This window comes from Luteolibacter sp. SL250, from assembly GCF_026625605.1.
GTDB lineage: Bacteria > Verrucomicrobiota > Verrucomicrobiia > Verrucomicrobiales > Akkermansiaceae > Luteolibacter.
In genome coordinates this window covers 1311932-1426418 of the sequence record NZ_CP113054.1, presented here as the reverse complement: position 1 = coordinate 1426418, position 114487 = coordinate 1311932, and the positions used below count along the sequence as shown (strand labels likewise).

Below are 114487 nucleotides of genomic sequence, written 5' to 3'. Positions count from 1 at the left end.
GGAGTGGACCAACCACATCGGCTGGCTGGTGAAGGGTGGCTTCATCGTGCTGGTGCCCTCCGACCTGGACGACTCCATCCAACAATACGCGATCACCGAGCGTGGCCGCGTGCTTCTCGCAACCCTCTGAACCGATTTCCGTGAATGGCCAACGAACGAACAGGCAAGCCGGGCTGGGACTCCGCTCCCAAGGTCCGCAGCGATGCCAAGCTGAAGGGACTCCCGGAGGTGGACCAGGAAACGCTGTGGCTGCTGATGCACCCCACGGATGGCACGGACGGTCGCAACGTGGAGGAAATGCTGGTCCACATCCAGGAGGAGCATGGTTTCACCGTCTCGGTGTCCACGTTCTACGAGTGGCTTTCCTACTATCGGCAGCAGCAGCGCATGGTGAAGGCTGCGGAGCGTGCGCTCCAGGCGAAGCTCCAGCTTGCTGCGGATCCGTCCATCACACCGGAGGATCTGGAACGGGTGGCGCAGACCATCTTCACGGCGGAGATGCTGGAGGCCGGGGACGTGAAGGGCTACGTGGCCCTGGCGAAGGTCGGGCTGGCGCGGAAGTCGCTGGAACACGACGCGCGGAGGATCGCGCTGCTGGAGTCCAAGGCGAAGCGCCTGGACGAACTGGAGGCGAAGGCCCGGGAGATCAAGTCCGGTGGCGGGCTGTCGCCGGAGACACTGGAGGTCATCGAGAAGCAACTGAAGCTGCTGTGAGCAAGACCCGTCCATCACACGCGAAGGATTTCAAGGGCCGGGCGAAGAACATCCCGGAGCGGGACGTCTTCATGCTGGAATACCAGGAGAAGTGGATCCGCGACACCTCCATCATGAAGCTGATGGAGAAGGGCCGCCGGATCGGCATTTCCTACGGCAGCTCCTACGAGGATGTGCGCCGCCATTCCCTGGCGACGAACCGCCTCCAGACCTGGGTGAGCAGCCGGGATGAGCTGACGGCCCGGCAGTATGTCCGCGATTGCATGGGCTTTGCCCGCATCCTGCATGTGGCGGCCACGGACTGCGGCGAGAAGGTGCTCACGGATGACAAGGGCAACAGCCACTCCGTGCATGTCATCGACTTTGCCAGTGCGCCACTGCACTCCCTGTCCAGCAACCCGGATGCCTTCGCGGGCCGGGGCGGCTACGTGAAGCTGGATGAGTTCGCCCTGCGGAAAGATCCCGGCAGCGTGTATGCCATCGCCGGTCCGACGATCGACTGGGGCGGTGCCCTGGCCATCATCTCCACCCACCGGGGCAGCGGAAACTACTTCAACACCCTGATCCGGGAGATCAAGGAGAAGGGCAATCCGAAGGCTTTCAGTTACCACCGGGTGACGCTCCAGGATGCGCTGGACCAAGGATTCCTGTGGAAGCTCCAGACGAAGCTGGTGGAGGGAGATCCGCGGCTTGAGATGGATGAGGCGGACTACTTCACCTATCAGCGCAAGCGGGCGCGGGATGAGGAAACCTTCCAGCAGGAGTATATGTGCGTGCCTGCCGACGATGCGGCCGCCTTCCTGGAATACGCCCTGATCGACGCCTGCTGCTACAAGGAAGGCGAGGCGTGGGAATACACGCTGGAGGATGCCCGGCGCTGCACGAACCCGCTCTATGCCGGTCTGGACATTGGCCGGACCCATGACCTGACATCCCTGATCATCCTGGAGAAGGTGGGCGGCGTGTATTTCGTCCGGAAGCGGATCGACCTGCACAAGATGATGTTCTCCACCCAGGAGAGCGTGATCTACCCATGGCTGGAGGTCTGCCGCAGGACCTGCATCGACAGGACCGGCCTGGGCATGCAGTTCGCGGAGCGGGCTGCGGAGCGGTTCGGCAGCTACAAGATCGAGGGGGTCAATTTCTCCGGTCCGGTGAAGGAAGACCTTGCCTATCCGGTCCGCAGCGCGTTCGAGGATCTCGGCATCCGGATCCCGTTCGGGGATGACCCTTTCATCTCCGATCTGCGGAAGATCCGCAAGGAGACGACCAAGTCCGGCAACATCCGGTTCGTGGCCGATAGCGATGAGGACGGACACGCCGACCGCTTCTGGGCGCTGGCTCTCGGCATCCATGCGGGGAAGGACAATTCAGGCCCGTTCGCGTTCCAGAGCATCGAGTCGATGAGGCCGCAAAATCGTAGGATGGGAGGTGGTCTGTGAAGATCGCCCGATTTCTAACACGGACCCCCGTTTCGCTGTCATGGGAGCCAAAAGGGCTTGCGGCGCGTTTTAGACCCTTGCAGGGCCTTGCAAGAGGCCATTCCGGGGTCGATGTGGAAGGAGGTTCCCGATGATGGGCACTCCGCGCATTGTCGGCCCGAATGGGCAGCCGGTTTCCACGGAGCGGATCCGCCTGGAAAAGCAGCAGCGATTCAACCCGCTGCGGAACCTGACACCGGACCGGGTGGTGAGCTACCTGGAGGCATTCTCCCGGGGCGAGATCGCACGGGCGGCGTGGCTGATGGAGTGGCTGGAGCTGCACGATGACACGATTTCCACCGTGGCCCCGAAGGCGAAGGCCGCCGTGTCCCGCTACGGCTACGACGTCGAGATCAAGCCGGAGGTCCGGGCCAACCAGAAGAAGCTGGCGGAAGACCAGAAGGGCCGCTGCGAGGAGTTCTTCCAGAACCTGGTGGCGGAGGATGCCATGGAGCCGGAGGAAACCGGCGGCATGCGCCTCTTCGTCCAGCAGGTGATGGATGCCTACGGGAAACGCTACGGTGCCCACCACATCGTGTGGAAGCCGTCCCGGAACGGACTGTCCGCCCGGCTGATCAAGATCCCGACATGGATGTTCGAGACGACCACGGGCAAGATGCGCTTCCTGGAGTCCGCTTATTCTCTGACCGGCGTGGATCTGGAGACGATGGGTGGACGCAGCGCCTGGTTCACGGCGAAGGGGCGCGGCGTGATGCTGGCGTCCGTCATCGCCAGGATGTTCAAGCAGATTCCCCTCCAGGACTGGCTGACCTATTGCGACCGCCACGGCATGCCCGCGTTCCTGGGCGAGACGTCCGCGAAGAAGGGTGACGCCGGATGGATGGAGATGGCGCAGGCCATCGCCAGCATCGGCAGCGAATACGGCGCGGTGGTCAACAGCGGCGACAAGATCCATGTGCTGGACCTGAAGGGCGGCGGCGACATGCCGTATGAAAAGCTGATCGACCGGATGGACCGGGCCATCGTCATGTTGTGGCGCGGTGGTGACCTCTCCACCATTTCCCGGTCGAACGCGGTGGGATCCAACCCACAGCAGGAGGACGCCGACGAACTGGACGCGGACAACGCGGCATGGGTGGGCGAAACCATCGACCGCCAGCTCACGAAGCGGGTGGTGGAATACTACTACGGTCTGGATGCGCCGTGCCTGGTCACCATCAAACTGCGGACGAAGACCCGCCAGAACGTCAGCGAGGATATCGCCCGGGCGAAGGCCGCGAAGGATCTGGGCATCCGCCTGTCGAAGCCTTGGTTGATCTCCACCCTGGGCGTCCAGGAAGCGGACGCTGATGAGCTGGCCGTGGGTGAAACCTCCCTGCCGGTTGCGCCTGGCACACCGCCCGCGCCTGCCACCACCACGGCACTCAACACAGCGACGGACACCCGGACGCTGCTGGAGTCTTCCCTCGCCGCCGCGCTGGGGGTGAGACCGAACGTGCTGGCCCCGATCCGCCCGCTTCTCACGGACCTTGCAAGCCGCGTGCAGGACACCGGCATCAGCGATGCCGACTTCCTGCAGCTGGTGGAGGACGCCGCCGAATCCTTTCCCGAACTCATCGACTCCGCCGCCGTGGGCGACCTCGCCGAGCAGCTCCGCGCCGGGATGGGCACCGCCGCCGTCCAGGGCGCGAGGGATGCCATCCGTGACGCCAAAGCCAAACCGAACTGATCTCCATGAAACGCCTCCGATTCACTCATTTCCTCACCGCAATCAACTCCGTCGCCGTGGATGCCCTCAATTCCGTGTCGGGCGTGTGGCAGGAACTCACCCTCGCGGATGGCGAGAAGGAGATCCGCTATCGTCTGGCACCCTATGGTGAACATCCGGTCCGTATGGATGGCAGGAAGGTCATGCAGGTGGTGGACCGTGAGGCGGCCCAACTGATGGCCTCCAATTTCAAAAGCCTCACCGGCAAGCTGGCCAACTTCTTCCAGGGCATCCCGGTCTATGAAGGCCATGCCGACGATGCCGATTGGCTGCGGGAGAACCCTGGGCACCGCGCCGTGGCTGTGGGACGCATCAAGGAGATCGAAGCCGGTGAGGACGGCATCTATGTGCGCACCGTCTTTAATTCGGACGGCGTGAAGCTCCTCAGTGGATCCGCCCCATCCTACTCCGGCCACTCGCCCCGCTGGCGGATGGTCCCGATCCCGGGCCGCGACCTGCACTTCCGCCCGATCCTGCTGTGGAGCGACGCGCTCACCAACAGCCCGAACATGGCGGACAACACCATCGCCATGAATTCTCTCCAGACCGGCGAAGTGCCGCCGGTCGATTCCTCTCCCGTGCCCGATGAGGGCGATCCCGAGAAACCAACCGACACCATGAAACTGACACCAGAAGCCATGCAGGCTCTCGGGTTTTCACCCGACGCCACACCCACCGACGCTGAGATCAGCGCCGCCATCGTGAAACTCCTCAGCGCGAAGAACACCGCCGAGGCAGACAAGGCCACCTCCGACAATGCGGTGACCGCCGCCAACAGCCGGACCACCCACCTGGAAACCGAGATCGCCTCTATCCGTGGGGCCGCCGTGAACACGGTCATCACTGCCGCGATCCAGGACGGACGCATCACCGAAGCGGACAAACCGCGCTGGGTGGATGCCCTGAATACGTCCTTCGCCACGGAGTCCGAGAAGCTGGGCAAACTGATGCCGACCATCAGCACGCGCAGCCACCTCCCCGCCCTCGACCGTACCGTTCCGGAACTGGCCGGAAGTGTGGACGCGATCAACAGCGCCGTCGCCGCCACCGCGAAGGCCCACGGCCTGAACCTCCAGGACCGCGCCGACTACGACAAAGCCCACCAGCTCTGCCGCACCGAAAAGCCGGAGCTGTTCCAACGCGGCTGATCCGGACCCGTCACCCAACCGAGCAACCACACATCCAACCAACGATGAAATCACACATCCTCGCCGCACTCGCGGCCCTGATCCTCGCGCCACTCGCGGCGCTTTCCCGCAGCCTGGCTCCAGCCGGTGCTGACGCCATCAACACCGCCGGTGACCATGAGGGCGGCCTGAGCCGCATCGCGGAGGCCGCCGTCAACACGCCCCACCTGATGCTGGCGTTCGGCACCAACCCCGCTACCCAGGTCATCATCTGCACGGCGACCACGGAACCCATCGGCCTCGCCTACGACACCCAGGTCCTCAATGGCCGGGTGGGCATCGAGCGGCTCGGTGATGGCGCGACGAAAGTCGGCATCGCCAGCAAGGCCATCGCCGCCGGTGCGCGTGTCTTCACCACGGCAGCCGGGAAGCTCACGGATACCGCCGTGAACAACTCGTGGCTGGTCGGACGCGCTCTCACCGCCGCCGGTGCGGATACCGACGAGTTCGAGTTCGAGCCGTGCTTCCCGGTGAAGCAAACCGTCTGATCCGCCACCGAACCCGACGAACCAGAACCACCGATCCAATCCAACGACATGAAATTCCTGCCCATCTATCTGACCCTGACCGGGGCCACCTCCGGTGCGCTCACCCCCACCCTGGGAGAGATCACCGTCTCCAACGCCGCCAGCATGAACTATGGCGGATCCCTTGCATCCGACGTCCAGAGCTACCTGGCCGGACTGCCTGCCTCCGATGAGGAGAAGCTGCTCGACCTGCTGGCCCCGCCCATCCAGACGAACGACTTCTTCCAGTTCGCGAAGGCGGACGATGAGTTCTTCCTGACGGAAGCGGATGACAGTGACATCCGGGCCATCGGCGGCAGCTTCAAGAAAGTGCAGTTCCGTGGCACCACGGTGACCGACGCCACCCAACAGAAGGGCCTGACCATGGTGGTCGATCACAAGACCCTCCTGAAGCAGAACGGCAAGATCGTTCCCGGCTGGGAGAACCGCCTGGCTGAGTCCCTGAAGCAGCGCCTGGTGCGGGCGGAGATCATCCGCGTGCTTTCCGTCCTGGATGCCGCCGCCGTTTCCGCCGCCAAGGTGTGGTCCAGCGCGACCAATCCGGACGGTGACATCCGCGCCATGGTCCAGGCCACCCGCACGGCCACCGGCCAGAGCGGTCTGGCCACTGTGGTGATGGGCAACGCCGCCCAGCAGCTCCGGCAGGATGCGTATGAAGCGGCGGCCCGCGCCAACCACGCGATGGCCAACCATGCCACCTACACGATGGAACAACTGGCGTCCCATGTGGGTGCCCGGAAGGTCATCATCGAAGACGGCATCAGGCAGACGAAGAAAGGCGCGGCCAAGGTGGATCGCACCGGGCTGTCCGTCTATTCCTACATCGCGGAGCCTGGCACGCAGCTGATGGACCCTTCCAACATCAAGCGTGCGTGGTGCGAGACGCCGTTCAACGGCAAGTGGGCGGTGATCATCAAGCCTGGAGCGGTTTCGACGGAGATCACGGTCTTCCATGAGTCGAAGATCTTCTCCCCGATCACCTCCGGCATCATCAAGCGCACCGTTTCCGACGCCTGATTTCCTCCGCCGTGAAGGCGGACGAATACCCGGCAGCGGGTGGGTTTAATGGGTTTTCCCCACCCGCTGCCTTTCTTCCAAACCCGCAACTCACCTTTCCATCATGGACCGCAAATTCGTTCTCAAGGCTCTCGCCGATGCCGGGGTTTCTTTCCCGGCCAACATCTCCAATGCCAAGCTGGAAGCCCTCGCTGCGGAGAAGGGCATCCCGCTCACCGATCCCGCTGGTGGCACGGAGTCCACCGTCCTGCCGCCTGGTGCCGTCGCTCCGGAGGCAGATACGCCCGCTGATGCTGACGACATCGCCTGGAGGGTCGCCGCCGGACTGTCCTACGAGCAAGCGGTGGAGTGTTCCACCCGCCAGCAGGAAGCGGACGCCGCCGCCCGCAAGTAATCACCCCGACGCCCCGCACCCATCTCCGCCGCCATGTGGATCCCACTGACTGAAGCCGACCTCCTCAGCTCGCTCACCGAGAGCGAGCGTGACGGATTCGGGCGCACCGATGCCCCGGAAGATCCGGGCGACCGTGTGCCGCAGTTGCTGGGTGACCTGGTGGCGGAGATCCGGGGGCAGATCGCGACCTGCACGCAGAACAGCCTCAGCGCGGACACCACGCTCATCCCGCAGAGCATGCGGGCGAACGCGCTGGCGATCGCACGCTGGCGTCTGCTGATCACGGTGCCGTCCTACCAGCCCGGCGATGCCCGGAAGCTGGAGTACGAAAACGCCGTCAAATACTTCGCCCAGGTCGCCCTCTGCAAGATCCGCCCGGAGCCGCCGGACGATGCGGTGCCGAACCCGGTGCCGGAGGAAACCGCGCAGCATGGCGTGCAGGTGGTTTCCGGACCGGGCCTGCGCACGGGCCGCCAACGCATGAACGGACTCTGACACGATGATCCGCGGACTTTACCACCAGTGCCATCGTCTCCGGCAGCGGCTCAACGAGCTGCTGTCCGTCGAGACGGATGATCCCGCTGAGGAAGCCAGCGCCACGGAGCGCGTTCCCGCCGTGCGCATCGAGCTGGCCGCCGTGGAGGGTGCCGTGCCGCGCCGCCTGGTCTCCATCGCCATGATCGAGGGGCTGGTCTCCGAACTGGATCAGGACCCTTTCAAATCCGCCCACCTCACCCTGGCGATCCGCCACCTGGAGGATGCCTCCATGCGCCTGCGCCGCGAGCTGGGCGACACCGTCTGAAACCATGTCCAAGGAAGTCCATCTGACCGAACACGGCGAGGCACGCGGCAAGGAGCGCGTGGGCCTCAACGCAAAGGCGCTCCGCCGGACGGCGGCGAAGGCCCGGGCGGAGGGACTGCGGCCCACCGACACGAACGGCAGGCTCCGCCGCTACCTGGACAAGATCTCCATCGAGCATCCCGGACGGCATCCCCGGATCCATGGCGAGCACATCTTCATCTTCGCGGCGAGCACCCTGATCACGGTGCTGAACCTGCCGCATGAGTTCCGCAACGCGGCGGCGAAGGCCCGCCGGAAAAAGTTTCCATCCACCGACGAATGATTTCCACCGCTCCATCTCCCAACTGCTCCGCCCTCGGCGATGTCGATCTGGCATTCATGCTGGAATCGCTGGCAGGCATGATGCGCCGCCCCGCGCCGGTGGTCGGCGCACCGCAGCCGGTGGTGGGCTGGCAGGGTGGCAAGCGGTGGCTGGTCAAGGAGCTGGTGCCGCTGATCCCACCGCACAAAACCTACGTCGAGCTGTTCTGTGGTGGCGGTGCGCTTCTGTGTGCGAAGGCACCGTCCAACGCCGAAGTCATCAACGACCGAAACAGTGACCTCGTGAACCTGTTCCGGGTGGTGAAATACCATCTGGATGCGCTGCTCCAGGAACTGGAGTGGAACCTCAACAGCCGGGCGGAGTTCGCGGACCACAAGGCGCAGCGCGGACTGACCGACATCCAACGTGCGGCGCGGTGGTTCCTGCGGATGAAGAACGGCTTCGGCGGCGCAGCGGACCACTTCGGCACGTCGAAGTCCGGAGGTGGCGCGGCGTTCTCCTCCAAGGAGGGGCGGCTCGCCCTGCTGCGTGCGTTCAACCGCCGCCTGGACAGCGTCGCCATCGAGAACCTCGATTGGAAAGAGTGCCTGGAACAGTACGATTCCAAGGTCACTGTTTTCTTCTGCGACCCTCCCTACACCACGGGCGTGGCGCACTACGGTGCCTGGACGATCGATGACCTGGCGCGGTTCCGGGAGGAGGGCCTGGACCAGATGAAGGGCACCTGGATCCTCACCATCGACGACACGCCTGCGAACCGTGGGCTGTTCAAGGACTGCCACATCACGACGGTGGGCCGGAAGAACGGCATCGCCCACAAGGCGGACGGAGGCACCTCCCAGTATCACGAACTGATCATCCGGCCTGACGATGGCCGCCACCAACCCATGGAGCTGAACCTGGAATGATCGACTTCACGACAGAGCGACCGCTGGAAGATGCGGTGGCACGGCTGGGCAAGCGGACGCCGCTGGGCGCGACGCTGTCGTCCGCCGAGTGGTCGCGTGTGCCGTGGGAGATCCGGGAGGTGAGCTTCTTCTCCGCCCATGTGGAGTGCGAGCGGCTGCTGGCCATCATGCAGGGGAAGATTCTGCGTAGGGTGAGACTGGAAAAGGAGAAGCTGGCGAACGGTGAGGAGATCACCATGGACCGTGGCCGTTTCATCGCGGAGATGCAGGACGAACTGCACGCGCTGGGCTACCAACCGAAGCCCGCCGACCAGGGAACAGTCCGCGACCTGTCGAGTGCCGGCAGGCTGGGCCTGATCTGGGACATGCAGCTCGGCTTCGCCCGGGGGTATGCGAACTGGAAGGCATCCTTTGATCCGGATCTGATCGAAGCCGCGCCGTGTTGGGAGCTGATCCGCGAGGCGGACCGCGAGGTTCCCCGTGCGTGGGTGGCGGAGATCTGGCCGGACCATGGCGGGAAATTCTATGGCGGCCGGATGATCGCCCTGAAGAGCGACCCGATCTGGAAATGGATCTCCGACTTCGGCGTGCCGTGGCCGCCGTTCAAATGGGGCAGCGGCATGGGCGTGAAGAACGTCCGCTGGAGGGAGGCCCGTGAGCTGGGCGTGCCGGGGATCGATGATCCCCAGGAGATGCCGGACATGGACCTTGCAAGCGGCGTGCAAGCCTCCCGCAAGAACCTGCCCCAGGTGTCCGAGGACCGGCTGCGCAGCGAGTTCGGCGACACGATCCAATTTGACCAGGACAAGATTTCATTCCATCCTACCCATGACGCCGATGAGCAATCGATCTCACAGCAACTCACGTCCCGGGCGCGGGCCATCGCCGACGCCGGACGAGATCAGATCCTTCGGTCTCGATCCGAAGACGATGCTGCCGCCTGGCCATCCGGTTTCGATTCTGGCGAATACGACGAAGAAATCCTCGCCAGCACCAGTGCCGTCGCGGTTGGCCGAAAAGCACTATACCACGATGAGTGGGGAAGTTTTGCGGCGGCCTTCGCAAACCTGATCCGCGACTGGCTGCCGGACAATGTGATGGTCCGGTATCTGGACGGCCACGTGTATGCGTGGCGGCGGGACCTGCTGAAGCTGCGTCCGGATGAGATCCACGCGCTGAGCGCCGGGCTGGATCCACAGAACGGGGTGCTGCTGGGCTACGGGCAGAACCTGGGCGATGAGCCGTTCTCCACCGTCACGCTGAAGATCGGCGGGCGGGTGGTCGGGGGGTTCAGTGCGCCGCGTGGCACGGCGAAGGTGTATGCCTCCGCCCGGGCGAAGGATTTCTCCGATGCGACCGGCGAGCCGGTGAGCGTCCACATCAACGGAGAGGAGGTGGCGCTGTGATTTCCGTCCAGGTCATCGTCCAGGACAACAGCCGGGTGATCCTGGTGGAGGTGCAGTCGGCGGTGAAGAACCGCACCGGGCTGAACAAGGTGCTGGCCGCCCGCTGGGCGGATGAGCTGAAGGATCACTTCCGCAGCAAGAACGCCACGCCGAACAAGCTGGGCGGGAAGCGGACGAATTTCTGGAACGGCGTGGCCGCGGATACCGGTGTGGCCGAAGTGACGGAGGATGGCGCGGTCCTGACCGTGGCCAACCAGGCGTTCCGCCTGCACCTCCATGGTGGCACGGTGACGCCGAAGAAGGCGAAGGCCCTCACCATCCCGATCGTGCCGGAGGCGCATGGCCTTTTCGCCCGCACCTACGAGACGACCTATGGCCGGAAGCTGTTCACCATTTCCCCGAAGGTGCCGCTGCTGTTCGAGCGGAGCAACCAGGCCACCCAGAGCCTGACCGGGCAGACGGACGGACGGGTGCGGGTGCGTGGCAACCGCCCGGGTGAGATGGTTTCCAAGCCGGTGAGGATCGCGGCACGGACGCCGATCCGTCCGGTGTATTACCTGGCGGACTCCGTGACCATCGAGCGGGATCCGGAGGCCCTACCACCCCGTGAACGGGTGGAGGCGGCGCTCATCGAGGAAGCCACGGATTTCCTGGAACGATCCATGAGGAAAGGAGGGCTGGCATGAGCACCGCACCCCTGATGCTGCTGCGCGAGAAGATCGCCGCCCGGATGGTGGAGGAGGGTGTCTGCACGGCGGACGCCATCATCATCAAGCGGGAGACGGACATCTGGAATGACATCGCCCGGGCGGTGGCATCGCGGAAGGTCCCGGACCGCACGGCGTGGGTGATCGGCATCACGGAGGGAGCCTTCGTGGATGACACGGACATCGTCGTGGACCTCACCATCCCGATCACTTCGTTCTGCCCCATCACCCTGGAGAAGGGCGCGGCCCCGGAGGAGGAGAAGTGGCACACGATGCTGCACGCCCTCCATGGATGGGATGACGGCCAGCACTGCAACTACGAGCTGAAGGTCCGCTCCTTCAACGACGGCCTCGCTCAGTCCGATGGACGCCCCGCGTGGCACGCCCGCGAAACCATTTTCACGATCCGACACCATATCCCGAAACCAACCACACCCTGAATCATGAGCAAGACCGCCAGAATGACTGCTGCCAAAGCAGCACCCGCCGCAGTTGTGGCAACCGACACCACCCCAGCCCCCGCCGAGCCTGCGCCCGCTGTTGAGGTCGCACCTGCCGCCGCGCCGCTCTTCCTGTGGGTGAAGGTGCTGAAAGGCGGCATCAAGATCGCCGGAGGCACCGCCGCGGCGGGCCGCACGCTGAAGGTCAGCCAGGAAGTCGCCACCTACCATGAGGGACAGGGCAACGTGAAGGTCCTGGGCACCGTCTGATTCCACCAACCACACACCGACCACCACCATCATGTCATACCAACTGGAGAAGATCATCATCGGTTGCTTCGCGGCTTTCGTCCCGAAGGGAACCGTCATCGGCGAGAACACCGTGGATTCCGGATTCTATCCGGAAGACGAGGAGGATCTGGAAAACTGGAAGACCCTGGGCTGTGTCCTGGACAGCTCCTTTGAAGCGGTCAACGAACCTGGAGAGCCGGACTACTGCCCGGACCCGGTCAACGGCGGCTACTACAAGGAGGAGGAAAACAACATCGTGAAGGACATCATCAAGATGACCCTGAAGTGTTCCTCCGAGATGTTCTGGCAGCTCGCGTGGGGGATGAAGACCGCGCCGGTCGACGGCACCCCGGTCACCCCGTTCGCCGACAAGCTCCGCGCCGTGGAGGGCTGGCTCAACTTCGAGCAACGGGACCAGAACAACGTCAAGAAGGTGATGGCCGTGGTCTACGGTCGTTTCAGCCTGGACGCCGCGCCGAGCTGGACGAAGGACCGGACGAAGCCTGCCTTCCGCTTTGAGGTGATCCCGTCGTCGATCGCATCCGTTGAGCCGAAGAACATCGCCGGTGCCTGATCCCCACGCAGCCCGCCACACCCAACCACCACCGTCATGCCCACACCGTCGCCCGTTCCAGACACCGATGCGCCCACTCCCGGCACCGTGCCATCCCTGGTGGCGGGCGGCAGTGCGCCATCACCCGCCGCTCCGCCGTCCGTAGGGCCATCTCTGCCTGGCGGAGTGGTGGCTCCGCCGCCGGAGGTGATGCCGGAGGTGCCTGTCCAACCGCCTGCGGGATTCCTGCCGTCCACCAAGGCGGACACGGATGCCGGGAACATCCCCGCCCGCACGTGGCGGGCGGCGCTCAATGGCGGGGGCGATGGGTATTTCGCGGTGCGGCACCCACTGGCGGTGGCCCAGCGTTGCCATGTCATCCTCTATGGCCAGAGCAATGCGTCCGGATCCGATGCGGTGCCGGTGCTCACCACCACGGCGGTCTATGATGCGCTGCGATTCTCCACCGGGGTGCGCGGAGCGGGCGGTGGAGGAGTGACGGCGGTATCCCTGCTGGAATCCACGGATGATACCCAGGGAGAGACGCCATGCTCCGGTGTGGCGCTGCAATGGACGGAGTCCGGCACGACGGATGGCGCGGCGCGGTTGATCCTCAGTGCCGTCGGCTACGGTGGCTACGGGATTAACCAGCTGGTCAAGGGCACCGCCCCCTACACTGACCTCCTGTCCAGGGCGAGCCATGCGCGGACACTGAGTGGAGGTGCGGGTGTGAGCCATGCGGTGGCGGCCGTGGTGTGGGTCCAGGGTGAGAGTGACGGTGCCATGGCGCAGGCCACCTACCTGGAAAAGCTGCTGGATCTCCGCGAGGATCTGCAGGCGGACCTCCGCAGCCAGGTGCTGGGTGGTGGCGAAGATTTCCTCCACCTGCCGATGGTCCAGCCGTCCGCACACATCAACGCGGGTGGTGGCCCGGCGCTGGCCCAACTGGAGGCCGCCGTGCGCAGTCCCTACCACCACCTGGTGGCCCCTGCCTACGCGCTGCCCCATGCCAACAACATCCATTACTCCGCGCTGGGTGCCCAGATGGCGGGGCGGGCCGCCGGGCGTGCCCTCCGTGAGCTAGCGGAACATGGAGATGCGCGGACGCTGATGCCGATGGGTGCCAGCAGCCGTGGCCGTGAAATCATCTGGTTCTGGGATGTGCCGGTGCCGCCGCTCCTCCTGGACAGTTCCGCGCTGCCGCCGACTCCGAGCCATGGGTTCCAGGTGGAGGACGAAGATGGGATGGTGCCGATCTCCTCCATCGAGGTCATGGAGGACCGGGTGAGGATCGTGGTGGCCAGGGACCTGGAAGGTGATACGGAGGTGCGCTATGCGCTGGACAACAACGGCACGGGCATCATCAACGGTGCGTCGGGAAATCTCCGTGATTCCACGGCGGATGCGTTCTGGATCGATGGGGTTTCCCATCTGCTGCCACGGGCGGCCCCACATGCGAAGCGGTCCGTGAAACACCTGCGGCATGATGCTGCGGATGTGATCCTCCCTGGCGAAGTTCCGCTGGAGGAAGACGCGTTCGACCACTGGCAGTTCGGCACCGACAGCAGCTCACTGACCGGACTGGTCAATTCCGAGGTGCTGACGCGGGCGGGTGTCCTCGCCGCGACCTATGAGGAGTCCTCCATCATCCTGCACAAGGATGATCCGGGGTCCCATCTGCAAGGGCTGGTCAGCACGATGCCGGACGGGATCGAGCAGACCATCCTGGTGGTGCTGCGCGTGCCCACGGAAGTGGTCGGCGGCACCTACCAGATCATCGCCGGGACGGCGGATCCGTTCACGGGATCGGGACTGACGATCGATTTCGCAGGCCATATCAAATTTTCGAATACCCTCAACGCCTTCAACCTCCCCTTCACCTCCGCGATGAATGGCGGGGAAACGGGAGCCTGGATCTGCCTGGTATTCCGCGAGGGTGCCGGGAAGTTCGGCCTGCTGCTTTCCGGTGTGGGCAACCGGGAGTTCCACGACTACACCACCGGGACGAAGGATCCGGTAGAGCGGAACGTGGGCATCGGGAACTGCTACGCGAACTACAGCAACTGCAATGACGCGGACCTGGAGTTCGCCGAGCTGGTTCTGTGGAACCGCCGCCTGTCCGTCCGTGAGTGCATCGACGCGCTCACCCGTTCCCGGATGAGGATGGCACAACGAGGCGTGTTTTTCTGATGATCCGCAGCCTGGTCAAGATCGAGTTCGTGCCGGTGACGGGTGATCCCATCACGCTGCTGGACTACGACGACGGCATGCGTGACTACGTGCGGTGGCCGATGCAGCAGGGGGACTTCTCCGCCGGTGCCATCGGCGCGGAGTATGCGGCGGGGATCTCCCTGGGCAACGCGAGCTTTTCCCCGGCGTGGACGCGGCGGGTGCTGCATGACACGCACCATGAGGCGGAGGCGTATTGCCAGGACCACCCGGCGGCGATGCCGCTGGGCGTGCAGGGGAAGTTCCGCTACTCCATCCAGGGCGGCAACGTCTATGAATACCACCACGCCCGGGTGCTGGCGTGTGTGGTGGCCCGGCTGAGAGAGCGGAAGAACGGGAAGGAAGTCACGATCACGGAATACCGTGGTGCGTGCGGCAAGCGGGAGGTGGTCAGCACGGCGACACCGGATCCGGAGGAAGCCACGCCGGGTGATGTGCCAGCTCTGGTGCCTGATGGCGGCGACGCGATGCCCGGGCACCCGCCGTCCGTGGTGGTGGGTGAACCGCCCACCGGACCGGACCCGCTGCCGCTGCTGTGGGGGGTCACGCTTTCCGGTATCACTGATCCATCTGCGGCGAACGGGAACGTGCCGAAGACGGGGCTGTCCTCCGGGTATCTGGTATTCACCGACGCGGATGTGACGGTACAGCGGACCGGCGGGATCTGGAAAATCCAGGGCAGCGCTGGAAAAGGATTCAATGGGGAGGCCGCGGACTATCCGTGGGAAGTGGAAACGTGGACGCCGTATGGCGGAGCCACGGGCACGCCCGCTGTCTCCCCGGTGTGGGCAGGGTAAACGATCACGAGCATGGCCAACGAGAATGACATCAAGTTCCGTCTGAAGACGGAGGGAGACACGTCCGGAGCGGACGCCGTCGAGGAGTCGATGGTCGATGCGAAGGATGCGGCCAAGGATCTGGGCACGGCTTCATCGTCGATGGCAGCGGCGACCGCTGCGGCAGGCAAGCAGGCGGCTGCGGCGGCGAAGGCGGTGGCCCAGAGCCACGCGGAGATCGCGAAGTCGATGTCCACCCAGGAGCTGGAGGACTACGTGGCAACGATGACCCAGCTCACCGAAGCGGAGCGGGAGCAGTGGATGCAGTCCAAGCAGGTGATCGCGGTCCAGAACGAGCTGGAGACACGCCGGTCGGCGGCCCGCCAGCAGCTCGATGAGGAGACGGCGGCGATCGTCAAACAGCAGGATGCCCTGAAGGAAAAGATCCGGCTGGAGGAGCAGCACATCCAACGGCTGGAGGATGTGGAGGAGGCGAAGCGGCGCGTGGCCGCCCGGGACAAGGAAGCGGCTGCTGCCGGGAAAAGCCAGGGCATCGGTCCCGAACTTCTTCCCGCCGGATCCACGGCGAGCGCGACGGCGGCCGCCGCCGGTGTGGCCGCGATCGCTGGAGCCGCGAAGCTGGGGTCCGACGCGGTGATGGAGGTGCTCTACCGCTACCGGGAACTGCGGAAGGAGATGACGCAGTCCGAGGCACAGATGGGTGCGTGGACCGACTCCATGATCGAGGTGATGGAGTGGATCACCAGCCCGCTGGACAAGCTGAAGGGGGCGATGGTTTCCCTGGCCGGTCTGGATGAGCTGGAGAAGTCCCTGGAATGGGGCCGGGAGATGGAGGACCTCTACAAGAAGACGAAGGCCGCCCATGATGCGTATGCCAAATCCGTGGCGGATGATGCGACGAACCGGGCGCTGCGCAACCAGCTCGCCAGCATCAATGAGCAGACGGCGGCCATGGAGCGGCAGATCGGCATCCTCCGTGCGCGGCGGGAACTGCTGGAAGCGAAGGCACAGGTAGCCGACAAAGCAGCACTGGCGAGCGGTGAGGATCCGGCGGTGGTGGCGATCAATGAGATTGTCCGCCAACAGGTGGCACGGGTGGCGGAGGTCAATGAAGCGGTGACCCGTGCGGAAGGCGCTCTAGCTGGAGCGGAAGCCGAATTGAGCGTGGCCATTAAGAGGCTGTTCGATCTCCAGGAGCGAGGTGGAACTCGTGAAGAGATTCAGCAGGCGACCGCTACCATGGAGGATATGGACCGCAAAGTCCAGGAGGCGAGCAGAGGTCTGGCTGATGCGAAGGTGGAGGCGGGGATACAGATTGAAAAATCTCAGGTGGAAGCGTCGGAGGGCATCAGGGAAACGAAGGATAAAGCGTTGGAGGGGCAGAAGGAGGCTGCTGGAAAGCAACGCGAGATCATTGCTGAGCTGACCAAGGACGCTATTGATGACGTAAAGAAGAACTTCGATAAGATCGAGGAGGGGGGCGGCAAGATAAAGGGCGAGTCGAAGCGGCTCTATGAGGCGATCGTCAAAATGCTGAACGACAGTACGCCGGACGATCAGCAGATCGCTCCGATCCGCGCGTCGCTCGAAGCACTCTCCCGATCGATGGACAAGAAGGATGACACGATCATCGAAGGACTGACCAAGGCTGCGGCCGGTTTGACCGCGACGGAACAGAAGATCGTTGAGCTGAACAACAAGTTCGACGGGGTCATGCGCCGGTTGAACTCCATGACCCCGGAATTCCGATGATCGAATACACGCCACCATATTATCTGATCGGCGAGGCGGGGCGGTCGCTGGATGCGACGCCGCGCACGCTGGAGGAGCTGGGGATCACGGACGGGACGCTGTCCCTGACGAGCCTGGACATCGACCGGCTGACGTTTTCCATCCCGGCATTCATGGTCACGCACCTGATCGATGACGGTCAGATGATCACGCTGCGCGACAGCGCGACGCCGACGCCCCGGGTGCTGTTCCACGGGAAGGTGATGCGCGGCTTCCAACTGAAGGCAGGCGTGTATTCCTTCCAGGCGGAAAGCGTGTGGAAGCAGCTGGCCAACGCGCCGCTGGGCGGGGCGACCAATGACCGGCCCTACCGGGTGTATCCTTCGCAGAGCATCGGCACGACGGTGTCCAGCCTGGTGGGCCTGGCACAGGCGGCGGGACTGCCGGTCCAGGCGGGGACGCTGCCGACCTTTTACGCGGCACCGAAGGCGACGCTGAAGAGCCGGTCATTCGCCGAGGCGATCTCCTTCATGCTCCAGATGGTGCCGGACGCGGGGACGCGGATGGACTACAGCACGGCCCCGCTGCCGAAGCTGACCTTCACGCGGCGGACGGCTCCGCATGTGATCGACGTGGACGTGGAGGGCCACGGGCTGGAGGATGCCCGGCTGGTTCCCCAGGAGTGGCGCAGGGCGCTGGGGGTGACGATCCACTACGCGTCCCGGACGAGCTACACGGAGGCGTCCCTGGTGACGCAGACGGGTGGCAACACGGCGGCGGAGGCGAGCCGCCAGATTTCCCTGATGCTGTCCGGCTACGAGCGGACGGATGCCTTCAACCGGGAGTCTCTCCAGGCTGCGATCCAAGCCTACAATGAGGCGGCGAAGGCGTTGAGCGAGGAGGGGGCGGCGATTGACCAGATCGCGGCGACGGCGCTACTGAATGTGTTCCCGCAGTGGGACGCGCTGAAGGAGATCGACCCGGCGATCAAGGCGGCGTTGGCTGCGGGGTCGTTCACCATGGAGCGGGTGGCGAACAGCTCGTTTTCATTTTACACCTACTACTACCGCTACCCGGGTGAGGGTAATCCGCCGCCGCACGACATGACGGTGCCGACGGAGGCGGCGACCATCCGGCTTGCCAATGGCAGCCAGCCAGGGACGCTCGGGCTTCACACCATCAAGCCGAACACCTTCACTGATGCGCAGCTCGCTCTGGCCGGGGCGACGAAGACGCAGGTCTGGCTGCGGGGGGAGTACCGAGGAACGAGCGTGGGGCAGGCTTTCAACGCCGGGCTGTCACACCTGAAGACCAACCAATCGAGCAAGGTGCGGGAATTCGCAGGTTACACGGGCACGAACACAAGCCTCACCCAGGCGGGCGGGCAGAATCCGAGCCAGTTGAGGCGATTCTACTTCTACAAACCGGACATGCCGCTGTGGGCGATCAACAAGACCCCGGCGCAGGTGGCGCAGGCCGTGAAGGGCCAGATCGGCACGGATCTGGAGGAGCTGGGGGAGCAGGCGGCATTCGTGGAGCCGCCGCCGGGGTTCGCGCAGAACTATTTCGAGGCCCAGGACTGGACGCCGATGACGGGGTCGCTGGTGTTCCGGGCGGATGCGCCGTGGAAGCCCGCGCCGGGCGACCGGGTGCAGATCACCGGGGCAAACGTGGATCCACTGTGGGAGACGGCGGAGGCCCCGATCGTGAGCGTGTCGATCGACCTGCGGACGGGGATGCTGACGGCGCAGGCCGGGTTCGCCCCGAGGCAGAACATCAGCAGCCTGCTGGACGCGCTGAGGGTGGCTCCGGAGGACAACCTGGACGTGGAGGCGTGAGCGCCTTGCAAGGGTGCTGCACGGGGCGTGCAGGGAGGGTGCGAGGACCGGCGGGGTTATTTTGCAGTCGGCTCAGGGGGCGGAAACGACCATTTTTCTAATCTGTCCGGGGAAATTTCTAAAGTGTCGCGGCGGCTTACCGCCGATGCTCCGGCCTGGGACCGCGGAATTCATTCCGCCCCGGTGAATCCAGCCAGCGAATCCAAGCGGGATGAATCCCGCGGTCCCGGTCCGGACCAACCGCATCCCCATTTCCCCGCTCGCCTAACAGCAAAAGATCCTCCACTCTTCCACCATGGATTTCCCCTTGAAGCCATTTCTGGCCCTCGCCGTCACCGCCTTCCTCGCCTCCTGCGGCGCGCCTTCCGGCACCGGTTCCTCTTCCTCCGGACGCGACCACTGGGGCCACCGTCCCGGGCCGAAGGGATTCCGCACCGTCATCATCGACGCCGGACACGGCGGGAAAGACCCCGGAGCGGTCAGCCGCCACACCGGCCAGCAGGAAAAGGAACTGGCTCTGGACACCGCCAGGCGCATCAAGGCGGAGCTGGGTGGATTCCACACCATCCTCATGCGGTCCGGGGACGAGTTCATCGACCTGGACGACCGCGTTTCCCGCGCCAACCGCCATGGCGACGCCATTCTCATCAGCGTCCACTACAACAGCGGCCCGTCCGGCATCCGTGGCCCGGAGACCTACTACTGGCGGGTGGACAGCCACGGCCTGGCCGTGCGTCTGCAACGCGCCATGACCAGCGTCAGCCCGTCGGAGGCAGGCAGCCGTGGCCTGGTCCGCCGCCGCCTCCGCCTCACCCGGAATCCGGAGATCCCCTGCGTCCTCATCGAGTGCGGCTACCTCAGCAACCCCGCGGAGGCGCGCCTCGCCCAGTCCCCCGCCTACCGTGACAAGCTCGCCAAGGCCATCGCCGGGGCGATCAAAACCCAGGCCGCCATCGGCGACTCCGGCACCGGCCCGCTGCCGCCGCCCATCAACGCACCCATGAGCCGCCCGACCGACGCCCCGGAGTGAAATCACCCGTTTTCCGTGAAAATCCCGCCCCGCCGGAATATTTCCCGGTTGACACGCCAGAAGCCACTCCCTAGTTTGCCCGCCCCTCCGCCGAACCGCGCGGAGATTTCCTTATTTGACGCACATGAAGACGTTTTCCGCCAAGCCGCACGAAGTCGAGCGCAAGTGGTATGTGATCGACGCCAAGGGCAAGGTCCTCGGCCAGGTCGCCGTGGAGGCAGCCCGCCTGCTTCGCGGCAAGCACAAGCCCACTTTCACCACCCACGTTGACACCGGCGACTTCGTCGTCGTCATCAACGCCGATCAGGTCGTCCTCACCGGCGCCAAGGAAACCGCCAAGATCTACACCCGCTTCTCCGGCTACGTCGGTGGCCAGAAGGTCGAGACCCCTGCCAAGGTCCGCGAGCGCCGCCCGGTCCTCCTCGTCGAGCGCGCCGTCTGGGGCATGATCCCGAAGAACCGCCTCGGCCGCGCCCAATACGGCAAGCTCAAGGTCTATGCAGGTGAGTCCCACCCGCACGAAGCCCAGGCTCCGGTCGCCTACGCCGTCAAATAATTCCAAATAACGACCTCTCATGTCCGCCACCGCAACTCATAACGCCACCGGCCGCCGCAAGACCGCCGTGGCCCACGTCTGGCTTTCCGAAGGCACCGGCCAGATCATCATCAACGACCGCTCGTTCGAAGAATACCTTCCGACCGTCGAGCTCCAGAACGCCATCCTCGGACCGTTCCAGCACGTCGCCGCGGTGAACAAGTTCGACCTCAAGGTCGTCGTCAAAGGCGGCGGCATCCACGGCCAGGCCATCGCCATCCGCCATGCGATCGCCCGCGCCCTCACCAAGGTCGATCCGGAAAACCGCAAGCTCGTCAAGCCCCTCGGCTACCTCACCCGTGACCCTCGTATGAAGGAACGGAAAAAGGCAGGTCAACCGGGCGCCCGCGCGCGCTTCCAGTTCTCCAAGCGCTGATCCGCCGGACAGAACTTCCAAAAAGCCGCATCCCTCACCGGATGCGGCTTTTTTTGTGAGCAGATGTAGCGAATCCCGTGAGAGATTCGGCGGGGCGTCGATCCACTCCCTGGAGCATGGCCGCCGCCTGAAAGTTTCACCCGTGGATGGCAGGGACGCCATTGCGGCATAGCCGCTGTGTCCGCTCCGCTCCCATTCCATGGCGTCCGGCTGGGGCAGTGTCTGATGCCGCGGGGTCGGTTTCCGGGCATTGCTCTCTCTGATGATATCGGTCAGACCATCAGGGAATCGGGATCATGGGATGACGGGACGTTCACCCAGCCGAATCTCTCACGAGATTCGCTACCCCTCACAGCCTCACCGACAGCCGCGTATCCTTGCCCAGCGGGAAGGCGCCCGGCGGAGCTTGGTTCGACACCCGGTGGATGCCCACCAGCAGCCCCACGGCCGCCAGGCTGAACACCAGGCTCGTTCCGCCGTAGCTGACGAAGGGCAGCGGCAGGCCGTCGTTCGGCAGCACCGCCGTGGTCACGCCGATGTTCACCATCGCCGGAACCACGATCACCGCCGTCAGGCCGATGGCCAGGCAGCGGTTGAAAACATTCGTCGCCTGCACGGCGATGGCCGTGCCAGCCACCGCGATGAGCACGTAACAGATGATCACCCCGAGCGTGAAGGGCAGTCCCAGCTCCTCACCGATGACCGGGAAAATGAAGTCGATGTGGGCGAAGGTCAGCGTGCCGAACTTCTCCACCCCGTTTCCGAGGCCCACGCCCCACGGACCGCCGTTGCCCAGCGCCAGCAGCGCGCGCCATTGTTGCATCCCCTTGTCCAACTGGTGGACGGGATTCTCAAGGTCCAGCCACGCCTGGATCCGCGACCAGCGGTTTTCGTTGTGATAGACATACACCGACGCCAGCGAGATCACGCTGAGAGCCGTCGGGACGATGAAGCTCAGCCGGGTGCCGATGGTGTAGAGCACCGCCCCCGCCGCAACCGACAGGGACAACGCGGAGCCGACGTCCGTTTCCGCCGCGATCGCCAGGATCGGGCAGCCGACGATGATGCCCGGAATGATGAAGCCCCGCCAGAAGGTGGTGACCTCCGTCTGCCAGCGGGCGAACCACGCCGCCAGCGACATGACCGTGACGATCTTCGCCAGCTCCGACGGCTGGAACGTCCCCAGCACCGGCACTTCGATCCAGCGCTTCGATCCGTAGATCTCCACGCTGATGCCCGGCACGAAGCAGAGCAGCAGCAGCACCAGGGAACCCATCCACATCCACGGAACCATCTTCCGCATCCACTCTCCCGGCATGAACGCCGCCACCACGGCGAGCACCAGGCCCACCACCACCATGATCGTCTGCTTGCGCAGGAACATGTAGGACTCGTCCACCCCCTTCACCCAGGCACTGGTGCTGGCGAGCATGACCAGGCCGAGCGCCACAAGCGCGGCGACGGCAAGGCAGAGGAGGATGGAGGCGTGGCGGAACATCCGGGGATCAGGGGATCGTGAGGGTCATGCCCAGCTTCAGTTTTTTCGGGTCGGAGATGCCATTGGCCCGCATCAGGGCCTTCTGGTCCACCTTGAACTTGTTCGAGATGCGCCAGATGTTGTCGCCGGACTTCACCACGTACTTCTGGCCGGATGCGGCGGAGGTCTTCACCGGCGGCGCGGCGGCGGCCGTCTGGCGGGCGGCAGGTGCCTCACCCGCAGGGCGGACGAGCTGGGCGCGCGGCGCACCCGTCGTGTCCAACGGCACGGCCTCCACCAGACCGTTGTCCTCGATCGCATCCGGGTTGGTGATCGCCTCCACCTCGGGCGGCGTCATCGCCACCACCTTGCGCGGCGGGATCTTCATCAGGAGGCTGGGGACGATGTCCACGTGGTTGTTCGCGGCGCGGAGATCCTCCACGTCCACCTCATACGCGGCGGCGATCTTGTCGTAGTTGTCCCCCAACTTCACGCGGTGGACCTGGCCGCCGTCGGACAGCTTCGGCAGTTCCCGCGCGGGCGCCACCACCGCGGCTTTCTTCACCACCGCCTCCGTCGCGGGCGCCCCCTTGTCGAGGAACTTCTGGTGGAAGAAGATCAACCCGATGACCACGATGTGGATCAGGAAGATGATGGTCAGCGCGCGGGAGATCTTCGAGCTGTGGTCGTCATGCTCGAACATGTCGTCCGCCGTCGCGGTCGCGGCGCGCTGCTTGCGGCTGCGGGTGACGGCGCTCAGACGTTTGAAGATGCCCTTGCTGGCAGGAGTGCGTTTGACGGGAAGGGTGTGAGATTTCATGGGTGGAATGAACGGATCAATGAAGCTGGTGGACCAAATCCCTGAAAGTGTTGCCGCGTTGTTCGTAACCGGAGAACTGGTCGAACGATGATGTGCCCGGTGAAAGCAGGATGGTGGAGCCACGGGGGGCGAGTTCCCTCGCCGCCTGCACCGCGTCCGCCAGGGTGACGACGGACTGGCACGGAACCACCTGTGAGAACAGACCGCCGAGCGGACGCGCGATCTGTCCGAAGGTAACGGCTGCCAGCGCCTTTTCTTTCAGAAGCGGCAGCACCGGCGTGTAGTCCAGGCCCTTTTCCTTCCCACCCGCGATGAGGACCACAGGGCGGGTCTGGGAACGCAGCGCGCTTTCCAGCGCGTGGAGGTTCGTCGCCTTGGAATCGTTGAGATACTCCACGCCATCCAGCGTGCGGATGAGTTCGCAGCGGTGGGGCGGCGGCGCGTAGCCGTGCAGCGCCTCCCGCATCACGTGCATGGGGATGGACAGCGCGGCGCATGCGGCGAATGCGGCCATCGTGTTCTCCGCATTGTGCAGCCCGCGCAGCGCGGTGTCCCGGTCCAGGTTCACCACGACCTCCCCTTTGAAGGTGATCTCGTGTCCGTCGGAGAACCACTCCACGGATGGGTCCGTCGTGGAAAAATTGACGATGCCCGGTGCGATGGCGGGCAGATCCTCACCGGCGCGCACCACGGCGGTGTCCTCCGGCATCTGGTTTTCGAAAATACGCAGCTTCGCCGCGCGGTAGGCCTCCACCGTCGGGTAGCGGTCCATATGGTCCGGCGCGAAGTTCAGCCAGATCGACACCACCGGATGCAGCGTGCGGATCGTCTCCAGTTGGAACGAACTCAGCTCCAGGGAAACCACCGCCGGCGGCCTGCCTGTGAGAATGACCTCCGCGAACGGCACGCCGTAGTTGCCGCAGGCCACGCCATCCAGCCCGGCATGCGCCAGGATGCGCGCCACCAGTTCCGTGGTGGTCGTCTTGCCGTTGGTCCCGGTGATCGCGATGATGCGGCCGGTGAAATACCTCGCCGCCAGCTCCACCTCGCCGATCACCTCTCCGGTGCCGGTGGAAAACGCGGCGACGTAGCTGCCGTAGGTGTCGATGCCCGGGCTGACCACCAGCACGTCGGAAACCAACGCGCGCCCCTGTTCCTCCGTCGCTTCCGGATGGATCTCCACGCCCTCCGGCATGCCGGAGAAAGCCGCGGCACCCGCCGTGTCCCACACGCTCACCCGCGCGCCCTCGCGCAGCGCGAGCGCGGCGGCGGCCCGGCCGCTGCGGCCGGCACCGAGGATGGCGACATGTTTTCCGGAGAGACTCATGGTTCAGGCGATCTTGAGAAGGGCGAGACCGAACAGCGCGAGCATGATGGAGATGATCCAGAAACGGTTGATCACCTGGCTTTCATGCCAGCCCAGCAGTTCGAAATGGTGGTGGATCGGCGACATCTTGAAGATGCGCTTCTTGCGCAGCTTGAAGCTGCCGACCTGGAGGATGACCGACATCGCCTCCATCACGAACACGCCGCCGATGATGACCAGCAGCAGCTCCTGCTTCGTGCAGATGGCCGCGGTGCCCAGCGCGCCGCCGATGGCCAGCGACCCGGTGTCACCCATGAAGACCTTCGCCGGATGGCAGTTGAACCACAGGAAGCCGAAGCCCGCCCCCACCAGTCCCACCATGAACACCGCCAGCTCGCTGATGTAGCGGTTGTGCGGGATGACCAGGTATTCGGCGGCCATGTAGAAATGCCCGGCCAGGTAGGCCAGCACCGCGTACGACAGCGCGACGGAGATGGTGCAGCCGGTTGCCAGGCCGTCCAGCCCGTCCGTCAGGTTCACCGCGTTCGAGCAGCCGATGATGACGAAGGCGAAGAACGGGATGACCAGCCAGCCGAGATCCACGATGGGCGACTTGATCAGCGGGAAGGTGATGGCACCGATGCCGATGGGCTGCTGGCCCAGACGGTACCCCGCCAGCCCTTCGAGCCGCTGCGCGTCCGTCGCACCGAAGCCGGAGATCTCCGGTTTGAAGAAAATGAACGCCGCGGCCACCACCGCGATGACGAGCTGCCAGAACAGTTTCTGGCGGCTGCTCAGGCCGTCGGACTTCTTCTCCTTCACCTTCTTGTAGTCATCGCAGAAGCCCAGCAGGCCGCACGCCGCCATAGTGCAGGCGCAGACCGCGACGAAGGGATTGAACGGACGGGCGCAGATGAAGGTGGCGATGAGGACGCTGCCCAGGATGAGCACCCCGCCCATCGTCGGCGTGCCGATCTTTCCGCCATGCAGTTCCGCGAGCTTGTGGACCTCCTCCGCGTTGCGGATGGGCTGACCGACCTTCAGCGAGATCAGCTTCCGGATCACCCGCGGGCCGAAGACGATCGACAGCAGGAACGCGAGGATACCCGCGCACGCCGCACGGAACGTCACGTATTGGAAGAGGTTCAGGAACGAGAACGTGTGCGCCCAGCCTTGGTTGCCGGAAGCTTTCTCAGCCTCGAACGCTTGGTACCAGAAATCGTAAATCGCGGGGAGCATCAGTTATTACGGGGAAATGCGGCATTCATCACCTTCTCGACGGTGGCGGAGCGGCTGCCCTTGAACAGCACGGCGTCGCCCGGCTTTGCCTCGCGCGACAGCCAGTCGGCGGCCTCCGCCAGATCCTGGAAATGCGGGGCGTCACCCGCTCCGGCGGCGATGCCCTCGGCACCCTGGCCGACGGCGATGACGGTGAGTCTTTTCGAAGCGGCCAGCTCCCCGGTCTTCAGGTGGGCGGCGGGCGCATGCGGGCCAAGCTCACCCATCCGCCCGAGGACGATGATGCGGCGCGCGCCGTTCGTCACCGGAGTGTCCGCCAGGGTGTCGATGGCCGCGGCCATGGATTCCGGATTCGCGTTGTAGGTATCGTCGATGACCTTGATGCCCTCGTAGTCATAGCTGCGGAGGCGGCCTCCGGTCAGCACCGCGCCGGACAACCCGGCGGCGATTTCCTGCGCCGTCAGGCCCAGCTTCCAGCCCACTCCAGCGGCGAGCAGCGCGTTGGTCACCATGTGGCGGCCCGGTACCGGCAGGTTGACCGGCACGGGCTCCAGACCATGGATCACCAGCGAGAAACGCGTGCCGTCCGCATCGAAGTGCAGGTCCTCCGCACGCACCTGGCCGCGGCCATTCCCCACCGGGATGATGGTCGCGCGCGTGCGCTGGCGGAAGTATTCATTGAAGTCGCAGCACGCGGGCAGGAACAGCTTCCCGTCCGCAGGCAGTGCCCGCGCCAGTGTTCCCTTTTCCTCGGCGATGGCTTCGCGGGAACCGAGGTACTCGATGTGGGCGGTGCCGATGTTGGTGATGATCCCGTACTTCGGCCGGGCGATCTCGCACAGCGGAGCGATCTCCCCGGAGTGGTTCATGCCCATCTCCCACACCGCCGCGGTGTGTTCCTCCGTGGTGGAGAGAACCGTCAGCGGCACGCCGATGTGATTGTTCAGGTTCCCCACCGTGGCGGAGACGTTGAAGCGCTGGGAAAGGACCGCTTTCGTGAAATCCTTCGTGCTGGTTTTCCCGTTCGAGCCGGTGATGGCCACCACCGGGATGTCGAGCTGCTTCCTCCACCAGTGGGCCAGGATCTGCAGCGCGAGCAGGGTGTCCCTCACCTCGATCACGGCGCAATCAGCGGGCACCTCACCGCTCCACGCATGGACCACCGCCACGGACGCGCCGTCACGCAGCGCCTGCTCCGCGAACCGGTCGCCGTCGAAGTTCTCCCCCCTCAGTGCGAAGAACGCCACACCCGGCTTCAGCTTGCGCGTGTCCGTCGAAACACCGGCCGATGCGAGCGCGACAGGGTCTCCCGCGGCAACTTGCGTGCCGAGGATCTGCGCGATTTCGCTGGCGGTCAGGGGTTTCATCGTTGGTCGGCGATGGATTGGGCGCGGTCCCGCAACGCCTTGGAGGCGTGCTTCCGGTCATCGAAGTCGATCGTTTTGTCGGCGAACTGCTGGTAGGGCTCGTGACCCTTGCCCGCGATGAGGATGATGTCTCCGGAGCGGGAGGCCTGGACGGCGAAGGCGATGGCCTCCGCGCGGTCCGGGATGCTGCGGTGCGTCTTGCCACCGGCACCGGCCTCGATGTCCTTGATGATGGCGAGCGGATCTTCCGAGCGCGGGTTGTCCGAAGTGATGATGAGGGCGTCGCTGTGGAGGGCGGCGGCCTCCGCCATCAGCGGGCGCTTCTTCTTGTCCCGGTCCCCACCGCAACCGAAGACGGTGATGAGGTGGCGCGGGTTCAGATCCTTGATGGTGCGGCAGGCATTTTCCAGCGCGTCCGGCGTGTGGGCGTAGTCCACGAAGACGGTCGCCCCGCCCGCGTTTCCGACATACTCCATGCGGCCCGGAACCTGCGGGGACTCCGCAAGCGCGGCGATGGCCTCACGCGGGCGGATGCCACAGGCGCTGGCCGCGGCGATGGCGGCGAGGAGGTTGTAGGCGTTGAACCGGCCGATGAGCGGAGAGCGGACGAGGTAGGATTTCCCCTTCGCCGTCAGCTCGAACTCCATGCCCTTCGCGCTCTGGCGGAGGTTGTTCGCGCGGAAGTCGCAGTGGACGCCGAAGCCGAAGCGGATGACCGGAAGCCTGCCGTCCAGGCTCTCCACCAGCTCCGCGCCATACGCGTCGTCAAAGTTGACCACCGCCACCGGCTTCTTGCCGAGCGGGTCCGCGGCCAGATCCAGGAACCACTGCTGCTTCGCCTCGAAATAGGCGTCCATCGTGCCGTGGTAGTCCAGGTGATCCTGCGTGAGATTCGTGAAAACCGCCGCGTCGAAGCCGACGCTGCCGATCCGGTTCTGGTGGATGCCGTGTGAGGAAACCTCCATGGCCGCGCCACGGCAGCCGTTGTCCCGCATGCGGGCGAAAAGACCGGAAAGCTCGATGGAGCCGGGCGTGGTGTGCTTCGCCGTTTCCACCTTCTCCCCGTCATCCGTCTGGATGGTGCCGAGCAGGCCCGCGCGGTGCCAGACGGTCTTCATGATGTGGTGGATCAGGAAAGTCGTCGTCGTCTTTCCGTTCGTGCCGGTGACCCCGGCGAGGGCGAAATCCTTCCACGGATGTCCGGAGAACTCCGAGGCGATGGCGGCGACCGCCTTCCGGCTGTTGGGCACATGCAGCCATGTCGCAGGACCGGTGTAGTCCGCCGGTGGCGCGGCCTCCGAAAGGATGGCCGCCGCTCCGCCCTCGATGGCGGACGGGATGAACTGGTGGCCGTCGGTCGTCGTGCCGCGGATCGCCGCGAACAGGGCGCCGGGCCGGACTTCACGGGAAGAGGCGGTGATGGATTGGATCTCCACGTCGAGCGACCCGGTCGGGGTCACTTTGGAAAGGCTGGAAATGAGGTCGCGGAGGATCATTGTTGATTGGAACTGGCCAACGGGGGTGAGACGGGTTCGGTGGGCTTCAAATTCATGTGGATGGCGACACGGGCCGCGATCTTGCTGAAGGCGGGGGCGGCGACGGTGCCACCCGCGACATTGACGACGGAGGAATGCGGCTCGTCGATGACCACGGCGCAGACGAAGGCCGGATCATCCGCCGGCATCATGCCGATGAAGGAGGTGATCTTGCGGGTGGGATCGTAGCCACCACCCGGACGGTGCTTCCACGCGGTGCCGGTCTTGCCCGCCACCTTGAATCCTTCGACCGCGGCGCGGGTCGCGGTGCCACCCTTTTCCGTCACCTTGGTCAGCGCGGTGCGCATCTTCTTCGCCGTCGCGGGTTTGAGCACCTCGTTGACGACTTCCTCGGCGAATTCCTGGACGATGGTGCCGTCGTTTGCCACCAGCGCCTTCACGATCCGGGGCTTCCGCAGCTTGCCGTCACCGGCGACCACCGAATACGCGCTCGCCATCTGCAGCGGGGTCACCGCCGCCGCGTAGCCGTAGGACGTCCGGGAGAAGTCGGTCGGGTTTCCGGTGTTGCGGATGTAGCCGCGGCTCTCGTCGCTCAGCAGGATTCCAGTCCTCTTTCCGAAGCCCCAGCGGTCCATGTACTCATAGAACCGCTTCATCCCCACCTGACGCGCCAGCTTGTAGGTGCCGATGTTGTTCGACTTCAGCAGGATCCCCTCGAAGGTGAGCTGCCCCGCCGGATGGCTGTCCGTGACTTTCACCGAGCCGTCGATGAAGAGGCCGTTGTGGCAGAAAATGGAGGTCTGTGGCGTGACCAGCCCTTCGTTCAGCGCTGCGGACGCGGCGATGATCTTGATCGTTGAACCCGGCTCGTACGTCGTCTGGATCGCGTAGTTCCAGCTCGCCTCGGCGATGTTCTGCTTGTGGTTGAGATCGAAATGCGGGCGGTTCGCCATCGCGAGCACCTCGCCGGTCTTGGGCTCCATCAGGATGATGGTGCCCTTCTGCGTCTTGAATTCCTTCAGGCAGGCGTCCAGTTCCTCCTCGACGATGGCCTGCAGGCCCATGTCCAGCGTGAGCTGCGCGTTCCATCCGGCCTTGGGCGGCATGATGCTGCCGGAGTTCCCGGGAACCACCAGACCCCGCGCATCCCGCTTGTGCTTGCGCCAGCCGTCGCGGCCCGCGAGGTATTCCTCCAGCGCCTTCTCGATGCCGAAACGCCCGACCACGCTGGTCTTCGTCTTGCCCTCGTCATCCGTCTTCTCCACCTCTCCGGTGAAGCCGATCAGGTGGGTCGCCATGTTCGGCGTGGTGTACCAGCGCTTGATGGAGCTTTCGAACTCGAAGCCCTGGAGCCAGTTCTGCTCCACCGCCTCACGCAGGCGGTCCGCGACGTCCTCCGGCAGGTCCTTGGCGATGGGCAGCCACTTGCCTTTCGAGCCTTCGATCTTTTCCCGCATCTCATCCCGGCGCATGCCGAGCGGCCGGGCGAGGATACCCACCGCGGCGGAAAGGTGCTGCTGCACGATGACCTCCGGAGTCTCCCGGTAGCGGGAGAGGATCTCCCCGCGCAGGCCGTTGATGAGCTTGCGCCGGTCGCTCTCCGGCAGCTTGTCCCAGCCGGGGGTCGTGCTGCTGGCCTCCTGATAGGCCAGACCGTAGGCTGCCAGCTTCGGATCGTTGAGGTGGTTCTTGTCAACGAAGACGGTGGAGACCGGGATGCTCTTCGCCAGCGGCTCCTCGTGGCGGTCCACGATCATGCCACGCGTGCCGGGCAGGCGCTCCGTCCGCTGGAACGCCTTCGCGGAGCTTTCCGCGTAGCGCTGCCGGTTCACCAACTGGATCTGCACCAACCTCGCGGACAACCCGCTGAGCCCGGTCACAAGGACCAGGCACAGGACGATGCTGCGGTTTTGGAAACTACGGCTCACGGAATCAGGGAACGGCGGCGGTGGCGGCGGCGGCGACGCTATTGCGTGCCGGAGGCACGGGGTCAACCTCTTCGACAACGAGAAGTGGGATCGGGCGCAGGGTGGAGGAATTTTCCTTCAGGCGCTCGGAAATGGCGTAACGGTGCAGAAGCAGGTCCGACCGGTAGGTGATGGTCTGCATGTCCAGTTGGTACTGGCCGATCCGGCGCTCGATCGCGTCGATCTCACGGGCGATCTGGATCTGGCGGTTCTTGTAGTAGGCATGCAACACCCCACCGGCCGCCGCGATGGCGAGGCCGAGGATGATGGCGAAAAAGACCGATCCGTGGTGGCGGGGTGCGGATTTGCGGCGGTTCATGCGTTGGGGGCCAAAAGCTGTGCAACCCGCAGTTTGGCACTGCGGGCTCGCGGGTTCAGGGAGATTTCAGCAGCGGTCGGGGCGATCGCTTTTCTGGAGAGGAGCCGGAACTGGTAGTCCGGATTCGGCCTCGGCTCCGGCCACCCCGGCTCATCCAGGAATTCCGTCGAGCGGTGGCGGAGGAACCGCTTCACCATCCGGTCCTCCAGACTGTGGAAAGTGATGATACAAAGTCTGCCCCCCGGTTTCAGGACGGAAGGCGCGGCCTCGAGGGCGGCGGCGAGGGATTCCAGTTCCTCGTTCACCGCCATCCGGATGGCCTGGAAAGCGCGGGTCGCCGGATGCGTGCGGCCATGGCGGCCGATGGTCTGCTCGATGTGGCCGGCCAGATCCAGCGTGGTGGTGAACGGACGGACCGCACGGCGTTTCACGATCGCGGCGGCGATGCGGCGCGCCTTCGGCTCCTCGCCGAACTCGAAGAAAATTTTCACCAAGTCCGCTTCCGGCCAGGTGTTCACCACGTCCGCCGCGGTGCGCGGGCTGGAGGGTCCCATGCGCATGTCCAGCGGACCGTCCTTCTGGAAGGAGAAGCCGCGCGCCGCGGAATCCAGTTGGCGGGAGGAAACACCCAGGTCCATCAGCAGCACATCCGCCAGATCACCGGACTGGATCGCGGGAGAGTCGATCACCTTGGAAAAATTCCCTTCCCACCAGGTGAAACGCGCGCCGAACGCCGCGAGGCGGGCGCGGGCATGGGCCAGCGCCTCAGGATCCCGGTCCACGCCCATCACGCGGGCACCGGCTTTCAGGAACAGCTCGCTGTGGCCGCCGCCACCGAGGGTGCCGTCGATGACAAAGGTGTCCGGACCTGCGCCAGACCACTCCACCACCTCATCCGGCAGCACCGGCAGGTGGTAGCCGCCATCGGAGCGGGCCTCCGCCGCGCTCATGGAAATTTCCGATGGCCGCGCCAACAACCAGCCAGAAGCGGCGCGAACCATCGTTTTGAAAAGCGTTGGAAACTCTGTCCCGAGAGATTTCCGACGCCCAGCCTGGAAAGATTCCGGACGCCGCGCCGACAACCAGCCAGGAGCGGTGCGGACATCCGATGGATTGGCAACCCGTCCCGCTGTCCCGAGCGGTGCGGCCTGCCGTGCGATGAAAATTTCCGATGGCCGCGCCCACAACCAGCCAGAAGCGGCGCGGACCATCGTTTTGAAAAGCGTTGGAAACTCTGTCCCGAGAGATTTCCGACGCCCAGCCTGGAAAGATTCCGGACGCCGCCCCGACAACCAGCCAGAAGCGGTGCGGGCGTCCGTATGGGTCGCCACGGTGGCTCCTGTCCCGAGGAGGCCGCCGCAGCGCATTGAAAATGTTCCCAACTCCGGAGTCCGCGCGCCATCGGCCGGAGCCACATGGTGGACCGCGTCGAACGCCGGAGTTGGTGGGGTGAACAGCATTGCTGCCGTGGGTGTGGTGTGGGTGAGATTCAGTCGAGGATGCCGAGGTCGTCATCGTCCTGCCCTTTTTCGATCTTGCGCAGGCTGACGTAGTTTTTCTCGGACCAGATTTCGAAGTAGCTTTGGCGGCCGACGAGCCAGATGGTGCCCTCCGGCTCAATCGCGATCTCATCGACGAGGTCGCGGTTGATCAGGAGCTTGCCCTGGTCGTTGATGGACGCTTCGTGGCAGAGGGAGGCGAATTTGCCGAGGATGCGGGTCTTGTCTTTCTCCGACTTGTCGCTGTTGCGGACGATGGCCACACGGCGGTCATACTCGGCGGTATTGAGAACCCGCAGGACCGGCATTTCGTAGGTCTCCGCGCTCAGAAGAAACACCTTCTCCCCCGGAGCCGGCCGGAAATCCGGGTGGATGGAGACCCGATTCTTCGGATCCATCTTGTAGGAGTATGACCCCCGGAATATTTGACCTGCTTGGCTCACGAAATTGACCTGGCGTTTGCTTCAGTGTTGCGAAAGTACACTGAGATACACTTTAGGGTCAATTCCAAACTAACCGATCTTTAATAAAAATTTATTTTATTTAAAATAAGCAAGTTACAACAACCTACGAATAGATCCGACCGCTTGCTCAAGGCGATTTATTAAGATTTCACGGACGATTTATCCCGAAATTAGGCACTCTGGAAACAAAAAAGGGATCCGAGTGTACTCCTCGTTCAGATTCTGAAGCGAAGTGTACTCGGATCCCCTGAAAGGGAGACCGGAGAGGGTTATTTCACCCCGATGGCCAGACGTGCCTTGCTGGCATCAGCGGTTGGGTCCGCTTCCCAGGTGAAATTCAGGCCGTTGTAGAAGGGGCTGCCTTGCTTGTTGGCGGCGGTGATCTTCGATCCGGGTGAAGCGGTGAGCGTGAACTCACGGGCACCCAGTTCGTCGATCAGGAACTCAACTTGGGAGACACCCGTACCGGTGAACTCCGCGGAAGTGATGTCGAACTCCTCGTCCGCCTCCACCTTCGCCTTCTTGCCGTCGAGCAGCTTCACCTGCAGGAAATCGTCAGCGATCCGCTTCTTGAATGCCTTCTCGTCGTCCGGGGCCTTTTCATAGACCTTCGGCATCACGATGGTGATCGCGAATTTCGGGTTCGCCAGGGCGCCCTTTTCCACGATGCGGCCGCCCACCAGGACGTTGCCGCGGGCGACTTCATAATAAAGCTCGAAGGTCGTATCCCCTTCCTCCGTCTTGCCTTTGACCAGAATCTTGTCCGGCTTCGCGGTGGGCTTGGACTCGCTGGTGAGGGAATCCACGTCAATCTTCTTCACGGTGACCTTGCCATCCGCCGCCACGTCCCGGATCTCATACTTGAGCGGGATGAAGTAGTTGGTGGTCATGCGCTCGCGGTTCTTGCCGATCGGGATGATGTCCACCTTGCCGTCGGTATCGAAGCCGACGTCAGCACCCTTCATCTTGTAGCCCGCGAAATAAAAGGAATTCCAGCCCGACTTCGCCTCCTCGATGCCTTCCAACTGGGCGTTGGCCGCGGTCACGAAGGAAAGGCCCACCAGTCCGGCCATCACACTGGCTTTCAGCGTTTTGCTTTTCATATTCCATCACCCAAGACAAAATCCCCCCGGACCGCCAGTGAAAACCTGCGGTGATTTTCCATGAACGCAGCCGACCTTTCCCGCTCCGCCAGCACCGATCCCAACCCACCCGCCGGACTCTCCACCGGCCTCCGCGCCCTTTGGTACGCGAAGGCCGGACGCTGGCATGAAGCCCACGATCTCTGCCAGGAGATCCCCGGCACGGATGGCTCGTGGATCCACGCCTGGCTCCACCGCGAGGAGGGCGACCAGAGCAACGCGGAATACTGGTACGCCCGCGCCCGCAAGCCCGTCCCGCCACGTGGCAAGCCGCTGGCGGACGAGTGGACGGAGATTGCCACGGCGCTGTCCGAAAAGTAAGAGCGGGACTCGCGGAAAGGCCCGCCTGATCACACCCGCTACCAGCCCCCATGAACCACGCGACCGTCATCTACGACATCACCACGGAAAGCACCCCTGGCGGCGCGATGGTGGTGCTCTATTCCTTGGCGCTGCCTTTGTTCTTTCTGTTCTTCGGCATCAACGCATTCCGCAAGTCTTCCAGAAAGGTCGGAACCTTGTTGATCGCGGCAGGTATCCTTTTGTTTGGGATCGGAGTGGGTTCTTTATTCGTCGCTCCTGCCCCGAGTTACCGTGAGTTGATCGAAAAAGGGGAATACACCGAAACACGGGGAACGATCTCGAATTTCATCAAAAGCACTCTTATCGCAGGGAACCCGGTTGCAACGTTCGAGGTGGCGGGAAAAGTGTTCGAACACGGTCGGGGAAGCGTCAATTTCGCCCTCGACGAGCATTCCACAAAATCACCGCTGCGGAACGGGATGGAGGTCATGATCTGGGACCATGAGGGAAAGATCCTGAAGATCATCGAGCAGACTAGTCCCAGCCGTCCGCAGGCCGGACAAGAGGTCCCGGCCAATCCTGCTGAGCCGGGTGATTGAAGGTTGATGGATCAGAGTCGCCACGGCGCTGTCCGGCCGGTAGCTCTCATGGAGACTTGTGGGGAGGCAGGAAAGATGGCAACATGCCGGCATGAGCACGATCACCGCGATCCTGGAACCGGATGCCGATGGCACCCTGCACCTGCCCGTGCCCGACGAACTGAAATCCAAAAGGGTGAAAGTGGTGGCTACTCTGGAGGAAGCGGATGCTACAGAACCGAAGACAAAATTCAAAGCCGGCTGTCTCAAGGGTTTTTGGATCGCACCCGATTTCGATGCACCTCTTGAGGACTTCAAGGAATACATGGAATGAAGCTGCTGGTAGATACCCAAGCGCTGATCTGGGCGCTGGAAGGGGACAAGCGGCTTTCAAGGGTCGCGCGCGAAGCGCTGGAGGATCCCGCCAACCGACGTATCGTTAGCATTGCGACCGGCTGGGAAATGGCCATCAAGACAGGACTGGGAAAACTGAATCCACCCATGCCGCTCCCACATCTCTTTCCGGCGGAGTTGGAGCGTCTCGGATTTGAAATTCTACCGATCAAATCGGAGCATGTTCACCGGCTTCTTGATCTGCCCCTCCATCACCGTGATCCCTTTGACCGGATGCTGATTGCCCAAGCCCTGAGCGAAAACCTGACGATGGTCGGTTGCGATGTGGCTTTCAATGCCTATGGAGCGGCAAGGATCTGGTGAGGACCTCAGGAACGCCCGGACTCACCATACCCAACTCCGCGCTTGGCAATTTCCGGACCCGGGCGAAACTGGCGGCGACATGGGATTGACGCTTGCCGAGCTGCGCGAAGGACTGCCCGAGGGTGGATTGTTTGGTGGGGGTAGCTGGAAATGGTCCCCGGAGCCGCTGAAACTCACGAAGGCGGAGGCCCGCAAGCTGATGTCACTGGGTCATCCGCTGGCCCAGTTCCAACGGGCGAGCGACGCCCTCTACCGCCGCAGTGCCTCCGGAAAGCTGGACGGCTGGCTGGCGGAGCTGCTGGATGAGGGAAAGCCGTCGTGGATGGCCGCGCTCCAGCGTGAGCCGGGCCTCGCGGAACAGTTCCCCCGTGTCATCCGTCCCGACCTGATCCTCACGGAAGGCGGCTTCGCCATGAGCGAGCTGGACAGCGTGCCCGGCGGTATCGGTGTGACGGCGTGGCTTTCCAAGGTGTATTCGGACGCGGGATTCGACATCCTCGGTGGGGAAAATGGCATGATCGACGGATTCCGCTCCCTGCTCCCGGACGGAGGCACGGTCCTGGTCTCCGAAGAAGCCGGGGACTACCTCCCGGAAATGGACTGGCTGGTTTCCCAGCTCGGCACCGCATGGAAAACTGCCTCGGCGGAGGAATATGAACCGATCGACGGTGACACACTCTACCGCTTCTTCGAGCTTTTCGACTGGGAGTCCATCCCCTCCGCCCGCCGTCTGGCGGAACTGTCCGCAAAGGGGACGCTCTCCATCACCTCCCCGTTCAAGCCGCACCTGGAGGACAAGCTGTGGCTCGCCCTGCTGTGGTCCCCTGCGCTGAAAAAAGTCTGGGAACAGACGCTGCGCTCCTCCCACCTCCAGCGGCTGCGCGAGATCGTCCCGTTCGGCTGGGTGCTGGATCCCTCCCCGCTGCCTCCCCACGCGGCCCTGCCAAGGCTGGATGCGCATTCCTGGGAGGAAGTCGCCGCCTTCAGCCAGAAGGACCGCCAGCTTGTCCTGAAGATCAGCGGATTCCACGAAACCGCCTGGGGTTCCCGCGGCGTCTTCATCGGCCACGACCTTTCCTCCGCGGAGTGGTCGGAGCAGCTGCACCACGCCCTGGAGCAATCTTCCGAACAACCGTGGGTGCTGCAGGAGTTCCGCGAAGGCCGCCGGATCGAACACCCCGTCTTCCGGGACGACGGCTCCATCGAGATGATGCAGGGCCGCGTCCGGCTCTGCCCCTACTTCTTCACCGACAACGCCGGCCAGACCGCTTTCGGCGGCTGCCTCGCCACCATCGTCCCGGCGGACAAGAAGAAGATCCACGGCATGAGCGACGGCGTGCTGGTGCCTTGTGTGGTGGAGTGACCGCAGCTCCTACTCTCGGCTGTTCCAGGACATCGCGGCGAGAAACTGCTCCGGAGTATAGACCAGAAGCTTGGATTCGCGGAAGTCCGCCACATTGCGGGTGACGATGCAGTCAGCCCCGGCGAGAACCGCGGAGTCATGCAGGACGGCATCCTCGAAGTCCGCGAATCGGCTGCCGAGCGCGGAACTGATCACGGACTGGTTGACCGGTGCCACGGTGCAGATGGCCGTCAGATCCCTGATCTTTTCGACCGTCTCCGCCGCACCCAGATGACGCCGGACGAGATAGAAAACAGTCGTCACCGTCGTGGCGCAGATCCATGCGACGAAATCCCCCCGTTCCGCACGGTCAAGAACCCGCGACGAGTCCACGAAGAAAGGCTCCCGCCCGGTGAGAACATCCACGATCACGTTCGTGTCGATCAGGACGTTCATGAATGCTTCCGCTCAAGGTAGTCGATGTAGTCAGCCTCACAGGCATCCACACCGGAAATGCACTTCGCCAGCCTGCGGGTCCGCGGGGCCAGGTTGTCCGTTTCCGCCCCGGACGACTCCTGGCCGGCGGCCAGTGACGCGAAAAAGTCCGAAACCAGCTTGGAAACCGATACCTTCCGCGCTGCGGCTTCACTTTTGGCCGCAGACACCAACTCCGCAGGAACGTGGAGGGTCAATTTCGACATGACGTATATTTTCCCAATTTCACACGTCACGCAAGGCATTTGAGGAAGCATGAGCGATCTAGGATGCCCACACAAAAAAAGACCCGGTGGATCACCGGGTCTTCTTCGGAAAATGTTCGTGAAGAACGGATCAGCCGATCAGGCCGGCCTTCTTGAGGGTGGCGAAAGCACCATTCTTGTTCATGGTCTTCAGGGCGCGGCAGCTGATTTTCAGCTTCACGTGCTGGCCGAGTTCCTCAACCCAGATGCGCTTGCTCTGGAGGTTGGGGGAAACGGTGCGCTTCACCACCTTGGTGACGTGGCGACCGATACCGCCTTTTTTCTTGGCCAGACCGGAACGGTGGATTTTACCGCCAGAGCGGACACGGGTTCCTCGGATATCACAAATACGGGCCATAAGATTCGGAAAGGTTCGGTGTTGCGGGGCGCGCAGGATGCCCTCGGAGAGCGTCGGGTCAAGACGAAACCTGTCTTTTCCCGGAAAAAGTTCAGAGCCGGTTCCGGCGCAATTTCGACAGCCAACCCTCCACATCGCCGAAAACCTTCTCCTTTTTCGCATCATACATCAGCAGGTGGTAGGCACCGCGGTAGTTCCGGTAGGTCTTGTGGGTGCCGCCCGGGATGTGGGCGATGAACCCGCGCATGTCGGAGTCCGTGTTGAAATAATCATGCTCCCCGTGGAGCACCAGGACCGGCACCTGGAAGGTGGCGGCGCAGTCGTTCATCGAGTCGATGTGGCGGCCCAGTGCCCCCAGCAGGCGCAGGGTGTGCTTCTCAATGTGGTAGGAATTCGTCTCCGACTGCTGGTCGTGGGTGGAGGTCTGGGTCATCTGGACCGCCTCTCCCCCCGCCAGTGTCTCCAGCGAGATCCTCGCCAACGGGGCGGTCGCCGCCGCCGCCTGGACCAGGGCGGGCTGCCAGAAAGGAACATCATCCTTGAAGCGGACGATGGGTGAGGAAAGCACCAGCGCGTCGCAGGGAGGATCCGCCGCAGGAGACTCCCGCAGCGCGTGGGATGCGATCATCGCCCCCATGCTCTCCCCATACCAGACGATCTTCGCGTCCGGGTGGCGTTCCTCCACCAACTGGGTGAAGGCGAAAAGGTCGCGGTACCAATCCTTCGGATCACCGATGTCGCCGCGGCGGGTGCTCATCGGATCATTCCCCTGCCCGCGGACCTCATAGGCATAGAGCGCGGTCTTCGGCTGATTTTTCAGCAAGTGGTTGCCAAGATTCTCATAATCGATCGATGCGCCGCAGAATCCGTGGATGCCGATGACGACGATGTCCTGCTCCACCCCCTTCGCCACCCAGCTCCGGTAGCCGAAGGTCTCGTTCTTCTTCCGGATCTCCGAAGGGGATTTCTGATGGCTGACGAGCGTGTAGTCCGGCGCGCACGAACCCACCAGAAGGGCCGCGACACAGACGGAAGCCCACCCTGCGGACAGGGCCAGGCGCTGGATACCGGGAGGTTTCACCACGTCGCAAAATGACACGCCCCACGCTGGATGGCAACCATCCTCTGCTTTGTGAAATTTCAGTGAATCTAAGAAAATGGGGTGTGATTCGTTGGCCCTATGTTGTAAGAAATTACGGTTCAGCGTACACGCCCATGAAAACTTCCTTTGCCACATTTGTGGCGCTCATGGCACTCCCTTGTGCCTCCCATGCCGCGCCGCGGCTTGTGGTCTCCACTCCGTCACTCGCACCTGAAAGCGCGATCGACCTCGTTCTCGACCGCCCGGTGACCGCCACCGCGGATCTTGGGAAAGAGGTCGCGAACACGTGGTTGGAAATCAAGCCGGCGCTTCCGGGCAAGCTGGTCTGGAAAGCCCAGAACATCGCCGCCTTCCACCCGGACCAGCCTCCGGCCATCGGCACCAGCTACACCTTCGCGATTCCGAAGGGGAAAACCCATCTCGACAACACGGAGATCCCGGCCGGTGTCTTCGCCACGCTGGGCAGCGAGCCGTTCGCCGTCCGCTCCGCGACCACGGAGAACCGCTACTCCTCCACCTACTCCGCCTCCACCGCGGAGTGGCTGCTGATCTTCAATGACGATGTGGACCCCGCTAAGGCAGGGCCATTCATCACCTTCACCTCGAAGACCGGGCAGCAGGTCGCCGCCCGGCTACACCGCCCGGACCGCGCACGCACCGGCCCGCAGGCGAACTACTACAAATCCTGGGCTGCACGCTCCAAGGGCGCGACCGCAGACCCGAATCCGCCGCTGGAAACACCGGTGGCCAACGCGCTGGTCGTCGCTCCGCTGTCCCCCCTGCCTGTCGGGGAAAACTGGCGGCTCTCCATCCTGAAAGGCCTGCCGAATGCCGGGGGCAAAACGGCCACCGTTCAGGACGCGCCTTATGAGATCGGCACCATCCAGCCGTTCGCAGCGACCGGGTTCGAGGCCCGGGCGAATCCGGACGAACCCCGGCGGCTGGTGATCACCTTCAACGCGCCGCTGCCCGCCGAGCTGCCCGCGGACTTCCTCACGCAATCACTGGTCCTGGATCCCCGCCCTGAGAACCTCAGCGCGGAGATCGACGGCCGGGAGATCCACCTGCTGGGGAACTTCTCCGCCACGGACACCTGGAACGTGACCGTCAGGCCACCCTTCTCGTCCGCCGCGAGCATCCCTTTGGCAGCCCCTCTTGCGAAGGAGGTGAAATTCCCCGTCATCGAGCCGGAGCTTCTCCTCCCCAGCGAGAACCAGGCTCAGCTCTCCACCGGCAGGCGCACCTATCCCATCCAGACGGTCAACCTGGAAAAGCTGCACATCCGCATCAAACGCCTGTCCGCCGCGGATCTCGTCCGCGCCTACCAGGGGTACCGCCACTACACCGGCCTGGGCCATGACTTCGAGAACATCGAACCGACCGCCCCCCTGCCCTACTCCCTCATCACCGGACAGACGGTCTATGACAAGGAAATCGAACTGGGCAACGCGCTCGACACCTCGAAGGAGCTCGAACTGAAGTGGGATGAGATCCTGCCAGCGGATCTGAAAAGCGGCGCGATCTTCCTCGACGTGGTCGGCACCCCGAAAGCGGACCTGAATACCCAGGGCCGCCGCAACGCGCAGGCGATCATCCAGCTCACCGACATCGGCCTCGCCTGGAAACTGACCCCGAAGGAAGCCTTCGTCTATGCCTTCTCCTGCGCCACCGGCCAGCCGCTCAAGGACGTCACCATCGACCTCTTCGGCGAGGATTCCTCGAGCCTGAATTCCCTGAAAACGGACGCCAACGGCCTGGCCACCGTCGGACGCCCGGCGGAGGCCCGCCACCTGAGGGCGATCCTGGGAAATGACTCGTTCGTCACCGCGTTCGACTCGTCCCTCAACACCGTCGGCCTGTGGCATTTCCCCATCCGCTATTCATGGAACACCCCGGCGGAATCCGTGCGGCGCGCCTTCCTGTTCACCGACCGTTCCATTTACCGCCCCGGAGAAACCGTCCGCCTGAAGGGCATCGTCCGCACCCAGGCGGGGAACGTCATCCAACCCGCCTCCCCGGCGAACGCCCGCGTGGTGGTGATCGACCCGACGGAAAAGGAGATCTTCACCCAGCCCGTCACCCTTTCCGACACCGGCTCGTTCGACATCACCTACAAGCTGCCGGAGGGCACCACCGGCAGCCACATCATCCGCCTGGAGTTCCCCGATGAACTCGCGGAGGCGGAGGCACTGGAGGAGGACTGGGCGAAGCAGCAGCAGATCCGCGAAAGCGCCACCTTCGAACTGGAGCTGGCCGTGGAGGAGTTCCGCCGCAACGCGTTCGAGATCGAGCAAGGCATCACCCGCCCCGCGACCGGTGCCACCAGCGTCACCTCCGACGTGGCGGCCAGCTACTACCAGGGCCAGCCCGTGGCGGGCGGAACGCTGAGGCACTTCACCCGCATCACCCCGCTCAATCTTTATCCGGAACGTTTCCGTGACTTCCTCTTCGGCAACCACCGGTCACCGGACTGGGGCTATTGGTACCACTACTTCGGCTACCGCGCCCGCTATGAAGACGGAGACACTGGCTCGGACTCCGGCCCGGCGACTGTCCAGGGCGAGGCCACCCTTTCCCCGGAGGGCAAGGCGACCGTCACCGTGGACATCCCGCAGGCGGAGTTCCCCACCAGCCGCGAGGTGAGGGTCTCCACGGAAGTGACGGACGCAAACAACCAGACGCTCACTTCATCCGCCACCACCACCGTCCATCCGGCTGATATCTATGTCGGGGTTTCCCGGAATGACCGCCTGATCCGCGCCGGGGAGAACGTGGCGTTCCGCGTGGTCGCCATCGACCCCGAGGGGAATCCGTTCCCGGAGCCGGTGAAAGTCACCGCCACCCTCAGCCGTGAGATCAACAGCCCGGTGCGTTCCCAGAACGCCAACGGAGAAACCGTCACCCGCAACGACACCCGCGAGGAGAACGTGCTGGTTTCCGAGGTCACCATCGACCCCGCCGCCTCCGCCAAGGAAGGCCAGGAACTCGCACTCACGCCGAAGGACAACGGAAAATATTTCCTCACCCTGCGTGGAAAGGACAAGAACGGCCGCGACTTCGCCACCGTGTCCAGCTTCCACGTCTATGGCGCGGACGACTACCCGTGGCTCTATGAGGACGGCATGCGCGTGAAGCTCATCGCGGAGAAGAAATCCTACAAGGCGGGCGAAACCGCCCGGGTGCTGGTCCTCTCCCCCATCGAAGGCACCGCGCTGGTGACCGTGGAGCGGGAGAAGGTGCTGCGTTCCTTCCTCACCCCGCTGAAGGCGGACAACCCGGTCATCGAAATCCCCATCGGTGAGGACGACGCGCCGAACGCCTACGTCTCCGTCCTGATCGTGAAAGGTGCGGGGGAATCCGCCCGCGAATTCAAGACGCCGCAGCTCCGTCTCGGCTACTGCGAGCTGACCATCGAGAACGAACGGGACCGCCTGACCGTGGACCTCACCGCCGCCGGACCGGAGAACGACCGCTTCACCGTTTCCACCGGACCACAGAAAGGCGCGCAGCTCCCCGCCGCCCGCCCCGGTGACACGGTGACCCTCAGCGGCACCGTCACCACTGCGGATGGAAAGCCCGCCGCCGGTGCGGAACTCACGCTCTACGCGGAGGATGAAGGCACCCTCGCCGTGATGGGCTACATCACCCCGAACCCGATGGCCTTCTTCTACGATGCCCGCATCCTCGGCATCGAGGCAGGCGTCTCCTTCAACAACTTCATGACGGAGGATCCGCAGTACCGGCAGTTCTTCAACAAGGGCTTCTTCATCGGTGGCGGCGCGGACCTCGGTGACCTGGCCGACCTTTACCGGAAAAACTTCGACCCATGCGCCACCTGGGCACCGGTCGTGAAAGCCGGGCCGGACGGGAAGTTCACCCACACCTTCAAGGTGCCGGACACCCTCACCCGCTACCGCGTCATCGCCGTGGCCCACTCCACCGAGAAATTCGGCCACGCGGAAACCGGACTGGTGGTGAACAAGCCGCTGATGCTGGAGCCGAAGACCGCGCGTTTCGCCAACCAGGGCGACAGCTTCAGCCCGCAGGTGCTGGTCCAGAATGCCTCCAGCCATGACGGCACCTGGGAGGTCACCTTCTCCACCGGCCGCGACGGCACCACGCCGGTCTGCCGCGCGCTCGGCGAGGCCAAGCAAACCGTGACGCTCAATGCCGGCGCGTCCGCCACGCTGAGCTTCCCGGTGACCGCGGAATCCACCGGCACCAGCACCTTCTCCTGGAAGGCCGTTCCGGTCTCGCTGGGCAACGGCCAGCTCACCCCGGGACTCACCCGCAGCCTTTCGGACGCCGTCGAGGAAACCTTCGAGGTCCACTACCCGATGCCGCTCATCCGGCAGGTGAAGTTCATCAAGGTGGACAAGGCGCAGAACCTGCTGGACCACATCGACCCCGCGCTGCTGTCCGGCACCGGTGACATCACCCTGGAGTTCTCCCGCTCCCCGCTCACGGAGATCTCCGGTTCCGTGGACTACCTGCTGCACTACCCGCACGGCTGCGTCGAGCAGACGACCTCCTCCCTCATGCCATGGTTCGCCGTGGAGCCGCTGAGGAATGTCATCCCCTCCTTCGCGAAGGTTCCCGAGGAGAGACGCAAAGCCGCCATCCAGCGTGGTGCGGACCGCCTGCTGTCCATGCAGCTCTCCGACGGTTCCTTCACCTACTGGCCGGGCCGTAGTGACCGCGTGGATTGGGCCACACCCTACGCCGGCCTGGGACTCATCCTCGCGAAAGAAAGCGGGGCGCATGTCCCTCAGTCCGCGATCGACCAGCTCGCGAAGCACCTGACGGAGTCGCTGCGCGGCATCGCGGATGTGAAGTCCCCATCGTTCCTGGAAAACCAGGCCCGCACGCTGTGGGTGCTGGCGCTGGCAGGCAGCCCGCAACCTTCCTACCAGAACGTGCTGCTCGACCGCATCGCCGACCTGTCGCCGTCCGGCCGTGCCTTCCTCGCGCTGGCCTACAACGCGGCAGGCGCCAACCCCGCCAGCGTGGCCACCGCGAAGTCCATCCTCACTTCCAAGGTGCCCTACCGCCTGAAAGACGACGGCTGGATGCGCTGGAACGCGGATGATTCCTTCAAGCTGCTGGCATGGTCCACCATCGACCCGCAGGCGAAGGAAACCACCACCACCCTGGACCGCATGATCCATGAGCGGAACCCGTACGGTCACTGGAACACCACCTGGGCCAACGGCTGGGGGCTGCTGGCCATGTCCACCTACGCGAAGAACGACAAGGCCACCCTCAATGGCGAGTGGTCCGCGGAGATGCATCCGGCGCTTTCCTCCGGCACCGTGACCCTCAATCCGGAAAACCCGACGGCATCCGCCACAATGGCGATCACCCCGGGCCTCAAGCTGGAGATCAACCCGAAGGGCACCGGCTACGTCCGGATCAGGGTCGCCTCGAAGCCGCGAATCGAGCCGCTGCAACCGGTGGCCACCAACGGCCTCTCCGTGGATCGTCTCTATGAGCGGATCAAGGCGGACGGTTCCGCCGAGATCCTGACCGAGCCGAAGGTCGGTGACCTGATCCGGGTGTCCCTCCGCGTCACCCTGCCGAACGACGACACGAAGTATCTGGTGATCGAGGACATGCTGCCCTCCGTCTTCGAGACGGTGAACACCGACTTCAAGACCCAGGGCACCGCCACCGGCGCGGGCGCGGATGTCAGCGCCAACCGCTGGGAAGTCAGCCACTCCGAACTGCGCACCGACCGGGCCGTGTTCTACCTCGATCAGATCTGGAAAAAGGGCACCTACACGCTGACCTACCTGGCCCGCTGCACCGTCCCCGGCGTGGCGACGGCACCGCCCGCCAAGGTGGAAGGCATGTATGATCCGGAGTTCTACGCCCTCTCCGCTTCACGGGTGTTCACGACGAAGTGACGGGTCCTGAAGATGGATCTGGAAAACCAGTGGTGCTCGTCGCCGCTGGTTTTTCTATTTTGGTGCCTACGGAGCGCGGACTTCAGTCCGCCCCGGAGAATCTGTTCCACACGAAGCCAAGCGGACTTAAGTCCGCGCTCCAATCCCAGCCATCCCACCGCATCACAGCAACCTTGCCCGCAGCAGCTCCGTCACCTGCTTCGGGTTCGGCTTGGTGGCGGAGGCTTTCATCACCTGACCGGTGAGGAAGTTGAGCAGCTTCTCGTTGCCCGCTTTCACGGCTTCCACCTCCGACGGGTTGTTGGCGATGACCTGATCGACCAGATCTTCCAGCTCACCCGCTTCCGCGGGCTTGAAGCCGAGTTCATCCGCGATGGCCTTCGGATCTTTCTCCGGGGCGTTGTAGAGCACCTCGAACACTTCCTTCGCCTGGTTGGCGGCCAGCGTGCCGTTCTCCACCAGCAGGAGGAGTCCGCGCAGCTTCTCCGGTGACACCGGGCAGTCGGAAATGCCGATGCCCTGTTCGTTGAGCGTGCCGAGCAGGTTGTTGATGATGAAGTTCGCCACCTTCTTGCCGGGGATCGCGGCATCGGTCGCGGCCTCGAAATACACCGCCAGATACTTGTCCGAGGAAAGCACGGAGGCATCGTAGGTGGTCACGCCGAAGTCCCTTTCAAAACGCTCCGCAAGCTGGTGCGGCAGTTCCGGCACCAGCGGGCGGACCTTCGCCAGCAACGGCGCGGTTTCGATGGGCAGGAGGTCCGGGCAGGTGAAGTAGCGGTAGTCGTGCGCGTCCTCCTTCGTGCGCATGAGCTGGGTTTCGCCGCGCTCGTCATCCCAGCGGCGGGTGGACTGGATCTGCGCCTGGCCCCTGTCGAGTTCCTCCGTCTGGCGGTCGATCTCGAAGTGGATCGCTCGGCGGATGGCGGAGATGGAGTTGAGGTTCTTCAGCTCCACCTTCTGGCCCAGCGGATCGGACTCGTTCTTCCGCAGCGAAATGTTCACGTCACAGCGGAGGTTCCCTTTCTCCATGTCCGCATCCGAAACCTCTCCCTGCTGGAGGATCATCTGGAGCGAGCGGAGGTAGGCGAAGGCTTCCTCCGCGGACTCCAGGTCCGGCTCGGAAACGATCTCCATGAGCGGCGTTCCGGCGCGGTTGAAGTCAATGAGCGACGAGTTCCCGAGGTGGGTGGACTTCGCCACGTCCTCCTCCAGGTGGATGCGGTTCATCTTCACCACCTTGCCGGGAGTCTTGATGTTCTTCCGGTGATCCGTCGGGTAGCAGTGTTCGTAAAGCGGGACGCCGCCACCGATGCAGAGGGGCAGGTCCATCTGCGTGGTCTGGTAGTTCTTCGGCATGTCCGGGTAGAAGTAGTTCTTCCGGTCCCATTTCGAGATATCCGGTGAACCGCAGTCCAGCATCAGCCCGGTGAGCAGGGTCTTCTCGACGGCCTCGCGGTTCAGCACCGGCAGCGCTCCCGGCAGGCCCAGGCAGACGGGGCAGGTGTGCGTGTTCGGTTCATCCCCGAAGGAGGTGCGGCAGGCACAGAACATCTTGGTCGCGGTTTTCACCTGCGCGTGGACTTCGAGGCCGATGGTGACGAGATAGGACATTTGCTGGGGCGGAATTTGAACATCGGACGCCGAACGTCCAACATCGAACATCGAAATTGGTGATTTTGGAAAAACGGGCCGTTTCCGCTCAGTTCCGGACGGCCTGGGCACGCAGCGCCTCCCGCACCTTCGGGTCATTCAGCGCCTTCTGGAACAGCGGGTGGCGGATGAGCGTGCTGATGCGACCGTCGCTGGCCAGATCCTCGAGTTCCGGCTCATCCACGATGATCGCGCGCGGATACGGCTTTCCGGTCTCCGGGTCGATCACCGGCGCGCGGCGGGAGTCCGGCTGCGCGGCGATGAGCTTCGCCAGGGAAAGATGGCTGGGATCCGCGAGCGGATCGAGCTTCTGCAGCCAATCCGCCGGCACGATGGCGGCGATGGCTTCCTTCAGCTCGCTGAAGCGGTCGAGCAGCCCCGGCTCCGCCTTGGTCTTCTTGTCCGTGGATTTCTCGATCTCCGCGATGGAGCCGAAGTGATGGACGAGCGTGGCGCCGATGAGCCAAAGGAATCCCGTCGGGATGATGGTGAGGATCAGCCGGAACAGGATCCCGCCCGCAGTCCGGGAGCCGCCATCCGCCGAGGGCTTGAACGGCTTCAGGAAAAAATTGATCACCACCCGCGCGATAATGAACGTCCCGACGAAGGCCACCACCGGCAGCGCGATGGACACCCAGTCCAGCGGCTTGCCCATCAGGGAGATGGTCCACTCCGGCGTCTTCTGCCAGACCAGGAAGCCCACCCACAGGCTGCCGCCGAGGATCGCCACGCCGAACAGCATCCGCACGATGCCGCGCAGGAAGACGAAGCCGAAGCAGAGCAGGAAGATGACCAGCGCGGCGGTGCCGAGGCTGATCTGGGGAAGGGACTCCGGAGGCATGGGAGGAGGAATTTCTGATCTCCAGGGACGGGTCGTTACCTGGCGCCACCCGCACGCTGCCGCAGCAGATGGTCCGTGATCACGAGGGTGGCCATCGCCTCGACGATGGGCACGGCGCGAGGGAGGACGCAGGCATCATGGCGGCCCTTTCCGGAAAGCTCCGTGTTCTCACCTCCGCTGGTGACGGTTTCCTGGGAGGTCATGATGGTGGCGGTCGGCTTGAACGCCACGCGGAAGACGATGTTTTCGCCGTTGGAAATGCCTCCCTGCACGCCGCCGGAGCGGTTGGTGGTGGTGCGGATCTTTCCGTCGATGTTCCGGAACGCGTCGTTGTGCTCCCGGCCGGTAAGCAGGGTGCCGGAGAAACCGGAGCCGATCTCGAAGCCCTTGGTCGCCGGCAGCGACAGCATCGCCTTCGCGAGATCCGCCTCCAGCTTGTCAAAAATGGGCTCGCCCAGCCCCGGTGGCACGCCACGGATGACGCACTCCACGATGCCGCCGACGGAGTTCCCCTCCCCGCGCACTTCCTTGATGTGGTCGATCATCGGCTGGACCATTTCCGGATCCCCGGTCCGCACGATGTTCCCCTCGATGGTTTCCGCGGTCACGGTCTCCGGGTCCACGTTTGCCTCCAGATGCTGGACGGTCTTCACCCATGCCAGCACCTCGATGCCGGGATGGAGCTGGTCGAGCACCTGCTTCGCCACGGCGGCGGCTGCCACACGGCCGATGGTCTCCCGCGCGGAGGCACGCCCGCCACCGGAAGGGGCGCGGATGCCATACTTCGCGTCATAGGTGTAGTCCGCGTGGCTGGGCCGGTATTTCACCGCCATTTCGTCATAGGCACCCGGCCGTTGGTCCGTGTTCCGCACCACGATGGAAATCGGCGTCCCCAGGGTCACCCCATCGTGCAGTCCCGACAAAATCTCCGCCGCGTCCGCCTCCTTCCGGGGCGTCACGATCTCCGACTGCCCGGGCCTGCGCCGGTCCAGTTCCTTCTGGATGTCCTCCACCGCCACCGGAACCCTCGCAGGGCAACCATCGATCACCACCCCCACGCCCCCACCATGGGATTCACCGAAAGTGTGAATCCTGAAAACCGTTCCGAAAGTCGATGACATGCCCGCAGACTAGGCACGCTGGGTTCACCCGCAAGTAGAACCCGCAGGAGCGCGGAGCGGCATGCCCCCCATTCTTTCCAGCCGGGTGAAACTTTCCCTTCGACGCGCCCGTTCCGCCTGTCCATCCTCCGCACCATGAACTGGCGCCTGCCCGCCCGCACCATCACTTTTCCGCGCCGCCCGCTCGTCATGGGCATCGTCAACATCAACGACGATTCCTTTTCCGGGGACGGCACCCTCGACTTCCCGCAGGCGGCACAAATCGCCATCTCGCAGATCCATGCCGGGGCCGACATCATCGACGTCGGTGCGGAAAGTGCCCGCACCAACCGCGCCGCCATCCCCCCCGCGGAGGAGATCCGCCGCTTCCAGCGGTTCCTCCGGCTCTGGTCTGACATCCTCGCCGCCGCCATCCCGCGGGATTCCGGGCAGATCAGCCCGCCCATCCTGTCCGTGAACACCTGGCGGCCGGACGTCATCGAAGCCATCCTCCCCCTCGGTCACATCGAGCTGGTGAACGACATGAGCGGCCTCCCGGATGACCGGAACGCCCGCCTCTGCGCCGCCGCCCGGGCGTCCCTCCTCATCATGCACAGCGTGGGCGAGCCGAAAGTGCCCCACCTCACCCAGCAGTGGCCGGACATCGCCGGAGAACTGAACCGCTTCTTCACGGAGAAACTCGGACTCGCGCAGGCCGCCGGGCTTCACCCGGACTCCATCATCCTCGACCCCGGCATCGACTTCGCGAAGCAGCGCGACGACAACCTGACCGTCTACCGGGAGCTGGCCGGGCTGCGGAAATTCGGCCGCCCCGTGCTCGTCCCCGTTTCACGGAAAACCGTCATCGGCGAGGTGCTGGACCTGCCGGAGCCGACCGACCGCGACGCGGGCACCGTCGCCTGCATCACCGCCTCGATGCTCCGCGGCGCGGAGATCTTCCGCGTCCACAACGTGCCCGCGGCCTGGCAGACGGTGAAGACATTGGCCGCCATCCACGACGGCCCCGCTCCCTCCAAATGAAAAACGGAGCGCCGCGGGATGGTCCACGGCGCTCCGTTCAGGTTGAGGTTTGTCCGATCAGCGGTTCTCAGGACGTGAAAGCACTTCGACTTTCACAGGAACCACTCCGCGCTTCTTGAAACCGATGCGCTCGGCGACGCCGATCGTCACATCGATCACACGTCCACGGGTATAGGGACCGCGGTCGTTGATCGTCACTACTTCGGACTTGCCGTTGGCTTCGTTGGTCACGCGGACCTTCGTGCCCATCGGAAGGGTCTTGTGGGCCGCGGTGGCTCCGTGATCCGTCAGACGCTGGCCGCTCGCGGTGCGGGTGCCACGGTTCGTACGGATGGAATACCACGAGGCTTTGCCACGCTGGACGGATGCCACGTTCCAGCTCTCCGGCGCTTCCGCGCTGGAGTTCTTGGAGGTCGCACTGGTTGATGCGCAGCTTGGAATCAGGAGGACGCCGGCTACTGCCAGGGCCACGGATTTGAAACTCCGGGTCAGGTTCATAGTCATTGTTTTCTGGTTGCCCCGCCGTCGGGGGGGGCGGGGGCAAATAATCCAGCCCGACCGTCCGGACAAGAAAAAATTGCCCCATCACTTTTTGGATGAAACCCCGCCAAATAAGGGGTTTCAGCGGAACTCATTCATATACCTTAACTATTTTCTCGTCATTTTGGCCCCACGATTGCTATCTTGGCTGACATGATTGGTCACCGGATGCCATCGAGCCGTGATCGCTTCACCCGCTCCGATTTTGACTTCATGACGGCCATCCTCGCCCCCGGCGAAAAGAGGCCATTCCTCGCGAAACTCTGGGACGATCCGGAGGCCCTCCGCGAGATCCTCGACCTGAAGGAAGTCCTCCGCGGACTGCTGGATTCCCCCTCCGCCCTCCAGGTTTCCCCCTCGTTCTACTTCTACGTGCTCGTCCGCCACGCCTTCCTCGGCGCCAACCTCACGGATCCGGATGTGGCGGACTATGTGGCCGGCCTGCTGGCGAAGCGCATCTGCACGAATGCCGGCGATCCGCTCCAGGACATCGCCCACGGCTTCACTCACGCCGCCGACTTCATCGCCATCATCTCCTCCGCCCACGGCCGCATGCGGTTCCACCTGCAGGTCGCCGCAGGGAACCACTTCCTGGTCCTGACGGGCCTCTACCCGGGATTCCTGCAAGGCCGCTGCGACCGCCGCGGCTCCCCGGACCTGGCGTTCTATGAATCCTTCGCCCGTCAGGCCTTCCGTGGTGCCGCCGACAATCCGGAGGCCCCCACCAGCGCACCGCGCCACCTGCTCGGCAGCCTGTCCGAAGCCCTGCCCGACGCCCGCCGCTCCCTCAACCGCATCGCGGAGGAGTTCGTGTTCCTCGGGGATTGATGGAACCGCCGGAGCGGGATCAGACGACCCCACGTTTCATCCTGAAATACGCTGCCAGCGCGGCGATGAGCGCACCCCCTGCGGCGAGCCATGGCCAGAGGGGTGTTCCGTCGGCGGAATCCTTTGCTTCGCCATCCGGAGCGGAAGTGTTCTTGGATGATCCGGCGGCGGCGCCGGTTGGGCCTTGTTTCCGTCCAGTCTCCTTCTGGATACGCTCTGCGGCCCGCTTGATGTCGGTGGCGACATCCACACGCCCGATGGATTCTAGCTTAGCGGCGACCTTGAGAGCTTCCTCCGCATTGCGGAGATCGCCGAATTTCTGGAGCGCGGGTGGAATGTATTTGGGCGTATATTGTTGCAGTATCTCCAACCGATCCACTTCCGGGGAATGAAGGAATATGAGGATGGCCTGTAGTGTTTCCGGCGACTCCAGATCGACGAGCTCCCTAATCAAGGTGCCGACCCAACTTTTGCTTCCTGAAATAACCCGAGGGATCGCTTGCCGGTCGATGCGTTCAATGGACATTCCGACCGCCTCCTGCAGCAACCGGATGGCTGCTGCGGTGATCCTCGGATCGTTTCGATCTTTTCTGATCGTGGCGGCGAGCAATGCCACCTCTGTGGCCCCCATTTCATATTGGCGTGGATCCCCGATGATTTCCGCCAGCGGAGCTTCCCAATCCCGGGAATCCTCTTCGATCTTCCGTCGGGTGATCGAACTGTTCCGATCCACATTCAGGCCAACTTGCGATGAATAGATAATGTAATCCTTGACCTCTTGATGGAACTTGACGGGGTCGCCGGATGCGGGGAACTCGACGTGCTCCGGAAGTTTCGGCTCCTGACCAAGGCACACAAGCAAGCTTGATAAATAAACGAGGATAGCCGTTTTCATAAAAGTTCAGGGATCGACCAGTAGCGATTGGAGGAACATCTGCTCCTGCATGCGCTTCAGGCGTTTGGAGGAAGAAAGGGTATTGAGATTGAAAGTTCCATCTTTCATCAAATTGTGCCCCACCAATGGCGGACTTTCGCCACCGTAGTTGGCCAATCCTGGATGTCCTACGTAGCCCGGATTAGGCGGTCCGTAGTGGCCTGCTTTGGTCAATATATGCCCGGCTTCATGCGCGATGGTAAACCACGCCCTTTGGTTCGGCTGGTTTCCACCGGGATCTGGAACTTTCACCATATCTTCCCCTGAAAGAAATATGCAATTTGCGAGCTTTTCTTTGCCTAGTGGCTGGTGAGCTCTTGGATATGCTCTTCCTTTCTCTGGGCCTACAAAATTCCTGACAACAAACATCGTGATTTCCTTCTTCAAGTTGTCGGCAACCGCCTTGTCCACCAGAGCGGAGGCGTCAGGATGAGGGCCGTTGTTACTACCAGTGGTAATCCAGAGTCCGATGTTATTCTCATTCTGGATGGCGGAGGGTAACGCCATGCTCACGATATTGAAGTCGAAATCCACACCGACCTGCGCGTAGCGTTCCTTCGCCACCTTGTTGAACGCCTCGATGTCCGCCAGATATTCGCCGGTGTTCCCGACCATGATGATGGTGCCGACCAGACGCTTTTTCACCTTCACCGGCACCTTCATGCTGAACGGATAGGTCATCGCACCGATCTTGATCGAATTGATCTCCACATCTCCATCCAGCATCACCTTGTGCGTGCGGGGACCGCCCGCCAGCGCATCCACTTCGTCGGAGACAAGAAGCTGCGACAGCGATTCCTGCCGGGAGGAGTTCGCCGTCAGCAGCACCTCTCTTGGCGCGGAGTTGTATGCCGCTTCCGGATTCACCGTCCTGATCTTCGCGATGACCGCCTTCCCGCCCAGCCGCGACGGGATCCTCACATGGAACCGGTGGGGATCCAGGTCGATGTCCAGCACACCCTCCGCGCTTAGTGAACGCTCCATCTTCGCCACCTTCAGTTCCTCCGCGCCGAACAACTGGCCCTCATGGATTTCCAGCTCATTGTGATTGAGAGCGGGAGTCACCACCTCCACCGGGATGAGCAGCGCGTTGGACGTCGCCCCTTCATCACCGATCCAGATCAGCCCGGACGCGGTAATCTTCTTCGGCACCCGGTCCGCCAAGGATTGCATTCCGGTGGCCGCTTCCAGCGTGTGCCACCGCGCGTTGCGCCAGATCGCACGGCAAGGATTGATGATGGGAAATCGCGGGCCATCAAGAAACACCAGAGTGGATCAGGTTCGGGCGCGTTTCATCCTGAAATACGCCACCAGCGCGGCGATGAGCGCCCCCCCGGCGGCAATCCATGGCCACAGGGGCTTTTCGCTGGCGGATTTCGTTGCTTCGCCATCCGGAGTGGAAGCGTCATTGGATGATTCGCCGGTTCTTCCGGTTGAGGTGGCTTGTTTCCTTCCAGCGTGCTTCTTGATGCGTTCCACGGACCGTACGATGTCATCGGCAATATCTGCCTTGCCTTTTTCGCGAAGTTTTTCGGAAAGTATTGAGGCCGCTTCGATGTGATTTGGATTACCGTATTCCTGAAGCGCGGAAACAACGTGGTCCGTCGACTTGCTTTCCGTTAGATTAATACGCTGGTCGGCTGGTGAAATCATGAAATCAAGGATAGACTGGAGGATTTCAGGTGAACCAGATTCGAGGGCACCGGGTATGAACCCTGCTAGCCCGGCACGGATCAACGGATAGTCGGATTTACCTTGTGCTGCATAGCGGCTATATCTTTCTTCCGCATCCTGAATGCACGCACTCAGCAGTGGTGGAAGGGCGGCGACGATCCTAGCGTCCTTTGCTTTGCCCCTGAAACGTGCCGCCTCAAAGGCCAAAAATGATCGATTGATTCCGTAATCTTGTGGTTTTCTCATCATTCGCGCGAAGGTCTCTTCCCAATCGCGTTTATCTTCCTTCAGCAAATTTTCATTGGTGCGGTCGTAAACATCTCTTAGTCCGCCGGAGCTTGATCGGGCGATTATAAACTCTTCCACTTGGCGGGAGAACTCATTGGGATCTTCCGATTCAGGATAAATCGTTGCCGAATAGACACCGGATGAGATAACCGAGGTGTATATCAGCAGGAATTGAAAAATACGGAACACTTTCATTTATTTAAATCATCTAAGCTTTTTTTGATCTTCTTTTCCTGTTCGATGGTAAGTCGCTTCGGCCCATCCAGTGCATCAACTGGATCGGGGTTTTCTTTCATCAGATTCTGCCGAATCTTGTATAAAGGAAGATTCGTCCTCCGTATTCGCCGCCGTAGTGACCATCATTGGTGAGCAAGTGACCCAATTCGTGACCTAAAGTATATTTTCTAGGATTTCCCGGATCCTGTGGGTTCTCAATGATATGCTCAGCTGATAGGACCGCCCTATTCGTGTATGGCTGGTCGATTGGAGCGGTGTATTTTTTGGTGAATGCACGACCGGCGACATCACCTCCAGTTATTCTGTTCACGACAAAAAGAGTGAACGTCCGCAGACCGACACCTTCCGTTGAATCCGCCAATGCGATGACATCCTTCATATTCTGGTGAATAAGATTACCTCCGCCGTAATGATTATTTGCCACGCCATCGTCATGATGAAAATCATCTTCATTTATCGTGGTCGGTGCGGGTATCGATTTCGTATCAACATCCAGATGGATTCCAGACTGAGCAAATCGCTCTTTGGCGACCTTGATAAATTCGGTGAACTCTCCCTGATAGGCACTCGCCGTCCCGACGAAAATCACCCTCACTTCGGCGATCCTTTGCGGCTTTACCCGCACTTTCATGCTGAGCGGATATTTAACCGATCCGATCTTGACCTCGCTGATCTCCACATCCCCATACGGCATGATCCGGTGGGTCCGGTCACCCGGTTGTTCGTCCTGAACGTCCGCGTTGTCGTCCACCTCGTCGGACACCAACAACTGCGATTGCGATTCCTGCTGGAACGGGTTCGCCGTCAGCGGGATCTCCGTCGCCGGATCCAGGTTTCCAACTGTCCCAAGCTTCGCCGTGACCGGCTTTCCCCCGAGCCTTGATGGGATCCGGACATGGAACCGATGCGGATCGGCGTCGATGTCCAGGACCCCATTCTCGTCTAGCGAATCCTCCATCTTCGCCACCTTCAGTTCCTCCGCGCCAAACAGGCGGTCGAAGATCTCCTCCTCTTCGTGATTGAGAGCGGGAGTCACCACCTCCACCGGGATGAGCAGCGCGTTGGACGTCGCCCCTTCATCACCGATCCAGATCAGCCCGGACGCGGTGATCTTCTTCGGCACCCGGTCCGCCAAGGATTGCATTCCGGTGGCCGCTTCCAGCGTGTGCCACCGCGCGTTGCGCCAGATCGCACGGCCCTGCGCTCCGTCGCCGATGCCGTTGCCCTGGCGGTCGAACGCGAGAACGCCGGTGAGGCTGGCGATAGGATCGAATCCCTGTCCCTTATGAAAGCGGAACGGCCGGCCCTCCTGCCCGATGCCCCAAGTGGCCGCAGTACCGGGAAGATCCGGAAGATCGCTGATGCTTTCCAGATCATACGGCAGCACCTGGGTGGGCGCGGTGCCGCAAAGGATGTGGTTGAGTTCCGACGCACTGACACGGTTCTTGATCATGATCCGTCCGCTGCGGGTGATGACCGGCTCCGGCGGCAACGTGCAATCGTGGAAGAGATGACCGTTCATGGAGCCCGCCGTCAGATCCGTGGTGGTCCGGGTTTCCACGGCCAGATTGGACCGGGGGTAGGTGGGACCAGGGGAAATCACCTGGTGGGTGAAAACCGCCTTGGTCACCGGCGGATCAATGCCAGCGTGGAAGCCCACCGCATGGCCCTCCGTGGACGAAGGCTCCTCCACGCTGCCCAGGTAGCCGTGGTTTTCCCCCAGCATGGTGCAGGAGTGATACTGCTCCTGCTGCCAGAGGAAGGCCAGTCGTGCGTGGCCGGAGCGCGTAGGTTGCTCCGCGTTCCCGGCATGTTCCTCCAACGTGTAGTCCACATCCGCGATCACGCTGCCATCCTCCGCGATGGCCTTCATCACCACTGTCATCGTGATCGTGCGGTTGGAAGGGGTGCCGGGACCCGGCAACGGTGGGGTGCCGGCGGTGTGGGTGGTGGAGGGATTCGGGTTCCATTCCGTGACCCTGAAGTTCAACTGGAAGTTGCCCGGCACGAACATGAGCGGCTTGAGCCGTGCCGCGCCCTCCGCCGAAGGGTCCCATACCAACCCCACCGGATCGGTGGCGTAGTTCACCACCGGCGTGGTGCGGGTGAGGAGGATCCTCCCGGAATCCGAGACATCCACCGCCTTGAAGCCGGCGGTGGCTCCATCCACGGGGATGTGGAGGTACTTCGCTTCCGGCGTGCGGTACCAGTCCACCTGCCCGTCGAACGGCGAGGCATCGTAGGGATCGGTGTGTCCGGAGCCGTCGCTGTCCGGGATCACGGGAGGCTCTTCCGGGGTGGGGGGATTCCCCCCGCCCGGAGGATTCACCAACGCCATGATGGAGGCGGAGACGAGCGGGTTCTCGGCCATGACGACAAGCTCCCACGGCGAGAAGGCTCCACCCGGGTTCGGCTGGTCCGCCACCTCGCACCGGAAGAAACTCCGTTCCGCCAGGGTGTTGGTCTGCGCATCGAGCGGCGAGACATCGACCATGAGATGCGCCCCGTTCCCCGCCATGGGGTCCAGCGGGGTCCAACTGGCAGAGGAAAGGTCCGGACTGGTGGAGAGGGTGTAGGTTTTCCCCGGCAGGGACCACGGCACGGCCAACCGGAAGGTGTCCGGCGGCCACGGCGCGGGGACGATCTCCATTCCGTGAACCCCCAGCGGAGGCAGCCCGGAGAACGGATCGGTCCCGGCGATGCTTTCCACCAGGTTGCTCCTGCCATCACCGTCCGCGTCCTCCTGAGGGCCGAAAGGGGTGGCAGCGGGGAAGAGTTCGAGCTGGTGGTGGAGCAGCTCCCAAACATCGCTCATGCCGTTGCCGTTGCTGTCGAAGGCATGGACCGGTGCGGCGGCGAGGACGGAGAAGACAACGGCCAGGGGAAGCGCGCGGTCTCTCACCGGGTGCCCCCTTCCCGTGCGGCGCGGATGGCGGCCTCATCCGCCCGCCAGTAGCGCATGGCGACGGGTTTTCTTTCCGGAGGATTGGCGGCCCTTTCCGCAGCCGCGGCGGCGGCTTGGGCCAAGTACGCCTCATACCGTGCGCGCAGCAACGGCGGGTCCCGGCGGTAAACGTCCAGCAGGACCCGCATGTACACGCTGGCCCCCATCACCAGCGTATGGACGGGTCTCGAATCGGGCGTTTCCTCCACGCTCTCCGCTTCGGCAACCGGAGGAGCAGACTGAGAGAGCATAGCAGGAGGGAGGGCCAGACGCTGATCCTCCATCGCGGCAGGATCGAGTTTCTGCAACGTCACATCCCTCAGGCCGTCATGGACGGTGCGGGTGGAGAGGATGTCCTGTGGCAGTACCTCCAGCGCGGGAAGCCCTGATGAGGAAGGTTCCTGAGCGCAGGCAAGCCACGGAGGCGAGAAGCAGAGCAAGAGAAGGGGGAGGGATTTCACAATAAGAGGGGACAGGTAAATGAGCGACTACCGAATACGGCCAATGAATAGCTTTTGTGCTATATATATAGCGCAAGTTAAAAATGACTCCGGCTTCCTCGACCGTTGAATCAACATGGAGGAATGCCTCCACGGAAAGGACGCCCGCTTACATCCCCGGCCATCGAGCCGGAGGATCCGGGCGAACTATTCGTTCACAAAATCAAAGCTATTCTTCGGGAGGAGCGTCTGAAAAGAGGTATCGATTTCAGAACCTTGGGGTCGTTGTGCGGCGTTTCCCACGGATATCTGGCACTCGCTGAACGCTCGGACGTGCAACCCACATTGCTTGTAATCAAGCGTTGGACCACCTGCCTTGGCCTGTCACTAGGAGATGTGATCCGAAGAGTTGAATCATAGCTCTTCAAACTTACCTGGATGCTCCTACCGCGTTTTGCTTCACCGCGTCTCCTGCCACTTCGCGCGGGAGAGCCGCCAGATGCCGTCCTTCTCCTTCTTCCAGTCCAGCTCCACCTCATACAGGCCGTCGGCCGGACGGTAGGCAGGAAGCGCGACGATGGCCTCGATGGTGGCGTTCACCCGCGCCTCTTCGCCATTGATGGTGATGGTGTGGTACTCCACCACCTCGAACTTGGTGAAGTTGGCGATGCGTGCCAGCCCGCCGAAACCGCTCTCGATGTCCGTGCGCTGGTGGACGCCGTTCGCTTCCTCGATGGTGGGTGTCTCCAGTTCCAGTTCGTCGGCGACGAGACCGCCCAGTCCCAGCGAACTCAACTGCCGGGCGTTCTTCCCGCCGGTCTCCTCCATGGTGAGGATGGACATCAGCTTTCCGGTGCGGCGCTTCACCACCTGCTCCGGCGCGAAAAACCAGAGAAGCACGGCGACGACGGCCACCAGGGCGACCACTGGGATGAGGAGCTTTTTCATGGGTGTGCCGCGTGGTTACTTCTTCTTGCTGGGGTCGTAGAAGATCCGGATGTCCGCCTTTTCCGTTCCGAGGAGTTCCTGCGCCCGCTTGAGCGCGTCGCGGGTGGAGAGGTTCGGGTTGCTGGGTGAGTTCAGGAAAAGGTTGGTCTCCCCTTCCTCCCGCTTGCATCCTTCCTGCAGCGCGGCGAGGACGCCGGAGTTCTTGAGCAGAAGATACACCTCCCGCGACGCTCCGGAAATGAGAAGATGCAGGCCCCGCGCCCGCATGAAGCGGATGAGATCCTCCAGCGCCATCACGCTGGTCGCATCCAGATGACGGGCGTTCCGCAGCCGCAGGATGATGACCTGGATCGCCGGGTCCGAGACGATCCGCTGGATCTGCGTGCGGAAGAGGTCCGCCGCGCCGAAGAACAGGTCACCCTCCACATGGACGATGGAGATCGCCGGGATGGGCCGGCCTTTCTTTTCCGCGATGGCCCTCAGTTCGCCCTCGTCGTTGAATTCATACTCGATGAGGAAAGGCCGGCTCGCCTTCCGCAGGAACAGCATGATCGAGATCGCGACGCCGATGAAGATGGCGACGTGCAGCGGGGCCAGCAGGGTGGCGAGGAAGGTGACCACCAACACCAGCGCATCGTCCGGGGTGGAGCGCAGGCAGATGCGGATGTTCTTCCGGTTATAGAGTCCGATGGACAGGGCGATGACCAGCCCGGCCAGGGCCGCCTTCGGCACGAAGTTGATGAGCGGGGCGCCCCACCCCACGGATGCGGCGATGAGCAACGCGGCGCCCAGCGTGTAGATGCCCGTGAACAGCGAGGCGAAGCGCGTGCGCGCCCCGGCCTCCAGGTTCAGCGTGGAGCGGGTGAGTGAGCCGGACGCGGGCATGCCGCCGGCGACGGCGCTGGCCAGGTTCGCCATTCCTACGGAGAGCATGTCCTGGTTCACATCCGCACGATCCCCCGTGCTGGAGGCCAGCGTCTTTGCCATCAGCGTGTTTTCGAGTGACGCGAGAAAGGAAATGGCGAGCGCCACACCGAGCAGGGAGGAAACGTCCCGGAAGAACCCCTCCCGCCCGAAATCCGGCAACTTCGGGATCAATTCGGAAAAGGTGAACGTTTCGAACACCGCCGCGCCACCGAACGGACCGACGGAAAAATGGATCAGCACCCCGAAGATGGCTGACGCCAGTGCCAGCGCGATGGCGAAGGCCGGGAACCGTGGGAACCATTTCCGGATCGCCAGATAGATGACCACCGTGGACAGGCCGATGAGCAGCGACATCCAGTCCGTGTGCGGCAGCGCCCGCACCAGTCCGTAGAGCATGCCCGCGAAGGTCGCTGACGACTGCGACCCCATCTCCCCGGACACACCCAGCAGCGTGACCATCTGGTTCGCCATGATGAGGGTGGCGGCCCCGGTCATGTAGCCCACCAGCACGCTGCGGGAGATGTACTGCAGCAGGTCCGCGACGCGGAAAGTGGCGCCCAGCACGGCGAACACCCCCACCATGCACACCAACAGCGGCATCAGTTCATGCCAGCGCCAAGCCAGCTCCGGATTCACCGAAAAGAAGCTGAACAACATGAACGCCGTCGCGTTCGTCGGCCCCAGCATGGTATGCCGTGACCCGGCGAAAAGCGGCGCGATGATGGCGGCCACCGCCGCGCAGACGATGCCATAGACCACCGGCAGCCCGGCGATGGCCGCGAAGGCGATGGCCTGTGCCACGGACAGCATCGTCACGCTCAGTGCGGCCCGTGCATCCCACTTCGCCTTCTCAAGGTCGTAGGTCTTCGCCGCCGTGAGGAAGGGCGTGAGGCTGATGTGGTCGGAATCGAGGAAAGCGCGGATGTTTCCGCTGAGCTTCTTGACCAGTTTCCGCGTGTTCATCCCTCGGCCACCATGTTACTTGAACTTCGCTCTCCGGAACAGGAATAACCCGACCAAGACACAAAGAACGTTCGGCAACCAAAGCGTGACCGTCGCACCGAGGTCCGTTTCGAACTCAGCGGAAAAAACGGAAAAGAGGAAGTATCCCGCGCCCAGCAGCAGACTGAGCACGAGCCCGGTGGAGGTGTCCTTCCGGCGGCTCTTCAGCCCCAGCGGCACCGCCACGAACGCGAAGGCGAAGCACGCCATCGAGAAGGAGAACCGCTTGGTGATCTCAGAGCGGAAATCCACCTGCTTCCGCAACTCCAGGTCAGGCTTCGCCCGCAGGTACTGGCGGATCTCCGCGTTGGTCATGGAGTTCGCCTTCTTCCGTGGTGCCTTCCAGTCATAGGGAAGCACCAGCGGCTCCGCCGCACCACTCAGACCGATGTTCGGCGGACCGTTCGCCTGCTTCGCTTCGAAAAAGGCGTTGAGCAACCGGAGGCTGAACTGGCGTTTCTCGTTGTCCACCTTGATGGAGGCACCTTCCGCGTGGACGTAGGTCCTTTCCGATCTCGCTTCTTCCCCATCCTCCCCGTCCTCCAGTTTCCTGTTCCAGTACAAGTGGAAGCCGGCCAGATCATCGCCCTTCTTCCCCTCTACGAACAACAGGTTCGAACCGCTCTTCGACTCCTTCAGGAATGCCTGCACCTTGCCGGGGTCCAGCAATGCCCGGGGATCCTTCTTCACCTCATCCATCGCCAGATCCTGAACGGATGCCTTTGCCAGCGGCACCACATTCACGTTCAGATACAGGCAGACACCGGATAGCGCGGCGCCAATGATGAACACCGGCAGCGCCAGCCGGGGCAAGCTCATCCCCGCGACCCGGAAAGCGGTAACTTCATGGTCCGTGGAAAGCCTGCCAAAAACCAGCAGCACCGCCGTGAGGAATCCCCAGGGAATGGTGAACATCAGCGAAAACGGCAGGACGCTGATGACGAAACGCACCAGCAGCATCGGTGGAGCCTTTTGCTCGACCAACAGGCTGCGGATCTCCTTGAAAAGACTGCCCAGAACCAGAACCACGCTCAGCACGAGCACGGCGTAGATCGTGCCAAACAGCACTTGTTTTCCGAGATATCGGTCAGAAATCCGCATGGGGTGCGCCGACTCTGGCCGTTGGCGGCGAAGGTGTCCAGAAAGAGAACACACCAAGACCGAGGCCCCCGGAACAGACCGGGACATCAGGTTCCTGCAAGACTTCCCGGCGAAACCAAGCCGGTTGAAGCCAGAGCTCCGCGTCGTCATCCGCAGGGCAAACCGCCATTCCTGTCTGGAAAGCCCCGGAAACAAAAAAGCCAAAGGGCGCGGATCCGGGATAGCATTTCGGATTCGCGCCCCTTGGGAGATTTTCCGCAGTCACTCGCTCCAGCTCCCCCACAATGGATTCCCCCCGGTCTCCGATTGCAGTTTATGAGCTTAACAAGGCTGCGGGCGCGGATGTCGGCTGTCTTGGGAACGACCAGCACCTCGCGGTTGATTAGTAACTAATCCAAACTTTCATTTAGATCAAAGGTTTTATGATGGTTCCGGGGAAATGCGGAATTTTTATCAAACCGCATCCACCGGCCCCTCCAGCCCGGAATCCTGGAAATCCATTTCCCGCACACGCTTCCGGTCCCGCTGCAGCTCAACCTGTTTGCGGAGTTGTTCGCGCAGCTCCATCCCGCCACGGACGGCGGGGATCTCCAAGGTTGGCTGGGAGCGGTCGGAGGTTTCGAGGATGACGGAAGCCAGTCCCGTCAGACGCATCCACCACGGACGCACCATCAGCATGTCCTTCACCCGGTAGAGCTCCACCTCGTCCAGCTTCTGGTTGATCACCCCCTGGGTGATCTTGAGCCGCTCCGTGGTCAGCTCGAACCCCTGGCAACGCACGGTGAGGTATTTCCAGATGATCCATGCCAGGGGGATGAGGAGGGCGGCGAACACCAGCGGCATGAAGATACCGCCCGCGATGATACCCGCCGCCAGCACAATGGCCCCGGTGAAGTTCCAGAGATTGAGCCACTGGGACGGACTGCCTTTCCAGAGAGAGGATTCTTCGCTCACGGGGACATCCTGCCCCCGCAGCGCATCTTTCATCAAGTGGATTCAAAAACCGCGGATGAGTGCGGATGAAATGTCCACGGGGTAGCGGAATGGCTGCGCCATTCCGGCTGGGACAACCCCACGCGGTTCCCACGACTCCGCCTGGTGCAAAGATGTCATCCATGACGCGTCGGGATCGGAACGTCGCACCCATCCACCCAGCCGTAGTGGCGCAGCCATCACGCTACCACGTATATTTGAAATTCCATCTCACCTGCCCAGCGACTTCCGGATGAACTCCGGCTTGTCGGTAGTGATGGCGTCGACCCCCGCCTTGACCCATCTTTCGGCAACGTCGGCGTCATTCACCGTCCATACGGCGAGCAGCAGACCGTTCTTTTTGATCGCCGCGGTGTCCTCTGCATCCATCGGGAAGCCGTGGTTCAGATCCAGGCCATCCATGCCCGCGGCCTTCGCCTGCGCGGCCAGCTCCTTCACATCCGGATAGGTTTTTTCCTTCGTCTGCTTGTCCGTCTTCGCCCCCACGATCCACAGCTTCCGGATGTCCGCGAAAAGCGGCTTCGCCGCGACCAGGTTCTCCAGCTTGAAGTCGATGAGGAAAATCTCGTCCTTCGCCTTGCCGCTGGCGTCGATGACCTTGCGGAGTTCCGGCAGCACCTCCGCGCCGCCCTTGATCTCGATGTAGATGGTCTTCCCTGCCGGAACGGCAGCGAGGGATTCGTCCAGCGTGGGGATGCGCTCGCCCTTCCACTTCGGGTCCTTCCATGACCCGGCGTCCAGTTTGGACAACTGCTCCAGCGTGCTTTCCCGCACATCCAGCTCCTGGCCGGCTGTCCGCTTGGTGGTCTTGTCATGGATGGTCACCAGCTTCCCGTCCTTGGTCAGATAGATGTCCACCTCGTTGCCATCCGCGCCTTCCTTCCAGGCTTCCTTGATGGAGGCGACGGTGTTCTCCGGTGCGGCGGCGGACGCACCGCGGTGGCCGATGATGAGCGGCGCGGCGGAGGAAAGGGAAGTCGCGGTGAAAAGGGCCGCCATGAGATGATGGATGGTGTGTTTCATAACAGGATGGGTTGGGAAGTTTGGATGTCTATTTTTTCCGGATGAGGGTCATGGCGCTGAAGACCATGGTCAGCACGCAGCAGACGGTCATGGTGGCGAACACGCCGCCCCAGCCCCAGTGGTCGGAGATCCAGCCGACGCCGGTCCCCGCGATGGCCGCGCCGAAGACGTAGCCGAAAAAGCCGGTGAAACCCGCCGCGGTGCCGGCCGCATTCTTCGGCACCAGTTCCAGCGCGTGAAGGCCGATGATCATGACTGGCCCGTAGACGAAGAAACCGACGGTCCCGAGCGCCACGTAGTCGATCCACAGCGGACCGTTCAGGTTCGCCCAATAGACGAGGATGCCCACCAGGGTGAGGGCCATGAACAGGATGGTCGCCGGGGCGCGCCTGCCGCGGAACAACGTGTCGGAAACCCAGCCGCAGAGGATGGTGCCGGGGATGGCCGCATACTCGAACAACGCCCACGCCGTGCTGGACTGGCCGAAGGAGAATCCCTTCGCCGTTTGCAGGTAGGTGGGGATCCAGTCCACCACTCCATACCTCACGAAATAGACGAACGCGTTTGCCACGGCGATGGCCCACAACAGACCGTTGTTCAGCACATGGCCGAAGAAGATCTCCCGGAAGCCGAGCGTCCGCTCATCCTCCTCAGAGTAGCTCTCCCCGTCCTCGCCCTTGTACCGCTCGATTGGCGGCAGTCCGCAGCTCTGCGGCGTGTCCCGCATCAGGAAGAAAACGACCACGGCGACCACCGCGGCGATGATCGCGTTGAAATAGAATTTCGCGCCCCAGTCATGGAACAGGATCACACCCAGCAGCGCGAACTTCGCCACCAGCGCGCCGCCCACGTTGTGCGCCACGTTCCACACCGACACCACCCGTCCGCGTTCCTTTTTGCCGAACCAGTGGACCATCGTCTTTCCGCACGGCGGCCACCCCATCCCGTTCACCCAGCCGTTCAGCGTCTGCAGCGCGACGATGAGCACCAGCGATGAATAAATCCCCTTCACCCAGCCGAAGGAGGCGATGACCATCGCGGAAAGGATCAGCCCGAGGGGGAAGAACCACTTCGGATTGCTGCGGTCGGAAACCGAACCCATCACGAACTTCGACAGCCCATAGGCGATGGACAGGCCGGTGATGGCGGTGCCTAGCTGCGCCTTCGTGTAGTCCGGATACGCCTTGAGGATGTCCGGCATCGCCAGCGCGAAGTTCTTCCGCACCAGATAGTAGGCGGCGTATCCCACGAAGATGCCGATGAACACCTGCATCCGCAGCTTGCGGTAGGCGGGATCAATCTGCTCCTGCGGAAGAGGTTGCGCCGCGGGGGCGGGTTTGAGGAATGGCAGCAGGCGGGAACTCATGGCAGGGAAAGTCGCCCGGACATCGCCATGGCGTTTCCAGACTCAAAAGGATCGTAATGATGGCAATCCCCAAATTCAGACGATCCCGCCAGCGATTCCCAAGCGAATCCAAGCACACACCTGCTCCAAACCTAACAACGCCCCATTTCCAAGACGAAGTCCAACTTCAGGCCGCCGGTTCCAAGCAATCCCACTTGGGTTTGCTGGTGATTTTTTTCCGCATCCCCCGATACACCCCGCAGCCGTAAGATCCCAGAAATCCCGCGGCCAGCCCTCACTTTTTCCGCAAGGAAACGATCGTGTGACCGCTCATCTTCGTGGCCAGCCAGATGGCGATGGGCAGCCACAGCAGCACGATCGACAGGGAGAGTCCGGCAGCAGGGTGGAATCGCTCCGGCGAGAATAGCGAGCTTCCGGTCGGATTGATCCGATCCGCAAGATAGTTGATCGGCGCCATCATCAGAATGAAGCAGAAAGAAAGCCAGAGGTAGCGCAACGTCAGGATCCAGAGTGCGCGCCATTTCGCTAAAATGCCGTCTTTCCCTGAACCCCGTCCATCATTTGCGTTGGCGGACGGCGCGTCGCTTGGTTTTCGTGGAACCGGATGCGGGCTGACGAAGGCGGGCTGATTCATGGGGCAGAAGCGTGGACGGGCGAATGACGGGAAAGACCACGTCGCTTATCCATCAATCGAACGAAAAACGCGAGTCACTTTTGCACAGTCGGTGGGCGCATGGATCTGGTTTCCTTTTCAAAGTAGCACCCGAATGTGACGGCGCAGCCATCCCGCCACTCCTGGGAGCCGCATCAGGGCTCCCCACCCCATCCAGTGGAACCGATCCTCTTGCACGGCCCGGCTCACCCCAGGAACCCCGTCAGCGGACTCGTGGCGTTGGCATGGTCGCTGGTTTCCGGCAGGCCCATTTCATAGGCATCCCGACCGGCCTCGACGGCCTTCCTGAAAGCGATGGCCATCCTCGACGGGTCCGCCGCGATGGCGATGGCCGTATTCACCAACACGGCATCCGCGCCGAGCTCCATCGCCTCCGCGGCGTGGCTGGGCGCGCCGATGCCCGCGTCCACCACGACCGGCACCGTGGCCTGCTCGATGATGATGCGGATCTGGTCCCGCGTGGCGATTCCGCGGTTCGAGCCGATGGGAGCGCCGAGTGGCATGACGGTGGCGGTGCCGACTTCCTGCAGGCGCTTCGCCAGCACCGGGTCCGCATTGATGTAGGGCAGCACGGTGAAGCCTTCGTTCACCAGAATCTCCGCCGCCTTCAGCGTCTCGATGGGGTCCGGCAGCAGGTAGGTGGGGTCCGGGTGGATCTCCAGCTTCACCCACTTCGGCAGGCCGGCGGCCTCCGCCAGCCGGGCCAGGCGCACGGCCTCCGCCGCGTTCATCGCGCCGCTGGTGTTCGGCAGCAGCAGGTATTTCTCCCCATCCACGTATTCCAGGATGTTCGCGTAGGGATCCTTCGCGCCCGTCAGGTCCGCGCGCCGCAGCGCCACGGTCACAATCTGGGTGCCGCTCGCCGCCAGAGCGTCCCTCATGGATTCATTCGAGGGAAACTTTCCCGTCCCCAGGAAGAGGCGGGAGGAAAACTCGCGGCCGGCGATGATCAGTGGCGAAGACATTACGCGGGGATGCTGGGGCCGCCCTCGAGAACTTTCAAGCCCCCCTTGAACCTCGAACTTTGAACGTCCAACATCGAACATCGAAACAAAGAAGGGGCGGAAGGGCACGCTGAACGGCGAATCCGCAGCCCCCGGAGTCTTCCTCCCTTCACGTCAACGTTCGATGTTGGACGTTCGGTGTTCGATGTTCCCCACCTCCGTCATCTCCCTTTCCAGCCACACCTCGAACGCGGAGTGGTCCTTCAGATCGTATTGCCATGACCGGAAGCCCATCGCCTTTCCGGTGGCGATGTTGTCCGGCAGGTCGTCGATGTAGAGGGTCTGCTCCGGGACCAGACCGTAGGCGGCGATGGCGTGTTCGTAGATCGCCGGGTCCGGCTTGATGAACCCGGTCTCAAAGGACATGACCGCGCCGTGGAAGATGGAGAAGCCGGGGAAGGCCTCGAAAATCCACGGGCTGTGGATGGGGTTGATGTTGGAGAACAGGACCAGCCGGTGCCCATCCTCCGCCAGCTTCCGCGCGCACTCCCACATGGGGCCGTTGGGCGTGAAAATGTTCCGCCACGCGTGGAGGAATTCGTCATGGGTGGCGGTGCTCTCCATCACGCCCAGCGCCCAGGTGATGTAGGTTTCCGTATCCAGCTTTCCGGCCTCGAAGTCATCCTTCCGCTCAATCAGCCGCGCGAGCCGCACCTTCGCATCAACGGTGCCTTCCGGCAGCAGGGTGGCGAGCGAGGTCTCAAAGTCGAAGTCCAACAGCACGCGGCCGATGTCGAAGAGGAAAGTCATGGAGTGTCTTTGGCGGAGATCCTGCCGAGGATGAACTTCGCGGCGGTGATGGAGCCGGAGTTCCGGTCATGGCGGGTGACGCTGCGCTTCATGGTCCGCCAGCCTGCGGCGTCCCGCTCCAGCATGCAGGTCACGGCGGCGGTGAGATGCTCCGGCGTTTCCGCCAGTTTCCCACAGCCGATGGACTCCAGCAACCGCAGGTTCCCTTCCTCCTGCCCGGGGACCAGGTGGTGGATGAGCATCGGGCAATGCGCGGCGATGGCTTCGTGGACCGTGGCTCCGCCCGCCTTTCCCACCACCAGGTGGTGGCGGTTCAGCAGCTTGGTCACGCGGCGCGTCCAGCCGACGAGCTTCACCCGGCCGGGATACTCCTGCCGGATCTGGAGCGCCCGCGGCAGCAACAGGGAAACGTATTTCCCCATGACGATGGTCAGGTGCACGGACGGATTCGCGTCCAGCAGCGCGCGGCTGTGGCGGCGGATGAACGGCTTTTTCCCCGTCGGGAAATAGAGGATGCGGAACGGATCACAGCAATCGGAATTCCCCACCGGCGGGATCTCCGCGAAGTCCGGATGCACCGGAAAGCCGGTGACCTCGATTTTTTCTGCAGGGAGGGACGCGGGGGCGGCGGTCATCACGGCCTTGGTCGCCGGGTCGGTGACGATCCAGTGGTCCGTCGGCGCGCGCAGCCAGGTGGCGTTCACTTCCAGCGAGTCCGTCACCACGGTGAAGACCGGCACCTGCCCGCCATACTGGCGGAACGTCCGCGCGATGAAGTAGGGATACACCGGATAGGTGCTGACGATGGCGTCCGGCTTGAAATCCTCGATGAGGTTGGTGAGGTAGCGTTCCGGCTTCCGCATCAGCGGGAGGGACTGCTTGTTGAAGTCGGACTTGTCCGTGGAGCGGTAGATGCGCTCCCACACCTTCGGAAAATGGGTGGTGATGTAGCGGTAGCCGCGCTCGATGAGGCGGGTGGAGTGCGGGGCCGCCAGCATGCACGGGTCGCACACCTTCACCTCAGCCCCCGCCTGGGTGAGTGCCAGCCCCAGATTCCGGGCCGCGCTGTTGTGCCCTTCCCCGAAGGCGGCGGTGACGATGAGCAGGCGCGGGGATGCTGGCATGACGGAAATCCGGCGGTGTTTTAATGCCCCCACCCGCCCTCCGTCGATGGCAAACCGGAAGGAAAAACCGGTCCGCCTTTCCGGCCCTTCCGGGAAAATTTTCGCGTTTTTCGGCGCACTCCGGATTTCCGCCACATCCACAGCTTGTATGAACCCACTCCCGCCTCTCCTGGCACTCGCCGTCTCGGCTTCCTCCGCCTACTCGGCGATCATCATCGGCAACCTCGCCGCTCCGACCACCGTCAACGTCACCGGATCGAGCAACGTCACCAGTATCAACTACACCCCATACTCCGCTGGACCTCCCGTGGTGAATGCCGCCTACAATGCAAAGGCGGTTGGCTTCACCATGGGGACGACTGACTATACGGTGGACTCCATCACTCTCCGCCTGAGCGGGGTGGGCAACACCGGCACGGATGCCCCCCTGATCAGCATCTACACCGCCAACGCCGGGAAAACCGCGCCGTCCACACTGGTGGGCACTTTCACGAACCCGAACTTCACCACCACCGCGATCACGAACTGGGTGTTCACCCCGGCGTCCGGCATCACCCTGGTGGCGGGGACCTCTTACTTCATCACGGTGCAGCAGACGAACACCGTCGGCTCAGATCTCAACTTCGTATGGGAAAACGGCGGCACGTTGACGGACAACACCAACACCGTCCCCACAGGCGTGGGTGCGACCCAGGACACCGCCAGATTCGGCGGAGGCCCCGCCGCATCCGCCATCAACTCCCTGTCCTCCCGCCATAACTGGTACCAGTTGGATGGGACGGCCGTTCCGGAGCCCGCATCCGCGCTCTTCGCGGGACTGGGTGCCATCCTCTTCGGGGGCCGCCGTCGCAGGGGCTGAATCCACTCCCCGGCCCTCCCGGCATGGCAGGCGGTTCCTGGCCATGCCGGCTCCTCCGGAGGCGGAGGACACCCGGACCGGACCTCCGGAATCCATTCTTCCGCAGTGGATGCGGAAAATTCCGGCCCTTGATGCCGTATGGCGTTGCTGCCAACCTCCCGCGTCTTGAGCCAGTCCACCTCCACCACCCGTCCGGAAAACCCGCGCCATCCGGCAGCCCGCTTCCTGCCCGTCCTTGGCGGCATCTCCATTTTCCTGACCTACCAATTCTACCGGTCGGTGGAGCGCCTGACGAACCGCGCGGACGCGATGGACACGAAGTTCAGCGCCATCGCGAAGGAAGATTTCATGGGCTTCCTCATCGGGCAGAACGCGCTCATGCTCATCGCCTACGTCATCCTGGCGGTTCTGGGTACCCTGCTGCTGCAGCCGTTCCTGTCCTGGGTGTGCGGAAAGCTGCCCGTCCGCCGGTGGTGGATCGCCGCCATCCTGGCCTGGGGCCTCACCGTGCTGCTGCATGACCACTATTTCACCGTCCGCATGGTGGAATCGAAGCCCTACTTCCTGCCGGACGCCGGAGGGAACTGGTACAGCGGCTCCATCGGACTGCTCCCCACCGCCATCCGCCGTGTGTTCGACATCGGCTTTTTCACCATCCTGCCGCTGCTGGTGGCCGCCGTGGCCCTGTTCTGGCAGATCCACCGCTGGGGCCGCCGTGGCTGGCTCATCGCCGGTCCGGTGGTGGTGCTGCCGCTCGGCATCTTCGGCGTGAAAACCGCCATCGACTCCATTTCACGGGACAACGCCTCTTCCCAAAAAACGCCGAACATCCTCATCATCGGCTCCGACTCCCTCCGCGGGGACCGCCTGGGAGTTGCCGGTTACCGGCCACGGCGCACGGATGGCCCGGCCGCGGCCGGTGTTTCCCCCACCATCGACGCGCTCGCGGCCCGCTCGGTGAATTTCACCACCTGCTATGCCCCCATCGGCTCCACCCTGGAGTCCGGGACTTCCTTCATGTCCGCCCAGTATCCACACACCCACGGATTGCGGCACATGTTCCCGAACCGGCAGGCGATCAAGGACGCGCGGTCCCGCACGGTCCCCATGGCGTCCCTGCTGCGGAAGAAAGGCTACGACACCGCCGCCATCGGCGACTGGTGCGCGGGCTACTATGAACTGATGCCGCTGGGCTTCGAACACATCTCCGTTTCCAGCTTCGACAGCTTCAAGGTGTACATGAGCCAGGCGGTGGTCATGGCCCATCCCGTCATCGCCATCTACTTCGACAATGCGCTGGGCTACCGCCTCTACCCGCAGATCAACTCCTTCGCCAGCTTCGTCACCCCGGAGGTGGTCACCAACCGGGTGAGGAAGCGGCTGGATGAGGTCGCCTCGAACGGCAAGCCGTTCTTCTGGCACGTTTTCTACTCCTGCACCCATCTCCCCTACCAGAGCAAGGAGCCCTACGCGAGCATGTTCATCGATCCGGACTACGACGGACCGAACAAGAAGGCCTTCCCGTTCAATGTCGATGATTTCGCCAGCAAACCGAACCTGGAGGAAATCTTCGCCGCCGCACCGGCCAAGGACATCGCCCACATCAACGCCGTCTATGACGGATGCGTGCGCCAGTTCGACGACTGCGTGAAGGACATCCTGGAAGCGTTGGAGAAAAACGGCCTCGCGGAGAACACCATCGTCATCGTCACCGGCGACCACGGGGATGATCTCTACGATCCCGGCACCACGCTGCTGCACGGCCAGGGCTTCAACGGCGGCCTCCACGCCAGCCATGTGCCGATGATCGTCCACGTGCCCGGCGTGGCCGCCCGGTCCATCGGGGAAACCGTGCGCCTCATCGATGTGATGCCCACCCTCGCGGACCTGACCGGAGTGGAGAAACCAACGGAGTGGGAGGGTCTCAGCTTCGCGGGCTGGATCACCGGCAAGTCCACCCCGGAATGGCGGCCATTCTATGGCGAGACCGGCTTCCCCTTCATGCAGCCGAAGGTCGCTGGCATCGTGCGCCCCCCTCTTCACCCGCTCGACCAGATGACGACGTATGATCCGTCCTTCAACTACCAGTTCGTCCTGAAACCGGAGTATGAGGAATCGCTTGTCACCGCAAAGCAGCGGTGTCTCCGCACCCGATACTGGAAAGTCGTCTGCACTCCCGCCGCGGACGGCAGCCGCCACTTCGGCCTCTTCCACATGCAGTCGGACCCCCACGGCAGGACGGACCTCGCCACGGCCCGGCCGGAGGTCGCCGCACCGCTCCAGGCCGCCCTCACCCGCTGGATCGACCAACACCACGAATCCTCCATCGCTGAGATTTTTCCCGGAGGGGAGCCTGAATGAGCATGGGCGGGTAACCCATCACAGTTTTACAAACCCCGGGTAATCCGCTATCCCATCATCAGGAATGCGAGATGAACCCATTACGACATCCACTGATGTGCTGCTGGCTGAAATGGATGTCCGTATCCAGAAGGAGAACCGCCGCCTTCTGACAAATCTGATCGCGTGGGCGGAAATATTCGATGCATTGGGATGGAATGTGGCGCTGGCACTTCCCGGACGAGTGGCGCTGCTGAATGCGAGGGCGGAGCGATGGGCGTCCGGAAAACACCCCGCATCCGCCATGGACTGGGATGATATCACGGCACGGCTGGAGGCGTCCCCTCCAGCCCGCAGGCTGGCCGGCACAGCCAGGGTGCATATCTGGGCGGATGGTCCATGCCCTGCGGAACCGCAGCCCGCGCAACCGTTCACCAGAAGGGAAGCGGAGGTGCTGGACTGGCTGAGGGAAGGAAAAACCGGACCGGAGATCGCCATCATCCTCGGATGCGGCCAACGGACGGTGGAAAGCCATGTCCTGCGCATCTACAGGAAGCTGGGGGTGAGCAAGAGGGCGGACCTGATGTTCCAGAGCGGAAAGGAGACCCTCTGATGCCGGTGGCGGAACGTTTCGGGGAGATCCGCATGTCGGATCTGCGGGCGATCCGCAGGCTCACCGGGCAGTTGATGGAGGCGGAGGATCTTCCCACCCTCGGGCGGGAGCTGATCCAGGGAACATTGAAGATCCTGCCAGCGGATTTCATGCTGTGGAACCTCTGGACCCTGGAGATGGACCAGGTGCTCGCCATGGAGTCGAACAACGCCCACTGCCAGCGGGTGCTGGAATGCCATGGCAATGAACTGGCGGCGACCATCCACCATCACCCGGTGATCGCCGCAGGACATCTCGACAACGCGATGCTCCGCCCGCAACGGATGTCCGACTATGAATCCGACACCGCATTCCTCGACAATCCGCTCTACCGGGAAGTTTACCGGCATGTGGATTCCCGCCATCAGATGGCATACGATGCGATCCGCCTTGAAGACTCCCGGGTGGTCCTGAGCTGGAACCGGCGGGACCGGGATTTCACGCACCGGGAGATGCAGTTGTTGCATGTGGTAGGCCTGCAGGTGGCCGCGTTGAGCCGCCGTCTGGAAGACCGCCGCCACCTGCGCCGGACATGGGATGATCTGGCCGGTGCGCTGGGTCTGCATGCCGCGGGCAACGAGTCTCCACCCCTCGGGCGGAATGATGGTTACATCCTTTCCGCCATGATCCGCGGAACGTCCCGCGCGCAGATCGCCGGGGCGCTGCACTGGAGGCGGGACACGCTTGACCGCCACCTGGGCATCCTGCGGGAGAAGATGGGTTATGAAAACATGGCGCAGCTCCAACAGGCGCTGGCGGATCTGAGGTTTCCGGCGCGCGGTGCCCGGCAAGGCGGAGAATGAGGATCTCCGTAGTTTCGGGGATATACGGGAACGGCTCTGGCGGAGGATGCTCCCACTGAGTCAGGAAGGGGCACACGTCCCTCCACCGAGATCCCCCGTCCTCCATGATCCGCCCTGCGGCAAACAATCTGAAAGCCCTGCTCGTCCCCATCGCTGATGCCATGGGGAAACCGGATTTTTCGGACCGTGAAAGACAGGTGTTTGATCGGCTCAGGCGGGGCCTCGGGCGGAAGTCGATCGCCCGCGAGCTGGGGGTCACTCCGGGCTGCATCGCCGGGTATTGCCGCTCCATCTGCCGCAAGCTGGGCATCTCCGATCCGCCACCTCCCGCGCAACTCTCCCGGCAAGCCAACATCCCACTCCCATGAACTGTATCCCTTCACGCCCATCCTCCGGCCACACCCTGTTCCATCGCATGCGCCATCTTCCCCAGGTGATCGCATCCGCCATCCTCACCATGCTCCCTGCCGTCGCCCCGGCGGTGGTGGTCCCGGTGGCGGATGTCTGGCATCTGACCGGCTATGAGTTCGAGGCGACGTCGAGCCCGGCTTCCGCGGACGCGGAGCCGGTTTCCGGCACGGCCACCCTCACTGAGAAAGTCGCCGGCACCACTTATACCCTCACGTTCGACCTGTTCGGAGAAGAGGAGTCGTTCGACCTGACGCTGACCGGCGACCGGTTGGTCGGCTCATCCACCGTGAATGTCGGCGGCGGTGTGACGGAGTTCTGGAAAATGACGCTCAAGATCGTCGATCAGAACACCATCCTGCTGAGTGATATCTTCACGACGGTGGCCAGCGGAGGCCCCTACCCGGCGGAGCCACTTTCGTTCGACGCGGTGGGTGGTGTCCTGACGCGCGCACCGCTCCCAACGGCCAACCCGACCGCCTGGGCGGGAACCTTTCCGACGCGTTCCGCGCTGAACTTCGGCACCGACGCCGGGTCCCGCGGGATCGAAGAGGAGACCGGGGATGAAATCGAAGCGTTCACCCTGGTTGCGGCGGGAGGAGGAACCTACCAGGTCTTCATCGATGGGGAGGAGGACCTGGAACTGGACGTCTCGGGCAACATCCTCACCTTTGAGGAGAGTGATGAAGATGACTACGTGATGTTCGAAGACGCCAACTGGCGGGTGGAGGCAACCATGTTTTCCGACCGTGTTTATGTCCACCAGCTTGGTGGTGGGAGGATCCTGGTGATCGGCAACGGGATGGAGGCGGCGAAGTCGATCTTCAAGGCAACGTCCGCACAGAGGAACTTTCTCGACTGGGCGGACCTCTATCTGGAGATCGCCGGCGGACCGGCTCCGGTCACGTATTCCACATGGGCTTCGTCCCTCGGACTGACAGGCGGAAATGCGGATGCAAACGCGAAGCCATCCGCCGACGGGCTGCCGAATCTGGTGCGCTACGCGATGAACCTGGACAACTCCTCCGCCCCCGGAGAACTCCCGGCGTCCGGGATCGCCAAAGTCGGCGGCGTGGACCATATCACCCTGGCGTTCAGCCTGCGCGACCTCATGCCGGGCGTGAAGCTGGAGGTCCAGCAAAGCACCGACCTCGCCGCCAACGGCTGGAGCCCGGTTCCCCAGGCAAACGTCGCGCCGATTGCCGACAGCGATCCGGCGACAACGCGCTACCGCGTGGCGGTACCTCTGGCGGGAGAGCCGCGCCGTTTCCTCCGGCTGAAGGCGACCGAGACCCCTTGATAGGCGCGCAGGCCAAAACTCTCCAAAACACCATAACAACCAAACCATTGCGGCGGTTTCCATCCGCCATGCCTCCTGGTTCATCCGGAGTCCCGGCACCCACCCGTGCTCCATCCTCTGTGGTGCCGGAGGAGATCCGGATTCGCCAGTGACAGTTCATTATTTCCATCCGGTGGATGGGAGGATGAAAGGGGCATGGCGGACGCGAGCCGCCGCAATGGTTTGCCGGGAAGCAGGAGCAACCCCATTCCCGGGTTACCCAATTATCCCTTGGGCGGACGGATTGCCGCTTGAGTTCCGCCTCCGACCGTATGACGCTCGCCCCGCTTCATGAAACTCTCCTTCCTGCTGCCCGCCGCCCTGTTCGTCCTCGCCACCGCCCACGCGGAGGTGCCGAAGCCTTTCGCCGGCCTTTTCGAGAAGGACGTCCCGGTCCGGGGCCAGATCGGCGTGCCGATGCCGCCGCCGGAGATCAACAAATACATCGCGAAGGTGGAGGCCGCCGCGGAAAAGGACATCAAGTGGTTCAAGGAATACAGCGCGCAGCAGAAGGCCAACGCTCCGCTGCCCTATCACGAGAAACTCGGTCTGACGAAGGAAGAGTATGACGACTACCTGAAGCTCTGGTCCCAGCGTGAGTTCAAACCCATCACGGAAGATGTGATGCTCCTGCTCCGCCAGAAAGGACCGGACACCTGGTCCCTCACCGCGACAGGTGCGGCCGCCCCGATTTCCATCATCAACTACAACGCCAAGGACGACACGTTCCAGTCCGCCAACGGCAAGCTCGTCCGCGGCGAGGACATCGACGCCGGGGAGCAGAGCATCCTCGGCAAATGGAGCGGCGCGGAGTGGAAGTTCGAGGAAGAAAGTTCCTTCGGCAAAACGCGTGAGAACATCGCCTACGGCCGCTATGCCGACGGCAAGTTCGGCTTGGTCGTCTATCGCTTCGTGGAAGTGTCCAGCGAGGGCACGCGACTGGCGGACAAGAGCATCGCCATCCGCTTTCCGCTGGGCAAAGGCGCCGCCCCGGCAACGACACCGGCTCCCGCACCGTCCACGAAAGCAACTCCGAAGGCCGCACCGAAGAAGAAGTGATCCATGGATGAGGTAGCCCCAACAGGCGTCCGTCGCCGGGGCCCGCGCCGCTGGTTGCGGCGGCTTTTGATCCTGGTGGTGGCATTTCCTCCGGCCGCATTTGGTCTCAGCAACCTCGCGCTGGGCAGCCCATGGGCGCGCGGCTGGCTCTCCCGCAAGATCCAAACAAGGACCACCCTGACAACCTCCATCGACGGAGCGTCCTGGTCACCTTGGAACGGGGTGACATTCCGCGGCATCACGATGCAACAGCCGGAGCCGCTCCGTGAACTCATCAAGGAGCCGCTGGTCCGCATCCCGCAGCTCCGTGTCCGCCCGGTCTGGAAGACGGTCTTCACCAAAGAGCCCGACCTCCGCGGCATCTCCCTGGAGTCGCCGCGGATCGTCCTGCCCGTCGAAATCCTTTCCTTTCTTGCCACTCCGGCCACGCCTCCCGTGGCGATGAACCCACCTGCGGCGGAAACCCATCCCGTCCTGCCGGCCGGAGACCTGCTGGCGTCCCACCCCGCAGCGGACACGCCCCTTCCTGCCCGTGAAGCGGAAAACACCCCACGGCAATCTGAAGAACCCACCGTGGCCGCCACGCCCCCTGTCACTCCATCTCCCTCCGGAGGATCTGCGGCTCCCCCCGCCACGGCCTCCCCCCCCCGGACGGATGGGGGCACCCCGCATTCCACCGAAGGCCAGCCACCATCCAGCCCTGCCACCTCACGGAAGGAGCCCGCATCCACCGCTCCTGCCGCGGCTCCCCCACCATCCATCCCAACGGATTTCATCCACCTCCAGAACGCTTCCTTCACGCTGGTGATGGCGGGCACGGAGACCGGGATTCTGGAAAGCTCCGGCATCACCGGAAAGATCCCCATCGCGGGAGATCCCGGCACCTCCACCCTCACCATCGGCTCGCTGAAATCCTTCGACAGCGTGCTGATGACGAAACGGGACCTGAGCCTGGCGTGGCGTGCGCCGGTGATCACGATGGCTCCGTTTGACGAGCAGGTCGGCGGATTCGCAACGCGCTTCACCTGCCAGCTTGCGATGGTTCCCGGCATCCCCATCGCGTTCGCGGCGACCGCCCCCAACCAGGAGGTGAAGTCCCTGGCACTGCCCGGCGACGCCGTGATGAAAGCACCCGGAGCATCCGCGGATCTCCGCTTCCGCGGCCAGTTGCTGTTCCCTTCGACCTGGGAGGCGGCATTCTCCACCCGCGCGACGAAGCCCTCCGTCACCTCCAACGGCCAGGAAACCAAGTTCGACGAAGCCAGGAGCGTGACCGTGCTGCGCCGCGGCGCGCTGTCCGTCATGGATGCCCGGATCATCGGCGACCAGCTTTCGATGCTGGGAAATGCGACCATCCTTTCCAACGGCAGCACTGCGGGGGTGCTGCGCATCGTCGCTCCGCCGGAAACCACCATCGGCATCGTGAATCGCTTCTTCCCCGGCCTGCAGGCGCCACCGGCCTTCAGCTCCATGTCCACCCCGCAGCGCGCCGCGCTCGACATCGAGGCGTCCGGCAGCCTCGGTGACATCCAGATCCGCCTGGGGAAAAACGGCCCGCTCGCCGGCCAACCGAAACCACCCGCCACCGCCACGCCACCATGAGGATCATCGCCGGAAAAGCAGGCCGTCTGGCCATCAAGGTGCCGTCCGCCGTCGCCCGCCCCACCACGGACTTCGTCCGCCAGGCCATCTTCTCCATCCTGGGGGAGCGGAATGAGGACGCGCGCGTGCTGGACCTTTTCGCCGGGTCCGGCGCGCTCGGGCTGGAGGCGCTCAGCCGTGGCGCCGCCTCCTGCGTCTTTGTCGATGAGCACCGGCAGGCCGTCGCCGTCATCACGGAGAACCTGACAAAGTCCCGGCTGGAGGGAGGCCGCGTGGTCCGTGCGGAGGCACAGGCTTTCCTGAAGCGGGACGCCGCCACCTACGACCTTATCTTCGCGGATCCGCCGTACTTCAAGCACGCCGGGGACAAGGACCACGTCACCGCCCTGCTCACCTCCGACTTCCTCGCGCCGCGCCTCGCCCCCGGCGGATCGTTCATCGCGGAGATCTCCTCGAACCAGCGCAGCCCGGAGTCCGCCGCGTGGACGCTGGTGGACCGCCGCGAATACGGCAGCAGCGCCATCCTCCGCTACGAAGCCATTTCCTGAACGCATGCGTTTCTTCATCGCCCTCACGCTCTACCGGCTCCTCCTGCCGCTCCTGTTCATCGCCGCCTTTCCCGGCTGGGTGGTGAAAATGATCCGCCGTGGCGGCTTCGGCACGCGGCTCGGCGAACGCGCCGCCATCTACACCACCCGCCTGGATGACGAGCCGTGCGGGGCGGTCCACGTCCACGCCGTGAGCGTCGGCGAAACGATCATCGCGCTGAAGCTCATCCGCGAGTGGCGCAAGGCCGCGCCGGACCGGAAGTTCGTGCTGGCGACGGGCACCGCCACCGGCCACGCGGTCGCAACGGGAGCGGGATTGGAAAACCTGCGCGTCACGTATTCCCCGCTCGATTTCCCGTGGATGGTCCGCCGCTACCTCAACCGCTTCGAGCCCGCGCGCATCGTCCTCATTGAGGGTGAGGCGTGGCCGCACCTGCTGCGCCTCTGCCGCAGGCGCGCCATCCCCGTGCATCTGGTGAATGCCCGGCTCTCCCCGCGCTCCGCCGGCCGCTATGGCAAGGCCCGCGACTGGGTGCGCCCGCTTTTCTCCATGCTGGAAGGCGTGGCCGTGCAGGAGAAGGAAGACATCGCCATCTGGGAAAACCTCGGTGTGCCTGCGGAAAAGATCCGCCACACCGGCAGCATCAAGTTCGACCCCGGCAGCGGCGCCCACCCCGCACGGCGGCCCGAGTTCACGGCCTTGCTGGATGCCTTCGGCCCGTGCAGGCCCGCCGTCATGGCTGCCAGCACCCACATCGGTGAGGAAGCGTGGATCGCGGAGGCCATCCGCGCCGCCGGTGACGGTGTGCTCCCCGTCATCGTCCCCCGCCACGCGGAACGCCGCGCGGAGGTGAAGGCGGATCTGGAGAAGGCGGGGTTTGTGGTTTCCCTGCGCTCATCGTTCGTCCCGCCTGCGGATGCGGCGAGCGCCTGCTTCGTCATCGACTCCACCGGCGAGCTGCGCGACTGGACGGCGCATGCGGACGTCGTCGTCATCGGCAAAAGCTTCTTGTCCACAGGCGGCCAGAACCCCGCCGAAGCCATCCTCGCGCGCAAGCCGCTCATCGTCGGTCCACACATGGAGAACTTCGAGCCGCTCATCAGCCACGTCATCGCGGCGGGCGGTGCGCTGCAGGCCGCCGACCAGACCGCCCTCACCGCCGCCATCCGCACCGCGCTCGATCCCGCATCGCGCGAACGCCTCACCAACTCCGCCGCCGGTGTGCTGGCCGTGCATGAGGGCGCGACCGCACGCGTCGTTTCGTGGTTGGAATGACCGCGTTGGTGATCGCCGCATCGGCCGGAAATGGCCGCTTTCCAACCCCGCAATGGGTCCGGATTTGATGCAAAGCGGAGTTTGTCATTTCAAAACGAGCCGTTAAGCTTGTTGCTGTGACCGATCCCGCGCCCGATCCACTCCAAGGTTTGCTTTCCAATTTCGCCCTCGGCCCGTCCTGGGCGCGTGACGCTGGAAAGCCTGCCCGAGCACCGAAATCCGATGACGCCAAGGACGAACGTCCGCCGCGGCGGGACGACCGTCGCGATGACCGTCAGCAGGGATTCCGTGACCGTGACCAGCGTGGTGACGGGCGCAGGAATTTCCGCGATGACCGTGGTGGCGGCGGCGGCGGTGGTGGCAGACGGCCCTATCAGGATCGCCGTGGCGGCCCTCCGCAGCGTGAGGACATCGCCCCCGCACCGGGCGTGCGCGTCACCATCTCCCCGGACGCACAGGCCGTCCATCTCATCGGCAAGGAAGTCCACCAGGTCGCACGTGTTTATCCTCTCTTCGATGTCGCGCAGATTCTCCTCGCCGAGCGTGCACGGCTCAAGGCCGTGTTCGAGACGGAGGAGTCCAAGCCCGCGTTCTTCGCCGGCAAGCTGGATGAGTCGCTTTTCCTGACCCGCGAGGAAGCCCTGCGCCACCTGTGGCAGTCGGATCTCCGCTCCCAGCTCCTGGAAGAGGAAACCGTCGAAGTGGAGCCGCCTACCGGAAACTTCCAGTCCGTCGCCCGCTGCGGCCTGAGCGGCGAATGGCTGGGACCGCCGAATTTCCACTCCTACCAGACCAACCTCCGCCGCCTGCACCGCGAGCGGTTTTCCAACATGCCGTTCGAGGCCTACTCCGCGAAGGTCCGCACCGAGCGCGGCGAAGAGGCCGTCAACGCCTGGCTGGAAACCACCAAGCAGAAGATCCGCTGGCGGCTGAAGGACGCCGGCGGGGAAACCCCGTGGATCGACGACCGCGGCGATGCCGAGCGTGCCCTTTCCATGACCGCCTTTGACAAGGCGTTCCGCGAAACGCGCAAGGCGGAAGTCTCCGCCGCCATCCCCGGCAAGAACCTCTCGCCCGCGCTGCTCGCCTCGCTCCGCATCGCCGGCAGCCACGCCCGCAAGCATCCCGCCATCCTCATCCCTGCCGTGTGCCGCGCCCTGGAGGCTGAGCACCTGCCCGTCTTCAAGCGCCAGGGCAAGCTCCACACCGGCCCCGCGCGTCCGCACGCGCTCGCTGCGGATGCCGTGCTCGCGGAACGCCCCGGCAAGATGGTCGCGTGGATCCGCGAGAACAAGCCGGCCAAGCTCGCCGGTCTCTGGGAGTCCGTCCTGCCCGAAGGCAGCACCGCCCCGCCCGCCGAATACGCCGCCGATCTCTTCTGGCTCCTCCAGCAGGGCCACATCCTCCTCTACACCGACGACACCCTCGTCGTGCAGGAGGTCCGCGAGCCCACCCCGCCCAAGGAACCGAAGAAGAAAAAGGCCAAAGGCCCGAAGGCACCGAAAGCCGAGGGAGAAGCCGGTGCCCAAGCCGCCGGTGCTGCTTCTGCCGCCGACACCGCAGAAGCCGCTGGGGCATCCGCCTCCGCCGATGAGGAAGCCGCTCCGGAAGCCGAAGAACTTCTTCAGGAACCCGTCGCCCTCGAAACGCCCGAAGTCGCCGAAGCGGAGCAATCCGCCCTCGACTCCGCCGAACCGGAAGCCTCCGCCGAAGAAGCCAGCGGCACGGAAGGCGACGGTGAAAAGCTCCCCGACTCCGACTTTGCCGAGCCTTCCGAGGCCCCACAGCAACCCGAGCCGGAGAACACCGCCGAAGCCCTCCCGGACTCCGACTTCACCGAGCCATCCGAAGCCCCGCAACAGCCGGAGCCCGAGAGTGACGACAGCGAGAAGCTCCCGGACGCCGACTTCGCCGAACCCTCCGAGGAGCCCCAGAAGCCTGAATAAACGGACGGACTCCCAACTTTTGAAAGCAGGGGTTGACGCAACCCCCACGCTATGGTTCAAACCCCTCGACCCGGTTTCAGGAACGATGGCTGAGTGGTCGAAAGCACTCCCTTGCTAAGGGAACGTACGGGTAACCGTACCGAGGGTTCGAATCCCTCTCGTTCCGCCACTTTCCGAGAGACGAACTTTTCAGTTCTCTTTCAAATCCCAGATTCCCCCACGTTGCGGGGCTACAGCCGCTTTCCCGGCTCTCTCTGTTCCACCGGAAAGCAATTCCCGCCCTCGGATTCCCTCGCTTTACGCCCGGTTCTCTCAAACGATTTAGGTGCGTAGTTCACTTTCGGATATTTTGGAATGAAGAGAGGCGTTTCGAAGCCTCCAGGTGCTTGTGCACTTTTACTCCGCGCCACATTAACGACCGTATATGTGTGAACGTGAACGGCAAGTTTGTGGCGTATTATCGAGTTTCGACAGCCAAGCAGGGACAAAGCGGCCTTGGATTAGAGGCTCAGAAGTCAGCAGTGGAGAAGTACCTCAACGGTGGAAATTGGGAGCTGGTAGGAGAGTTCGTGGAGGTAGAGAGCGGTAAGCGAAAGAACCGCCCTCAGTTGAATGCTGCCCTCGCCCTTTCAAAAAAGCGAAAGGCGACTCTCATCATCGCTAAGTTGGATCGACTTGCCCGGAATCTTCACTTCATCTCCGGGCTGATGGAGGCGCGTATTGAGTTTCTAGCGGTCGATAATCCGACGGCAAACCGCCTTACCGTCCAAAACCTTGCCGCTGTGGCGGAGGAAGAGGCTCGCGCTATTTCCTCGCGGACGAAGGCAGCGCTTGCCAGCGCCAAGGCCCGGGGAGTGATTCTTGGAAAGAACGGCAGCAAGTTGGGAGCGGAAAACCGCGAGCGAGCGTTTGTCGCTGCGGAAAGCCTTAGGCCTACGATCCAAGAGCTGAGAAAAGCCGGAGTCACTTCCGTCCGGGAAATCACCGCTGCTTTGAATCGACTGAAGATACCAACTCCACAGGGAAGGGACTGGCACACCACTTCTATCCATCGCCTTCTGAAACGTTTAGGTTCTTAGAGGACTAGTGCTAGTTCCCAAGGCTCCGCTATCGCTCTTGCTTCGTGACGTCGGGATAAGCGCCATCACCCGTAGGACAACACCATGGATTTATCGACTCCTGATTCCGCTTCATCACAATCGGCGATATGAAGCTGGCGCTACGAAATATCCAGAGAGGGAGATTTGAAGAGATTAGACCCCTAAGATCCGACGAGATCGAACAGCACAAGGAGTTCACAAAGGGCGTGTCGGAGGCGAGGAATCGCCTCTCGCTGTTCCGAATGTTGGAAGCCAATTACAGACAACTTCGGGACTACCTCGATACGCTGCTTTGCAAAACGGCGGAAGAAGACGCGAATTCAGGAGAGGAGATAGAACGCTTGATTCTAAACTATCTGACCTTCGCCTATTCGATTCAAGAGCACTTCAAAGTCTCACTTCGTCGCCGATTCAAGAAGGATACGGCGAAATTGGATCAGTATGAAGCGTTCCTCACCAAATTATGTGGAGCGTGCAAGCCCTTTGCGTTCGTGCTTGATTTTAGAGGATATGTCCAGCATGTGGGATTAGCTGTCGGGCACTTTAATCGGCAAGTAACGGACACCTCTGTTACCATAAAAATTACAACCGATCCTGCGCGTTTATGCCGGGAGAGCAAAGACTGGAAGCGATCTGGTCTCAAATCAACTGATCCTACGATTGACTTGGTTTCGACGCTTAGAGAGTTCCATATTCAGATGCTTCAGAGCTACGGTAGCTACGTCGCCACGACTTTCTATCCCGAGTTGGTGCCCGCTTCCGAATTCTATGATGCCCTGACTAAAGAGGCAAAAGAAAGAGATCCAGATTCTACGATGGTATTTATCGTTGAAGAGCCAATCGTCGTTCGGGAAGCCGGTGGAAAAATCTCCGCCAACATCAAACTTTTGTTGCCTCCCAATTCGCTTTTCCACGAACTCGGGATTCTAAGGCCAAAGAACGTTCCTAAAGCGTGATGTGCGACTTGGTGGCTGCGTGCTAACGAGGGTGGAATTCACCCGCTGCCTTTTCCGACAAGGTGAAATGCGAGAATGTGAGTTCATTCAGCGCGAATTCAAGCGCCAAGCGCAATGAGGGGCTTGATTCCACGGACTAGAGCATTTTAAATAAATCCGTAGCCGCAGTGGGCGAACCAATGGGCGGCGTCCTTTTGGGTGACGCGGGACAACGCGTCGCCGATTGCCAGGAGAAGCGCTTCATTGGTGCGCGCTTCGGCTTTGCGGAGGAGTGCTTTGACTTTGCTCCACATCAGTTCGATCGGATTGAGATCCGGAGAATAAGCCGGAAGGAATCTCACCTTCACGCCTGCTTCCTCCAGCAGGTTGAGGGCCTCACGATCCTTATGGGCGCTGAGATTGTCCATTACGAGGATATCCCCCGGTGCGAGCGTGGGCAGCAGGATCTCGCGGACGTAAGTCCGGAACACCTCCGCGTTGAGGGCTCCTTCAACCGTCATACAGGCGGTGCTGCCGTCCTGCCGGATCGAACCGATCATCGTCGTGGTCCTCCAACGGCCGCACGGGGCGCTGGCATGAAGGCGTTTTCCGCGCGGAGAGCGGCCGCGCAAACGGGTCATATTCGTTTTCGCCGCCGATTCGTCGAGGAAGACGAGGCGGGAAGGTTCAAATCCTCCTTGGATTTTGCGCCAGATCCGGCGGCTGCGGGCGACGTCCGGCCGGGATTGCTCGGCGGCGCGGAGCGTCTTTTTTTATATGTCAGCCCCATGTCAGCCAGCACGTAATGGATGGCCTGGATGGTGCATTCCAGACCGAGGCGGGCGCGGATCTCCTCAAGGGTGAGATCGGGTTGATCAGCCAGGAGGAGGCGCATCTCACGGCGGTGGGAATCGAGGATGATGGGTTTGCGGCCGCTGCGGTGATGGAGCGGGGAGATGTCGCCGAGACGGCTCCGCTGCTGGAGCAGCTTTTTGACCATGCCCAGTGACACTTCAAAGCGGCTGGCCACCTGTCCGCGGCTGACATCGCCACGATCATAAGCCTTGAGGATGCGCTGCCGGAGATCGACCGAGATCGTTGCCATAAGGCAAGGATAGCAACAAATCCTGAAACGGCTACAATATTATTTAAAATGCTCTAATCTAAAATCGTAAATCTGTCGTGATTGGGGCGAGCAAGAGACTTCACCTCCTCTTGGCTGGCGAAAATCAACGTCGACATTTCTTCGATTGAATAACCGAGGTCATCTTTGAAATGCCGGAATACCTTGGTCAGTAGTTTCGGCTTCTCGGTTGGAATACTTTCTTCGTAGGGCTCCTGCTTGCTGTAGCCGCTCTTGCTCAACTCTGCCCGCATGTAACGATAATATCGTTCATTGACAGCAGAAATCCTCTTTGCGTGCTGAAGAATGGCAGCCATAGATACCTTCCATTTTAATTTTAGGCGAGCCAGCTTCTCAAGATTGAGGGGATACAAAGATGGCTTGATCTCCTTTTCAGGCATCAAGAATTCACCTGCGAATGTGAAGGCTTCCTCGTCCATATTCGGCCTTACGCAGCCTCGATGCATGATCACATGCCCAAATTCGTGACCCAGAGTAAGACGACGCCGATCAGACGGAAACGCTTTGTTGATAAAAATAATGGGCACGTTTGCTCCAGAAAGAATCGCAAATCCATCAATTTGGAGCGTCCCAAAGTCGAGAAATCTGACGATGCAACCGCACCGTTCCACAACCTCTACCAAGTCTTCGATGGGGCCAGGTGGTAGTTGCAGAAATCTTCTAATTTCTTGGGCTATCTGCTTTGGACCTCCTATGTATTCATCGGGATTACAAAACGGCGGATCAGAAAAATCCAAGGAAGAACTCTCTACCAGCTGATTGATCTGAAGACGTTCGATGTTCATTCTCGAATCGGCCTTTTTTAGGAGCTTTTTCGTCAGCGATGCTTTTTTCCGGAAATGCCCTTCTAATGTGAGCGGGAATCCCGGAAATTGGCAAAAGAAGGTTACCGGCCTTTTAAAGATCCGCGACAGCTTTTCCAGTGTTTCATCGGACGCAGGTATCAAATCTTCCTCTAATTTCGACACACTGCCTTGGCTGACCTTGAGTTCTTCTGCAAGTTCAGCCTGAGTCATCTCGGCGTAATCCCGAGCCAGGGTAAGCATCTTCGGATTGAAGCGCTTAGGCGAATTTGATGTCGCGTTGTCTTGGGTCATGGGAATCGTACAAATCGTGGCTCCACTCGATAATGTTTCCTGAGCGGTAAACGGCAAATATTCCGTTGATCGCAGCACCGGCAGGATCGGGAACGTAACCGATTTCGACCCTTGGGAGAGCGGCGGGAATCCCTCGGAGGGGTTCCTGCGCGTTAAAGCGACGGGACGCCTGTGTTGGGTAATTGCGACTCTTCAATTTTTCGTCCAACTTCTTGAAGATAAAAATGACCTTGTTCTGATAGACAAAAAGATCTCGATGGTTTGCAGCACAGAAAACGAGGTCTTCATCACAACCGTCCTTCTTCAGTCTGTCGACCATGTGACAATTAATGATGTTTGCGACTACACGGCTGTTGTGGGCATCAGCCACCATGCTGTAAGATCTCGCATAATCACCAAATCCACCTTCCGTGGCCGTGCGAAGTTTCAGCAACACTTCAGACGGGACTGCGGAAAGAAACTGTTCCTCGGTCGTCATGGCGGCAGCTTGGTCCTATTGTGCCGCGACCGTCAATCCTTTTGGTAAATATTCCTAAAAATATTCCAAGCCCACAGGTAATCGCTTCCTCCCATGGCGATGATTTTGACGACGTTGTCCAAAATCGTTGGGGCGAAGCATGTGAAATTCTGGATCTCTGATCGTTTGGAAATTCTGAGAATAGGCATCTAGAGGGGATCGCGGCAAATCACGGCCATGCCTCCCATTATTGGGGGAGTGTCCCCGAAACCGCCTCCAAGCAGTTCTTGTAGAGATCTAACAGACCCTTTTTCGGGTCTTTCATGCGCTCTGCCAGATTCGCATTTTCAGAGATTAGGATTTTCATTAAATCAAGTGCGACACGTTCCTTTGAATCGCCTGTGATGATCGAGTTTGTGGTGCTTCCCATAAGACCGATCTCAACAGGTTTCAGCGATCGTGTCCATTCCCGGCTAGATTTGTAGCACCTACTTGTAATACTCACTCCGGTTCTTCGATCGTAAGTCACTAATCCTTAGGGCGAAATGGCATCATTTAACGAATCCCTCCCTGTCTAGCAGCTTTTTGCTCGAACACCGGGGAAGAAGGTCACGGCTACCCCCTTGTAGCACGGATCTCCTCTGATTCGGCCACCGCCCGGTCTTACGGAGGGAAATTTTGTTTTTGACGACGTTGTCAAAAAGGGGGCGGCTTCTCATACACGTGCGCCCTTAGAAAGGCTAGGCTTTAGGTCGGCTTATATCGGAGGTGGCCGAGCTCAATGAATCGATAAGAATTGCCTCCTTCCCGCAATGCATACGTAACGTAGTTCCTGTTAGGAGGGCTTCCATGAAGCGATCACCCGCGCCAGCGTCGCCAAGGAGTTCTCTTCTAGACCGATACACAACTCCTCAAGGCAGATTCTCCAGAAATCTCGCTCCACGGCAGGAACCGGATCGTCCGACGGCGCGGATGCCTCTTCGAGGCATATCGTGCTGAATTTCCGGACATTGGATTGATCCGTCAGCTCATGGCGGACGATCAATTTTTGCAACAGAAGAGCGCGCTGGCGGCCTTTTGCCGTCCACTCCAGAAGGTAGCCACGATCCTTCTGGAACTGATAGCCGGAGATCCATTCGGCTTTCCGGAGTCGATAAACAACGAAATCAATAAGGGGATCGAGTTCGGAGGATGGAAACATTGTGAGATCAGAGGGTGAGAGATGAATCCGTGTCAGGATAGAAAACGAAGACCCGCTCCACTGGGAAGCGGGCCTCGGTAAGAATGCGAGGGAGCCGCAGTTCGCGGCGGGAAGAGGTCAGCTGACCTTTACTTCGATCTGACGAGGCCGTGCTTCCTCGCTCTTGCCAACGCGAACGTTGAGCATCCCGTCCTTGAACTCCGCCTCGACCTTCGAGGGATCGGCATCAGTTGGAAGGGAGAAGCTGCGGGAGAAGTAGCCGTATGCCCTTTCCATCCGGTGGTACTTCCGCTTGTTCTCGTCCTTCTCGAAGCGGCGTTCGCCGGTGATCGTCAGCACACCGCTTTCAAGGGTGACTTTCACGTCCTTCTTGTCGACCTGAGGCAACTCCGCGCCGATGTGATAGCCGTCGTCGTCCTCGGTGATATCAACCAAGGGGGCCCACTCCGAAGCGGAGGGATTGTCCCCCCGGCTGCCAAGAGCGGGTGCGAATGCGTTGAGGATGCGGTTCTGGAAGTGTTCCAACTCCCGCATCGGGTTCCATTGGGTCAATGTATGTTTCATCGGTTCTTTCAGAACGGTGGGAATTTCTCCGGGAAGGTCGTCCACCTTTCCGCTGCTTCCCGGGGGCGATGGAATACCTCGGAAGCCCTCATGCTCCACAGCGGCACCGCCCACTATTGGCGTTAGCATCACTCATGCCGAACTCGTTTGGTTGGAAATACAATGGCTTATGAGAAGCGTGCTATCTGGAACGCGTCAGTGTTGCCGCAGCAAATTTTCCTACTGAGACGGATCGACGCGCCTTGAGAGAAGAGCGGGAATGCGAAAGGGCCGCTCCTTCGGAGGAGCGGCCCTGCGACTTTCCGTGCGCCAGGGATGGCGTGGGTTATTTGCTCTTGGGGACGGTGATTTTCAGAAGACCCTCTTTCCTTTCAACAGTCAGCTTGTCCGCTTCCACCGCTCCCGGAAGGGTGAGCTGCTGCGAATAGTATGCGCGCCGGGTGACTGAAGATTTCCCCTCCTTATCCGTGTCGGTGGGCGTGTCCTCAGCAAGCGCTTCGATCTTGAGAATCTTGCCTTGGATGGTCGCATTGACGTTCTTGACGTCACGCTCGGGAAGATAGGCGGTGACGACATAGTTCGTCTCCTCCTCCTTGAGATCGATGAACGAGCCGAACCTCGGTTGATCGAAGTATTTTTCCAATTCGGGTGCGCGGGGAACATCCCTGAAGGCATCCTCGAAAATCTTGTCCATGCCACGGCGGAGGTCATCCATTTGGCGGAGAACGTCACGTTCCCACGGTGATGGAGCACCCCATGTAGCGTCTGGAGCAGCTGGCACGCGCACCGGACCGGGTGGATTCGCTCCTTTCGGGACTGTCACGGTGATCACCCCGTCATCCTTCTTACGCTCGATAACAGGTTTTGCTCCCGTGTCGGCACCCGCTAGGACAACGGTCTGCTCGTACCGAGCCAGCGTGTCAGCCTCCGGGACCACGATGTGCAGCGTGTCTCCCTTCAGGTTGATTTCGACTTTCTCAAGGTCGCGACCGGGCAAGTCCAATCGGAGCATGTAACTCTTTTCTTGTTCCCGCAGGTCGACGGATGCCGAGACCACCGACGGCTTCCCTTCGTTACGAAGGCTTTTCCAAGTGTCGCGGAACTTGTCGGACATTTTGTCCTGCCATTCCTGTACCTTGTCCAAAAAGCCGGTCTCAGCGGCTCCCGCGAGTGGGGGTGACGCCACCATCACGGCTCCTACACCAAGGGCCATAACACCCGGGATCACACCGAGACGTTGTGTTGCATTGGATAATGATTTCATAGGACTCGAATTTGTTTGAGTTAAAATGAATGCGGGGTGACCACCCATGGACGATGTGACCATTGGAGGTCACCCCTCGGTATGGACGCATCGTCGCGCCTTCCTTCTGGAAAGTCTGCGACCCGCGTCGTTCAGGTTTCACCTTTCACCTCGATCAGCCGGGGCTTGGATGCCTCGCTCTTGGCAATATGGATCTCCAATACGCCGAGCTTGAACCGGGCCTCCACGCTTTCCGCATCCACATTTTCAGGAAGCAGGAATGTACGTGAGAAGGTTCCATAGGCACGCTCCATGCGCAGATAGCGCACATCGTCGCCTAGACCGGGCTTGCGTTCACCCCGGATGGACAGGCTTCTTCCTTCCAGCCGGACCGATACGGCATCCTCCCTTACTCCTGGTATCTCAACCCTCAGCAGGTAGCCGCCGTCGTTCTCCGCGACGTCCACCACCGGACTCCAGTCAGGGGTGGCCACGGGTTCGCTTGGGACACTGGTTCCGTCCTGTGAACGGCTGAGGATGCTGGATAAACGGCCATGCACATCAGCCAATTCGTGGAACGGATTCCATCGAATCAATGCATTCATATTTCCAGTATGGATATGGCGGGTAGTGCTCGTCCGGCCCGCTGCCCCCGCCGGTTCGCGAGCGAGCCGGTTCATGTATGGAGCGCCACAAAGGGGCTCCTTGTTTGGAAATAAAATCAGATTTTTCGCGACGTCAAGATGCAGATATTGATCTCTCCTCAGGTTGAAATCGTCCGATGTTTGTGCCTGATTTCAGGCATGAATCCCGATCCTATTGAACTGCGTTCGAAGGCCATCGAGACCACGATGGCCCAATTCGATTTTGGAAAGGTCGCAACCGCCGCAACTGCGGTAGGCTGGAACATCAGTACCCGGCCCCAGCAAAGCGGAGGAGTCCCAGTTCCTGACGAGATGCGCCGCATCGCCCGCGAGCTGCTTGAAAAAGCATGGGACGACGAAGAGGCGCAGAACTGCGAATATTGCCATGGAGGGCTTCGTGCCAGCCGGACCGATGGCTGCCTGTCGCTTCAGTTTGTCATTGAGGAAGCGTATTTCGTGGCGGCAGTGGACGCGGCGGAGCCTGCTGGTCCAGCCGGTTGATGTGATCTTGCAAGCGCGCTTCCGGGGGGAACACCAGACACTCCGATTGCGGAGCTATCCCCTCGTTTTGCCGGGGCGACGACCTTACCTCCTGCTTAGGAAGCCCATGAGACCTGCGGGTTCTCTGGAAAAAGTGGCGATTCGGTTTAACAGCGAGACTCAATATCTGCTAGAAACACAAAATTGAGTTGTCATGTGACACCAGTCTGTAACACTCATTCAGAATTCCTCCTCGCAACTGACTGATTATCAGCGCAGAATGGATTCGTTTAACGAATCCCTCCCTGTCCGACAACCCCTCCCTGTTAGACCAGGTCTCTCACTGGAAAGCCAACTGCTGCTTTTGAATGCCCCAGTCCGAAGAGACTGCCGCGGTGAGATCCTGGACCTGTAGGCCCGGAGGCTGAGTTCCCTGAAATATCGCAGTCTTGATCTCAGGTGCCAGATAAGCGGCACGGAGGAGTCGCCGGACATAGTCCTCTTTCAACCCATATGGTTTGAGGATCTCGCCAAGCGATTTCGATGGCTCCTCCCGCAGCTTCTGTCGCCAGAACTCCGCTTGGACGACCGCCTGGATAAGCGCTGGCTTTGGCTCCGTACGTGCCGCTGAAACGATTTTCCCTGTCTGACCATCAACAATCTGTCCCCTTCCCCGCCGGCAGCGCAGATCCACAATGGCGGTGATGAGGGCTTCGCTCGGTCCAAATTCGATTCCTATTACCAGGGATTCGCGTGGAGAGGGTGGAAGCATCGGTTCCGCGACATGGTTGATCAAACGAACGACACTATGCTCTGTAAGGTAGATTCTGATCTCCTCGTCGCCCACCACGATCCGCGGCACCAGCAGGTGGATGGCCCGGGCCAACTCGAATGATGATCTCGTTTCCGCAAGCATCGCCGCGTAGGATTCAAGCCGGTGCCGGACTTGCTCCTTCGTCAGCTCGGATTGGGACACCAGGGGCAACAGTTTTGGCAATGCCTGAACCAGCATCTGTTTCACTGCTCCTTCCAGCCCCTCCGCGTTCAACGTCTTGATCGACGAGGCCTGGTAACCTTGGCGGATAGATTGCTGGGAGACGTAGTAGCGGTAGCGAGTCCTCGTTCTGGAGCCATCACTCCGGGAGCTGCTTTTATTCGTATAGGTTGGGGTGAGGGCGAAACCCTCGACGGTTTGGACGAATCCTTTCAGAGGATGAACAAGTTTCGTCTGACGGATGGCAGCCTCGTTCGTGTGTCCCTCGATTCCGTGGAAGCCTGGTTGGTTCTCCCGAAGCTTCGTCTGGACCTGCTCCCATAATTCCTGCGGAACGATCGCATCGTGCTCACCTTCGAAAAACTCCTCCTTGTGGCGGACCATTCCGATGTAGATAGGCTGGGTCAATACCCGGTGGAGTTGCTTGGCAACCCAAGGCCTTGCCACCAAGATCCTTCCCTTGATGCTCGCGTAGGCTTTGGTTTTGAAGCCCTGTCCGTTGAGCTTTGTGATGGCATCGATTAGCCCACCGCTCTCGAGATAGGTCTCGAAACATGCTACTACCGTCTTCGCCTCGAAAGGATTGATACGCAGCTTTCCTTCCACCGCGTCGTAACCGAGCAATGGGATTCCCCCCATCCACATTCCCTTCTTCTTGGACAGCGCGATCTTGTCGCGAATCCGCTCCCCCGTCACCTCCCGTTCGAATTGCGCGAAGGAAAGCAGCACGTTCAGGGTGAGCCTTCCCATGCTGCTGGAGGTGTTGAACTGCTGGGTGACCGAAACGAATGAAACGCCGTGCTTGTCGAAGAGCTGCATCAGTTGGGAGAAATCCGCAAGCGACCGCGACAGCCGGTCGACCTTGTAAACGACCACAACATCAATCTTCTTCGCTTCGATGTCGTTGAGCAGACGGCGTAGGCCCGGGCGTTCGAGGTGGCCACCGGAAATCCCACCGTCGTCATAGGTTTCCTCCAGAACCTTCCAGCCCTCGTGTTTCTGGGAACGGATGAAAGCGTCGCCTGCATCGCGTTGTGCATCCAGAGAGTTGTATTCCTGCTCAAGTCCTTCCTCGGAACTCTTCCGGGTGTAGATCGCGCAGCGCTTTATGGGCAGATTAGCCACGCTTCACCTCCTTCAACCCGAAGAACAGCGGGCCTGACATGTGCTGGCCGGTGACCAATTTCGCGATGGCGGTGAGTGATTTGTATCTCACCCCTTCGAATTCGAAATCCCGAGTCCCGTGGTTCCGCACCGTGATGGTCCGGCCTTCCCATTGCCGGCTGAGCAACGATCCCGATTCCAGCCGGACTTTCGATTTGGATTTTACCGGCCTCGCCAGCCTCCCCTGCTCCAGGGATTTCTCAAAGGCAGCCATGTGTCGGCTCAGGGAAACCGACGTATTCTTGTCGAGCTTGCCATAACGCTGCTCCTGAATGCGGTAAGCCACTTCCGCCAGCAGGCGACCGATTCGAGTGGGTGGGATCTGCTTTCCCGGCAGCTTGTGCCACAGTTCCAGCAGGTCCTTTTTTGGTAGTTTTTCCAGTTCGCTAATGGAGTGCATGTCCAGGTGACACACGCTCCACGTGCCGTAGAGATCAAGTCATTGGAGTCTTTTTCCGCCGACCAATGAATCCCGGCTTCATTGGTCCCAGAAATAATCCGACAGACCGGATAGCCTTCACAGATACGGCAGCTTCTCCGGGTAATCCAGCCGAACCCGCTGCGAATGATTCTCTCTCCACCTCAGGCAGTCTTCCAGTGTCACCTGGGTGGGGTCGAAGGTGCCAACGTATGTAACCGGTTCGCCATACTCGTTGATTCCCGGACGATGGCCCTGTGTTTGTGGACGATAAAGGCCCTGCATGTGCTGATAAGCAAACGCCTCGCCTCCCAGCTCCTGAATTTCGCTTTCGACATACTTCCAACCATGGTAATCTGGATGCAGCAATTCGCCGGTCAGCCGGGTGTATTCATCAGAGGAAAGATTCCAGGATTCATCGCTCAAGCCCACCGTTGGAATTGCGATTTGTAACCATTTCTGGGATTGCCGGAGCAAATGCCCGCTTAGATCCCCTTCCCCTATCCTCCGGGTCGCTACGATAATAATCCCTTCGATACGGTTTTTCAAAAGGCGTCCGATTTCCCGGAATCGTGCCATCTCAAGATTTCCCTGTGTGTGCATGCTCTGAGGATTATCGATAATCACTATATCACTTTTCTTGTGGCCCCAGGAATTTCCGATGCCTCCATACCGGATTCCTCCGCCATAAGTGAGCGTTAGCGCCCGACCGTTGGACTTGATTCTGGTCCGATGAAAAACAGCTTTGTACCGCGGCCTGTCCATCAGTTCGGCGCAGCGTTCTTTTGTTTCTTCGGCTAAATCTATTGATTCGGATAGGATCAGAACTGATTTCCTAGGATCTCGTCCGAGGAGCCAGGCAGGAAATGATACGGCGCACACATGCGTCTTGAAACTGTCCGGCGGCAGATTGAAAATCAGCCTCTTTGGTATTTCAGGATGAAAAAATGAAGCCTGCAGAAGATCGGACATTTGCGGAATGTGCCAGTTGGGATGAAAAGAGAGCTTAGGATTCAATTCCCTGAATGCGAACCGTACAAAGCTTTTGAAGCTCAAGCGATACATCAGCCTATATTCCAGAGGATTCATTTTTTTGAATTTTTCTCGTGGGCACTGAGCAATTCCCGCATTGCGATCTCATCATCCAAGTTGGGCTCGAAATCCTCTAGTGTCATTTGATCCTTCTGACTGTCGTAAAGGAGGTCGGCGAAAAATCGTCGAGCACCCGCATCACCGCTTTTAACGGCATCGTGGGCGGCTCTACGGACAACGGCCTCTGTTAGGGTGATCGATTTGCCGTCAGCAATCAATTTGGTCCCCCCGATAGTCTTCGCGATCTCCTGCAAGGATTTGTCCTTCTTAGGCCGCCCTTGGGAATTCCCGGATTTACCTTTCGGAAACTGGTTTTTCTTGGGTGGCTTTTTATATCCCACCTCGTAGTCGGCATCCTCACTCATAAAGCCTGTTCTCTGTTGATCTCGTCATACTTAGCGCCCGTTCGTGCATGAACCGCATCCATGCCCGTCCACTCCTGCCAACGCTTGATTGCCACGTCAACGTAGCGCGGCGACATTTCGATCCCGAAACAAACGCGTCCGGTCTTCTCAGCAGCGATCAGAGTGCTTCCGCTGCCTAGGAAAGCGTCGAGCACGATTTCACCCTGCCGGGAGCAATCCCGTAACGCATCCTCGACTAAGCCGACTGGCTTGATTGTCGGATGCAGCCCAAGGGCCTCTTTCCCGCTCTTGTCGCCGTCGGCTGATTTCAGATGCATCACTGAAGGATGTTTCCAAACGTTGGTACGATAGCGCCCATGCTCTCCCAGCTTAAAATGATTCTGGTGTTTGCCCTTGCCGCTTTTGAACACGAAGATCAGCTCGTGCTGGCTGCGATAGAAGGTCCCCATGCCACCGGTCGTTTTGGTCCAGACACAAAGGTTTTTGTATTCGTCATAAACCCGCCCGCCGGCTGCAAGCAGTTCGCCAGCATGACGCCAGTCCATGCAAATATAGTGAATCGATCCATCGCTCGAATTTTTCTTGAGGTGGGCGAAAACGGTGGCAAGGAAGTCCGTAAAATCCGCCGAGGACATCTCGCCGGAGCCCATGGCGAAGGCACCATGATTGGCAGCACATGTTTTGCCGATTTCTCGCGCCGGGAGGTTGTAAGGAGGATCAGTGAAGACGATTGTTGCCTTACTCTGATCCTCAAACAGCCTGCGATAACTTTCTTCCGCCAGGCTGTCCCCGCAAAACAGGCGATGCTTGTCCATCAACCACAGATCGCCTGGGTGGGCTATCGCTGGCAGATCCTCCGCATCGGGTATTGGAGGCTCACCCGACGTGGAACCTTCCTCTTCGATGATGAACTGCTCGATGTCGCCGTAGTCGAATCCGGTAATTTCCAGGCTGAAGTCCAATTCAAGATCTGCCAGGAACTTGAAATTTTCTCCTAGGAGAATGTCATCCCATCCGCCGTTTTCGGTGAGACGGTTGTCAGCAATCATGTAAGCTCTGATCTTGGCCTCATCCAGGTCAACGGCGCGGATGGCCGGGACGGTTTCAATTCCTAACAAGCGACAGGCCTCGACCCTTCCGTGCCCGCAGATGAGGCGGTTGTTTTGATCAATTAGAACCGGCACTTTAAAGCCGAAGGTTTTGATGCTGTCAGCGATCTGCCGAAGCTGTTTTTTACTGTGTTTGCGGGGGTTCGAGCCGTGGACCTTGAGGGCCCAGATTGGAACATATTCAATGATTAGAGATTGCTTCATTTGGTTTTGTTTGTGGTTCAGCCGCGGTTTCCCCTTGGCTGACAAGACAGCTTTGGGTTGAAAGACGCAGATCGCTCGGCAGTTCGCCGAGCAAATGAAGGCCGGAGGTCAGTCTGGTCTTCATGAACCACTTCGCAGCATGTCGGACGGAGTCTGATCCCAGACTTCGCCCTCCTTGCGATCCAGATGTTATCCTAAGTTGAGAAGCAGTTAATCCTATGCCATCATTATCTGCGCTTTAGGGATTTACCCGTGAAGGGAACTACCCCTTCCGCACGAACCTGCAAGGCTAGTGCCGGACAGGTCGGAATGACGATTAACTTTTGGACGCCAATGAGCAGATCGCAAGAAAACTGCGCGACAAATTAGATCACTTTTCTCCGACAATCTAATTATCAACGTTTTGAGGATGATCGGGGATCAAAAAGCACTGGGTGACTCTAGGTCTGCATTGGGATTCCTCATCGCAGTTTCGTCTCCGCCCTGAGACAGACCTCAGAGAATTCAACCCCTAGCGTGCGGCAGATTCTAACGAGAACCGGCAGACCTGGAATGCGCTCCCCTTTTTCTGCTCTAACAATCACTGAGTGATGCACTTTCGATTCTTTGGCCAGGCGAAAAGCTGACCATCCCCTGAGCTCCCTTTCGCGACGGATGACATCGACAACCTGCGCGACATAGCGCAGGCCGTCAGGGTCATTCTCGTTCGAAAGGTACATTCGGCCGAGAGTGCTACGGCGGTGGACTCAGGAGGAGCCAAAACACTCATTTCGTCAGTTGACGCGGTCCCAACTTTGGAGCAACGCTTCCTCGCTCCGACCGCTGATGACAAGACTCGATACACGACTGGAAAGCGAAGGCGCGGAATTTCTGGTTCTGGGCCAACTCCTCCTTCACCGGATCGCTACGTATAAGACGTACGCCAACATGCCCGGCTACGATCTTGTCGCCACCGACCCAGAAGCCAACACCTCGGCGAAGATTCAGGTCAAAAGCCGGTGGAGGACCGGCGCGACCGGGTTCCCAATCAGCAATTTCGAATGCGATTTTGTGGTCGCTGCTTTTCTCAATCGAGGTTCGAAAGACGGAAGAAAAGAAGTTCTAACACCGGAATACTACGTAATTCCAATTGGCTTGATCCGCTCCCTGCCGCGCGGCGACCGCTGGAACAAGGTGGATCTTAAGCAGCTGCCCGATAAGGAGAAATTTCGGGAGAACTGGTCCCAGATCATTACCTTCCTCCGGGATGCCTCCGCCCCCTCCGCCCCCTCCGCCCCCTGATCAAATTTCAGCACCCCATCCTCAACATGCTCAAATACGTTGCTTGCCTTTGTCTCTTTCCCTACGCCGCCACCGCCCGAATTGGTGAGACCCTCCAACAATGCGAGAGTCGTTATGGGCCCTCAACCGCCCTGAAAATCGAGGCCGAGACGGCTGTTTACTCGTTCACCAAAGGGCCATATTCGATTGCAGCCACGGTTTGGAAAGGAACCGTTCATAGTTTGTTGATTTCCAAACGCTCAGGCCACGCGGTCGGAATTTCCCAAGAGCTAACGGAGGCCGAATGGGAGACCTTCTTTGAAGCAAACCGCGGCCAGTCGCTCTGGATCAAGAAACTCACAGATTCAAAAAATTATGGCTTCTGGGAATTATCCGATCAAAGCCGTAAAGCGGTCTATGAGCTGAGAACTCACATCCTCCTGTTCACAACGAGGGAATACAGCGCGAAATCGGCCTCAGACAAGGCGGCACTCGACAAGGCGACCTTGAGGGGCTTCTGACCGGTTGCGGCACAGCATTATCCCCTGTTGTCACAAGTCGTTGAAATCGTTCGGCCTTTTGAACGGCGTTAAAGTGCTGATAATCTTCCTTCTCGCTTCACCGTCCAGTCATCCGCCAAAGCCTGCGCCTGAGCCAAAACCAAGACAATCGCCTCCTCACATCCCTCCGGCGGATACTTGTATTTCCTCAATAGCTGCCGGATCAGAATCCGCATCTTCGCCCGAACGCTGTCCCGGAATTGCCAGTCCACCGTCGTGCTGTTCCGCAGCTTCTCCGTCAGCTCGCTCGCCAGCTTCTTCAAGGTCGCATCGCCCATCGATAGCAGCACCTCCGGCCGATCCGCCAGTGCATCGTAAAACGCCTCCTCGTCCGGATTTAGGCCCAGCTCCTCGTGGCGCTTCATCGCCTCCTGCATGTCCTTCGCCATCTGGATCATCTCCTCGATCACCTGCGAGCTTTCGATCATCCGGTTGTGATACTTCCGCAGCGCTTCGATCAGGCGGTCGCTGTATTTCTTCTCCTGCACCAGGTTCGTCCGCGTCTGCGCTTTGATCTTGCCTTGCAGCAGCCGTTCCAACAGCTCCACCGCCAGGTTCTTCTTCTCCATCCGCCGCACGTCGTCCAGGAACGCGTCGGATAGCAGCCCGATGTTCGGCCGCTCCAGTCCCGCCATCTTGAAAATGTCCTGCACGTCCTCCGCCTTCACCGCGTTGTCGAGGATCTGCTTCAGCGCGCTGTGCTTCTGCTCCGCGCTGCGCTTCTTGTCCACTCCGTCGAACTTCCGCAGCACCGCGCTGATCGCGAATAGAAACGCCAACTCCTTCTTGAGTTCCTTCGCACCGTCCAGCGTCGAACACAGCGAATACGCCACGTTCGCCGCTGCCATCGCATCGAGGAACCGCTTCTTGCCGTTGATCTCGTTCTTGTCGCCCAGGCCGAGGATATGATTTGCCGCCGCAGGAAGCAGCGCCAGCACCTCCGCCGGTGTCCCTTCGTATTTGCTGTAGTCGAAGCCATGGAAAAGCCCGCGCAACACGTCCAGCTTTTCCAACAGGACCTCCAGCGCCTTTCCCGCCTTCAAGGTCGGCGTGCCCTTGCCCTTCGCATCCGTGTAAGTCTTCAGCGCGTTCTTCAGCTCCGCGGCGATGCCGATGTAGTCCACCACCAGCCCGCCTTCCTTGCCTGCGAATACCCGGTTTACCCGTGCGATCGCCTGCATCAGGTTGTGGCCCGCCATCGGCTTGTCCACATACATCGTGTGGCAGCACGGCGCGTCGAATCCCGTCAACCACATGTCGCGCACGATCACCAGCTTCAGCGGGTCCTTCGCATCCTTGAATCGCTTCGCCAGCCGTTTCTTCTGACCCTTGCTATACACGTGATCCTGCAAGACCGGCCGATCCGACGCCGTGCCCGTCATCACGATCCGGATCGCGCCGTCCTCGTGATTCCAGCCGATGTCCTTGCCGTCCTTCGTCAACTTCGTGCCCGCCCACTGGGGGCGCAGCTTGATGATCTCATCGAAGAGGCTCACGCAAATGTCCCGGCTCATCGCCACCACCATCGCCTTGCCTTCCAGCACGCTTTTTCGCGTCTCGTAGTGCTCCACCAGATCCGCGGCGATCTCCTCCACACGTTCCTTCGCGCCCACCAGCTTCGCTAGCTCCGCCCACTTGCCCTTGGTGCTTTCCCTCGCGGAAACGTCCTCCTCGTCCTCGATCACCTCCTCCACGTCCTTGTTCAGCCGGTCGATCTCCTCGCGGTTGATGTCCAGCTTCGCCAGGCGGCTTTCGTAATAGATCGGGACCGTCGCCTTGTCCTCCTTCGCGTCCTCGATGTCGTAAATCGAAACGTAGCCGCCGAAGGTCTCCTGCGTGTTCGCATCCGCCTTCTCGATCGGTGTGCCGGTGAAGCCGATGAACGACGCACCCGGCAGCGCATCCCGCATGTGCTTCGCATAGCCGTAAACGTATTTCCCCGTCTTGGTGTCCAGCCGGCCTTTGGTCCCGTATTGCGAGCGATGCGCCTCATCCGAGATGACCACCACGTTCGTCCGCTCGCACAGCACCGGGTGATCATCCTCCGCGCCTTCCAGGGAAAACTTCTGGATCGTCGTGAAAATGATCCCGCCGGACTTCCGGGACGCCAGCATCTCGCGGAGCTGTTCGCGGCTCTCCGCTTGCTCCGGTGTCTGCTTGAGCAAATCCTTCGCGTTGCAAAACTGTTGGAAAAGCTGGCCATCCAGATCATTGCGATCCGTCACCACCACCAGCGTCGGATTGTTCATCTCCGGCTGTTGCAGCAGCTTTCCGGCGTAGCAACACATCGAGATGCTCTTGCCGCTTCCCTGCGTGTGCCAGAAGACGCCCGCCTTCTTCGATCCCGGCACCACTTCCTTGCCATAGGTCGCCCGATCCTCCTTCACCTTGGAAAAATCCTCCGTCGCCGAGGCGATCAAGGTCACCCGCACCGCCTCCCGCACCCCGTGGAACTGGTGATAGCCCGCGATCTTCTTGATCAGCCCGTCCCCGTCCTGCTCGAAGAGAATGAAATACCGCACGTAGTCCAGAAACAGATCCGGCCGGAAAAACCCGCGCACCACCTTCTCCAGCTCGAATTCCACCTTCGGCTTGTCGTTCTCATTCGAGATCGTCCGCCACGGCATGAACCACTCTTTGCTCGCCGTCAGCGATCCCACCCGCGCGTTCATCCCGTCGCTCACCACCAGCGCCTCGTTGAAGACCAGCAGATCGGAAATCTCCGCCTGATAGGTCTGGAGTTGATCAAAAGCCTTCCACACGTCCGCCTGCTGGTCCGCCGGATTCTTCAGCTCGATCAATCCCAGCGGCAGTCCGTTCACGAAACACACCAGATCCGGCCGCCGCGGCTTCTTCGTGCCCGTGATCGTGAACTGGTTCACCACCAGGAAATCATTGCGGCTCGCCCAGGTGAAATCGACCAACTGCGCGTGATCCGCCTCCTTCTCCCCCTTCGCGTTGGTGAACTCCACCAGCACCCCGTCCATCAGATAGCGGTGGAAGGCCCGGTTGCTCTGCACCAGCGAGGGATGCTCCGGCTTCGTCACCACATGCACCACCTCCTCCACCGCGGATTCCGGCAACTTCGGGTTCAAGCGCCGCACCGCCTCCGCCAGGCGCCCCTTCAAGACCACCGCCCTGAAATCCTCCCGCTCCGCCGCCACGCCTTCAGGCGCGATCACCGCGCCATGAATGTAGTTCCAGCCCGTGTCCTGGAACCACTGGATGGCAAGCTGTTCGAGTTGGTCTTCGGTGATCATTCTCACTTATTAGAATTAGCAGTATTTCTCTCGATAAGCCTCAGCGGTTGCACGAGACACTGAACACTCCCCTTTACAAAGCTTGCATGTGTCACCGACCAGACCCGTCTGGCCACTCCCACCACATCTTGGACAAGCTTCTTCATCAATTTCCTCAGGACTGTAATCATCGAACTTCGACTGGGAAACGACGCATTCCCCTTTGCAATATCGACAATATGATCCAGCCCAACCAGTCTGACCGGCTCCTTCGCAATGCGGACAATCCACCTCATCGATTTTTTCGTGATCGTAATCATCCAATTCTTCCTTGGAGACGACACATTCACCCTTACAATACGAGCAAAACGATCCCACCAAGCCAGTTAGTCCAGAACCATTGCACCGCGGACAGTCAAATTCATCATCGTCCTCCGGATCATAAGCATCAAACTCTTCCCTAGAGACACAGCAATCGCCCTTACAATATGAACAATAAGAACCAACTCTTCCCATGGTGCCGCTTCCATCGCATTTAGGGCACGCGACTTCATCAATCTCCGCCTCATCATAGCTAGCTGCGAATTCACGGCGCACAAAACAGGAGCCGCCACAAACCGAGCACAGTGATCCAGCCAAGCCCATTTTCCCGGAACCTTCGCAATGCGGACATTCGATTTCATCAATTTCTTCCGGATCATAGTCATCAGCTTCGTCAGTGGTAACATATCCATCCCCTTTGCAATAAGCACAAAGGTCTCCGACCCACCCCGTCTGGCAATGCCCTTCACACCTAGGGCACGCAACCTCATCAATATCATTTGGATCATATCCTTCCGCGAGGTCAGTCGATACGTAGCAGGAACCTCCACAGAAGGAGCAGTAGCTCCCTCCCATTCCATATTGACCTGCTCCCTCACAATGCGGGCATTCAATTTCCCCAAGATCGATAATAACTTTATTAGATACTGCAACAACCTCCGTCGCGGCCTCACGCAAACCACTTTCTGAGGTCGAAGCTTCCCCGATTCCAGCCAACGCTGCAATCTTTGGAGCAATTTTTGTCAACTCAAGTTCAACCTCTGTATGATCCTGATCCTTCTGAGCCGCCTCACTCGCTTTGACCGAGGCGTTAGTCACCTCCGCCATGAGCAACCGCATTTCTGTGACGCCAACCTCCCTCAGGTCGAGCTCCTTCTCCTTGCCCAATTGATCCAATATCTTCTTGATTCTCTGAATCAGTCCGAACATCGCCTTGGCCGCATTTAGTTCGTGACGGAGTATTCTACGCCGCGAATCCCGCTTCATCGTTTTCGCAGCATCAACTACCTCTCGTCTTATGTTGGCTGCGACTTTATGGCCATAATCGTAAGCAGTGTGGTGATTGGGACATAAATAAATGAGATTATCAGGACCGTTGCATGCTCCATCTGCAGCAGCATGGATGTGGGCAACTTCTCCATGATTTCCATTCCCACAAATTGCGCACCCGTAGTGCGATTCTGATTTAACGTCATCCGCGATTGCTTTCCGCATTGGCGGTCGCGTCTTTCCGTTGGGAATTGGCCACCTTTCGTTTAAATATCGCTGGTATGCAAGAAGCTCCTTCTCCTCAATAAAAGGATCGCCGTCGATTACGCGGCAGGGAAGCACCCGGCTTTCTTTGTGCTTCGGACACTCTTTCATCAAATACTGAAGAAGCTTGATGCTGTAACCGACCTTTACCGCTGATTCAATAAGACTTAAGAGAGCCATTTCTTTGTTATTTTGAAGTTCTCACAAGCATATCGTCTATGCCTCGGGGTCAGTATCAGGCTTCGAGGCACCCTCTTCACCGGGATTGCCGTCCTGCACCCGAAGTGGGATGCACAGAAAGCGAAGCACCAGCCACCAGAGATTTATTACATCAGCGCCCCAGCACGCGTTGTATGTGAGAAAGCCGTGGGCGAGTTTGTTTCTTAGGTCATACCCAAACTTCTCACAGAGTAATCCACGCAGCTCAAAAACATGATTTTTGCCAAATATTTCCACTGTTTCCGGCATGCCCAAAAGCGTCCCTAGCAAACGCTGTTGCTGAATTAATTTCGCATCAAGTTTTGACGTTACATGTCCTGCGCGTCTGAGAACATACCGAATACTTTCTTCAATCTGTGGAACCAAGAGATGTGCTGCGATATCGAACTCGCCGCGAAACCCGCATACGATACCTTTCAGGAACAACGCCTCATGCCCTGGAGCAATAAAGGGATTCTGCAAAACAAGAAATTCAAGATCCTTGTGCGTCGGACGATGTTCGATCCAAATTTGTCTCCTGCTTACATCAATATAGGCTTGAGACCTAAGACTCCAGTCGATCTGCGCAGCTTGATGGAACATTTCCGCTTCGATTGCAGCTTCCTTGTGTTCCTCACTCGCATTAAATACAGACTGCTTGTTCGCTACAACCCGCCCATCCGAATCCATCATCGTAACGTCAAAAATGCTGGCCATGGGGAATTCGTCAATCTGGTTTAGCACACGCTTTCGCAAGGCTTCCGTATCGATTGGATTATGGCCCATCGCCATTGCAAAGACAGCCCCCTGAAGAGATTTCCCAGAAACGTTCTTTTGGGCAATTTCGATCATTTCGGACACATTCGTTTCGTGGGTATGTGTCTGCATTTCGTCTAGCGACTTTGATTGCCAGTCCAAGAGCATCTTGTGGAGTCGCTGGATTCGATCTGCTTCGTCTCGACCTTGTCGCAAACATTCGATACCAACAGCCAAGTGATGAGTAGCTGAAAAATAGCCTTGGCCATTGCTGACGCATTTTTCGGCCAAACGCACAAGCGAGTCCCCCTTTAATCGTTTGATGCGTCGTGCGTTCTCATCCTCCTTTGCCCACTCGAAGCAGCTCACTGCGATATCGAAATACTGCCGGGCCAGGAAATCTGAAGCAGCTTGTTCCAAGCGTGTCCCGATGGACTCGGCAATTTGCGCTAGAACTTTAGCATCTCCAGAACGTTGCTCTACAAGCATTGAGAGCAAACGGGCGCAAAAAGCGTCATCACACGAATTCTGAAGCTCAGTAAGACGATTTAAAATAAAGTCTACGTAATCCTGAAACAAAGGGTTCTTAGATCCGAGAATTCTCGCCAGACTGAACCCGCGCTCAAGATTCGTTATCGCCCATACCCACTTGTTCAGAGCATCAAGCATCTTGAACTCTTCGAGGTAGGCCACCGCAGCAACCATGGCTCCACCGTGATCCTTTTTCCGAATCCATACAATATCGCCAAGACGGGCCCGCAGAGCGGGAATAGTCGCCTTCCCCATCAACCCTTGAATTGTCGATAGAGCAACATCATCAAAATCTCCGACATCCGTGGTCCTCCCCGTCGTAGTAACCATTGCTGGACCCAATGGTGAATCGACACTTCCTGCGTCAAGGCTCATTGAAGAAATCTGTCCAAGAAAGCGGTATACTTTCGCCGGAACGATTTCTTTTTGATCTTGATGGGCACGAAACTGATCAAAGAAGATTCTGGAGAACTTATGGCAAATGGGTAACTCAGCACTAGAGACTGCCGACTCCCAACCCACCGAATCAATCTCCTCAAGTGTTGGAAATGAATATTCTTCGCTCATGGTTTGGGATCGAATGCAGGTAGCGCCGTTTGTTCGCCGGACAAAAGCTTCGGCAGTAGCGTGTCGCGGAGATTGGCGAGGGTGCGGGATTCGAGGCTATTTGCTCGGATCTTGCTGAACCACCCAGATGCATGAAGCTCGAATGCGTCCAAAACTTCGCGTGGAGGCACCAAGACATTCTGCTGCCCAACCAAGTTGGTATTCAGATTCTTTTGAACGGAGCCGTCTGCGATATTGATGAGGTGATCGGCCAATTCGATCAACACGTGGAAGAGGTAGAGCTTTGAAATTGAATGGAGGTCCTTGAAGTAGAGCCAGCCGTCATGAATGCAGCCGTGGAACTCGACAAAGATCGGCACGCCACAGGTGGCGCTGTTCGAAAGGATCAAATCTCCGGGAGCAACTGGAACACTTTTGGCCGCTCCTAACTTCTTCACTCTCTCTTTCGTCTCAAATAGAAATGGTCCGGCAGCGGCCGTTGCGTCTGCAATTTTAATCCATGGGACCTCACCGTCCATGTAATCGTTGATGGGTCGCGGCGATGCACCCCGGCCGAGAGTGCAAAGTTCCGACAATTGCTTGACCCTCCAGCCATTTGGAATCGATCCGAGCAAAGAATCTTCAAACGAATCAGGAAACAACGAGTCTTCCGGTCGTTGGGCTTCGCCATCGGAGTTTCTTCGAACGGGATCGAAATCCACGAACCAGCTTTGGAAGAGGACTCGAGCCATCGACCCCAGCGTGGCGTTCATCTGGCGGTTTAATTCGATCTTATCGTCCAGCGTGCCGAGAATGTAGGCGATCCGCTTCTGTTGAGATAGAGGTGGAGATGGAATATCCAACTCTTCAATCATTGACTTTGTCAGCGCAGGACGCGTTGCACCAGCGGAAGCAAGAGCGAGCAGTCGTTGCTGGTATTCGTGTGAAACCAGAACGTATCGAAGAAAGTCAGCATTGAGTATTCTGGGGTCCGGGCGAATGATTGCAACATGTTGGGTCACGCGGGCAGGCAATATATCTGCCGCGACTTGGCAGCACCTTGCAACAGAATCGCCGGTGATGTTCAACAATACGTCTTTTGGTTCGACTTCGACGTTTCGGAGTTCTGCAGATTGTTCGTCGCTAATGTATACGAGGCCGTCACGATGAAAACCATCATTGTAGATATTCTGGCTTCGGATTAATGACGTTGCACCGCCCTTGTAAGCTTCCTTACCACCCCGAGGTGTGGATCCGCTACCAATCTTCGAACAAGCGTCGCGAAGTTGGATAATTTCCCCATTACCCTTCATATCCAAGTCCTCTCAGATTTCCGGTGATGGTCTTCTCAAGTTTCGCAGCTTCGGTAAATTGCAAATTTAGCTCAGTCACAAGACGCAACATCTTGTCTTCGAAGGCTTCGCCATCATTCTCAACGTCTTCAGCACCGACATATCGACCCGGAGTTAAGATATGACCGCTGAGGGCAGTTTCCTGATTTGTCGCAGATTTACAAAAACCGGAAACATCCTCGTAACCACCTGTCCTCCATTCGCGGAACTTCCCTGCGATTTTCTCGACGTCCTCTGGAGCGAAATCCCGCAACACGCGGTCTTTCATGAAGCCGAGCTTGCGGCCGTCGATGAAGAGCGTTTCACCGCGGCGGTCGCGCAGGGCGGCGGCCCCGGGACGGGAGCGCTTGGCTTTGTTTTTCGTGAGGAACCAGATGCAGGCGGGAATCTGGGTATTGGTGAAGAGCTGGCCGGGCAGGGCGACCATGCACTCGACGAGATCCGCCTCGATCAAGGCGCGGCGGATGTCACCCTCGCCGCTGGAATTCGAACTCATCGAGCCATTGGCGAGCAACAGCGCCATCGAGCCATTCGGCGCGAGGTGGTGGAGCATGTGCTGGACCCAGGCGAAGTTGGCATTCCCCTGCGGCGGCGTGCCGTATTTCCACCGTGCGTCGCCCTCCAGCTTGCCGTCCCACCATGCCTTGATGTTGAAGGGCGGATTCGCCATCACGAAGTCCGCGCGGAGGTCCGGGTGCTGGTCGCGGGTAAAAGTGTCCGCCGGTTCCTTGCCGAAATCGAAGTCGATGCCGCGGATGGCCATGTTCATCGCCGCCAGCCGCCAGGTGGTGGGATTGCTTTCCTGCCCGAAGACCATGATATCACCGATGATGCCGCCGTGCTCCTCGATGAAGCGCTCCGACTGGACGAAGAAGCCGCCGGAGCCCATCGCCGGGTCATAGACGCGCCCCTGATAGGGCTCGATCATTTCCACGATAAGACTGACGATCGACTTGGGCGTGAAATATTGCCCCCCCTTTTTCCCCTCCGCCAGGGCGAACTGGCCGAGGAAATATTCGTAAACGTGGCCGAGGATGTCCTTCGCGTGAAGGTCCGCGTGCTGGAACGGGATGGTGGCAATGAGGTCGATGAGCCCCGCGAGGTTCGCCGGATCGATCTGGAGCTGCGTGTAGTTCTTGTTGAGGACGTTCTTGAGCTTCGGGTTCTCCTTCTCCACGGCTTCCAGCGCGTCGTCGATGAGCTTGCCGGTGGAAGTGATCTTGTATTTCGAGACCTTGCCGTTCTTCACGGTGATCTCGGTTCCCGCCGGGAGCTTGGCGGAATCCTGCAAGGTCTTCCACCGCGCCAGCGCCGGCACCCAGAAGACGTTTTTCTCGATGTAGTAGTCCCGCTCCTCCAGTTCCTGATCAATAGCTTTCTGATAACCGGCAGCTCCGCCGTGGTCAGCGGGGTCCATGTAGAAGTCATTCTCGGGATCCTTTAGCATCGCCTCGATCTCCTTCTGCCGTTCGGCGAATGAATCGGAGACGTATTTGAGGAAGATGAGACCGAGGACGGCGTGCTTGTAAACGGCGGCATCAAGGTTCGACCGCAGCTTGTCGGCGGCGGTCCAGAGTTTCTTGTCGAGCTCGCGGAGGAAGGCTTGGGAGGAAGAATCGGGCATGAGCGAATTCTTTCTAGCAGAGTCATTTTGCTCCCAGAAGCGGAAAGTTGGGTTAGCCGATTCGGGCGTCCGGGTGACACGCTTTCATACACCGACGGTCCACCCCCGGTTATTGGGTCGGGTACTTGCGACCATCTATCGAGCCGAAGCGGATGGACGTGAACTCTCTCCAGCGGATCAGGACGAAATCGCCATGATCGAAATTACAAACCCCCTCACGAAAAAGAGCGGGCAGGGGTTTGGGGGGCTGTCGGCTCCTGATAGGAAACGCGTCGAGCTCCGTGCCATGGAGCTGGGTTCCGCGTGGCTAACGACCCGTGGATATCGCGTGAGAGACACATCGGCATCTAACCCCTACGACTTTGAGGCCGAAAAGGGAGAGGAAAGAGTGAAAATCGAGGTAAAAGGTACCACGAGCAATCTGTGTGATGCCATCCTTATGACCCGAAATGAAGTTGAGCTCCACCGGATAGAAAAGGGACAGACCGCCCTCTTTATCGTTTACGGTATCAAGATCTCGGGGCTTGGCGATTCGCGCATTGCTTCGGGCGGGACGTTGGAGGTTTTATGGGCGTGGGAAATCGACAGCTGCGTAGTCGAACCTACGGCTTATCGCGTTCAACTTCTAAGACACAGAATATAGTCATCGTCGCGGACGATTTGGGACTTCATCGGACAACAAGCTTTCAAGAACAGCACCAGTGCTGGTATATCGAAAGCAACTTTGAGATCCCTATCGAAATGACTGAAACCCCTCAATGGAAACTGTCCGAGTTCTTCAAGCGGTTCGCTCCCCGCTACGTATTGGGAACCAGCTACACCGCCAGTCCGGTATTTTTCGAGACCTCTATCCTGCCGAAAATCGATCGACGGAATCTAGCAGGAGCGGTGGTGCTCTGCGATTTGAAAGGTTTCCAGATGGCAGCTCAGGAAGTGGGGGCGCTGCGCGCTGCGTCCACCATCTACTCGCTGGTCTATCCGAACTGCGCCGGAGCTTTTCACCCGAAGGTCTGGATCATGGCGGACAACGACCAGGTGGCCGTGCTCTGCGGCAGCGGCAATCTCACGCAATCCGGATTCATCAACAATCTTGAGCTTTTCGAAACCTTTGAAGTGTTTCGAGGCGGCGGAGATAGAGAGTTGTGTCGGGAACTCACGGAGTTCGTGAAGGGACTGCTGGGAATGTGGTCGCTGCGGGAGCAACAGGAACGCCCCGGGCTAAAGACCATCGTTTCAATGATACGCCTCCTGGAAGATCTTCACGAAAGCAACCAGGCGCAGAAATCCCGCAAGCTATGGTTTCTTTCATCATTCCAAGGCGGTTTCGCAGAACAACTCGCCAAGGTGGTCGACTGCCGCGAACTCCGAGTGGCCTCACCCTACTTCGGCGGTGGCCTAGAGGGAGTAAAAAACCTTGCGAGGACACTCGGAGCCAAAGACATCGAGGTGTTCCCAGCTAAACAAGGAGAGGGTGTGGATCTGGAACCCAAGGAACTTGAACAGTGGCAAAAGAAACCACTTCGCCAGCTTGGTCTCCAGGGACACAAGGGCAATTCGGGCCGCTTTGCCCATCTGAAGCTATACGGTTTGGTGGATCGGAATGGCGGATGTTTCTCCATGACTGGAAGCGTCAACGCCACCATGGCAGCATTGGAGAGCAAGAATATCGAAGCCGCAGTCCTGCGAAAAATCGACCGACCGGTGTTTGACTCGCTCTTCGCGGCTTTCATTCCCAGGAAACCACTAACACACGCTCCCCCGGACTATTCCAGCAGCGGGACAGGCTGGATCGGAATTCACGCCGTATTGAAATCGTCCGGCATTTTTCTCGGTGTGGATTCGACACATCAAAACGCTCTGCCGTTGGAGAACGTGAGTGCCACCTGGATCTGCGGCCCAAAACGAGAAACCCGCTCGTACGGAAGACTCTTTCATGACCGCACTCTTGAACGACTGGGAAGCGATCAATACCCGGGCTGGTTGGAGGGGTCGATGAATGCCGCAGCCGTGGAGATCAAGGGAACCAAAGCTACGGGCGACGAATTCCGCTCATTCGCTCTGGTGGAGAGCTTTGCCGACCTAACGGCCACGCCCCTCCAACGGAACGCGGCGGCTGCGATGCGCGCCTTGTTGTCGGGCGAGGAGGTGCCCGAAGCCGCCGGCATCAATGCGATCTTCCGGCTTTGCTTCCAAACTCTGGACGCGGAGGACATAAATGAAGGATTCCACCCGAGCAGTTCCACCACGACTCCTGAAAAAGAGCGCCCGGTCAGGGTGCCAATTTGGCCACCGGTTGCGGTCGACGAGAATGCCGGGCGCCAGGGCCAGCATGCTGGTGGAAATGTTGCGTGGTTCCAACGAATCATGACTTCTCTGCTTCGTGAAAAACCCAAGGAGACGGTCAGCGCCGTACGCGAAATGGAGCCTTCCGATACCGAGGGGGAGGAAGGCGGCGAGAGGGCCAAGCCTAACGAACCCAAAAAGCCCAAAGAAGATGATGCGACAAGTTCAAGAATCCGACGCTGGCGGGATGCGGAGCGCTACTATTCGACTCTCACCCAACGGATGAATGGCGCCGTCATTTACGCGAGGCCCTGCTCTAAGGGCAAACGCGCGGAGGAATTCGAAATGCCGCACAAAGAACGCCTGCTACCGGTTGCATTCCAGACGTTGCTCATCACCCTGCTGCTCCATCCAGGCAACGGGACTGTCGACGAAGGGGTCCCCGTCGTTTTAACCAACGACCTCATTTCCGGTTTCCTCCGCCTGCTGGTCGATGATCGCAGCCAGCCCGACACTTGGGTTACTCCCAAAGCCCATCCGTATCGACACTGGAAGTTCCCGCCGATTCTCCAGGACATCATGGACGATCCCGAACTGGAAGCTCCCCACGATTTGATTCTTCTTGGCGTAGCCTTGTTTGCGATCCTCCATGCTGACGCCCGAAACGACGAAGGGTTTCCTTTATTGGTGTGGTTGAAATTCCGACACTTCACCGGGCTTTCGCTCACGCTCGATGAAACGACGAAGTCGGAAGTCCTCGAACATGCTTTGCATTACTTGCCGAGATCGGAAGGAGGCTTTGGTTTAAAGGGCCTAGACTCGGCCCTCACGGCAATGGAGCACAAGAGTTGGAAAAACTATCCGGGATTCAGTTACCTCCAAACAATCCGCGCCGCAGCCAACGGCGATGAAGTGAAGCCAGAGTCATTCGGTCGCATCGTCAATTGGGCTGAGTTTCGTCGAAGACTGGAGCGGAAGGCAAAAGGAAACTCAATCCAGATTGTCAATCATCTGCGCCCCATGTGTGTGCAGGACGGATGCTCCAATGCCAATACCCGCGAGCCTACGCTCCGACCCATCGAAAGCCTGATTCCTTGTATCTGCTCTGCCTGTGGCACCGCCCTCGTGCCGGAACTCCTCAGCGTCATTCTGGAAATTCATGAAGCCTAAAGCCCTCAAACCGCTTCCCCAACAGCCCTTCCTGACGCAGGCGTTTGCCGACGATGGTGGCGGCATCGATTTTCTGGGGCTTCGCTTGGTCAACTTCGATATGCTGGCCGGGACCCTCTTGCCCGGAGTGAACAACGCCACCACTGACATCGGCATTTTTTGCTTGGGAGCTTGGATTGCTTGGAAATTTCAACGGATATGCGAGGGACAGCCGAAGAAATTTTCTCAACAGAACTACGACCGCTTTCGGCAAGCTATTGAAATGGCCATGGCCGACGGAGTGAAAGACAACTCCGAAGCGAACGAGAAATTCGGAATGCCGAACCGCAGAATTGGAGTGGATCAAACGCTCGTCTTCCCGACTGTCCTGAGCTTCGATAAAAATAAGGACGAGAAAAAGACCAAGCGAACCGAATCGACCAGCATCTACGCGGCTGCGCTTTACGGCCCTGCTCTCCGGTATCTCGATTTCATCGGATACGCGACGGCGAAGGACGGTCACGCGACCTGGATTCATGTCCCCATTTCCAATGAAGAAACCGACCGGATCTGTGAATATATCGAGTCCCGACTGAGTGATGACCCGCTGCTTGTCCAGTTCGGGCGGTTGGATTTCGAGGTTCGGGCGCACGAAGACCTCGAAAACTTGCAACTTCAAGGACTCCATCCAGCCGCATTCCGTGTCGCGCCTCAGAACGTAAAACAATCCCTCATTCGGCTGCTTCTCGGAAACGTATCGAATGGGCTGCCGAACGGTCGTAGGATCACTACCCGCCTGATAATCGATACGCTTGAGCAAATCGGCGCCGCGGATTCCGAGGACCTCCGCCGCACGTGGTTCACGGGTCTCGTCAAAAAGAATGCGCCATTGGTACTCACAGATCCCATGCTTGAACACCAGAGAGCTTCTTGGGCAATCTTCGAAGGCAGGCAGTTTCAGCGTTATATTCTGGAAACCTTCCTGCGAGTTTTCGAACTGGCCGTGAGGGAAGGATGCTCTTCTGTCGATGATGTGGTAAACGCGACCCTGTCCTGGCTGGGAGATACTCCACTATCGCTGGCGGACGGTATTCGGCGGGAGTGTCTAGCCGCCAATGCCCCCTCTGCCATAGAGGCAGCGTCCAATTGGTGGAACTCTAATATCTCGGGCGACTCAAATCACTACGACTGGATCGACATGGGGGCTGGAGAAGCTCAGGACGAATGTCCGCGGGCTTTCGGGATGCTGGTTCGATGGATTCTGCGAACCAAAATATGGCTTACGCGCTTTGCCGACCACGAGGATCTATCATGGGGAGGAGAAACCCGGATTTCCATCCGCTGGTTTCATGGATGGCTGGAGGATCGGATGAATCGACCGCTGAACGAATTCTTCCGTGACCTATATGCGGACCTCGTTTTCACCCAGCATCTGAGAGTCGCTCTTTCACGGTTGGACCCCGGCGCACCCAAACAGAGACTCCGATTCATGTTGAGTGATTTTGGCATCGTTCCGACGGCGGGCATGGAGAATAAGATTGGAGAAAACAGCGCTCCGTGGATGGCTGACCGTCTGGACGCCTGGCTTTGCTTACTAACCGATGTGGAGGTTCTGACGTCTGACGAAAAAGAAAAGAAATACGGACGCGGAAGAAATGTTGAATGGATTTGAATGAGAGCCGCGAAGAGCTTCGCATCCCATCGATTCGAACGAGGCCCCGGATGCAGTTGTCGCCATGTTCCGCCATTACAATGAGATAAAGAACGTTCTGAAAGAATCCGAACCCGCAAAACAGGAACCGCCAAAGTCATCGAGAACAGAACCTGGTCCTCCTCCAGGCAAAATCGCGATTTACTCCCAAAAAACAACAATTCTGATCGGATCCCTCTGGGGATCGAGTAAATCAGCGAGAACATCGAGCGCCTCTCAACCGAAGCAAATTTTATCTATTAGATCACATGACGACCCTAAAACCGTTCCCAGAAATATGGGCACCAATGAAAGCAACCCGCAATTGCCTCATCCTCGGCAATGGCGCTTCGGTCGCACTGCAAGGCGCAGCTTCTCCCCTGACTTACACGTCACTGTATAGTGAAGCGGAAAAGAGAGGACTGATCAGTCGAGAGACATCTGCCATTTTCAATTATTTCAAATCGCCGGATTTTGAATGGGTGATGAGATCTGTTTCCCACGCCTTCGAGATCAACAAAGCCCTTGGAATCCCCGACAACAAAACGACCGAATGCTACAATTCAATCAAAATGGCCCTGATTGAATGCGTTCAGCAAGTCCATCCCGTTAGAGATCTAATCCGAGGGCATTTTCCAGCAATGGCCGATTTCATGAAAAATTTCGGCACTGTCTTTTCCCTAAACTATGATCTTTCGGTCTATTGGTCGATCATGGAATACAACGATCCTGAAGACCCTATATTTAAGGACTGCTTCGGTTACGGAGGATCATTTAATTTTAACTACGAAAGCTACCGAGAGGGATCCACTTTGATTTTCTACCCTCATGGAAGCTTGTCATTAGTGACTGATCTGTGGGGGAATGAAGCCAAAGTGACCGCGGACCCCAGTGGAGATCTTTTGAGTAGCATTTCTGACAAGTGGACAATCGGCGGTAAACACCCACTTTTTGTCAGCGAAGGAGACGTGAGGAAGAAGTTACAGGCCATACGCAGAAGCCGGTATCTCAATCAGGTCTACACCGAACTCTCCTGCCCCAAGGATTCAGCAATCATTTACGGATGGGCCTGCGGAGAACAGGACTCCCATATTCTTGCTGCCTTGGGCCAAGCGAGGATTAACCGAATTGGGGTTTCAGTTTACACCGGATCTGGCGATTACGAAGAATTCTGTTCCAGAGTGAAATTTTCAATTAAGAAGATCAAAGGACTCGAAACTGCCCAGGTTGATTTCTTTGATTCGAATGGACCAGGTGGGTGGATTGCCGATTAGCTTCGTTTCCCCAGACCCATTATTAATGGGTCTGGCAGGTAGGCCGACGGCGTCATCGTCGAGTCCACCACTAACAGCTAAGATGACCACGGCTTTACTCCGCATTATGCCGCTTGTTACAATTAAATGACCTGAAGCTTAATGGCCACATTCAAACCTCCGAGGCTGGCCTGTTAGGCCGGAGAGCGAATCCGGTCCATGAAGCATTCCTGCCAGTCGAGCAGGCGTTGTTGGTCGAGCTGGAAGATGAACGCGCGCCAGAGGTTGTCCCAGACTTCGCCTTCCTCCCAGTCCCTCAGGCGTCTCCAGCAAGTTGCCGCGCTTGGCAAATGCTTCGGGATGTCCCTCCATCTCGCACCGGTCCTGAGCACCCGTAAGATTCCTTCCAATACATCGCGGTCGCCACATCGTGGCCGACCAAATGAATTGGCTTCCGGAAGGAGCATCCGCATCCGCTCCCAGACAACGTCGGTCATGAACTCGTAAGTCACGCTTCCTGTTCATAGGCATCGCCAATTCGAGTACAAGCTTCAATTCACCTTTTGAAACCACCTCTAGGCAAAGGGCGCATTCGGTGGAAGGGACTGGATATTCGCCGATCATCCGGTGGGGTGTGCTTTCACACGGCCGGCATGCTCCACCGCTTGCACCAGATTTTGACCGTCGGTGAACTCACTATTCGACCTTCAGTCGAAAAAATCTTCTGAGCTCTGAATCCTTCGCAAGACTTGCCCTTACGATCTGGAAAACTCCATCGTCA

General features: G+C 60.8%; 106 protein-coding genes and 1 tRNA gene (2 of these 107 cut by a window edge). 53 read left to right on the top strand and 54 right to left on the bottom strand.

What is annotated here, in order from left to right; translation table 11 throughout:
* The 24 genes from OVA24_RS06305 to rpsI all read left to right on the top strand — a co-directional run.
* Positions 1–130 carry the 3' portion of a hypothetical protein gene (locus OVA24_RS06305; RefSeq protein ID WP_267674344.1) on the top strand. 134 nt of this gene lie to the left of the window's left edge, so only the last 130 of its 264 coding nucleotides appear in the window; its start codon lies off the left edge, out of view; it ends in the stop codon at positions 128–130.
* Positions 131–144: 14 nt separating this feature from the next.
* Positions 145–714, top strand: a complete 570-nt coding sequence (locus OVA24_RS06300) for a hypothetical protein (protein ID WP_267674343.1) — start codon at positions 145–147, stop codon at positions 712–714.
* Complete coding sequence (locus OVA24_RS06295; protein WP_267674342.1) at positions 711–2156, top strand: phage terminase large subunit family protein; 1446 nt, start codon at positions 711–713, stop codon at positions 2154–2156. Before OVA24_RS06300 ends, OVA24_RS06295 begins: the two co-directional genes overlap by 4 nt.
* A gap of 130 nt (positions 2157–2286) precedes the next feature.
* Positions 2287–3885 (top strand): phage portal protein family protein, encoded by a 1599-nt coding sequence (locus OVA24_RS06290; RefSeq protein ID WP_267674341.1) that lies wholly within the window; start codon positions 2287–2289, stop codon positions 3883–3885.
* 5 nt (positions 3886–3890) lie between these two features.
* Complete coding sequence (locus tag OVA24_RS06285) at positions 3891–5072, top strand: phage protease (protein WP_267674340.1); 1182 nt, start codon at positions 3891–3893, stop codon at positions 5070–5072.
* 44 nt (positions 5073–5116) lie between these two features.
* Positions 5117–5599, top strand: coding sequence for a hypothetical protein (locus tag OVA24_RS06280; RefSeq protein WP_267674339.1), 483 nt, complete (start codon positions 5117–5119; stop codon positions 5597–5599).
* Between the two features lie 48 nt (positions 5600–5647).
* Positions 5648–6655, top strand: coding sequence for a hypothetical protein (locus OVA24_RS06275; protein ID WP_267674338.1), 1008 nt, complete (start codon positions 5648–5650; stop codon positions 6653–6655).
* A gap of 103 nt (positions 6656–6758) precedes the next feature.
* Positions 6759–7049 (top strand): hypothetical protein, encoded by a 291-nt coding sequence (locus tag OVA24_RS06270; protein ID WP_267674337.1) that lies wholly within the window; start codon positions 6759–6761, stop codon positions 7047–7049.
* A 33-nt stretch (positions 7050–7082) separates the two neighbouring features.
* Complete coding sequence (locus OVA24_RS06265; RefSeq protein WP_267671170.1) at positions 7083–7544, top strand: hypothetical protein; 462 nt, start codon at positions 7083–7085, stop codon at positions 7542–7544.
* 4 nt (positions 7545–7548) lie between these two features.
* Positions 7549–7851 carry a hypothetical protein gene (locus OVA24_RS06260; RefSeq protein ID WP_267674336.1) on the top strand — a complete coding sequence of 101 codons (303 nt, stop codon included), beginning with the start codon at positions 7549–7551 and terminating at the stop codon, positions 7849–7851.
* A gap of 4 nt (positions 7852–7855) precedes the next feature.
* Complete coding sequence (locus tag OVA24_RS06255; RefSeq protein ID WP_267674335.1) at positions 7856–8173, top strand: hypothetical protein; 318 nt, start codon at positions 7856–7858, stop codon at positions 8171–8173.
* The gene (locus tag OVA24_RS06250; protein WP_267674334.1) at positions 8170–9081 is read left to right on the top strand and encodes a DNA adenine methylase; all 912 of its coding nucleotides are present in this window, start codon (positions 8170–8172) and stop codon (positions 9079–9081) included. Before OVA24_RS06255 ends, OVA24_RS06250 begins: the two co-directional genes overlap by 4 nt.
* Complete coding sequence (locus OVA24_RS06245; RefSeq protein ID WP_267674333.1) at positions 9078–10487, top strand: hypothetical protein; 1410 nt, start codon at positions 9078–9080, stop codon at positions 10485–10487. Before OVA24_RS06250 ends, OVA24_RS06245 begins: the two co-directional genes overlap by 4 nt.
* On the top strand, positions 10484–11173 hold the full coding sequence (locus OVA24_RS06240) for a hypothetical protein (RefSeq protein ID WP_267674332.1): 690 nt from the start codon (positions 10484–10486) through the stop codon (positions 11171–11173). Before OVA24_RS06245 ends, OVA24_RS06240 begins: the two co-directional genes overlap by 4 nt.
* Positions 11170–11634 (top strand): hypothetical protein, encoded by a 465-nt coding sequence (locus OVA24_RS06235; protein ID WP_267674331.1) that lies wholly within the window; start codon positions 11170–11172, stop codon positions 11632–11634. Before OVA24_RS06240 ends, OVA24_RS06235 begins: the two co-directional genes overlap by 4 nt.
* Positions 11635–11637: 3 nt before the next feature.
* The gene (locus OVA24_RS06230; protein ID WP_267674330.1) at positions 11638–11904 is read left to right on the top strand and encodes a hypothetical protein; all 267 of its coding nucleotides are present in this window, start codon (positions 11638–11640) and stop codon (positions 11902–11904) included.
* Between the two features lie 31 nt (positions 11905–11935).
* Entirely contained in the window at positions 11936–12499 is a 564-nt protein-coding gene (locus OVA24_RS06225) for a hypothetical protein (RefSeq protein ID WP_267674329.1), read from the top strand.
* 36 nt (positions 12500–12535) lie between these two features.
* Positions 12536–14668 (top strand): sialate O-acetylesterase, encoded by a 2133-nt coding sequence (locus tag OVA24_RS06220; RefSeq protein WP_267674328.1) that lies wholly within the window; start codon positions 12536–12538, stop codon positions 14666–14668.
* A complete protein-coding gene (locus OVA24_RS06215; RefSeq protein ID WP_267674327.1) occupies positions 14668–15504 on the top strand; it encodes a hypothetical protein in 837 nt (278 codons plus the stop codon). The genes OVA24_RS06220 and OVA24_RS06215 overlap by 1 nt, the downstream gene beginning before the upstream one ends.
* Before the next feature lie 12 nt (positions 15505–15516).
* Positions 15517–17256, top strand: coding sequence for a hypothetical protein (locus OVA24_RS06210; protein ID WP_267674326.1), 1740 nt, complete (start codon positions 15517–15519; stop codon positions 17254–17256).
* Complete coding sequence (locus OVA24_RS06205) at positions 17253–19073, top strand: hypothetical protein (RefSeq protein ID WP_267674325.1); 1821 nt, start codon at positions 17253–17255, stop codon at positions 19071–19073. Before OVA24_RS06210 ends, OVA24_RS06205 begins: the two co-directional genes overlap by 4 nt.
* A 295-nt stretch (positions 19074–19368) precedes the next feature.
* The gene (locus OVA24_RS06200; protein WP_267674324.1) at positions 19369–20103 is read left to right on the top strand and encodes an N-acetylmuramoyl-L-alanine amidase family protein; all 735 of its coding nucleotides are present in this window, start codon (positions 19369–19371) and stop codon (positions 20101–20103) included.
* 124 nt (positions 20104–20227) lie between these two features.
* Positions 20228–20659 (top strand): 50S ribosomal protein L13, encoded by a 432-nt coding sequence (gene rplM / locus OVA24_RS06195; RefSeq protein WP_267674323.1) that lies wholly within the window; start codon positions 20228–20230, stop codon positions 20657–20659.
* A 19-nt stretch (positions 20660–20678) separates the two neighbouring features.
* Positions 20679–21074 (top strand): 30S ribosomal protein S9, encoded by a 396-nt coding sequence (gene rpsI / locus OVA24_RS06190; RefSeq protein ID WP_267674322.1) that lies wholly within the window; start codon positions 20679–20681, stop codon positions 21072–21074.
* 349 nt (positions 21075–21423) lie between these two features.
* Here rpsI and OVA24_RS06185 read toward each other — a convergent pair whose 3' ends face one another.
* The 11 genes from OVA24_RS06185 to OVA24_RS06135 form a co-directional block, all read right to left on the bottom strand.
* Positions 21424–22572: an FtsW/RodA/SpoVE family cell cycle protein gene (locus tag OVA24_RS06185; RefSeq protein WP_267674321.1), complete on the bottom strand. Its 1149-nt coding sequence runs from the start codon at positions 22570–22572 to the stop codon at positions 21424–21426.
* A gap of 7 nt (positions 22573–22579) precedes the next feature.
* Entirely contained in the window at positions 22580–23371 is a 792-nt protein-coding gene (locus tag OVA24_RS06180; RefSeq protein WP_267674320.1) for a LysM peptidoglycan-binding domain-containing protein, read from the bottom strand.
* 16 nt (positions 23372–23387) lie between these two features.
* Positions 23388–24698, bottom strand: coding sequence for a UDP-N-acetylmuramoyl-L-alanine--D-glutamate ligase (gene murD, locus OVA24_RS06175; RefSeq protein WP_267674319.1), 1311 nt, complete (start codon positions 24696–24698; stop codon positions 23388–23390).
* 3 nt (positions 24699–24701) lie between these two features.
* Positions 24702–25916 (bottom strand): phospho-N-acetylmuramoyl-pentapeptide-transferase, encoded by a 1215-nt coding sequence (gene mraY, locus OVA24_RS06170; RefSeq protein WP_267674318.1) that lies wholly within the window; start codon positions 25914–25916, stop codon positions 24702–24704.
* On the bottom strand, positions 25916–27283 hold the full coding sequence (gene murF / locus OVA24_RS06165) for a UDP-N-acetylmuramoyl-tripeptide--D-alanyl-D-alanine ligase (RefSeq protein ID WP_267674317.1): 1368 nt from the start codon (positions 27281–27283) through the stop codon (positions 25916–25918). Before murF ends, mraY begins: the two co-directional genes overlap by 1 nt.
* The gene (locus OVA24_RS06160) at positions 27280–28779 is read right to left on the bottom strand and encodes a UDP-N-acetylmuramoyl-L-alanyl-D-glutamate--2,6-diaminopimelate ligase (protein ID WP_267674316.1); all 1500 of its coding nucleotides are present in this window, start codon (positions 28777–28779) and stop codon (positions 27280–27282) included. The genes murF and OVA24_RS06160 overlap by 4 nt, the downstream gene beginning before the upstream one ends.
* Complete coding sequence (locus OVA24_RS06155) at positions 28776–30707, bottom strand: peptidoglycan D,D-transpeptidase FtsI family protein (protein ID WP_267674315.1); 1932 nt, start codon at positions 30705–30707, stop codon at positions 28776–28778. The genes OVA24_RS06160 and OVA24_RS06155 overlap by 4 nt, the downstream gene beginning before the upstream one ends.
* Before the next feature lie 4 nt (positions 30708–30711).
* The gene (locus OVA24_RS06150; protein ID WP_267674314.1) at positions 30712–31065 is read right to left on the bottom strand and encodes a hypothetical protein; all 354 of its coding nucleotides are present in this window, start codon (positions 31063–31065) and stop codon (positions 30712–30714) included.
* Positions 31062–32015, bottom strand: coding sequence for a 16S rRNA (cytosine(1402)-N(4))-methyltransferase RsmH (gene rsmH, locus OVA24_RS06145; protein WP_267674313.1), 954 nt, complete (start codon positions 32013–32015; stop codon positions 31062–31064). The genes OVA24_RS06150 and rsmH overlap by 4 nt, the downstream gene beginning before the upstream one ends.
* Positions 32016–32554: 539 nt before the next feature.
* The gene (locus OVA24_RS06140; protein ID WP_267674312.1) at positions 32555–32962 is read right to left on the bottom strand and encodes a division/cell wall cluster transcriptional repressor MraZ; all 408 of its coding nucleotides are present in this window, start codon (positions 32960–32962) and stop codon (positions 32555–32557) included.
* 335 nt (positions 32963–33297) lie between these two features.
* The gene (locus OVA24_RS06135) at positions 33298–34131 is read right to left on the bottom strand and encodes a hypothetical protein (protein ID WP_267674311.1); all 834 of its coding nucleotides are present in this window, start codon (positions 34129–34131) and stop codon (positions 33298–33300) included.
* 60 nt (positions 34132–34191) lie between these two features.
* Here OVA24_RS06135 and OVA24_RS06130 point away from each other — a divergent pair, with 60 nt between their 5' ends.
* The 5 genes from OVA24_RS06130 (at position 34192) to OVA24_RS06110 (ending at position 37131) form a co-directional block, all read left to right on the top strand.
* On the top strand, positions 34192–34491 hold the full coding sequence (locus OVA24_RS06130) for a hypothetical protein (protein ID WP_267674310.1): 300 nt from the start codon (positions 34192–34194) through the stop codon (positions 34489–34491).
* 50 nt (positions 34492–34541) lie between these two features.
* Positions 34542–35072: a hypothetical protein gene (locus OVA24_RS06125; protein ID WP_267674309.1), complete on the top strand. Its 531-nt coding sequence runs from the start codon at positions 34542–34544 to the stop codon at positions 35070–35072.
* A gap of 91 nt (positions 35073–35163) precedes the next feature.
* Entirely contained in the window at positions 35164–35385 is a 222-nt protein-coding gene (locus tag OVA24_RS06120; RefSeq protein WP_267674308.1) for a DUF2281 domain-containing protein, read from the top strand.
* Entirely contained in the window at positions 35382–35768 is a 387-nt protein-coding gene (locus OVA24_RS06115; RefSeq protein WP_267674307.1) for a type II toxin-antitoxin system VapC family toxin, read from the top strand. Before OVA24_RS06120 ends, OVA24_RS06115 begins: the two co-directional genes overlap by 4 nt.
* 79 nt (positions 35769–35847) lie before the next feature.
* Positions 35848–37131: a hypothetical protein gene (locus tag OVA24_RS06110; RefSeq protein WP_267674306.1), complete on the top strand. Its 1284-nt coding sequence runs from the start codon at positions 35848–35850 to the stop codon at positions 37129–37131.
* 9 nt (positions 37132–37140) lie between these two features.
* Here OVA24_RS06110 and OVA24_RS06105 read toward each other — a convergent pair whose 3' ends face one another.
* From OVA24_RS06105 to OVA24_RS06090, 4 genes are all read right to left on the bottom strand, one after another.
* A complete protein-coding gene (locus OVA24_RS06105) occupies positions 37141–37566 on the bottom strand; it encodes a PIN domain-containing protein (protein ID WP_267674305.1) in 426 nt (141 codons plus the stop codon).
* Positions 37563–37811, bottom strand: coding sequence for a DUF6364 family protein (locus OVA24_RS06100; protein WP_267674304.1), 249 nt, complete (start codon positions 37809–37811; stop codon positions 37563–37565). Before OVA24_RS06100 ends, OVA24_RS06105 begins: the two co-directional genes overlap by 4 nt.
* A gap of 130 nt (positions 37812–37941) precedes the next feature.
* Positions 37942–38208 carry a 50S ribosomal protein L28 gene (gene rpmB / locus OVA24_RS06095; RefSeq protein ID WP_267674303.1) on the bottom strand — a complete coding sequence of 89 codons (267 nt, stop codon included), beginning with the start codon at positions 38206–38208 and terminating at the stop codon, positions 37942–37944.
* A gap of 91 nt (positions 38209–38299) precedes the next feature.
* Complete coding sequence (locus tag OVA24_RS06090) at positions 38300–39307, bottom strand: alpha/beta fold hydrolase (protein ID WP_267674302.1); 1008 nt, start codon at positions 39305–39307, stop codon at positions 38300–38302.
* A 116-nt stretch (positions 39308–39423) separates the two neighbouring features.
* Here OVA24_RS06090 and OVA24_RS06085 point away from each other — a divergent pair, with 116 nt between their 5' ends.
* Positions 39424–45216, top strand: a complete 5793-nt coding sequence (locus OVA24_RS06085) for an alpha-2-macroglobulin family protein (protein ID WP_267674301.1) — start codon at positions 39424–39426, stop codon at positions 45214–45216.
* Positions 45217–45378: 162 nt separating this feature from the next.
* On the opposite strand, the gene gatB is transcribed toward OVA24_RS06085, so the two are convergent.
* The 3 genes from gatB to aroC all read right to left on the bottom strand — a co-directional run bounded on the left by gatB (position 45379) and on the right by aroC (position 48831).
* On the bottom strand, positions 45379–46830 hold the full coding sequence (gatB, locus tag OVA24_RS06080) for an Asp-tRNA(Asn)/Glu-tRNA(Gln) amidotransferase subunit GatB (RefSeq protein WP_267674300.1): 1452 nt from the start codon (positions 46828–46830) through the stop codon (positions 45379–45381).
* Positions 46831–46918: 88 nt separating this feature from the next.
* Positions 46919–47710: a CvpA family protein gene (locus OVA24_RS06075; protein WP_267674299.1), complete on the bottom strand. Its 792-nt coding sequence runs from the start codon at positions 47708–47710 to the stop codon at positions 46919–46921.
* A 35-nt stretch (positions 47711–47745) separates the two neighbouring features.
* On the bottom strand, positions 47746–48831 hold the full coding sequence (gene aroC, locus OVA24_RS06070; RefSeq protein WP_267674298.1) for a chorismate synthase: 1086 nt from the start codon (positions 48829–48831) through the stop codon (positions 47746–47748).
* Between the two features lie 135 nt (positions 48832–48966).
* Here aroC and folP point away from each other — a divergent pair, with 135 nt between their 5' ends.
* Positions 48967–49851, top strand: a complete 885-nt coding sequence (folP, locus tag OVA24_RS06065; RefSeq protein WP_267674297.1) for a dihydropteroate synthase — start codon at positions 48967–48969, stop codon at positions 49849–49851.
* A gap of 57 nt (positions 49852–49908) precedes the next feature.
* Here the strand turns inward: folP and OVA24_RS06060 are convergent, their stop codons facing one another.
* On the bottom strand, positions 49909–50349 hold the full coding sequence (locus OVA24_RS06060; RefSeq protein WP_267674296.1) for a septal ring lytic transglycosylase RlpA family protein: 441 nt from the start codon (positions 50347–50349) through the stop codon (positions 49909–49911).
* A 210-nt stretch (positions 50350–50559) separates the two neighbouring features.
* Here OVA24_RS06060 and OVA24_RS06055 point away from each other — a divergent pair, with 210 nt between their 5' ends.
* Positions 50560–51219, top strand: a complete 660-nt coding sequence (locus tag OVA24_RS06055) for a hypothetical protein (RefSeq protein WP_267674295.1) — start codon at positions 50560–50562, stop codon at positions 51217–51219.
* A 19-nt stretch (positions 51220–51238) separates the two neighbouring features.
* On the opposite strand, the gene OVA24_RS06050 is transcribed toward OVA24_RS06055, so the two are convergent.
* The 15 genes from OVA24_RS06050 to OVA24_RS05980 form a co-directional block, all read right to left on the bottom strand.
* Positions 51239–52114: a hypothetical protein gene (locus tag OVA24_RS06050; protein ID WP_267674294.1), complete on the bottom strand. Its 876-nt coding sequence runs from the start codon at positions 52112–52114 to the stop codon at positions 51239–51241.
* 6 nt (positions 52115–52120) lie between these two features.
* Positions 52121–53218: a hypothetical protein gene (locus OVA24_RS06045; RefSeq protein WP_267674293.1), complete on the bottom strand. Its 1098-nt coding sequence runs from the start codon at positions 53216–53218 to the stop codon at positions 52121–52123.
* Positions 53219–53428: 210 nt separating this feature from the next.
* Complete coding sequence (locus OVA24_RS06040) at positions 53429–54310, bottom strand: hypothetical protein (RefSeq protein WP_267674292.1); 882 nt, start codon at positions 54308–54310, stop codon at positions 53429–53431.
* Positions 54311–54410: 100 nt separating this feature from the next.
* Entirely contained in the window at positions 54411–57254 is a 2844-nt protein-coding gene (locus OVA24_RS06035; protein ID WP_267674291.1) for a hypothetical protein, read from the bottom strand.
* Entirely contained in the window at positions 57251–57757 is a 507-nt protein-coding gene (locus tag OVA24_RS06030; RefSeq protein WP_267674290.1) for a hypothetical protein, read from the bottom strand. Before OVA24_RS06030 ends, OVA24_RS06035 begins: the two co-directional genes overlap by 4 nt.
* A gap of 438 nt (positions 57758–58195) precedes the next feature.
* Positions 58196–58684: a hypothetical protein gene (locus OVA24_RS06025; protein ID WP_267674289.1), complete on the bottom strand. Its 489-nt coding sequence runs from the start codon at positions 58682–58684 to the stop codon at positions 58196–58198.
* A gap of 15 nt (positions 58685–58699) precedes the next feature.
* On the bottom strand, positions 58700–60574 hold the full coding sequence (locus OVA24_RS06020) for a SulP family inorganic anion transporter (protein WP_267674288.1): 1875 nt from the start codon (positions 60572–60574) through the stop codon (positions 58700–58702).
* A 15-nt stretch (positions 60575–60589) separates the two neighbouring features.
* Entirely contained in the window at positions 60590–61714 is a 1125-nt protein-coding gene (locus OVA24_RS06015; RefSeq protein WP_267674287.1) for an LptF/LptG family permease, read from the bottom strand.
* A 453-nt stretch (positions 61715–62167) separates the two neighbouring features.
* The gene (locus OVA24_RS06010) at positions 62168–62701 is read right to left on the bottom strand and encodes a PH domain-containing protein (protein ID WP_267674286.1); all 534 of its coding nucleotides are present in this window, start codon (positions 62699–62701) and stop codon (positions 62168–62170) included.
* 216 nt (positions 62702–62917) lie between these two features.
* Entirely contained in the window at positions 62918–63730 is an 813-nt protein-coding gene (locus OVA24_RS06005; RefSeq protein ID WP_267674285.1) for a glycerophosphodiester phosphodiesterase, read from the bottom strand.
* A 28-nt stretch (positions 63731–63758) separates the two neighbouring features.
* The gene (gene pgtP / locus OVA24_RS06000; RefSeq protein WP_267674284.1) at positions 63759–65096 is read right to left on the bottom strand and encodes a phosphoglycerate transporter protein PgtP; all 1338 of its coding nucleotides are present in this window, start codon (positions 65094–65096) and stop codon (positions 63759–63761) included.
* A gap of 274 nt (positions 65097–65370) precedes the next feature.
* Positions 65371–65730, bottom strand: coding sequence for a hypothetical protein (locus OVA24_RS05995; protein WP_267674283.1), 360 nt, complete (start codon positions 65728–65730; stop codon positions 65371–65373).
* A gap of 224 nt (positions 65731–65954) precedes the next feature.
* Positions 65955–66734 carry a thiazole synthase gene (locus OVA24_RS05990; RefSeq protein WP_267674282.1) on the bottom strand — a complete coding sequence of 260 codons (780 nt, stop codon included), beginning with the start codon at positions 66732–66734 and terminating at the stop codon, positions 65955–65957.
* Between the two features lie 153 nt (positions 66735–66887).
* Positions 66888–67523, bottom strand: coding sequence for an HAD family hydrolase (locus OVA24_RS05985; RefSeq protein ID WP_267674281.1), 636 nt, complete (start codon positions 67521–67523; stop codon positions 66888–66890).
* Positions 67520–68647, bottom strand: coding sequence for an MGDG synthase family glycosyltransferase (locus tag OVA24_RS05980; RefSeq protein ID WP_267674280.1), 1128 nt, complete (start codon positions 68645–68647; stop codon positions 67520–67522). Before OVA24_RS05980 ends, OVA24_RS05985 begins: the two co-directional genes overlap by 4 nt.
* Before the next feature lie 148 nt (positions 68648–68795).
* Between OVA24_RS05980 and OVA24_RS05975 the strand changes: the two genes are divergently transcribed.
* The 14 genes from OVA24_RS05975 (at position 68796) to OVA24_RS05910 (ending at position 83535) form a co-directional block, all read left to right on the top strand.
* On the top strand, positions 68796–69506 hold the full coding sequence (locus tag OVA24_RS05975; RefSeq protein WP_267674279.1) for a PEP-CTERM sorting domain-containing protein: 711 nt from the start codon (positions 68796–68798) through the stop codon (positions 69504–69506).
* A 165-nt stretch (positions 69507–69671) separates the two neighbouring features.
* Positions 69672–71867: a sulfatase family protein gene (locus tag OVA24_RS05970; protein WP_267674278.1), complete on the top strand. Its 2196-nt coding sequence runs from the start codon at positions 69672–69674 to the stop codon at positions 71865–71867.
* A 64-nt stretch (positions 71868–71931) separates the two neighbouring features.
* Positions 71932–72459, top strand: a complete 528-nt coding sequence (locus tag OVA24_RS05965) for a helix-turn-helix transcriptional regulator (protein ID WP_267674277.1) — start codon at positions 71932–71934, stop codon at positions 72457–72459.
* A gap of 5 nt (positions 72460–72464) precedes the next feature.
* Positions 72465–73301: a hypothetical protein gene (locus OVA24_RS05960; RefSeq protein WP_267674276.1), complete on the top strand. Its 837-nt coding sequence runs from the start codon at positions 72465–72467 to the stop codon at positions 73299–73301.
* 104 nt (positions 73302–73405) lie between these two features.
* Complete coding sequence (locus tag OVA24_RS05955; protein ID WP_267674275.1) at positions 73406–73669, top strand: LuxR C-terminal-related transcriptional regulator; 264 nt, start codon at positions 73406–73408, stop codon at positions 73667–73669.
* Positions 73666–75009 carry a hypothetical protein gene (locus OVA24_RS05950; RefSeq protein WP_267674274.1) on the top strand — a complete coding sequence of 448 codons (1344 nt, stop codon included), beginning with the start codon at positions 73666–73668 and terminating at the stop codon, positions 75007–75009. Before OVA24_RS05955 ends, OVA24_RS05950 begins: the two co-directional genes overlap by 4 nt.
* Before the next feature lie 330 nt (positions 75010–75339).
* Positions 75340–76107: a hypothetical protein gene (locus OVA24_RS05945; RefSeq protein ID WP_267674273.1), complete on the top strand. Its 768-nt coding sequence runs from the start codon at positions 75340–75342 to the stop codon at positions 76105–76107.
* Positions 76108–76185: 78 nt separating this feature from the next.
* The gene (locus OVA24_RS05940; protein ID WP_267674272.1) at positions 76186–77709 is read left to right on the top strand and encodes a hypothetical protein; all 1524 of its coding nucleotides are present in this window, start codon (positions 76186–76188) and stop codon (positions 77707–77709) included.
* The gene (gene rsmD / locus OVA24_RS05935; protein WP_267674271.1) at positions 77706–78257 is read left to right on the top strand and encodes a 16S rRNA (guanine(966)-N(2))-methyltransferase RsmD; all 552 of its coding nucleotides are present in this window, start codon (positions 77706–77708) and stop codon (positions 78255–78257) included. The genes OVA24_RS05940 and rsmD overlap by 4 nt, the downstream gene beginning before the upstream one ends.
* Positions 78258–78261: 4 nt before the next feature.
* Positions 78262–79533 carry a 3-deoxy-D-manno-octulosonic acid transferase gene (locus OVA24_RS05930; protein WP_267674270.1) on the top strand — a complete coding sequence of 424 codons (1272 nt, stop codon included), beginning with the start codon at positions 78262–78264 and terminating at the stop codon, positions 79531–79533.
* A gap of 149 nt (positions 79534–79682) precedes the next feature.
* On the top strand, positions 79683–81479 hold the full coding sequence (locus tag OVA24_RS05925) for a hypothetical protein (protein WP_267674269.1): 1797 nt from the start codon (positions 79683–79685) through the stop codon (positions 81477–81479).
* 79 nt (positions 81480–81558) lie between these two features.
* Positions 81559–81648: transfer RNA gene (locus tag OVA24_RS05920), tRNA-Ser, on the top strand.
* 265 nt (positions 81649–81913) lie between these two features.
* Entirely contained in the window at positions 81914–82558 is a 645-nt protein-coding gene (locus OVA24_RS05915; RefSeq protein ID WP_345783433.1) for a recombinase family protein, read from the top strand.
* 128 nt (positions 82559–82686) lie between these two features.
* Positions 82687–83535, top strand: coding sequence for a hypothetical protein (locus OVA24_RS05910; RefSeq protein ID WP_267674267.1), 849 nt, complete (start codon positions 82687–82689; stop codon positions 83533–83535).
* Between the two features lie 146 nt (positions 83536–83681).
* Here OVA24_RS05910 and OVA24_RS05905 read toward each other — a convergent pair whose 3' ends face one another.
* The 8 genes from OVA24_RS05905 to OVA24_RS05870 form a co-directional block, all read right to left on the bottom strand.
* Positions 83682–84218, bottom strand: coding sequence for an IS630 family transposase (locus OVA24_RS05905; protein WP_267675274.1), 537 nt, complete (start codon positions 84216–84218; stop codon positions 83682–83684).
* Entirely contained in the window at positions 84152–84619 is a 468-nt protein-coding gene (locus OVA24_RS05900) for a hypothetical protein (RefSeq protein ID WP_267670548.1), read from the bottom strand. Before OVA24_RS05900 ends, OVA24_RS05905 begins: the two co-directional genes overlap by 67 nt.
* A gap of 53 nt (positions 84620–84672) precedes the next feature.
* Positions 84673–85755 carry an XRE family transcriptional regulator gene (locus tag OVA24_RS05895; RefSeq protein ID WP_267674266.1) on the bottom strand — a complete coding sequence of 361 codons (1083 nt, stop codon included), beginning with the start codon at positions 85753–85755 and terminating at the stop codon, positions 84673–84675.
* Entirely contained in the window at positions 85721–86233 is a 513-nt protein-coding gene (locus OVA24_RS05890; RefSeq protein ID WP_267674265.1) for a hypothetical protein, read from the bottom strand. Before OVA24_RS05890 ends, OVA24_RS05895 begins: the two co-directional genes overlap by 35 nt.
* A gap of 814 nt (positions 86234–87047) precedes the next feature.
* Entirely contained in the window at positions 87048–87413 is a 366-nt protein-coding gene (locus OVA24_RS05885) for a hypothetical protein (RefSeq protein WP_267674264.1), read from the bottom strand.
* A gap of 117 nt (positions 87414–87530) precedes the next feature.
* Positions 87531–87977 (bottom strand): Hsp20/alpha crystallin family protein, encoded by a 447-nt coding sequence (locus OVA24_RS05880; RefSeq protein WP_267674263.1) that lies wholly within the window; start codon positions 87975–87977, stop codon positions 87531–87533.
* Between the two features lie 325 nt (positions 87978–88302).
* On the bottom strand, positions 88303–89241 hold the full coding sequence (locus OVA24_RS05875; RefSeq protein WP_267674262.1) for an Hsp20 family protein: 939 nt from the start codon (positions 89239–89241) through the stop codon (positions 88303–88305).
* A 131-nt stretch (positions 89242–89372) separates the two neighbouring features.
* A complete protein-coding gene (locus OVA24_RS05870) occupies positions 89373–89900 on the bottom strand; it encodes an Hsp20/alpha crystallin family protein (protein ID WP_267674261.1) in 528 nt (175 codons plus the stop codon).
* A 63-nt stretch (positions 89901–89963) separates the two neighbouring features.
* Here OVA24_RS05870 and OVA24_RS05865 point away from each other — a divergent pair, with 63 nt between their 5' ends.
* Entirely contained in the window at positions 89964–90365 is a 402-nt protein-coding gene (locus OVA24_RS05865) for a hypothetical protein (RefSeq protein ID WP_267674260.1), read from the top strand.
* A gap of 319 nt (positions 90366–90684) precedes the next feature.
* On the opposite strand, the gene OVA24_RS05860 is transcribed toward OVA24_RS05865, so the two are convergent.
* The 5 genes from OVA24_RS05860 to OVA24_RS05840 all read right to left on the bottom strand — a co-directional run bounded on the left by OVA24_RS05860 (position 90685) and on the right by OVA24_RS05840 (position 95690).
* A complete protein-coding gene (locus OVA24_RS05860; protein WP_267674259.1) occupies positions 90685–92463 on the bottom strand; it encodes a recombinase family protein in 1779 nt (592 codons plus the stop codon).
* Entirely contained in the window at positions 92456–92902 is a 447-nt protein-coding gene (locus tag OVA24_RS05855) for a DUF2924 domain-containing protein (protein WP_267674258.1), read from the bottom strand. Before OVA24_RS05855 ends, OVA24_RS05860 begins: the two co-directional genes overlap by 8 nt.
* A 117-nt stretch (positions 92903–93019) precedes the next feature.
* A complete protein-coding gene (locus OVA24_RS05850; RefSeq protein WP_267674257.1) occupies positions 93020–94009 on the bottom strand; it encodes a hypothetical protein in 990 nt (329 codons plus the stop codon).
* Complete coding sequence (locus OVA24_RS05845; protein ID WP_267674256.1) at positions 94006–94377, bottom strand: DUF5681 domain-containing protein; 372 nt, start codon at positions 94375–94377, stop codon at positions 94006–94008. The genes OVA24_RS05850 and OVA24_RS05845 overlap by 4 nt, the downstream gene beginning before the upstream one ends.
* Positions 94374–95690 (bottom strand): site-specific DNA-methyltransferase, encoded by a 1317-nt coding sequence (locus OVA24_RS05840; RefSeq protein WP_267674254.1) that lies wholly within the window; start codon positions 95688–95690, stop codon positions 94374–94376. Before OVA24_RS05840 ends, OVA24_RS05845 begins: the two co-directional genes overlap by 4 nt.
* A gap of 825 nt (positions 95691–96515) precedes the next feature.
* On the opposite strand from OVA24_RS05840, the gene OVA24_RS05835 reads away from it, so the two are divergent.
* Positions 96516–96971 carry a hypothetical protein gene (locus OVA24_RS05835; protein WP_267674253.1) on the top strand — a complete coding sequence of 152 codons (456 nt, stop codon included), beginning with the start codon at positions 96516–96518 and terminating at the stop codon, positions 96969–96971.
* Between the two features lie 26 nt (positions 96972–96997).
* A complete protein-coding gene (locus tag OVA24_RS05830; protein WP_267674252.1) occupies positions 96998–97471 on the top strand; it encodes a hypothetical protein in 474 nt (157 codons plus the stop codon).
* Positions 97472–97539: 68 nt separating this feature from the next.
* Here the strand turns inward: OVA24_RS05830 and OVA24_RS05825 are convergent, their stop codons facing one another.
* Genes OVA24_RS05825 through OVA24_RS05805 form a run of 5 tightly spaced genes read right to left on the bottom strand, consistent with a single transcriptional unit; the run spans position 97540 to position 107331 of the window.
* Positions 97540–100770, bottom strand: a complete 3231-nt coding sequence (locus OVA24_RS05825; RefSeq protein WP_267674251.1) for a type I restriction endonuclease subunit R — start codon at positions 100768–100770, stop codon at positions 97540–97542.
* Between the two features lie 15 nt (positions 100771–100785).
* Positions 100786–102504, bottom strand: coding sequence for an HNH endonuclease (locus OVA24_RS05820; RefSeq protein ID WP_267674250.1), 1719 nt, complete (start codon positions 102502–102504; stop codon positions 100786–100788).
* A gap of 36 nt (positions 102505–102540) precedes the next feature.
* Entirely contained in the window at positions 102541–104376 is a 1836-nt protein-coding gene (locus tag OVA24_RS05815) for a DUF7380 domain-containing protein (RefSeq protein ID WP_267674249.1), read from the bottom strand.
* Complete coding sequence (locus OVA24_RS05810) at positions 104373–105668, bottom strand: restriction endonuclease subunit S (protein ID WP_267675273.1); 1296 nt, start codon at positions 105666–105668, stop codon at positions 104373–104375. Before OVA24_RS05810 ends, OVA24_RS05815 begins: the two co-directional genes overlap by 4 nt.
* Positions 105658–107331 (bottom strand): type I restriction-modification system subunit M, encoded by a 1674-nt coding sequence (locus OVA24_RS05805; RefSeq protein ID WP_267674248.1) that lies wholly within the window; start codon positions 107329–107331, stop codon positions 105658–105660. Before OVA24_RS05805 ends, OVA24_RS05810 begins: the two co-directional genes overlap by 11 nt.
* A 193-nt stretch (positions 107332–107524) precedes the next feature.
* Between OVA24_RS05805 and OVA24_RS05800 the strand changes: the two genes are divergently transcribed.
* From OVA24_RS05800 to OVA24_RS05785, 4 genes are all read left to right on the top strand, one after another.
* The gene (locus OVA24_RS05800; protein ID WP_267674247.1) at positions 107525–107974 is read left to right on the top strand and encodes a protein NO VEIN domain-containing protein; all 450 of its coding nucleotides are present in this window, start codon (positions 107525–107527) and stop codon (positions 107972–107974) included.
* 98 nt (positions 107975–108072) lie between these two features.
* Positions 108073–110784, top strand: a complete 2712-nt coding sequence (locus OVA24_RS05795) for a phospholipase D-like domain-containing protein (RefSeq protein ID WP_267674246.1) — start codon at positions 108073–108075, stop codon at positions 110782–110784.
* A complete protein-coding gene (locus OVA24_RS05790) occupies positions 110774–112435 on the top strand; it encodes a hypothetical protein (protein WP_267674245.1) in 1662 nt (553 codons plus the stop codon). Before OVA24_RS05795 ends, OVA24_RS05790 begins: the two co-directional genes overlap by 11 nt.
* Positions 112436–112761: 326 nt before the next feature.
* Positions 112762–113727, top strand: coding sequence for a DUF4917 family protein (locus OVA24_RS05785; protein WP_267674244.1), 966 nt, complete (start codon positions 112762–112764; stop codon positions 113725–113727).
* A gap of 173 nt (positions 113728–113900) precedes the next feature.
* Here OVA24_RS05785 and OVA24_RS05780 read toward each other — a convergent pair whose 3' ends face one another.
* Together OVA24_RS05780 and OVA24_RS05775 are read right to left on the bottom strand one after the other, a co-directional pair.
* Positions 113901–114203, bottom strand: a complete 303-nt coding sequence (locus OVA24_RS05780; protein ID WP_267674243.1) for a transposase — start codon at positions 114201–114203, stop codon at positions 113901–113903.
* A gap of 199 nt (positions 114204–114402) precedes the next feature.
* Positions 114403–114487: the 3' end of a right-handed parallel beta-helix repeat-containing protein gene (locus OVA24_RS05775; protein WP_267674242.1), read on the bottom strand. 3131 nt of this gene lie beyond the right edge of the window; only the last 85 of its 3216 coding nucleotides appear in the window; its start codon lies beyond the right edge, outside the window — the gene reads right to left on this strand; it ends in the stop codon at positions 114403–114405.

Excerpts from the sequence above, each read along its gene's own strand:
- OVA24_RS06300 (WP_267674343.1), top strand. The coding sequence starts at position 145 with ATGGCCAACGAACGAACAGGCAAGCCGGGCTGGGACTCCGCTCCCAAG.
- OVA24_RS06290 (WP_267674341.1), top strand. The coding sequence starts at position 2,287 with ATGATGGGCACTCCGCGCATTGTCGGCCCGAATGGGCAGCCGGTTTCC.
- OVA24_RS06285 (WP_267674340.1), top strand. The coding sequence starts at position 3,891 with ATGAAACGCCTCCGATTCACTCATTTCCTCACCGCAATCAACTCCGTC.
- OVA24_RS06280 (WP_267674339.1), top strand. The coding sequence starts at position 5,117 with ATGAAATCACACATCCTCGCCGCACTCGCGGCCCTGATCCTCGCGCCA.
- OVA24_RS06275 (WP_267674338.1), top strand. The coding sequence starts at position 5,648 with ATGAAATTCCTGCCCATCTATCTGACCCTGACCGGGGCCACCTCCGGT.
- OVA24_RS06270 (WP_267674337.1), top strand. The coding sequence starts at position 6,759 with ATGGACCGCAAATTCGTTCTCAAGGCTCTCGCCGATGCCGGGGTTTCT.
- OVA24_RS06265 (WP_267671170.1), top strand. The coding sequence starts at position 7,083 with ATGTGGATCCCACTGACTGAAGCCGACCTCCTCAGCTCGCTCACCGAG.
- OVA24_RS06260 (WP_267674336.1), top strand. The coding sequence starts at position 7,549 with ATGATCCGCGGACTTTACCACCAGTGCCATCGTCTCCGGCAGCGGCTC.
- OVA24_RS06255 (WP_267674335.1), top strand. The coding sequence starts at position 7,856 with ATGTCCAAGGAAGTCCATCTGACCGAACACGGCGAGGCACGCGGCAAG.
- OVA24_RS06250 (WP_267674334.1), top strand. The coding sequence starts at position 8,170 with ATGATTTCCACCGCTCCATCTCCCAACTGCTCCGCCCTCGGCGATGTC.
- OVA24_RS06245 (WP_267674333.1), top strand. The coding sequence starts at position 9,078 with ATGATCGACTTCACGACAGAGCGACCGCTGGAAGATGCGGTGGCACGG.
- OVA24_RS06235 (WP_267674331.1), top strand. The coding sequence starts at position 11,170 with ATGAGCACCGCACCCCTGATGCTGCTGCGCGAGAAGATCGCCGCCCGG.
- OVA24_RS06230 (WP_267674330.1), top strand. The coding sequence starts at position 11,638 with ATGAGCAAGACCGCCAGAATGACTGCTGCCAAAGCAGCACCCGCCGCA.
- OVA24_RS06225 (WP_267674329.1), top strand. The coding sequence starts at position 11,936 with ATGTCATACCAACTGGAGAAGATCATCATCGGTTGCTTCGCGGCTTTC.
- OVA24_RS06220 (WP_267674328.1), top strand. The coding sequence starts at position 12,536 with ATGCCCACACCGTCGCCCGTTCCAGACACCGATGCGCCCACTCCCGGC.
- OVA24_RS06215 (WP_267674327.1), top strand. The coding sequence starts at position 14,668 with ATGATCCGCAGCCTGGTCAAGATCGAGTTCGTGCCGGTGACGGGTGAT.
- OVA24_RS06210 (WP_267674326.1), top strand. The coding sequence starts at position 15,517 with ATGGCCAACGAGAATGACATCAAGTTCCGTCTGAAGACGGAGGGAGAC.
- OVA24_RS06205 (WP_267674325.1), top strand. The coding sequence starts at position 17,253 with ATGATCGAATACACGCCACCATATTATCTGATCGGCGAGGCGGGGCGG.
- OVA24_RS06200 (WP_267674324.1), top strand. The coding sequence starts at position 19,369 with ATGGATTTCCCCTTGAAGCCATTTCTGGCCCTCGCCGTCACCGCCTTC.
- rplM (WP_267674323.1), top strand. The coding sequence starts at position 20,228 with ATGAAGACGTTTTCCGCCAAGCCGCACGAAGTCGAGCGCAAGTGGTAT.
- rpsI (WP_267674322.1), top strand. The coding sequence starts at position 20,679 with ATGTCCGCCACCGCAACTCATAACGCCACCGGCCGCCGCAAGACCGCC.
- OVA24_RS06185 (WP_267674321.1), bottom strand. The coding sequence starts at position 22,572 with ATGTTCCGCCACGCCTCCATCCTCCTCTGCCTTGCCGTCGCCGCGCTT.
- OVA24_RS06180 (WP_267674320.1), bottom strand. The coding sequence starts at position 23,371 with ATGAAATCTCACACCCTTCCCGTCAAACGCACTCCTGCCAGCAAGGGC.
- murD (WP_267674319.1), bottom strand. The coding sequence starts at position 24,698 with ATGAGTCTCTCCGGAAAACATGTCGCCATCCTCGGTGCCGGCCGCAGC.
- mraY (WP_267674318.1), bottom strand. The coding sequence starts at position 25,916 with ATGCTCCCCGCGATTTACGATTTCTGGTACCAAGCGTTCGAGGCTGAG.
- murF (WP_267674317.1), bottom strand. The coding sequence starts at position 27,283 with ATGAAACCCCTGACCGCCAGCGAAATCGCGCAGATCCTCGGCACGCAA.
- OVA24_RS06160 (WP_267674316.1), bottom strand. The coding sequence starts at position 28,779 with ATGATCCTCCGCGACCTCATTTCCAGCCTTTCCAAAGTGACCCCGACC.
- OVA24_RS06150 (WP_267674314.1), bottom strand. The coding sequence starts at position 31,065 with ATGAACCGCCGCAAATCCGCACCCCGCCACCACGGATCGGTCTTTTTC.
- rsmH (WP_267674313.1), bottom strand. The coding sequence starts at position 32,015 with ATGAGCGCGGCGGAGGCCCGCTCCGATGGCGGCTACCACCTGCCGGTG.
- OVA24_RS06140 (WP_267674312.1), bottom strand. The coding sequence starts at position 32,962 with ATGGATCCGAAGAATCGGGTCTCCATCCACCCGGATTTCCGGCCGGCT.
- OVA24_RS06135 (WP_267674311.1), bottom strand. The coding sequence starts at position 34,131 with ATGAAAAGCAAAACGCTGAAAGCCAGTGTGATGGCCGGACTGGTGGGC.
- OVA24_RS06130 (WP_267674310.1), top strand. The coding sequence starts at position 34,192 with ATGAACGCAGCCGACCTTTCCCGCTCCGCCAGCACCGATCCCAACCCA.
- OVA24_RS06125 (WP_267674309.1), top strand. The coding sequence starts at position 34,542 with ATGAACCACGCGACCGTCATCTACGACATCACCACGGAAAGCACCCCT.
- OVA24_RS06120 (WP_267674308.1), top strand. The coding sequence starts at position 35,164 with ATGAGCACGATCACCGCGATCCTGGAACCGGATGCCGATGGCACCCTG.
- OVA24_RS06115 (WP_267674307.1), top strand. The coding sequence starts at position 35,382 with ATGAAGCTGCTGGTAGATACCCAAGCGCTGATCTGGGCGCTGGAAGGG.
- OVA24_RS06110 (WP_267674306.1), top strand. The coding sequence starts at position 35,848 with ATGGGATTGACGCTTGCCGAGCTGCGCGAAGGACTGCCCGAGGGTGGA.
- OVA24_RS06105 (WP_267674305.1), bottom strand. The coding sequence starts at position 37,566 with ATGAACGTCCTGATCGACACGAACGTGATCGTGGATGTTCTCACCGGG.
- OVA24_RS06100 (WP_267674304.1), bottom strand. The coding sequence starts at position 37,811 with ATGTCGAAATTGACCCTCCACGTTCCTGCGGAGTTGGTGTCTGCGGCC.
- rpmB (WP_267674303.1), bottom strand. The coding sequence starts at position 38,208 with ATGGCCCGTATTTGTGATATCCGAGGAACCCGTGTCCGCTCTGGCGGT.
- OVA24_RS06085 (WP_267674301.1), top strand. The coding sequence starts at position 39,424 with ATGAAAACTTCCTTTGCCACATTTGTGGCGCTCATGGCACTCCCTTGT.
- gatB (WP_267674300.1), bottom strand. The coding sequence starts at position 46,830 with ATGTCCTATCTCGTCACCATCGGCCTCGAAGTCCACGCGCAGGTGAAA.
- OVA24_RS06075 (WP_267674299.1), bottom strand. The coding sequence starts at position 47,710 with ATGCCTCCGGAGTCCCTTCCCCAGATCAGCCTCGGCACCGCCGCGCTG.
- aroC (WP_267674298.1), bottom strand. The coding sequence starts at position 48,831 with ATGTCATCGACTTTCGGAACGGTTTTCAGGATTCACACTTTCGGTGAA.
- folP (WP_267674297.1), top strand. The coding sequence starts at position 48,967 with ATGAACTGGCGCCTGCCCGCCCGCACCATCACTTTTCCGCGCCGCCCG.
- OVA24_RS06060 (WP_267674296.1), bottom strand. The coding sequence starts at position 50,349 with ATGAACCTGACCCGGAGTTTCAAATCCGTGGCCCTGGCAGTAGCCGGC.
- OVA24_RS06055 (WP_267674295.1), top strand. The coding sequence starts at position 50,560 with ATGCCATCGAGCCGTGATCGCTTCACCCGCTCCGATTTTGACTTCATG.
- OVA24_RS06050 (WP_267674294.1), bottom strand. The coding sequence starts at position 52,114 with ATGAAAACGGCTATCCTCGTTTATTTATCAAGCTTGCTTGTGTGCCTT.
- OVA24_RS06040 (WP_267674292.1), bottom strand. The coding sequence starts at position 54,310 with ATGAAAGTGTTCCGTATTTTTCAATTCCTGCTGATATACACCTCGGTT.
- OVA24_RS06025 (WP_267674289.1), bottom strand. The coding sequence starts at position 58,684 with ATGAAAAAGCTCCTCATCCCAGTGGTCGCCCTGGTGGCCGTCGTCGCC.
- OVA24_RS06020 (WP_267674288.1), bottom strand. The coding sequence starts at position 60,574 with ATGAACACGCGGAAACTGGTCAAGAAGCTCAGCGGAAACATCCGCGCT.
- OVA24_RS06015 (WP_267674287.1), bottom strand. The coding sequence starts at position 61,714 with ATGCGGATTTCTGACCGATATCTCGGAAAACAAGTGCTGTTTGGCACG.
- OVA24_RS06010 (WP_267674286.1), bottom strand. The coding sequence starts at position 62,701 with ATGAAAGATGCGCTGCGGGGGCAGGATGTCCCCGTGAGCGAAGAATCC.
- OVA24_RS06005 (WP_267674285.1), bottom strand. The coding sequence starts at position 63,730 with ATGAAACACACCATCCATCATCTCATGGCGGCCCTTTTCACCGCGACT.
- pgtP (WP_267674284.1), bottom strand. The coding sequence starts at position 65,096 with ATGAGTTCCCGCCTGCTGCCATTCCTCAAACCCGCCCCCGCGGCGCAA.
- OVA24_RS05995 (WP_267674283.1), bottom strand. The coding sequence starts at position 65,730 with ATGAATCAGCCCGCCTTCGTCAGCCCGCATCCGGTTCCACGAAAACCA.
- OVA24_RS05990 (WP_267674282.1), bottom strand. The coding sequence starts at position 66,734 with ATGTCTTCGCCACTGATCATCGCCGGCCGCGAGTTTTCCTCCCGCCTC.
- OVA24_RS05985 (WP_267674281.1), bottom strand. The coding sequence starts at position 67,523 with ATGACTTTCCTCTTCGACATCGGCCGCGTGCTGTTGGACTTCGACTTT.
- OVA24_RS05980 (WP_267674280.1), bottom strand. The coding sequence starts at position 68,647 with ATGCCAGCATCCCCGCGCCTGCTCATCGTCACCGCCGCCTTCGGGGAA.
- OVA24_RS05975 (WP_267674279.1), top strand. The coding sequence starts at position 68,796 with ATGAACCCACTCCCGCCTCTCCTGGCACTCGCCGTCTCGGCTTCCTCC.
- OVA24_RS05965 (WP_267674277.1), top strand. The coding sequence starts at position 71,932 with ATGCGAGATGAACCCATTACGACATCCACTGATGTGCTGCTGGCTGAA.
- OVA24_RS05955 (WP_267674275.1), top strand. The coding sequence starts at position 73,406 with ATGATCCGCCCTGCGGCAAACAATCTGAAAGCCCTGCTCGTCCCCATC.
- OVA24_RS05950 (WP_267674274.1), top strand. The coding sequence starts at position 73,666 with ATGAACTGTATCCCTTCACGCCCATCCTCCGGCCACACCCTGTTCCAT.
- OVA24_RS05945 (WP_267674273.1), top strand. The coding sequence starts at position 75,340 with ATGAAACTCTCCTTCCTGCTGCCCGCCGCCCTGTTCGTCCTCGCCACC.
- rsmD (WP_267674271.1), top strand. The coding sequence starts at position 77,706 with ATGAGGATCATCGCCGGAAAAGCAGGCCGTCTGGCCATCAAGGTGCCG.
- OVA24_RS05930 (WP_267674270.1), top strand. The coding sequence starts at position 78,262 with ATGCGTTTCTTCATCGCCCTCACGCTCTACCGGCTCCTCCTGCCGCTC.
- OVA24_RS05910 (WP_267674267.1), top strand. The coding sequence starts at position 82,687 with ATGAAGCTGGCGCTACGAAATATCCAGAGAGGGAGATTTGAAGAGATT.
- OVA24_RS05900 (WP_267670548.1), bottom strand. The coding sequence starts at position 84,619 with ATGGCAACGATCTCGGTCGATCTCCGGCAGCGCATCCTCAAGGCTTAT.
- OVA24_RS05895 (WP_267674266.1), bottom strand. The coding sequence starts at position 85,755 with ATGACCCAAGACAACGCGACATCAAATTCGCCTAAGCGCTTCAATCCG.
- OVA24_RS05890 (WP_267674265.1), bottom strand. The coding sequence starts at position 86,233 with ATGACGACCGAGGAACAGTTTCTTTCCGCAGTCCCGTCTGAAGTGTTG.
- OVA24_RS05885 (WP_267674264.1), bottom strand. The coding sequence starts at position 87,413 with ATGTTTCCATCCTCCGAACTCGATCCCCTTATTGATTTCGTTGTTTAT.
- OVA24_RS05880 (WP_267674263.1), bottom strand. The coding sequence starts at position 87,977 with ATGAAACATACATTGACCCAATGGAACCCGATGCGGGAGTTGGAACAC.
- OVA24_RS05875 (WP_267674262.1), bottom strand. The coding sequence starts at position 89,241 with ATGAAATCATTATCCAATGCAACACAACGTCTCGGTGTGATCCCGGGT.
- OVA24_RS05870 (WP_267674261.1), bottom strand. The coding sequence starts at position 89,900 with ATGAACCGGCTCGCTCGCGAACCGGCGGGGGCAGCGGGCCGGACGAGC.
- OVA24_RS05865 (WP_267674260.1), top strand. The coding sequence starts at position 89,964 with ATGCAGATATTGATCTCTCCTCAGGTTGAAATCGTCCGATGTTTGTGC.
- OVA24_RS05855 (WP_267674258.1), bottom strand. The coding sequence starts at position 92,902 with ATGCACTCCATTAGCGAACTGGAAAAACTACCAAAAAAGGACCTGCTG.
- OVA24_RS05850 (WP_267674257.1), bottom strand. The coding sequence starts at position 94,009 with ATGAATCCTCTGGAATATAGGCTGATGTATCGCTTGAGCTTCAAAAGC.
- OVA24_RS05845 (WP_267674256.1), bottom strand. The coding sequence starts at position 94,377 with ATGAGTGAGGATGCCGACTACGAGGTGGGATATAAAAAGCCACCCAAG.
- OVA24_RS05840 (WP_267674254.1), bottom strand. The coding sequence starts at position 95,690 with ATGAAGCAATCTCTAATCATTGAATATGTTCCAATCTGGGCCCTCAAG.
- OVA24_RS05835 (WP_267674253.1), top strand. The coding sequence starts at position 96,516 with ATGACAAGACTCGATACACGACTGGAAAGCGAAGGCGCGGAATTTCTG.
- OVA24_RS05830 (WP_267674252.1), top strand. The coding sequence starts at position 96,998 with ATGCTCAAATACGTTGCTTGCCTTTGTCTCTTTCCCTACGCCGCCACC.
- OVA24_RS05825 (WP_267674251.1), bottom strand. The coding sequence starts at position 100,770 with ATGATCACCGAAGACCAACTCGAACAGCTTGCCATCCAGTGGTTCCAG.
- OVA24_RS05820 (WP_267674250.1), bottom strand. The coding sequence starts at position 102,504 with ATGGCTCTCTTAAGTCTTATTGAATCAGCGGTAAAGGTCGGTTACAGC.
- OVA24_RS05815 (WP_267674249.1), bottom strand. The coding sequence starts at position 104,376 with ATGAGCGAAGAATATTCATTTCCAACACTTGAGGAGATTGATTCGGTG.
- OVA24_RS05810 (WP_267675273.1), bottom strand. The coding sequence starts at position 105,668 with ATGAAGGGTAATGGGGAAATTATCCAACTTCGCGACGCTTGTTCGAAG.
- OVA24_RS05805 (WP_267674248.1), bottom strand. The coding sequence starts at position 107,331 with ATGCCCGATTCTTCCTCCCAAGCCTTCCTCCGCGAGCTCGACAAGAAA.
- OVA24_RS05800 (WP_267674247.1), top strand. The coding sequence starts at position 107,525 with ATGATCGAAATTACAAACCCCCTCACGAAAAAGAGCGGGCAGGGGTTT.
- OVA24_RS05795 (WP_267674246.1), top strand. The coding sequence starts at position 108,073 with ATGACTGAAACCCCTCAATGGAAACTGTCCGAGTTCTTCAAGCGGTTC.
- OVA24_RS05790 (WP_267674245.1), top strand. The coding sequence starts at position 110,774 with ATGAAGCCTAAAGCCCTCAAACCGCTTCCCCAACAGCCCTTCCTGACG.
- OVA24_RS05785 (WP_267674244.1), top strand. The coding sequence starts at position 112,762 with ATGAAAGCAACCCGCAATTGCCTCATCCTCGGCAATGGCGCTTCGGTC.
- OVA24_RS05780 (WP_267674243.1), bottom strand. The coding sequence starts at position 114,203 with ATGACCGACGTTGTCTGGGAGCGGATGCGGATGCTCCTTCCGGAAGCC.